Here is a 114922-nt window from a genome sequence, read left to right as displayed (position 1 = left end):
AGGTCAACTTATCCAGGTTCAATACAGGCTCATCGGACCGGGCGATCCAGTCCAACACGAAGTTACTGCCGATGAAGCCGGCACCGCCGGTAATGAGGATCATTGTTTCTGAACTTTCAGATAGGATTCGTAGGCCAAGGCAATACCCTCACGCAAAGACTTAACGCGAGGTTGCCAGCCAAGTTCTGTCATTCTGGAGACATCAAGCAGCTTGCGCGGCGTGCCGTCTGGCTTGCTCGGATCAAACACGATATGACCTTCCAAGCCGACGACTTCCATGACCGTATGAGCAAGGTCGCCGATGGTGACATCGGTACCGGTACCAATGTTGAAGAAGTCGCTGCCGATCTGCTGCTCCATGAGGAAAATACAGGCGTCGGCCATATCTTCCACATAGAGGAACTCGCGCATCGGGCTACCCGTACCCCATACCTGCAAGCTTGACTGCGGAGCATGTGCTGAAGACCGTACAATCTTCCCAGCAGCATCACGCCCGCACCCTATGTGCTGCAGGATCCCTTCCGGAATCGGCCCATACGTGCGCTCATCGCAGACAATGCCCTCGAGGTCGCCTGCCATGCCAAGCTTAGTCAGGTGCATTTTGCGAATCAACGCAGGCAGCACATGACTCTTGCTCAGGTCATAGTTGTCATTAGGCCCGTACAGATTGGTAGGCATGGCGCTGACATAGCGCGTGCCATACTGTCTGTTGTAGCTCTCGCACATCTTGATTCCAGCGATCTTGGCAATCGCATACGGTTCGTTGGTCTGCTCCAGGCTTCCCGTCAGCAGATAACTCTCCTTGATCGGCTGGGGGCAATCACGCGGGTAGATGCAACTCGAACCGAGAAAACACAGATCTGTGACCCCCGCCTGATACGCCCCATGAATCAGATTATTTTGAATAACCAGATTCTGGAAGATGAATTCTGCCCGATAGACATTGTTGGCATGGATTCCACCTACCTTGGCAGCCGCAATAAAGATGTAGTCAGGCTTGCAATCGGACAGGAAGGAAAAGACCGCGCGTTGATCCAGCAAATCCAGTTCGGAGCGGGAGCGTGTGATGATACGAGAATAGCCCTTGGCCTCCAGACCTCGGACGATAGCGGACCCCACCATACCGCGATGGCCGGCGACAAATATCTTGGCGTCTTTGCTGATACTCATTTTTCTCTTGATCTTTGCAGTACGCGACTCACTCGTGGTAGTCATATGCTTGGAAACCATGCGTCTTGACCAGAGAGTCGCGTTTTGCAGACTTCAGGTCTTCCCGCATCATCTCCGACACCAGCTCCTCGAAGCTCGTTGCCGGCACCCAGCCGAGCTGCTCACGCGCCTGAGTCGGATCGCCCAACAGGGTCTCGACTTCGGTCGGACGGAAATAACGAGGATCGACACGAACGACGATCTGCCCCGCCTTGAGCTCGCTTGCCTCTCCAGGGTTCACCACGATTGCCTGCTCATCGACCCCGGTACCGACCCACTCAAGGGTCACACCCAGCTCGCGCGCGGCAGCATTGACGAAGTCGCGTACGCTATGCTGAACGCCAGTGGCAATGACAAAATCTTTTGCCACTTCCTGTTGCAGCATCATCCACTGCATTTCAACGTAGTCGCGTGCATGGCCCCAGTCGCGCTTGGCATCCATATTGCCGAGGTAGAGGCAGTCTTGCAGGCCGAGGAAGATGCGTGCCAGGGCGCGTGTGATCTTGCGCGTTACGAAAGTTTCACCTCGCACCGGCGATTCATGATTGAAAAGAATGCCATTGCAAGCATAAATGCCATATGCCTCACGGTAATTGACCGTAATCCAATAGGCATACATCTTGGCAACTGCATAAGGACTACGCGGATAAAAAGGCGTCGTTTCCTTCTGGGGAATTTCCTGCACCAGACCATAAAGCTCAGAGGTGCTAGCCTGATAGAAACGGGTCTTCTTTTCCAGGCCCAGGATACGGATGGCCTCCAGCAGTCGCAGCGTGCCGATACCATCCGCGTTAGCCGTATATTCCGGCTCCTCGAAGCTGACCGCCACATGCGACTGGGCTGCCAGATTATAGATTTCGTCGGGCTGGACTTTCTTGACGATACGGATAAGACTCGTAGAATCAGTCAAGTCGCCATAATGCAAAACGAAGTTGCGATTATCCACATGCGGATCCTGATACAAGTGATCAATCCGGTCCGTATTAAATAACGAGCTCCGGCGCTTGATGCCATGGACCTCGTATCCCTTTTTGAGCAGAAACTCGGCAAGATAAGCGCCATCCTGGCCAGTAACACCCGTTATTAACGCAACTTTTTTTGTCATTTAATCAACTCTATCGTTACTATTGGTTCATCAGTATGGAATGAGCACGTCGCAATCGTTTGCGAACATCACGCGCTAGGCGCAACCGCGCTCTGTCAGAGCGCCGAGGCTAAGACCAATGAGCTACGCCACTCTCTGCGAAGCACGGCTTTTTGTGGGTATCCGCCGGGTATTCAAGCCCAGCAGACCCTATTCTATTTAATAAGCTCGCAAATCCGAATTCGTCTTGCGCAAATCGCGACAAAGAAATACTTCAAGTTTTGCAAATAAAGTTCAACATTCTACTAGGTTGTAGAATCTCGGCCTACGGAATTGTAGTGAAACAACAGCGACATTTCGAGGAAAAATGCAGTATCAATCAGATAAATAGGAACGAAAATTATTTACATTATCGGCGATCTTCAAGGCTGCGCAGAGCGACTAAAAGAACTCCTGCAAGTGTTAGACGGGAACGGCAGTAAAAATATCATTTTTTGCGGCGACCTCATCAACCGCGGCCCCCAATCCCTACAAACCCTGCGCACCGTCATGCAAATGGGAGAGCAGGCCCAGGCCGTGCTGGGCAACCACGACCTGCACCTGCTGGCAGTAGCCTGCGGCATCCGCCCAGCCCACCGGGACGATACGCTCGACGATATCCTCAACGCCCCCGACCGCGAAGAACTGATCCACTGGCTGCGTCACCGCCCCCTGGCCATCCATGAACAGGGCCACCTGATCGTCCATGCCGGGGTACTGCCGCAATGGGATTTGCATCAGGCGCTGGCGCTGGCCGCAGAAGTGGAGGCCATGCTGCAAAGCGAGCAATGGGTCGATTTTTTGCGTCACATGTACGGCAACCAGCCTGCGCGCTGGAGCGACGACCTGAGCGGCTACGAGCGCCTGCGCTGCATCATTAATGCCTTTACCCGCCTGCGCTTCTGCCAGGCCGATGGGACGATGGATTTTGCAGTCAAGGAAGGAGCGGCCGCCGCGCCGGAAGGATTGCTGCCCTGGTTCGAGGTACCGGGCCGCCGTACTGCAGAGGTGACCGTGGTGTTCGGCCACTGGTCCACGCTGGGCCTGGTCATGCGCCCCAACCTGATCGCCCTCGATACCGGGTGCGTCTGGGGCGGCAAGCTCAGCGCGGTGCGACTTGAGGATCGGGCGCTGTTCCAGGTGCAGTGTCCGCAGGCGCGCCAGCCGGGCTGAGCGACTCCAGCGAATACCCTAATCCACCCGCAATGACTTCACGCGCCGTGCGTGCCAGGTCGCGGCGATGCGCGCCTTCAGTGCTGATGAGAGGCAATTGCTTCAGCTCAGCCGTCATGCCGCGCGCCTTGAGGATGGTGATGATGCTTTCGGCAATGGACATATCACCAATGAAATCGGCCGCGCCATGCAGCTTGCCTTCGCCATCCAGATAACGCAGCGCATATGGCTGTACCGGTGCGTGGGCGTCGATGGCGGCTTCGAACAGATTGGCGTGGAAGGGCAAGAGCGTACCCTGCGCTGCCGTGGTGCCCTCAGGGAAGAAGGCCACGTGCTCATCCTTCTCGATGCTTTCCACCAGTCCCTTGAAGATGCGTCGCACATCGCTGGCCTTGCCGCGCGAGATGAAGATGGTGCCGGTCTTGGCGCACAACCAGCCGATCAGCGGCCAGCTGCGGATCTCGGACTTGGCCACGAAGCGGCAGGGCTGCAGCGAATTGAATACGAAAATATCCAGCCAGCTCACGTGGTTCGATACCAGCAACGAACGCTGCAGCGGCAGCGGGCTGTCGATCTTTACCTGGATGCCACAGATGCGCAAGAGCTTGCGCGACCAGCGCCGGATGTGCGCTTCCCGGCCCTTCTCCGAAGTGAACGGGAACAGAAAGGCACACACCGCCATGCCTTTAAACAAGTGCGCGACCAGGCGCAGCAAACGAAAAACGAACATGGCTCGGTCAGTCGTAGCCGGTCAAGATTGACTTGACCAGCAATCAAAGAATAGTTTGCGCAAGGACCATCATCGGTCAAGCGAAAATCAACGCTCGAACGCAATGTGCCCGGAGACGATGGTGGCCTTGACCACCCCCGGCAACTCGTAGCCCAGGAAGGGCGTGTGCTTGCCCTGGCTGGCCAGCGCGGCGCCCTGCACCTTCCACAATGCATTGGGATCGAACAGGCACAGATCGGCGGCACTGCCCACGGCAAGGTTGCCCGCCTTCAGGCCGGCCACCTTGGCGGCGCGATGGGTCACCTTGGAAATCGCCTTGGACAGCACTTCCTTGCCCTGACCTTCGGTTTCCAGCGCCCACTTCAGCGACAGCGACAGCAGCAGTTCCAGGCCGGTAGCACCCGGCGAGGCTTCGCCGAAGGGCAGCAGCTTTTCATCGTCATCGACCGGGGTATGGTCCGAGCAGACGGCGTCGATGGTGCCATCCAGCAAGGCGGTGCGGATCGCTTCGCGATCGCGCTGCGAACGCAGCGGCGGCGTCATGCGCGCGTTGGAGTCGAAGAAGCCGATATCCAGATCGCACAGGTGGATGTGGTGGACACCCACGTCGCAGGTCACCGGCAGGCCTTCGCTCTTGGCCTGACGCACCAGTTCCAGGCCGGCAGCTGAGGACATGCGGCACAGGTGGACCCGGGCGCCGGTAGCGCGCATCAGTTCGAACAAGGTGTAGAGCGCAATGGTCTCCGACATCACCGGCACCCCCGACAAACCCAGGCGCGAGGCGGCCGGGCCGCTATGGGCGATGCCCGAGCGGCCCAGGTGTGGGTCTTGCGGGCGCAGCCAGACGGTGTAGTTGAAGGTCTTGGCGTATTGCAGCGCGGAGAGCAGCACGGTGGTATCGGTGATCGGCTCTTCGGCCTGCGAGAAGCCGATGCAGCCGGCCTCGGTCAGCTCGGCCATTTCGGTCAGTGCTTTACCTTTCAAGCCAGCGGTCAATGCGCCCAGCGGATAGACGTGGGCCTGGTTGAGCGAACGGGCGCGGTGCTTGAGCATTTCCACCAGGCCCGGTTCGTCCAGCACCGGATCGGTATCGGGCGGGCAGACCAGGCTGGTCACGCCGCCCTGGATGGCGGCCTGCATTTCGGACTCCAGCGTGGCCTTGTATTCGTAGCCGGGCTCGCGCAGGCGGGCCGACAGGTCCACCAGACCGGGAGCCACGATCAGGCCGGTGGCGTCGATGGTCTTGTTGGCCACGAAGTCGGCCGGGGCCTGGCCAACGCCGACGATCTTGCCGGCGGCCACATACACATCCTGCTGGGCGTCGATGCCGTTGGCCGGGTCGATCAGGCGGCCGTTCTTGATATGCAGTTTCATCAGTTCTTGTCTTCTTAACGGATCGTTCAAAACGTCGCGGTGACGGTCGTCGTCACCCGGATTCAATTGCCAGCCACGATGCTCATGACCGCCATGCGCACCGCAATGCCGAAGGTCACCTGCGGCAGGATCACGGCCTGTGCGCCATCGGCCACGGCGGAATCGATTTCCACGCCGCGGTTCATCGGGCCGGGGTGCATGACGATGGCGTCCGGTTTGGCCAGCGCCAGGCGTTCCGGGGTCAGGCCGTAGCTCTTGAAGAACTCCTGTGCCGACGGCAGCAAGGCACCGCTCATGCGCTCGTTCTGCAGGCGCAGCATGATGATGACGTCCACATCCTTCAAGCCCTCTTCCATGTTGTGGAAGACGCGCACGCCCATCTGCTCCAGGCCGCTGGGCAGCAAGGTACGCGGACCGATGGCGCGCACTTCCGGCACGCCCAGGGTGGTCAGCGCGTGAATGTCCGAGCGCGCCACGCGGCTGTGCAGGATGTCGCCGACGATGGCCACACGCAGGTTGGTGAAGTCTTTCTTGTAGTGACGGATGGTGTACATGTCCAGCAGACCCTGGGTCGGGTGCGCGTGGCGGCCGTCACCGGCGTTGACCACGTGGACGTGCGACTGCTTCGTATCGATCAGGTGCTTGGCGATCAGGAAGGGCGCGCCCGATTGCGCATGGCGCACCACGAACATGTCGGCGTGCATGGCCGCCAGGTTGTCGATGGTGTCCAGCAGCGACTCGCCCTTGCTGGTGCTGGAAGCCTGGATGTTGAGGTTGATCACGTCCGCCGAGAGGCGCTTGGAGGCGATCTCGAAGGTGGTGCGGGTGCGCGTGGAGTTCTCGAAGAACAGGTTGAAGACGCTCTTGCCGCGCATCAGCGGCACCTTCTTGACTTCGCGGTCGCCGATGCTGACGAAGGACGAGGCGGTATCGAGGATGTGCGTCAGGATAGCGCGCGGCAGACCCTCGATGGTCAGCAGGTGTTGCAGTTCGCCGTTTTTGTTGAGTTGGGGATTAAGCATGGACCACCGTAAGGGAGAAGCGGCCGTCGTCGGCGCGTTGCAGTTGCAGGTTTTCTTGTTTGCTGAGTTCGACCGAGGCCGCCACGAAATCGGCGGCGATGGGCAGCTCGCGGCCACCGCGGTCCACCAGCGCCGCCAGCAGCACGCGCGCCGGACGGCCATAGTCGAACAGTTCGTTGATGGCGGCCCGCGTGGTGCGGCCGGTGTAGAGCACGTCGTCGACCAGCACGATGGTTGCGCCCTCGACATCGAAGGGAACCTGGCTGGGCTTCACGTCGGCGCGCAAGCCCTTCTCGGAAAAGTCGTCGCGGTAGAAGGACACATCGACAAAGCCCAGGCGTTCGGCCAGGCCCAGTTCTGCGGCCAGGCGCTCGGCCAGCCAGGCGCCGCCCGAGTGGATGCCCACCAGCGCAACCTCGGTTGCGCCCTGCAGGCCGGCTTTGATCTGCTGCACCAGGGTCTGGTACAGCGCTTCTGCATCAAGCTGGGAAGGTGTTGTGCTCATGAATGTGCGTCGTCAAAGTATTGCTGCAAAATGATGGCGGCCGCCTGGTCGTCGATCTGTTCGCCGCGCTGGTGCTGGATGACCGCCGAACTGTAGCGTTCATCCACCAGCGTGACCTCGAGCCCGTAGCGGCCGTGCAACTGGTTGGCAAAGCGGCGGCAGCGCACGCTCATCTCGTGCTCGGCACCGTCCGGATGCAGGGGCAGGCCGACCACGCAGCGCGCCGGTTGCCACTCCGCGATCAGGCGCGCAATGGCTGCGAACTTGCCGTCATTGGTCGCTTCGCTGATTACCGCCAGCGGCTGCGCCTGCTTCAGGCCCGTATTGCCCACGGCCACGCCGATGCGCTTCAAGCCGAAGTCGAAGGCCAGGATGGTATCCAAACGTCCCCGCTCCCTCAGGCCCGGCCGGCGTCGCCGGACAGCATCACCGGATCGATGCCCAACAGGGCCAGCGCCGCCGTGAAGCGTTGCTCCACCGGCAACTCAAAAATGATGGCCGGGTCAGCCTTGACGGTCAGCCAGCCATTGCGGCCGATCTCGCCTTCGAGCTGGCCCGGGCTCCAGCCCGAGCAACCCAGGGTGACCAGCACGCGCTCGGGGCCATCACCGTGGGCCACCGCTTCAAGCACGTCCTTGGACGTGGTCAGCGCGACCTCATCGGTGACCTGCAGGGTCGAGGAATACTTTTCCGAGGTCGAATGCAGCACGAAGCCGCGCTCCACCTGCACCGGGCCGCCGAACATGACCGGGCGGCGATACAGCTCGGGCATGGCATCGGGGGTGTCGGGCCGGATCTCCAGCTTGAGGTTGATGCGGTCGAACAGCACATCCATGGTCATGTCGGTGGGCTTGTTGATGACCACGCCCAGCGCGCCGTTGTGGTTGTGCTCGCAGAGATAGACCACGGTGCCGCCGAAGATCGGATCCAGCATGGACGGCATGGCGATCAGGAAATGATTGGTCAGGTCCAGTTCCAGCGGGGGACGGACCTCGTCAGCGGCATCGTCGCCCTCGGCCTGGCCGCCGGCATCGGAGCCGGCAGCGTGGCGGGAAGGGGCGTCGGAATGGAATGGGTCGAAAGCGCCAAAGGAATCCACGGATTCGTCGAAATCCTCGGCTGAGAAACTGAAGGGAGAATTGCGTCTCTTGATCATCCCGGCATTTTAGCAGTTTTGGCCGGGATCCCATGTGGCTCGTGGGGCAGCGCGCGCAAAGCCGGCCGCATGCAGCCGGCTTTGCTGGCCTCAATTGCCTTCGAGCATCTTTTTGATAGCCCGCCTCGCCTGCGCGCCGAGTTCGGCCAGATCCACGCCGGGGATGGCGTCATCGCGAACCACGGCGCGGCCACCGACCCACATTGCCCTCAGGAAAGGCCGGCCACCCGAGGCCACGGGGCCGATGGCCGGATCATGCAAGCCGAAGTAGCGCGGATCATCCAGCCGGTACAAGGCGATGTCAGCTTGCTGACCCACCTGCAGGCCCTGCAGTCCGTCCAGGCCAAGCACCCGGGCGCCACCGGTCGTACCCCAGCGCACCACATCCTCCACCGTCGCTTCATCGGCACCGCCTTCGAAGGCCCCGCCCCGGAACGTCGGAGTCGCCTCCTGGCCGCGCCGGGCGCGCTGCATCAGCCAGGCGGCGTGCGTTTCCGAGATCATGTCGGCCGCCTCGTTGGAGGCCGCACCATCCACGCCAATGGACACCGGCACGCCCGCTGCCTCCAGCGCCCGGATCGGGGCGATGCCGCTGCCCAGGCGACCGTTGCTTTGCGGGCAATGGGCGATGCCCGTTCCGGTACTTCCCAGCAAGGCAATTTCTTCGGCATCGAGCTTCACCAGATGCGCAAACCACACGTCCGGCCCCAGCCAGCCGATGCGCTCGCAGAATTCCACCGGGCGGCAGCCATGCATGGCGTGTGCGCTGTCCTGGTAGCCGACCGTCTCCGAGAGATGGCTGTGCAGCCGCAACCCCAACTCCCGTGCGGCATCGGCGATGGTGCGCATTTCCTCCGGGGCCGCCGAATACAGCGGCGTGGTCGGTGCCATCACCACGCGCCGCATCGAAGCGGGCGCGGGATCATGGAAGCGCTTGGCCAGGCGCTGCATGTCGGTCAGGAAAGCATCGAGCGTCTCCGGCCGCAGCGCACTGGGCAACTCCGCCTCCAGCTGCCGCGTGCGGGTGGCGGTGCCCCGGCACAGGACGAAACGCAGGCCCAGCTTTTCCGCTTCCTCGAACAGGATCTCCGAGGTATCGAACGGCATGCCGGGGTAATACAGGTAGTTGTGATCGGCAATCGTGCCGCAGCCCGAGCGCATCAGTTCGACCATGCCGATGCGCGCTGCCAGGCGGAACAGCTCGGCATCGAATTTGGCGCGATAGCGATAAGGCGTGGCCGCCAGCCAGGGCGTGAGCGTGGCATTGATGCCCAGCGGATCCCCCTTCAGCAGCGACTGGAACAGGTGATGATGGGTATTGACCCAGGCCGGATAGGCCACGCAATCGCCGGCATCGATCACGTTCTCACCAGGCAGAGCATCGAGCTTTCCGATGGCGGCAATCACCCCATCGGACACGCGGATGTCGGGACCGGCGTGGCGCGCGGCCTCGCCGGGCAGGCCGGTCAGGATGGCCTGCAGGTTGCGGATCAAGAAAGTGTTCATGACAGGTCGGCTCCTTGGACAGTCGTCATCATGCCATCTCGCTCTCATGCCAGCCGGCCAGCATGGCGCGCGACAGCGCACTCATCAGCCAGAACAGCAGGATGCCGGTCAGCGTGATGAGCAGCAGGGCCGCAAACAGACGCGGAATATTGAGCTGGAAACCCGCCTGCAGGATCTGGTAGGCCAGTCCCGATCCGGTGCCACCGGTGCCCGCCACGAATTCAGCAACGACGGCCCCGATCAGCGCCAGCCCGCTTGAAATACGCAGGCCGCCAAAGAAATACGGCAAGGCACTGGGAATGCGCAGGCGGCGCAAGGTCTGCCAGCGCGTGGCCTTGTTGAGCCGGAACAGGTTGAGCAAGCCCGGATTGACGCTGCGCAGTCCCAGCGTGGTGTTGGAGATGATGGGGAACAGCGCCATGATGGTGGCGCATACCGTCAGCGCGGCCGTGGTGTCCTTGACCCAGATGATGATGAGCGGGGCGATGGCGACGATGGGCGTGACCTGCAGGATGATCGCGTAAGGGAAGAGACTGACCTCGATGAAGCGGCTCTGCACGAACACGAAAGCGATGGACACCCCCAGGATCACCGCCAGCACAAAGGCCAGGAAGGTGATCTTCAGCGTGACCAGCAGCGACTCCATCAGCATGCCCCAATCGGCCACCAGGGTCTTGGCAATCAGCGCGGGCGTGGGCACCAGGTAAGGCGGCACCTCCAGCAGCGTGCAGACGATCTGCCACATCAGCAGCAAGGCGACGCCAATGGACAGGGGCGCCACCACGCGCCAGAATCCGGGACGATTGACCAGCGGATCAGTGTTGGGCTTCATGGCCGTCTCCTTGCTGGTTGGCCAGCGTGAGGTAATCGGAAAGCGTCTTGCAGTACTGCATGAAGGGCGCCGAAATACGGAAAGCTTCATCACGCGGACCGTCCACCTCGATGGCCACATCCGCAATCACCCGCCCGGGGCGGGCTGCCATCACGATCACGCGCGAGGACAGGAACACCGCTTCATAGATGCTGTGGGTGACGAAGACCACAGTCAGGTCCTGCTTGCTCCAGATGTCGCGCAGGTCGGCATCAAGCTTGTTGCGGGTGAATTCGTCAAGAGCCCCGAAGGGTTCATCCATGAGCAACAGGTTGGGCGAGGTCGCCAGCGCACGGGCAATGGAGGCTCGCATCTGCATGCCGCCCGAGAGTTCGCGCGGCAGCACCTTGTGGAATTTTTCCAGGCCCACCAGTTTCAAGGCCTCGGCCACCCGCGCATCGGCCTGCGCGCGAGGTACGTGGCGCAGCTCCAGCGGCAGCCTGGCGTTCTGTTCCACCGTGGCCCACGGCATCAGGGTGGCCTCCTGGAACACCATGGCCAGCGTGCGTTCGGGCGTACCGACCGTGGCCAGGTTGCCGCCCCACCAGCGGATGTGGCCGTGGGACGGTTCTTCCAGCCCGGCGAACATCTTCAGCAAGGTGCTCTTGCCGCAGCCCGAGGGCCCCAGCAGCGAGACGAACTCGCCGCGCCCGATATCGAGCCTGACCTCATCGAGCGCGCGCGTGCCGTTGCGATAGGTCTTCTCCACCCGCTGTGCCGACAGCACCGGCGGCATATCAGCCACGGCGGCCCCAGCGGCCGCCCTCTCCTGCTCCCATGCCGCGGCCTGCGACATGGCGAATTCATCTCTGTCCATGGGATCTCCTGGCGGGTTCATACAGCGGGGTGGATGCGGAACACTTCGGATTCGCCGTGCTCTTCCAGCAATTGCAGCAGCATGCGGCGCATGATGAGGCCGGGCCGGTCCGAGGCCATGTGGAATTCCTGGCGCCGGCGCACGTCGATGCAGGCGTCAGGATCGGTGGCTTCGAGGATCTCGCGGTCTTCCACCAGGATGGGAGCATCCCAGGCAATCAGCTCGGCTTCGGAACACTGCTCCTCGGTATCGTTGCGATAGAGCCATTGCGACAGCATGATGGCGCCATCATCGATGGGCGTGGCGCAGTTGTAGATGATGTGATGGCGGCCGCTCTCCGGATAGGTGCAGCCAAAGCGGCGCACGAAGGGCAGGTACCAGCGGTTGAACATGTGGCGCACCGTGGTGTCGGCGGTGCTGCCGGTCACGCGATGGCTGGCGGGGACGTTCTTGATGGGCACGCGGGTTTCGGCTTCGAAGCCGTAGTCGGTTTCCTCGATCTCGTATTTCTCCGGCTTGGGCTGGTCATACAGGCCGAAGGTGGCGCGATGTACGTAGCTGAAGTGGGAGTTGTCGAAGGAGTTTTCCATCATGCGCAGGGCACTGGTCTCCCAGCGCTCGTAGAACTGGAAAATGCGCCGATAGCCGGGCGCACCATCCTCGGGAAACTCAGGGATATCGCGCAGCGGCTCTTCCAGCGCCACCCACACATATCCGTAGCGCTCCTTGCAGAAATACGACTTCACGCAGGCACCGGACGGCACGCTGCCATCCACGCTCTGCGGCACGCGCACGCAGGCACCCTCGCCGTTGAAGGTCCAGCCGTGATAGCCGCAGACGATGTTGCCGTTCTCCACGAAGCCCTTGGACAACCTGGCCGTTCGATGGCAGCAGCGATCCTGCAGGGCGGCGGGCGAGCCATCCTCCTTGAGCCACACCACCAGCTTCTCTCCCAACAGCGTGAAGGGCTGCGGACCGTCCTTCAATTGCGTGACGGGCATGAGCGCGTACCAGAACTTGCGCAAGACTTTTTGTTGAGTTACCAGCATGAGGCTGCTCCTTCTGCTTGGACTGCGAACGCCGTGGTTCGCAGTGGTCCGGCCGGCGTGCCAACACGGTCGCCTTCGCCGAAATACATTGGCTTCGAGGTGTCATGCGGCAGCTCAAGCCGCCGCCACCGCCCCGAAGGTCTGCTTCACTTTCATTTCCAGGTAGTCACCGATGGTGCAGGGTGCGTAGCGCGCCGGGCGTTCATCGCTGCAGCAACTGGGCAGGCAGGCCACCACGGCCGCCTGGTCGCCATCCTGGAAGAACGGCAGGGAATAGCGCGGTGCACTGCCCGCATTGAGCACGCGATGTGCATTGCTGTGATACAGGTCATTGCTCCAGCGCTGCAGCAGGTCGCCGATGTTGACCACGAAACTGTCCGCGATGGGCGGCGCGCTCACCCATTGGCCATCGGCATTGCAGATTTCCAGTCCGCCGATGTCGTCCTGCGCGAGGATGGTGACCAGTCCCCAATCGGTATGGGCCCCGGCACCGATCTGGTTGTGCCGGGCACCGTCAGGCTGCGGCGGGTAGTGCAGCATGCGCTGGGTGGCAATGGGTGCCTGCAGCACCGGCTCGAAGAAATCCTCGGGCATCTCCAGCGACAGTGCGATCACCCCCAGCAGGCGATGCGACAGGGCGCGCACGGCGTCGTAATACAGCCGTGAGTGCTCTTCGAAACCCGGCAGGTCCTGCGGCCACAGGTTGTGGCCATAGCGCAGCAGGCCGCGCTGCACATAAGGATGATCGGGCGCGATGTCAAAGCCGAACTGGAAGCCTTCCTTCAGGTCAGCGGGCGATCCTTCATCGAGGGCCTGCGCACCCATGCGCTCGTATCCGTAGCCGGACGGGGAATGCCGCATGTCGATGGCCGATTTGCTGGCCTGGGGCAAGGCAAAGAAACGCCGCGCCAAGTCGAATTGCTGCTCGACCAACGAGGGCGCGACACCGTGATTGACGAGGTAGAAGAAACCCACGTCGCGCGAGATCTTGTGGATCTCCCAGGCCAGCGCCTCGCGGCGGGCCAGTTCGGGCGAGAACGCATCGGCGAAATCGATCACCGGAATACGACGCGCGGTCATGGGTACTGTGTAGGGAATCATGGCGTCCTCACGCGAAGGGGATCGCTGCTGCGGACAGCACAAGGCAGCAGCGACCGGCGGGTCACAACATCAGGGCATGACCTTCATGTCCTTGACGAACTGGGTGGTGTAAGCCTTGTGATAATCGGTGCCGGCCTTGAGCAGGCCAGTGGCGACCATGACGTCATAGGTTTGTTTCCAGCGCTCGTCGGTCATCACGCCGATGCCCAGCTTGGCCGCATCACCACCAGTGACGACCTTGAGTTCCTTGAGCTTGCCCAGGGCATAGGCCAGTTGCTCATCCCCCATGTTCTTGTTGTCGGCCTTGATGAGGGCATTGGCCGGTGCCGGATCTTCCAGGTAGCTCTTCCAGCCTTCGGCGGTGGCCTTGACGAAGCGCTGCACCAGGTCAGGCTTGGTGGCGACCGTCTTCTGGAGCGTAACGATGGTGGTGCCATAGGGCGGATAGCCATCGCTGGCGAAGAGGAAGAACTTGCTCTTCACGCCGGCTTTGTCGGCCTGGAACAGTTCGGACGAGGGATAGGCCTGCTGCGCGATATTGGGATCGGCGAAGAAGGGCTGCAGGTTGAAGGTGTAGGCCTTGGACTGCGCATCGGTGTAGCCGTACTTGGACTTGAGCCACGGCCACCAGCTCGACTGGCCCGAGCCCGCGACCAGGATGGTCTTGCTCTTCAAGCCGCCCAGGCTGCTGACATCGTCATGCGTCATCATGCCCTGCAGGTCGGACTGGAAAGAGGTACCGACGGTCACCAGCGGCAACCCCTGCTCGATGCCCTTCATCACCGTGAAGTCATAGCCCATGCTGAAGTCAGCCTGCCCCGCCACCAGGATCTGCATGTTGTTGACCTGCGGGCCACCCATCTTGATGGTCACGTCCATCCCATATTTTTTATAGATACCCTTGGCCACCGCCTGGTAGAAGCCGCCGTGCTCGGCCTGCGCATACCAGTTCGACAGCAGCGTGACCTTGTCCTCGGCGTGCGCCAGACCCGTCACCGACAGGGCAGCCGCGCCCAGCCACAGCGCGGCCAGGTGCCGCAGGAATGTCCGCTTTTGCATCGATTGCTTCTTCATAGCCTTCCTCTACAGGTGGGTTGAACTTGCTTTGCGCACTAACCAATTACAGATCCAGAACCAATCGCGTGCCGGCACAGCGCGATACGCAAGGCAGGATGCGGCGGCCACTCGCGCGTTCGGCGTCAGAGAGCACGCTGTCGCGATGCAGGGGCTGGCCGTCCAGTACGGTGCTCTCGCAACTGCCGCAGAAACCTTCGCCGCAGGAGGTACCAATGACCACGCCCAGTTGCGCGGCGGCAGCGACGATGCTCTGGCCGGGCTGCACCTCGCAGCGCAAGCCGGAACGCTGCAGGACCAGTTCGAATACGCGTTCTTCGGCATGAGCCTGCGCAGCAGATTGCGGCTCGGCATTCGCCATCACAGGCGCAGCGAACCATTCGAAATGAATGTCCGATTCATGCCAGCCTGCCAGTTGCGCATGCCGGCGCGCGGCCTCGATGAAAGGTGCAGGACCGCACACATAAAGCGGCGACGAAGACGGCACGGCTGCGAGCGCCGCTGCGATGGCACGCTCGGTCTCACTACCGTCCAGCCCCAGGTGCAGCGACATGCCTTGCGAACAGGCGGCCAGTTCATGGAAAAATGCAGCGTGTGCCAGGCTGCGCGCGAAGTAATGCAGGCGATGACGCCTGCGCTGCGCGGCCATCTCGGCGGCCATCGCATGCAGCGGCGTGACGCCGATGCCAGCGGCCAACAGCAGCGGCGCGCGCGGGTCGGCGATGAGGGGAAAGGCATTGACGGGAGGCGATGCGCTGATCGAATCGCCCTGCTGCACCTGTTCATGCAGGAAGGCGGAACCACCGCGCGAATCGCTCTCGCGCTTGACGGCAATCACATAGAAGTCGCGCTGTTGCGGCGTATTGCAGAGGGAATAGGCACGCACCAGACCGTCTTGCAAATGCAGGCGCAGGTGCGCGCCCGGCGTCCAGGGCGGCAACGCGGCATCCTCCTGCGCGACCAGTTCAAAGAGACGAATCCCTTCGGCCGCGTGGCGCACCGCCCTCACCCGCAAACGCAGTGTGGTAGCGGCATTGCCGTTGAAGCGATCGGTGACGGCGTTCATCGCCCACCTCGGATGGCATTGCCGGAAAGGGAATCGATCAAGGGGAGTGTTGCGAAAAACGGCAACACAGAATGAGAGGGCGCTCGGGCAATGTGCATGGTCTCGTGTCCTGTCAAAAGAGAGGGGCCATCGGAAGGCTCCGATGGCGTCACGAGCAATGCCCCGCGAGAAGGTAAGTGTCTTGGTTACCGACTGCTAGCCGCTTCTACTCAATCGCTTCTTTAGCAAACGGCGTGCCAAGGCCGGAAGCGCCGTAAACCCATGTGTTCTTTCCGAGATTCAATGAAAAAGGGACGGAGAATTCCGTCCCTCAGGTTGATGACGAACCCCGTGTTTTCGAACACGGGGTTTTGTTTTTCAGGCGCAGGTAATTTGCAGATGGTCGATGGCGCAGAAGCCAAGCAAGGCGCGCATTTTTCGCTGTAGCCACTTTTGTACGCTGGCAGAGGCGCTCAAACCGTGTAAAAGCGCGCGCAAGCGCGCCACCAACAGGGCAATCTTCTTCATGTTCTGGGCCGCCGCCGCCAACAAGCACTGCTCGGCGACCTTGCGCAATCCCCGCATACGGGCATAACGATGTCCGTGCAATTGCTTGGCGTCGGCGAAGCTGCGTTCTACCGTTTCCTTGCGTCGGGCATAGATGCGCTTGCCCCATTCGGTACGACGCCGATCATCCACCTTCTCCTTGGAACGCTCCCACACATGGCGCGTCACCACCTTGACCGCATTGGCGCTATTGGTGCATTGCTCGCGTACCTTGCAGCCTCGGCATTGCTCAGGGTTGGATTTGTATTCCCGATACCCGAGTCGATTGGTCGTGCTGTAGCGCAAGGGTTGACCCTGCGGGCAGATGTATTCGTCACGGTAGGCATCGTACTCATACGCCCGTTTAAAGAATGTCCCCGGCTTGTGGTTGGGTGTGCGGTAGCCCATCACGCCGCTGATCTCGCGATTCTCCAGTCCCTGGCAGACGGCCGGTGTGAAGTAGCCCGCATCCAGGCCAACGGCCTGTACATCAAATCCGAACGTCTGGCGCTGACGATCCAGGCGTGCCAGATAAGGCTGACTGTCATGGACTGAGGCGGGCGTGACATGGGTATCGGTAATGATGGAATGCTTGGCATCGACGGTGCGGTGATCCAGGTAGAAGAAGCCCTTGGGCTTGTCGTCGCGCACCATGTAGCCGCTCTCGGGATCGGTGCGACTGACCTTGATCTCTTTGGTGGGCGGCTCATCATCGTCGTCACGCTTGAGCGGTTTCTTGCCATGCTCGGCACGGTCGATATCCACAGCGGCATCCAGTTCGGCCAGATAGGCCGAGGGGGTCTGGGTAACTTGAACGTAGTCGAACTTGTTCTTGTTGGCGTTGGCCTTGAGGTGGGTGCTGTCGCTGTAGAGCACACGGCCATCGACCATGCCGCGTCCAATGGCCTGGCGCACGATCTCGTCGAAGATCTCTTGATAGACGGTGGTATCAATGAAGCGGCGGCGCCGGTTCTGGGAGAAGGTGGATGAGTCCGGTACCTTGTCGGTCAGACGGAATCCGGCAAACCAGCGATAGGCCACATTGACCTGGACCTCGCGGATGAGCTGGCGCTCGCTGCGGATACCGAAGAGGTAACCGATGAACAAGAGCTTGAAGAGTACCACCGGGTCCAGTGCCGGGCGGCCATTGTCGGCGCAATACAGATGCGCCACCTTCTCTCGGATGAACTCGAAATCCACCGCCGCGTCGATCTTGCGCAGCAGGTGGTCCTTGGGCACGAGCATCTCGATGGTCACCATCTCTAACTCGTGCTGGGCGGCTGTCGGTTTTTTGAGCATGACCGATTAAACAACAAAGCCTTGGCTTTCGCCAAGGCTTTGTCATCAATCTGAAAGGGACGGAGAATTCCGTCCCTTTGCCTGCGCGCTGCACATCTTGGTGCGCCCTGCCTTGATCTGTATCAGAAGCGCACCAACAAGAAGCTCGCCGATTTATTGCATCAGCATCAGGCCACGCCATGCTGCTTGAAGAAGGCCACGACCTTGCTCCATGCATCCTTGGCGTCCGCCTCCACATAGCTGGGACGGTAGTCGGCGTTGAAGGCGTGACCCGAATTGGCGTACACGTGGAATTCGGATTTGTTGCCCGCCTTCTGCAGGGCTTCCTTCATCTGCTCCACGGTGGAAACCGGGATGCCCTGGTCCTTGCCGCCGTAGAGGCCGATGACCGGCGTCTTCAGTGTCGGCGCGATATCGATGGGCTGTTGCGGGAACAGCGCGGTCTTGTCGCCCACCAGGCGGCCATACCAGGCGGCTCCGGCCTTGACCTGCGGGTTGTGGGCGCTGTAGAGCCACACGATGCGGCCACCCCAGCAGAAACCATTGATACCCAGGCGCTTGATGTCGCCGCCGTTCTCGCCGGCCCATTTTACGTAGGCATCGATGTCGCCCATGACCTGCGCATCGGGCACCTTGGAAATGATTTCCTTCTGCAGCTCGGCAATGGAGGTGTAGGCCATGGGATTGCCCTGGCGCACGAAGAAGTCCGGCGCGATGGCCAGGTAGCCGAGCTTGGCAAAGCGGCGCGCGATATCGGCGATGTGCTCATGCACGCCGAAGATCTCGGAGACCACGATGATGACCGGCAGGCCGGTCTTGCCCTCGGGCTGGGCGCGATAGGCCGGCACGCGCTGGCCGTTGACCTCGATGGATACCTCGCCTGCGGTCAGGCCCTGGGTATCGGTCTTGATCATGGTCTGCGCGCACACCGGCAGCACGGCGGCGGCAAAGCCGGTACCCAGGGCGGTCTTGAGGAAGGTGCGGCGATCAGCGTTGCCGGACAGGTTGCTCTGGCCCAGCAGGCTGTTGAAATCATTGCGAAGGTCGTTCATCGGGTTCTCCATCTTGGTGGCACTTGGCCTCGTTGTGGTGGAAGTGATGGTGATGCGGGGGAGCGCCAACATGAAAAAGCGGTCCTTGCAGACCGCTTTCATGGCACCGGACAAGCTGGCATTTTTCGCACTCCGGCTTCATCCCCTGCCGGAGTCTAACCACAATCGGCAGAACGTGTTGAGCGCGGCTTGACCAGGTTTTGACCCTGCTTCATCCCTGCACCGCCAGTGCCGCATTGGCGCCCGGCAGCTCCGGCGCACCGGGCGTGACGTCGACGACGCGCTCAGCCGAAGCCGGTTGTGCATAAGATGCAGAAGTGGACGAAGTCACGCGCGCCTGTGCCGCATCGATGCGGAACACGCTCACCAGTTGCTGCAATCCGGCCGCCTGCTCCTGCAGCTGGCGGGCCGCGGCCGCTGCCTGTTCGACCAGGGCGGCGTTCTGCTGGGTCATGTCGTCGATCTGGATGATGGCCTCGTTGACCTGTTCGATGCCGCTGCTCTGCTCGCGGTTGGCGTGGGTGATCTCGGTCATCACGTCGGTGACGCGGCGGATGCTGGTGACGATCTCGGTCATGGTGCTGCCGGCTTGCTCGACCAGCTTGCTGCCGTTTTCGACCTTGCCTACCGAGTCGCCGATGAGCACCTTGATTTCCTTGGCGGCCGAGGCCGAGCGCTGCGCCAGCGAACGCACTTCGGACGCCACCACCGCAAAGCCGCGTCCCTGCTCGCCGGCACGCGCCGCTTCCACCGCCGCATTGAGCGCGAGGATATTGGTCTGGAAGGCGATGCCATCGATCACGCTGACGATATCGGCCACCTTCTGCGAGGAGGCATTGATGGACTCCATGGTCGCCACCACCTGCGAGACGATGCTGCCGCCCTGCACCGCCACGTCCGACGCCGCCAGCGCCAGGTCGTTGGCCTGGTGGGCGTTTTCGGCATTCTGCTTGACGGTGGAATTCAATTGCTCCATCGAGGAGGCGGTTTCTTCCAGCGCGCCGGCCTGCTGCTCGGTGCGGGCCGACAGATCGAGGTTACCGCGCGCGATTTCGCTGGAGGCGGTAGTGATGGTGTCCGAACCACGCCGCACTTCAGAGACGATGGCGGCCAGCTTGTCGCGCATGACGCGCATGGCGGCCATCAGGCTATCGTTGTCGCCGGCCCGGGTATCGATCACCACGGCCAGGTCGCCCTCGGCAATCTGGCCGGCGATCTGCACCGCGTAATCGGGTTCGCCACCCAACTTGCGCAAGATCTGGCGCGTAATCAGAATCGCCGCCAGGACCGCCGTAACCACCCCGATGGCGCTGATGAGCAGCATCAGCAGGCGCGCCCGGCCATAGGCGGCGGCGCTGCTTTCGGCGGCTTCCAGGTTGAGCTTGTCTTCCAGCGCGGCCAGGGCTTTCAACTCCACCTGCCAGGCCTTCTGCACCGGCAGGTATTGCTCCTTCAGGAATTGCGCCAGTTCATAGGCCTCGCGACGCTTGCCGAATTCCACCGCTTCGCTGATGAGCTTTTCCGCCGTGGCGGCCCGGTCCTGGATCTTGGGCAAGGCCGCCTTTTCTTCTTCACTGGTGTCAGCCGACTCACTGAAGAGCTGCTGCAGCTTTTGCGCCGACATCCGGTATTTGAGGGTCTGGGCTTCGATGTATTGCGCCTCGATATCGACGTCTTCGGGCGCGGCCGGCAGCATCAGGTTACGCAGCGAGATGGAGCGCTCGCCGACCGTCTCCAGCATGTCCTTGACCAGGGCGCTCTCGGGATTCTTGACCTCGACCACGTGCTTGAAGCGCCCCTGTACCTGGTGCATGTTGAAGATACCGAAGCCGGTCACCAGCACCAGCAGCAAGACCACCCACGCAAACCCGAGCCCCAGGCGGGTGCCCACTTTCATTGCTGACTTCATCGCGTCTCCTCCCAAGTAGTCATCGGAGGCGGGGGCAAGCAGGGACATGAGCGGCGCCACGGCGCACATCGGTGTGCCATGACATAGTGCGGATAATGCGTGTCCCCTACGGCTTGCCCCGGCCTCGGTTACCCGAACCAGGTCTTGTCCCTGTTGTGGCGTCATCCCGTCTTGGTCTGTCTGCGGTTGCGACGCCGGTATGCTTTTTATCGTTCTGTAAGTACGTTGTAGCTTGCATTATTGTTCAGCTCCCTGCAAGGAGCACGGCGCAATGCCGCGTCCCATGGCAGGGTGGTGAAGATTAATGCGCTTGGTCCCAATTCTTACCGATTCCGACCTCGGCAAGCAAGGGAACTTTCAGTTCCGCAACATTTTTCATCAATTCAGGCAGCTTTTCACGCACCAGGTCCAGCTCCTGTTGTGGAACTTCCAACACCAGTTCATCGTGCACCTGCATGATCATGCGCGTCTGCAGACCGGCCTGTTCCAGCCAGCCCTGCACGGCGATCATGGCCAGCTTGATCAGATCGGCGGCGGTGCCCTGCATCGGTGCATTGATCGCGGCCCGTTCGGCGCCCTGGCGACGTGGGCCATTGGGTGAATTGATCTCGGGCAGCCACAGGCGACGGCCGAACACGGTTTCCACGTAGCCGCGCGCCTTGGCCTGCATCCGGGTTTCATCCATGTAGCGCTTCACGCCCGAGAAGCGCATGAAGTACTTGTCGATATACATCTGCGCGGCCGCGCGTTCGATGCCCAGGTTGCCGGCCAGGCCAAAGGCGCTCATGCCATAGATCAGGCCGAAGTTGATGACCTTGGCATAGCGACGCTGCTCGGACTCGACCTGCTCGGGCGCGATGCCGAAGATCTCGGCAGCGGTGGCCTTGTGGATGTCTTCGTTGTTGGCGAAGGCCTTCAACATGTTTTCGTCTTCCGAGATGTGCGCCATGATGCGCAATTCGATCTGCGAATAGTCGGCCGAGACGATCACGCTGCCTTCGGGTGCGACGAAGGCTTCGCGGATGCGACGACCCTCGGCGGTGCGAATGGGGATGTTCTGCAGGTTGGGATCATTGGAAGCCAGCCGGCCGGTGACCGCCACCGCCTGTGCATAGTTGGTATGCACGCGGCCGGTGGCCGGGTTGATCATCTTGGGCAGCTTGTCGGTATAGGTGGACTTGAGCTTGGACAGGCCGCGATAGTCCAGCAGCACCTTGGGCAGCGGGTAATCCTCGGCCAGTTTCTGCAGCACTTCTTCATCGGTAGACGGCGCGCCCGAGGCGGTCTTCTTGACCACCGGCAGCTCCAGTTTGCCAAACAATATCTCACCCAACTGCTTGGGCGAATTCAGGTTGAAGGGCTGGCCGGCCAGGTCATAGGCTTGCTGTTCGATCTCCAGCATTCGTTTGCCCAGGTCGTGCGATTGCTGGCCCAGGCGTTCACTGTCGATGAGCACGCCGTTGCGCTCGATCTTTTGCAGCACCACCGAGGTCGGCACTTCGATCTTCTCGTAGATGAAGCGCAGCTTGTCGTCATGCTCGATCTGCGGCCACATGGCGTGGTGCAGGGCCAGCGTGACTTCCGCATCTTCAGCGGCGTATTCGGTGGCGCGCTCGATGGGCACTTCATTGAAACCGATCTGGGAGGCGCCCTTGCCGCAGACTTCGGCATAGGTGATGGTCTTGCGCTCCAGATGGCGCGCGGCCAGGCTGTCCATGTCATGCGGACGGTGCGATTCAAACACGTAGGATTCCAGCAGCGTATCGTGCTTCACCCCGGCCAGCCGCACGCCATAGTTGGCGAAGATGTGGCTGTCGTATTTCAGGTGCTGGCCGAGCTTGGGCTTGCTGGCGTCTTCCAGCCAGGGCTTGAGCTTGTCCAGCACGTGCGCGCGCGACAATTGCGCCGGTGCGTCCTGGTAGTTGTGCGCCACCGGGATATAGGCCGCACGGCCCGGTTCGCAGCATAGCGAGATACCGACCAGCTCGGCCTGCATCGCTTCCAGCGAGGTGGTCTCGGTATCGACCGCGGTGAGTTCAGCAGCGTTGATGGCAGCAATCCACTGGTCCAGTTGCGCATCGGTGAGCACGGTCTCGTACTCGACCTTGGGCGCGGCGGCAAAGAGGCCGCCTTGGGCCGGGGTTTCCAGCGCGGCGGCGGCCGCTGCGCCCACCATGGGAGCCTTGGCGCCTGCGGCGGCGTCTGCGCCTTCGCTCAACTCACGCAGCCAGGTGCGGAAGTTGTAGCGGGTGAAGAGTTCCTTGAGCACTTCCTTATCCTGCGGCTGCATGGTCAGCGATTCGAGGATGGACTTCATGTGCTCAGACAGATCGCAATCGGTCTTGACCGTCACCAGCACGCGGCCTTGCGGCAACCAGTCCAGCGCACGGCGCAAGTTCTCGCCGACCACGCCAGTGATCTTGTCGGCATTGGCCATGACGCCATCGAGCGAGCCATAGGCGGTGAGCCACTTCACGGCGGTCTTGGGGCCGCACTTTTCCACGCCGGGCACGTTGTCCACGGTGTCGCCGATCAAACTCAGGTAATCAACGATGCGCTCGGGCGGCACGCCGAATTTTGCGGTCACGCCGGCAATGTCGAGAACTTCATTGCTCATGGTGTTGACCAAGGTAACGTGTTCGTTGACCAGTTGCGCCATGTCCTTGTCGCCGGTAGAGACGATGGTGTCCAGGCCCGCGCTGGTGGCTTGTACCGAGAGCGTACCGATGACGTCATCGGCTTCGATGCCCTCGACCATCAGGATCGGCCAGCCCAGCGCGCGCACGGCGGCATGGATGGGCTCGATCTGCAATGCCAGGTCTTCCGGCATGGATTTGCGGGTGGCCTTGTAGTCGGGATAGAGATCATCACGAAAAGTCTTGCCCTTGGCATCGAACACACAGGCCACGTAACTTGCGGGATAATCGTTGCGCAGTCGGCGCAGCATATTGATGATGCCGTACAACGCACCGGTGGGCGCGCCTTCCGCGTTACGCATATCGGGCAGTGCATGGAAGGCCCGATAGAGGTAACTGGAACCATCAACTAACAACAAGGTTTTTTGCATATGGAACAGAGAGGAAAAAATGTCCCGCGTCTGCGGGAGGTGGGGGACATCGAACGCGCGACGGCCAAGAAGGCGCGCGAGTCGTGGCATGTACTCACGATTATGGCAGAATTCATCGAATCGACCGAACGTCTCTCTGAGCTGCGTCCTGCCGTTTCCATCTTCGGTTCTGCCCGGATCAAGCCCGACACCCCCCATTATCAACTGTGCGTGGAGATCGCCCGCCTGATCTCCGACGCTGGCTACGCCGTCATCTCCGGTGGCGGCCCTGGCATCATGGAAGCGGCCAACAAGGGCGCCTACGAAGGCGCATCCCCTTCGGTGGGCCTGAACATCGAACTGCCGCACGAACAGCATGGCAATGCCTGGCAGGACATCTCGCTGTCGTTCCGTCATTTCTTCGCGCGCAAGGTGGCGTTCGTGAAATACGCGGATGCCTACGTGGTGCTGCCGGGCGGCTTCGGCACGCTCGATGAGCTGACCGAAGCGCTGACCCTCATGCAGACGGGCAAGTCGCGCATGATGCCGGTGATCCTGGTGGGCAGCCAGTTCTGGGCCGGCCTGGTGGACTGGATCAAGACCCGCCTGGTGGACGACGGCATGATCTCGCCCAAGGACGTGAACCTGCTGCAGGTGATCGATGAACCTGCGGAAGTGCTGGCGGCGATCCAGAAATTCCACGCCGAGAAGGCCAAGCCGGCAGATACCCAGCAGGAGGCGGAACGGCAAAGCGGGATGTATCTGTAAGCTGCTGCGCTTGGGCAGGACGCTGGCGAGGGCGGGACGTGAAAGCGTTCCGCCCTTGTTGTTTTGGATGCCCTATCTGCAAAAACTGTGATGACTACCCGCAAAAGCTCAACGGCGACCTCAACCAATTCAAGAACCAGCGCTATCGAATCGAGATTTGCGGCGCAGGTCCGAATGATTGAGGCAATCATGACCCGATCAGGCTGCGAGTCTTCGACACCGATGGCATCAGCCATTCGATCTCAGTAGCGAAGGCCCTATCAAGACCTTACATATGCCACCAAGCTTGCTTGATTGGCTGAGGGCTAGAATCCCGCTACTGGATTGACTGACTTAAAGTGCCTTCCCCAACTGCCAGCGGTAAGTGTAAAAAAGTTCACTTCCCTCACCAACGTACGATTTGAAATAAGCGCGCACAACTTCATCATGCGATGCAATTACATGAAGCATTCATCGCATCCCTTGCGTCGCCATGCCAGTCTCCCGCGCCTATTTCACGCAACTCCTTCTGGGTACGCTCTACGCCGTGCTGTTCCTGAGCCTGGTTCCGCTGGTGCTGGCAGCAGCCATGCTGGTGCTGTCGTACGCTTGGCTTTCTGAATGGAGCATGGCGCATTGGAAAGCGGCGCTGCACGAGCATCGCGCAGCCATCTACTGGGTCACGGCGGCCATCATGGGGGGCGCGTTGGGGCTGTTCTATCACGCCCTCGACCGCATCATCGCCTTGGCCAAGCCGTCCTGGCAGGCGGCCTATCAGACCATGACCGTGCTCTATATGCTGCTGATGAGCTATGGCCTGGCCATCCTGCTGGTGTCGGCCTTGACGCCGAGCTACCACCAGTGCGACATGTACACCCGCCAGCTCAATGGAGGCGAGCGCCAATACCGCGGTCAACAGTTCCACATCGAACTGTGCGGCGCCGGCAGCGATGCCAGCCGCCACGAGCAGATCCGCCTGCGCATCTACGATGAACACGGCCGCTGGCGCGCCGTGCGCTACTTCACCATCCGCTGGGCCAGCGATTTCCCGCTGATGCTGGAGTACTCGGCCGACCACTTCAGCTATTTCGACGCCGGCGAGCAGGATGATTTTGCCAGAGTGATGCCCATGCCTCCGCCGCTGGGCGACTGGCTTATCACCCACATCCCCTTGCTGCGCTAGGACCAGTCGGACAATGGATACGGAAGTGAATACGCAGACAATGTTGTCACAATCGCCATTCCCATGAAGAAACGCAGGGGGCAGATGTCGATGGTTTGCTACAATGAAGAAAACGACACTATCCTCATTCCTGCATAACATCATGAAACCATCCAACGTCTGGTTCCAACAGTCCCTCGCAGCGGCGCTGCTGTGTGTCTCGGCCGGTCTGGCCGCTCCGCTGGCCGTGGCCCAACCCGCCCCGCCCGGGCTGGCTGCCCAGCCTGCCCCGCCGCCGCCGGAACTGGAAAAGCTGGAAGAAGGCGAACCGCCGGCCGTGACCATCCGCAAGCCTGGCGAAGACGGTCGTAACCAGGGCAACAGCATCAAGGAACGCCGCGACCACGGCCAGACCAAGGAAATCGAAGTCAAGTCCGGCCCCAGCACCTACTACATCCGCCCCAACCCGCAACTGGGTGGTTCCACCCCGGGCGACGCCCAAAGCCCGCCACCGAGCTCGGCGCAGTGGAAGGTCGGTGAATTCGACTGGGGCGTGAAAAAGCCGCAGGAAGGTGATACCGATAACACTCCCAAGAAGTAAATTTCTGTCATCGCCCGGCGCGGCCGGTCCAGGAACAGGCAGGGTGGCCGCGTGCCCCCGGCCTGGCGCTGCGGTCGAAGCGACCCGTAGCGCGCATCAGCAAGCTTCACCTTTTCATTTTCGTCATGGCAGTCTTTACACCGGTCAGTCTGGAACAACTCTCGGACTGGATTGAACAATTCCCGCTCGGCCGCGCCACCTCGATCAAGGGCATCTCCTCGGGCATCGAAAACAGCAACTTCTTCATCGATACCGAACGCGGTGAATACGTGCTGACCCTGTTCGAAAAGCTTCATATCGAACAATTGCCGTTCTACCTGGAACTGATGCGCCACCTGGCGCAGCGCGGCATCCCGGTGCCCGAACCGGTAGCCAATGACAAAGGCGCCATCGTCAATCTCTTGAACGACAAGCCGGCGGCCATCGTCAGCAAGCTGGAAGGCCAGTCCCAGCTCGATCCGCAACCGGTGCACTGCGCCGCGCTGGGCGACATGCTGGCGCGGATGCACCTGGCCGGCAAGGATTTCAAGATCCTGCAACCCAACCTGCGCGGCCTGGCCTGGTGGCTGGAAACCACGCCGGCCGTGCTGCCCTTCCTGCCGCCGGAACTGGGCCGCTTGCTGGCCGACGAAGTGCAATATCAGAAGGACTTCGCGGCCACCAGCGACTACCGCGCCCTGCCGCGCGGCCCGGTGCACGCCGACCTGTTCCGCAACAATGCGATGTTCGTGGGCGAGCAGCTCTCGGGGATCTTCGATTTCTATTTCGCCGGCGTCGATACCTGGCTCTTCGACCTGGCCGTGACCGTCAACGACTGGTGCGTGGAACTGGACACTGGCGTACTCGACACCAGCCGCAGCCAGGCCATGCTGGAAGCCTACCGCGCCGTGCGACCGTTCTCGGACGCCGAACGCGTGGCCTGGCAGCCCATGCTGCGCGCCGCCGCATTGCGCTTCTGGCTCTCGCGCCTGTACGACTTCTATCTGCCGCGTGAGGCCGAAATGCTCACACCGCACGATCCCACGCATTTTGAACGCATCCTGCGCCTGCGCATCAACCAAGCGCCGCCGGCACTGTAACCACTGGAGCTATGGAAAAGATCCCCGCACTTACCGGCTGGTCCTGGGTCAAGCAAGGCTTCACGCTGTTTCGCAAGCAGCCGGCCGAAATCTCGACGCTGTTCCTGGCCTACATGTTCCTGATGCTGATCCTGGGCATCATCCCGGTACTCGGCCAGATGCTGCCACTGATTCTGATTCCGCTGTTTTCGATGTCGTTCATGCAAGCCTGCGCGCAGATCGAAAAGGGCGAACGGGTCTACCCCAACCTGCTGCTGATCGCCTTCCGCAGCCCGGCCCGCAACACCTTGTTGAAGCTGGGCCTGCTGTACCTGCTGGCGGCCACGCTGGTGGTGGCGGCCTCGGCACTGGCCGATGGCGGCACCTTCTGGAAGGCCATGATGGGCGGCGGCCTATCGACCCAGGAACTGGAAAGCGCTGCCGGCAGTATGCGCATCGCCATGCTGGTGGCCGCAGCGCTCTACGTCCCCGCAGCGATGGCCTTCTGGTATGCGGCGCCGCTGATCATGTGGCAGCAGATGTCGCTGGGTAAGGCGCTGTTCTACAGCTTCTTCACCGTGCGCCGCGCCGGTGGCGCCTTCCTGGTCTATGGCCTGGCCTGGATCGTGATTGCCATCGTGGTGCCCACCGTGATCAGCATGGTCATCACGCTGGCCACTGGCAGTTTCACGGCAGTGTTCTTGATCCTGTTGCCCATATCGATAATGTTGACGGTGGTTATGTACTGTTCGTTCTATCCGACTTACACTACCATCTTCGGAAAGCCCCGCAGAGGGCCCGACAGCCCGCCACTCGGAGACAATCCAAGGTCTGACGCCTGATATCGTTCAGGCAAGACCTGCGCCAGGCTGTCGCTGCCTGGCGCGCACGGCTTGAACAGTTCGAACCGAGAAGACGAACGCTGCGCACCGCAACGCCCGCCCCCCTGCCGGACTTTCCAGGACAACCAGGCTATTTTCACGGGGGTACAAAGATATGCGCATGAACATGCCGGTCACGGGCCAGGAGCGCTTGCTCATCGATGGCAAGGCCATCGTTTCCAAGACCGATCTCAAGGGCAATATCACCTACGTCAATCCCTACTTCATCGAGATCAGTGGTTTCGAAGAAGAGGAATTGCTGGGCGCGCCGCAAAACCTGATCCGCCATCCCGACATGCCGGCCGAGGCCTTCGGCGACATGTGGGCCACCATCAAGGCGGGCCTGCCCTGGACCGGGCTGGTCAAGAACCGCAGCAAGAACGGCGACCACTACTGGGTGCGCGCCAACGTCACGCCGATCCGCGAAAGCGGCCAGGTGGTCGGCTACATGTCGGTGCGTACCAAGCCCGAGCGCGCGGCGGTGGAGGCGGCCGAAAAACTCTACGCCAGCATCCGCCGCGGTCAGGCCAAGGGCATCGCCCTGCATCGCGGCGAAGTGGTGCGTACCGGCGTGGCCGGCTGGCTGGGCAAGCTGTCGCGGATGCAGTTGAATACCCGGCTCAATCTGTCCATGGGCGTGATGCTGGCCATCCAGATCGCGGTGGTCGTGGCCGGCATGGTCACGCTGCACCAATGGTGGATCAGTGCGTTGGCGGCGGTATCGGCGCTCATTTCCATCGTCCAGTGGATCGCCCTGCGCGCTGCGCTCATCAAGCCCCTGCACCAGGCGCTGGACATCACGCACGCCATCACCGGCGGCGATCTGTCGGTACGCATCGAGAGCGGCCGCCATGATGAACTGGGACGCCTGCTGGCCTCGCTGCGGCAGATGAACGTGAACCTGACCGCCATCATCGGCGACGTGCGCTCCAACGTCGAAACCATCACCCTGGCCACGCGCGAGATCGCCAGCGGCAACCTGGACCTGTCGCGCCGCACCGAAGCGCAGGCCGCCAATCTGGAAGAGACCGCGTCGAGTATGCACCAGCTCGCCTCCACCGTGCGCCAGAACGCCGATCACGCGGTGCAGGCCAATGACCTCGCCGGCACCGCCTCCTCCATCGCCATGCGTGGCGGTGACGCCGTGGCCAGCACCGGCACCACGATGAACGAGATCAGCCAATCGTCCAACAAGATCGTGGACATCATCAGCCTGATCGACAGCATCGCCTTCCAGACCAACATCCTGGCATTGAACGCCGCCGTGGAAGCGGCGCGTGCGGGTGAACAAGGCCGCGGCTTTGCGGTGGTGGCCTCGGAAGTGCGTTCGCTGGCCCAGCGCTCGGCGGCAGCGGCCAAGGAGATCAAACTGCTGATCGATGATTCGGTAGCCAAGGTCGAAGTCGGCAACCGTCAGGTCGAGCAAGCCACCCGCACCATGCGCGACATCGTCGAATCGGTACAGCGCGTCTCGGGCATCATGGGCGAGATCAAGGAAGCCACCCAGCAGCAAAGCGCCGGCATCAACCAGGTCCATGAAGCCATCACCCAGATGGATGCCAGCACCCAGCAGAATGCCTCGCTGGTAGAAGAGGCCGCAGGCGCGGCGGGCAGCCTGCAGGAACAGACGGTGCGCTTGCTGCAGGCGATTTCGGTGTTCAAGTTCAACCGCAGGTAAGCGCGCCCGGCTGAACTTCAAGCTTCAGCTTTCCTCGCCATGCAAGGGAGCGAAAGGCGCATAGATGTCGCGATAGCGCTGCAAGCGCACCTGCAGGGCCGCATGGCGCGTCGGGTCCGGCTGGTACTGCGCCTGCCGGGCCGGCTTGCGACATACCTGCGCCTCATCGCCCCCAGCGGCCAGCCAGGCCAGACGCGCCGCGCCGAGTGCGCCGCCAGCTTCGCTGCCCACGTGGGTCACAATGCGCACGGCCAGCGCATCGGCCAGCAACTGTGCCCAATAAGCGCTGCGCGCACCACCCCCTACGAGCGACAATTCGGCCACATCGGTGCCGGCTGCGCGCAAGGCGTCCAGGCCATCGACCATGCCGAAGGCCACGCCTTCGAGCACCGCATAACCGAGCGCGGCACGCTGGTGTTCCGGGGTCAGGCCATGGAACACGCCGGTGGCATAAGGATCATTGTGCGGCGTGCGCTCGCCGGACAGGTAAGGCAGGAACAGCGGTGCATTGCTGCGCGCTTCGTGGTCGAGCTCGGCGATCTCGGCCAGCAGGCTCTTTTCATCCACCGAACACAGGCGACAGAACCAGCGCAGGCAACTGGCCGCCGACAGCATCACGCTCATCTGGTGCCAACGCTGCGGCAAGGTGTGACAGAACGCGTGGATCGCACGCCCAGGATTGGGACGGAAGCGGTCATTGACCACGAACAGCACGCCCGACGTGCCCAAAGACAGAAAGCCATCGCCCGGATTGACCGCCCCGATGCCGACCGCGCTGGCCGCACCGTCGCCCGCACCACCGGCCACGATCACGTTCTCCCCCAGCCCCCAGGCCCGGGCCACGTCCGGCAACAGGGTACCCGACACCGCACTGCCATCGACCAGCGCCGGCATCTGCTCGCGCCGCATCCCTGAAGCCGCCAGCAATTCATCGGACCAGTTGCGCCCTTCCACATCCAGCCACAAGGTACCGGCGGCATCGGACGGATCGGAGACCTTGCGGCCGGTCATCTTCAGGCGCAACCAATCCTTGGGCAGCAACACGGTCGCGATGCGGGCAAACAGCTGCGGCTCATGGCGCGCCACCCACAGCAGCTTGGGCGCAGTGAAGCCCGGCATGGCCAGGTTGCCGGCGATGCCATGCAGGCGCGGGGCGCGTCGGTCCAGTTCGGCGCATTCGGGGGCGCTGCGCGAATCGCTCCAGAGAATGGCCGGGCGCAGGACTTCATCGTCTTCATCCAGCAGCACCGCCCCATGCATCTGGCCCGACAGGCCGATGGCGCGGATGCCGGCGAAGCGCTCGCGGCCGAGCTGGGTGCGCAGCTTGTCCACGGTATCGCAGGTGGCCTGCCACCAGTCGGCCGGGGCCTGCTCGGACCAGCGCGGATGGGCGCGCGTGACGTTGAGCGTGCTGCCGGCCAGTGCCAGCAAGTCGCCCTGGTCGTCGATGACCACCGCCTTGACCTCCGACGTACCCAGGTCTATCCCAAGATACATGGTGCTCCTCGTTGTTCGTTATTCGTTATGGAACGGCAATTCTATGCTGCCTCGCGCATCCCCGACAGGCTTAATGCAGCCTCGCCAGCCACTGCTGCACACGCCCGTAGGCTGTCCGCACCAGCGCCACCAACCGGGCGTCGCCGGCCAGCTCGCCCCACAGCACGGCATCCTCACAGAAGGCCTGCACCACATCGCTGGAAGCCAACATGCGACGCGCCGCGGCGGGATCGAAGATGCCATCCTGGTATGCATAGGGAAGCTGCCCCGCATTCCAGCGTTCGAGGAACACCAGGAACAAGGCCGGCAGCAGCGCCGTGGCCTGGGGATCGCGCCCCGCTGCCAGGCTCTCTTGCAAGGTCGGGCGGATGAAGCCGGGGATCTTGGAATAGCCATCGGCGGCCACGCGCTGGTTGGTATCCTGAATGGCCGGATTGGAGAAGCGCGCCAGCGTGGTGTCGCGATAGGCCACCAGATCGATGGGGCTGGGCGTAAGGCAAGGGATCACATCCTGTGTCACATAGTCATATGCCATCTGGTGGATGTCATCGCGCAGTGTGCCTTCGTGGATGTAGTGCAGACCGGCCAGCGTCCCGGCCCAGGCGATGCAGCTATGGCTGGCGTTGAGGATGCGGATCTTGGCTTCTTCATAGGGCAGCACCGACCGCACCATTTCCACACCGGCCTGTTCCAGGCGCGGACGACCAGCCTTGAAGTCGTCTTCGATCACCCATTGGATGAACGACTCGCCCATCAGGGCGCAGGGATCGTCGATACCTGTCTTTTCCTTCACACGGGCTGCAACCGCCGATGTAGGGCGGGGGGTGATGCGGTCGACCATGGCATTGGGGCTGCTGGTGTTGGCCTGCATCCAGCTCACCAGTTCCGTCTGGCCACGCAACGTCAGGAACTGGCGCAAGCCATCACGGAAGCGCTCGCCATTGTGGCGCAGGTTGTCGCAGTTCAACAGCGTCAGGGCCGCTTGCGGATGAGCCTGGCTGCGCGCCTGCAGGATCGCGGCGATGGCGCCATAGATGGTGCGCGGCGCGCCGCTGCCATCGAGGGCACAGCGCAAGTCATCGGCCAGGTCGGGGTTGCTGGTATCGAGCTGATAGTGGTGATTGAGGTAGTAGCCGCCTTCGGTCACGGTGAAGGAGATGATGCGGGTGCGTTCTTCGGCACCGGCCGCAATCAGTTGCGTGAGCTGCGCATCCCACGGCAGGATGCGGCCGATGGACGCGATGCGCTGGTAGCTGCGCTCGCCCTGGGGCGTGACGGTTTCCAGCGTGTACTGGCCTTGCTGGCGCGCCAGGGCTTCCAGCAGCGGGCTCATGTCGGCGCGGATATTGGCCAGCGCCAGTTGCCAGCGGCGATCGGCGCCGCTCTCGCGCAGCGCGTTCAGGTAGACCGCCTGGTGGGCGCGATGGAAGGAACCGGCGCCGATGTGCAGCCAGGTCAGGCTGTCGGCGGCGTCCTGGTCGTGAGAGGTGGCGATGCTGGTCATGCCTGGTCCTTGTCGATGAAGTGATGAGGTCAAGTGATTCAATGGGCGCGCAATGCAGCCACGCTCGATGCCAGGCGCGGCAAGGCCTGGCCATCGGCGCCGAACAGATGGCAACGCGCCGGGTCGGCGGCCAGCGGCAAGACGCTGCCGTGCGGCGGATCGAGGCTGTCGGGCACGCGCAGGATCAGCGCGTCTTCGCTACCTTCATAAGCCGCATACAGGTAGGAAAAATCACCCAGCAATTCCAGCGCCGTGCAACGTGCCTGCAATGCGGCCTGCCCCTGGGCGATGTTGAGATGCTCGGGACGCACTCCCAGCGTGACCTTCTGGCCAACCTGCAGCGCACCGCCATCGACCGCAGCCCATTGCAAACCGCCACCGGGCAATTGCACCTGCACGCCATTGGCCTGTATTGCTGCCACCGCGCCATCGATGAAGTTCATCTTGGGCGAACCAATGAACCCGGCCACGAAACGATTGGCCGGATGGTGATAGAGCTGCTGGGGCGAACCCACCTGTTCGATGCGCCCCTCGGAAAGCACCACGATCTTGTCGGCCAGGGTCATGGCTTCGATCTGATCGTGGGTAACGTAGATCATGGTGGTCTTGAGATCGTCATGCAGCTTGGCGAATTCGAGGCGCATCTTCACCCGCAGCGCCGCATCCAGGTTCGACAGCGGTTCGTCGAACAGGAACACGCTGGGCTGGCGCGTGATGGCACGACCGATCGCCACACGTTGGCGCTGACCACCGGAGAGTGCACGCGGCTTGCGGTCCAACAGGTGATCGATGTGCAGGATCTTGGCCGCGTGCTGGACGGCGGCATCGATCTCGGCCTTGGACTTGCCGGCGATCTTCAAACCGAAAGCCATGTTGTCGTACAGGCTCATGTGCGGATACAACGCATAGGATTGGAACACCATGGCCACGCCGCGCTTGGAAGCCGGCACGTCGTTCATGCGGCGCGCACCGATGTCGAGGTCGCCATCGCTGATCTCCTCCAGGCCCGCGATCATGCGCAGCAAGGTCGATTTGCCGCAGCCCGAGGGGCCGACGAAGACGACGAATTCGCCATCCTCGATGTCCAGATTGATGTCGCGCATGACTTCGTTGTCGTCATAACGCTTGGCCAGGTTCCTGATGCTCACGGCTGCCATGTGTGTCTCCTAGATTCTGTTGGTTCTCTTGGGGGGTTGCGCCGGCGTCTTGCTCAACGCAGCCAGATCAGTTCGCAAACCAGTTGCGGAAATTGCTTCATCTCTTCGAATACCTGATGCGCACCCGCCTCCCTCAACTTGCCCGCCATCGCCTTGCGGTCGTGCGCCACGCCGGTAAAGCCCAGCACGTACATCCCCGCGGCCACCGCTGCGCGCACGCCGGTGACGCTGTCATCGACCGCTACGCAACGCGCCGGATCGACGCCAAAGCCGGCAGCAGCGGCCAGATACACATCCGGCGCCGGCTTGGGATGGGCCACGTCATGGCCGCTATAGATGCGCCCGGCAAATTGCGCATACAAGCCACAACGTCGCAGCCCGGCCTCGATGCGCGGCGCATCGCTATTGCTGGCCACCGCGCGCGGCAGGCGGATTTCCTGCAAGGCCTCGACGATGCCCGGCACCGGCTGCGCCTGTTCACCGCAGGCCAGTGCCACCGTCTGGTGGATGCGTTCGACCTGGGCGGCATCCAGACCCAGTTCGAATTCCAGATCCACTTCGCCCAGCAGGAGGTCGGTGTACATGCCCAGCCGATTGGCAATGGCCGCGTGCAGAGCGGCGCTGCGCTGCGCTTGCGGCGGGCCATCGTCGCTGCTGCAAGCCGGCAGCAACGCCAGCAGTTCACGATGCAGCACGGCCAGGGCAATGCTCTCGCTATCGAGCAGGACGCCGTCGCAATCGCAGATCAGATGAGTAATCGTCTGGCGTGCCGTCATCACTTGACCGCTCCAAACGTCAGGCCGCGCACCAGTTGCTTCTGCGCCAGCCAACCCAGCGCCATGATGGGCGCAATGGCCAACAGCGAAGCCGCCGACAGCTTGGCCCAGAACAAGCCTTCGGGGTTGGAATAAGAAGCGATGAATACCGTCAGCGGCGCCGCATTGACGCTGGTCAGGTTCAGGCTCCAGAAGGCTTCGTTCCAGGACAGGATGATCAGCAGCAAGGCGGTGGAGGCCAGGCCCGGCATGGCCGTGGGCAGCAACAGGTAAATCATTTCCTGCCAGGCATTGGCGCCATCGATGCGCGCCGCTTCCAGGATTTCCTTGGGCACGTCATTGAAGTAGGTGAAGGTCATCCATACCGCAATGGGCAGGTTGATGAGCGTATAGATGATGGTCAGGCCCGTGACGGTGTCGAGCATTCCGGTGTTCTTGGCCAATAGGTAGATCGGGATCAGCACCCCCACGGCCGGCATCATCTTGGTCGAGAGCATCCACAGCAACAGCTTCTGCGTGCGGCCGGTGGGGAAGAAGGCCATCGAATACGCGGCTGGCACGGCCAGCAGTAGCGACAGCAGGGTCGAGCCGAGCGAGACGATCAGCGAGTTCTGCACATAGGCCAGGTAATTGCTGCGACTGAAGACTTCGCGGAAGGTCTCCAGCGTGGGCAGGAACACCAGCGAAGGCGTATAGGCCTGGGCCTCGGTCTTGAAGGCCGTCACCGCCACCCAGAAGATGGGGAAGAACAGCACGATGGCGCAGGCCCAGCCCAGCAGCGCCACCCACAGGGGGCTTTTCTTTGGGTCGCTCATTTTTCGTTGACTCCCTTGAGGTTCCTGGCCAACATGCGCACCAGGAAGAACGAGACGATATTGGCCAGCACCACCGCAAAGATGCCACCGGCCGAGGCGATACCGATGTCGAACTGCTGCAGACCGATGGAATAGACCAGGAACGTCAGGTTGGTGGTGGCCGTACCGGGGCCGCCCGCGGTGGTGGTGAAGATTTCTGCAAAGATCGAGAGCAGAAAGATAGTCTCGATCATGATCACCACCGTGATGGCGCGCTTCAAGTGCGGCAGCACGATGTAGAAGAAGATGCGCACCGGCCCGGCGCCATCCAGTTGCGCCGCTTCCTTCTGGTCATGGTCCAGCGACTGCAAGGCCGTCAGCAGGATCAGGAAGGCGAACGGAATCCACTGCCAGGCCACGATGATGATGACCGAGAGCATCGGATACTCGGCCAGCCAGTCGATCGGTTCCAGCCCCAGATGGCGCATCACGTAGGCCAGGATGCCGTAGACCGGATGCATGATCATGTTCTTCCAGATCAGCGCCGCCACGGTGGGCATGACGAAGAAAGGACCGATCACCAGCAGACGCGCAATACCACGCCCGCGGAAAGGCTGGTCGAACAGCACCGCCAGCAGGGTGCCACCGATGACGCTGATGGCCAGCACCGAGCCGATCAGCAAGGCGGTGTTGCCGATGGAAGGCCAGAAGGCGGGATCCTGCAACAGGAAACGATAGTTTTCCAGACCGACGAAACCGGTCTGGTCGGGCGCCATCAGGTTGTAGCGATTGACCGAAAAATAGATCGTCATCACCAACGGCACGATCATCCAGGCCAGCAGCAGCAACACTGACGGTGCCTGCATCAGGCGGATGGGATTGAAGCGTTCCTTGCGCGGTGGACTGCGCAGCGAGCGCGCAGCTAACTGGGATGGACTCGGCATCTTGGTACTCTTGGGCGGCGCGCCGGGAGGCGGCGACACCTGGGTGGAGTGGATCGTGGACATGACGGCCTCGGCGTATCGATCCGACCGCCGCCCCATCAGTGATCAGGCAGCGGCAGCCGGGAGGCGATGTGGGCAAGGCTGACCCTGCCCGTCATCGCCATGGCAGGAGCAAGGACTTACTTGAGGTAGCGACCCTGGCGCATCATGCGCACCGCCTGGGCCTGGGCAGCATCCAGAGCCGCATCGGCACTGGTCTTGCCCGCCAGCGCACCAGCAATGGCCTGGCCGGTGACCGTGCCTATCGACTGGAACTCGGGGATGGTGGCGAACTGCACGCCGGTATAGGGCACCGGCTTCAAGGTCGGCTTGTTGGCGTCGGCAGTCTGGATTGCGTCGAGCACGAAGTCCGAGAAGGGCGAGACCTTCTTGTACTCGGCCGAGGCATAGGTGGAATTGCGCGTACCCGGCGGCACCAGCGCCCAACCGGCATCCTTGGCAACCAGGTTGATGTAATCCTTGGAGGTGGCCCAGGCCGCGAACTTCTTGGCGGCATCCTGCGACTTGGATGACTTGGGCACCGCCAGCGACCAGATCCACAACCAATGCGAACCCTTGTCGGTCACCTGCATCGGTGCCGGCGCGAAGGCGGTCTTGTCGGCCACCTTGGAATCCTTGCCGTGATAGAGCATCCCGGCCGCCACGGTGGCATCGACCCACATGCCGCACTTGCCGCTGGAGAACAGCACCAGGTTTTCATTGAAGCCATTGGAGCTGGCGCCCGGCGGACCATACTTGCGCATCAGATCGACATAGAAGCCGACCGCCTTCTTCCACTCCGGCGAGGACAGTTGCGGCTGCCACTGTTCATCGAACCAGCGGCCCCCCCAGGCATTGGCCATGGTGGTGAGAATGGCCATGTTCTCGCCCCAGCCGGCACGCCCACGCAGGCAGATGCCATAGACCCCCTTGGCCGGATCATGCAGTTGCGCAGCCAGCTTGGCGATGTCGTCCCAGGTCGGACGCTGCGGCATGGTCAGCTTCTTTTGCTCGAACAAGTCCTTGCGGTAGTAGGTCATCGAACTCTCGGCATAGAACGGCAGCGCATAGAGCTTGCCATCCACCGACAGCCCCTCGCGCACCGGCTTGATCAGATCGGCTTCATCGTAATCCGCCGGCAAGCCGGTCATCGGCGCCAGCCAGCCCTTCTTGGCCCAGATCGGCGCTTCATACGCACCGATGGTCATCAGGTCGAACTGGCCACTGTTGGTGGCGATATCGGTGGTCAAGCGCTGGCGCAGCACGCTCTCCTCCATGGTCACCCAGCGCAGCTTGATGTCGGGATTGGCCTTCTCGAACGCCGGTGCCAGCTTCTGCAGTTCGATCATGTCGGGGTTGTTGATGGAAGCGATGTTCAGCGTCACCGGCTCGGCGTGCGCCAGGCCCGCAGCGAACAGGGTCGAGATGGCCGCAGCGGCCAGGGTAAAGCGAACGCAGGTAAAGCCGGACGCACGGGGGCGCGCGAGTTTGGACATGCTGGTCTCCGAATGTTATGTGCCCTCCTGCACATTCTTCCTGGGTGGCCACGGCAGCGGAGGCCGGTGCAACACATGCAGGGGAAGGCGGTTGTCTTGAACGACGTTTGAGCAAATATTATTTTTATGGGCAAATATTCATCGATTCTCGAATTTGTGTCAAGCATTTGCTTTTTGATTGAGCAATTGCCCATATTTGACAATAATGAACAGCCCAACTCGCCGTAAAATGGCAGCCCATCGGGGAATTCACCGCAATCAACGTCAGAGAAACAGCACCCGCCCACACCGAGACATACAGGCGCGCGGGCCGCTGGCGAGGAGAACATGTCTAGCAGCGCATCCAAACTGGATCTGGCGGCCCGCGCCGCGTGGATGTACTACGTGGCCGGCAACACCCAGAACGAAATCGCCGAACGGCTCGGCATCTCGCGCCAGATGGCGCAGCGCATGGTGGCCTATGCGGCCGACGCCAATCTGGTGAAGGTGCAGATCACCCATCCGGTCTCGTCCTGCCTGGAACTGGCGCAAGGCCTGCAGCAGCGCTATGGCCTGCAAGTCTGCCGCGTGGTACCCGGCGCCGGTGGCGCCGCCAACCCCAATGAATCCCAGGAAGTGCAGCAGATGCTGGCCGTGGCCGGGGCCGAACTGATGGAGCAATACCTGAGCTCGCACGCGCCGCTGGTGGTCAACGTCGGTTCCGGCCGCACCTTGAAGGCCGCCATCGAACGCCTGTCCGAACTGGATCGCCCGCAGCACCAGATCGTCTCCATGATCGGCGCCTTCGCCTCCGATGGCTCGGCCAACCGCTATGACGTCGCCCTGCAGGCCGCCGAGAAACTGGGTGCGCGCTTCTACCTGCTGCCCGCCCCACGCGTGGCCGAGAGCGCAAGCGACCGCCAGCAATGGTGCAACCACCGCGCCTACAAGATCGTCACCGGCCTGGCCGCACGCGCCGATGTCACCTTCCTGGGCATCGGCACCATCGCCCTGCAGGGCGCCATGCACGAGGATGGCTTCATCGACGACGATGAAGTCGCCGACCTGCAGCGCCAGGGCGCAGTGGGCGAGATGATCTGCCACGCCTTCGACATCGACGGCGCCATGCTGCCCTCCTCGCTCGCCGCACGCGTGACCACGCCGCCGCTGGCACAGGATCCGCAACGCCCGGTGATCGCCTTCTGCGGCGGCAGCAAGAAAGCTGACGCCGTGCGCGCCGCCCTGCGCGGTGGCTGGCTCACCGGGCTGGTCACCGACGAAGCCTGCGCCCGGCACGCCTTGCAGGATTGAATACCGGTTGATACCTGATTTGACTATGTGAATACGCGATTCCACGCCCGACAACGCCAACACCTACGGAGACCAGCATGACCCAGAGCGCCGCATTCGTCGTCTTCGGCGAAGCCCTGACCGATTTCATCCGCCAGCCAGACGGCCAATGGCGCGCCATTCCCGGCGGCGCCTGCTGGAACGTGGCGCGTGCCGCTGCGCGCCTGGGCGTGCCCACCGGTTATGCCGGCAGCGTCAGCACCGATGTCTTCGGCGCCGAACTGTACGCCCTCACGCAAGCGGCCGGGCTGGATATGCGCTTCACCCAGCAATACGCCAAGGCACCGTTACTGGCCATGGTGACCTCGACCACCCCGCCCGATTACTTCTTCATCGGCGACGACAGCGCCGACCTGCATTTCGACGTGCAGCGACTCCCGTCCGGCTGGCTTGATGAAGCACAGGTCCTGCATTTCGGCTGCATCAGCCTGACCCGCGAACCGCTGGCTTCGCGGCTCTTGCAGATCGCCCAGGAAGCTGCCCTGCGCAACAAGAAGATCGCCTTCGACCCCAACTGGCGCAAGCTCATGGATAGCCCCGCCTACGGCATCCTGCTGCGTCGCTTGCTGTCGATTTCGCACTATGTGAAGGTTTCTGACGAAGACCTGGAACGCCTCTTCCCCGGCGACAGCCATGCCCTGGGCACCTTGCAGGCGCTGGCTCCGCAAGCCGAGATCCTCTACACCCTGGGCGCCCAGGGAATGCAGTGGATCAAAGGTGAACATATCATCCAACAACCCGCCTACCGGGTCGAGGTGATCGACACGGTCGGATGCGGCGACGCCTCCATGGGCGGCTGGATCGCCAGCCAGCTACGCCAGCCACAGGCCCCGGCACAGGTACACCTGCAATGCGCAGCCGCTGGCGCCGCCATTGCGGCCTCCAAGGCTGGCGCCTATGCCGCCACCTGGGACGAAGTGCAACAGATGATTGCGCGCGCTTGAACCCCGCGCGTCCGCCCATGAAAAAACCTCCGCAAGCCCTCAGCATCAGCGACCTCGATCAGGAAGCCACCCTCTCCCATGCACAGAAACGATTCAATGACCTGATCAAGCAGATCGGCAAGCGACGCGCAGGCCTGCTCGAATGGGAGAGCGCCATGGCGGACTTCCAGAAAAAGTATGTCGATCAATTCCTGCCGCTGGATCAGGAACTGCAACAACTGCATCGCAAGCTGGTACAGCGCCTGCATGAAGCCTGGTCTGAAAAGGGATTGACCAAGGGCGAACGCGCCATGCTTTCCGAGATCATTGCCGACATGGCGCACATGCTGCTGGGCAAAGCCGACGACCCTGAACTGAAGCTCATCTACAACCAGCATAGCGCCTCTGACTATGATCTTGAGGCCAGGTCGGAACTGGACGAAGTCAAGCAGGTGATCGAAGAGATGCTCGACATCGATCTGGGCGACGACCTTGGCGAAGGCTCTCCAGAAGAGATCATGCAAAGAATGGAAGCCATACTCGAACAGAAAGAGCGCGAGCAGATGGCTGCCGAGCAAGCGCGCGAAGAACGTCGCGCCAGCCGCAAGAAATCGCCACGCCAACGCGCGGCCGAAGTCAAGCAGGAAACCGAGCGCAAAGAATTGAGCCAATCCATCCGCGAGGTCTACCGCAAACTGGCCAGCGCCCTGCACCCTGACCGCGAACCCGACGCCAGCGAGCGCCAGCGCAAGACCCTGCTGATGCAACAGGTCAACCAGGCCTATGAAAAGAACGACTTGCTGAAGCTACTGGAGTTGCAGCTTGAACTGGAGCACATCGACCAGCACGCCATCAACGGCATCAGCACCGAGCGTCTGAAGCATTACAACCAGATTCTGAAGGAACAACTGGGCGAACTGGATCAGGAAGTGTTCCATGTGGAGCAGCAGTTCAAGCAGACCTATGGACTGCCGCCTTCTGCGCGTGTTTCAGCCAAGACTATCGTGCGCAACCTGAACAAGGACATGAGCCTGATGCGCGACGACGGCAAGGAGCTTAGGTCGGCCTTGGCGTCGTTCGCGGATGTGCAGGAGATCAAGGTTTGGTTGAGGCTGGGGAGACGGAGGGGATTTTGAGGTGACTACTATGGGGGTCTGTATCGGATGCGCAGTAAATTAAGGAACAGAGACGCCGCTGGCCTTGAGGTTGTCGCGACCGGCCACGGTAATGAGCGGACCGTTACTCTCGGACACCTAAATTAGTTAAGAGCTCTAGCCAATTGCCCCGAAACTAATGAGCTGAATCCTAAACCTAATTAGATCTTAAATTACGCAACGACTGAACAATATTGCCGTTGCAAACAATCGGTTTGCCCTGATCTCGTTGAAATTGAGCTGAAAGCGTTTCGTTAGTCATATTATTTAAAATTTAGCTGCGCAGGGCCGGCATTGATGCGGTAGAGCGCATTGTTGGGCAGCATCTGGTCAAAGTTGTCGATGCCAATGCCTATGGCCCAGCCGTTTCAAGCAGCAGCACTCTTGGAAGGAGGGATGCCCTGCAATAATTATTCAACTCATCTTTGAACGCTTCCATGGCAATTCAAAACTCTCCCTCCATGCATGCCATCCGACAGCGAGGTCGCTTAATTCTGCAATGCTGGAATCGATATCCAGAATATTCTTTAAGCTGACTAGGACTGCGTCATCCTCTCAAACAGTGGGTTCATTAGTATGAAATTGCCAGCATCCATCATCTAAATCGTGAGTGACATAAGCAATCCAACTTTCTCTGGCAACAATTTTTCTGTTTACAATTACTGCTGTTTTTGGCTGATCTTGAAACGGCCATTTAACTAGATCTTTCGATTTCATTTATTTGATTTCTCTCTATTTTGTTGCCGCGAAAGCACTTGCGCATTGTGAACCGCCCCGACTTTCGCGGAGGCTATTTGGTTTAAGTTATGCCGACACTGCAGTATTGCTGGCGAACCGGCTGTAGTAGTTTGCCTCAGCTTCTGCCGGAGGGATATAGCCGATGGATTCCAGCAGTCGATGATGGTTGAACCAAGCCACCCATTCGAGCGTGGCCAGTTCGACGGATTCCCTGGTTTTCCAAGGGGCACGGCGATGAATTAATTCAGCTTTGTACAGGCCATTGATGGTTTCGGCCAAGGCGTTATCGTAACTGTCGCCACGGCTTCCGACCGATGGCGCAATGCCCGCCTCGGCCAGGCGTTCACTGTAGCGAATCCCGACGTATTGCGATCCCCTGTCGGAATGATGGATCAAGCCGCCGTTGCCTTCGGGCTGGCGAGCATAGAGCGCCTGCTCCAGCGCATCTAGCACGAAGTCCGTCGTCATACTGTTGCTGACACGCCAGCCAACGATGCGACGGGCAAACACGTCGATGACGAAGGCCACATACAGCCAGCCTTGCCAGGTCGATACGTAGGTAAAGTCGGACACCCAAAGCTGGTTGGGACGATCAGCCTTGAACTGACGATTGACCCGGTCCAACGGGCAGGCTGCCTTGGGATCAGAACGCGTGGTGCGAAGTTGCTTACCACGCCGGGCTCCCTGAAGCCCTTGCTTTCGCATCAACCGCTCTACCGTACAACGTGCGATAGATACGCCCTCGCGATTCAGCTGTCGCCACACCTTGTCAGCACCGTACACACGCATGTTGGCGTGCCACACCCGGCTGATTTCAACTCGCAGTACCGCATCACGCTTGCTACGAGCACAGCACAATTGAGGATTGCGCTGCCTCGCTGCATAACGCCGATATGCTGACGGGGCAACCTGCAATACCTTGCAGATCGGCTCGACCCCGTGGATATCCCGATAGCGATCGATATAGGTATTTACGACTTCAGTTTGCGGTCGAGCTCCGCCTGCGCGAAAAAAGCGCTCGCGGTCTTGAGAATCTCGTTAGCACGGCGCAATTCCTTGACCTCGCGCTCCAGTGCCTTGATACGCTCACGCTCGGCCGTGCTGACGCCATCCCGCTCGCCGCTATCGACCTCGGCGCGTTTGACCCAGTCCAGCAGCGTCTGAGGCGTACAGCCGATCATCGGCGCAATCGATTGGACCGCAGACCACGTGGAGGAATGCTCATCCCGCTGCTCACGCACCAAGCGCACCGCACGCTCTCGTACCTCAGGGGAAAACTTGCTTGATTTCTTGTTCATGGCTCTATTCTCTCAAGAGTTAGAGCCTCCTCAAAATCCGGGGCGGTTCAGCCCTGAAATACCGCTCGCCTCGCGAGTTCAGACGGGCTGCAGCATCACTAACTTAACGATGTCTGAGTGTCCTGAATTGCGGGGGCAACTACAGACACCACGCGCTCTCACCGGCCAGCGCGCCGCCGATGACAGCCGTAAACAAATGGCGCCCTCAACCTTCGCTCAGGAAGTCATATCCTTTTTCATAGGTGTCGAGCGGAGTTATAGGAAGCCATTCAGGTGGTACCAAGTCAGAATTGACGCTAACTTCGTAGCCATGCAACCAGGCGATTTTTGCGTAAATGACAGCGGGAGTAAAAATTAGATCTTCAGTAAATCCGCTCTCATCGATAGCACGCCCCTTGACCACCTTAGGGGAGAGAATAGCTTGGAGCGCCTCCTCCATTCCTCTTTTATCGCCTGTTGATAGCGCTAGATAAAAGTGATGGTCAATCAGATATTTCTTCTCTGTAGTCGTCGGCGGATTATTAAGAATCTTCTCTGAGCGCTCCCTTAGTCGCCGCCAATCTCCCCGTACAGCTAAAACTCCCTGATAAGCCCAAAAGTCATGGGTTTTATGATTTTCTATTCTTTTTTGATCGTAACCGTCGTCATAGTATGCGAACCACTGGATTAATGATCGGTTGTTAGATACCAGAGGTTTTAATAGCTGGAGAAAATTAGCACCTGGACTGGTCTGATCTACTTCCATCAAATACCAATGCCGGTCAAGGCTTGCCGCCACGTAGCAGTATTGTTTTAACTTGGCTAAATTTCTCTCATCAAACCAGGACAGCATCGCTTGAGCGAGCGCATGGCTCGACAGTCTCATTGTGCAAGCCAGCGGGTCGCCTGCCCTGTTCTGAACATTAGAAACCAAGCGTTCAATATTAAATCCTCCATCAAGGTGATCCTTGATATGTGCCAACCTTTTTTCTTTGGTTAAATCCGTGTTTCTCATCTAACTCTCACCATCATCAATTGCCCTGTAGTTTTATCTAGACCTATGACACCCTTGACTAAGGAACCTTCCGTCATTGCATCCTTTACCGCCTGATACGCTGGACTAGATTTATCGATTCGGTTTAGAACATTTTCAACCCACCTTGTAGTTAATTGAATCGCATCGCCAGCTCCTTTGGAAAGCGAAAGAGAACCATCAGTCATTTGCTTTGAGTCAAGTATATAAATCGTCTTGCCGTCCGCGCTCTGGAAAACATGATCCAAGCCATTATTACTACCATACTTTCCGCCTTCCAAGGATTTTAACCCCTGGTTAGATGCGACTTTCTCAACTAGAGCTTCTGTCAATTTTCCATCCTTATCGCCATTTTGCAGGATAGTTTGCGCAATGGTTCGCTCGGAACTGTCTAGGCCGATGATTGCATATCCATTCTCGTTAATAGCTGACTTCGATATATAACCTCCCGGCGTAGGTTTAATAGGATTTAGCTCCACTAAAGCTGATATACCTGAGTTCCCTATCGCATTAATCGTTGGAGTCTGCGTAGACGGGAGCGTCCAAGTTGGCAAGCCAGTTGCTACAGGTTTACCATTAGCATCAACCAGCGTGACCTTCTGATATTCGTCAACCGATCTTCCATAATTGACCGGAGTTCCTCCTGGCTCAATCTTCGAGCCTTTGGTAGCAATATCCGCGATGGAATCAAAACTAGCTTGTAGTCCTCGTAGAATCTTACCAATCAGCGCTCCCAATACTTGATCTTGCCCAGCCAAAACAAGGCCTAACGAAGTAGTCTCAGCGGCTTTATCATGGAATGAATCACCTCTTGGAATTGCTCCTATCGTTGCAGTATTCAAATCACTCGGAATAGGACTATTCGCATACGTGAAATTACTTCCAGGCACGGTCGAAACAACATTTCCGTTAGACGTAGCATCACGAACTTGCGCCACACATGCATCAGGTGTTTTTCCAGAACATGCTTGTGCTAGCGCGGCATCTCTAGAATGAGAGAGCTGAATAAGTGCATCACGCCGCACACACGCATCACGATCTCCGCTCGCACATGCCGCCACCGCAGCATCATACTGCTGACGTTCAGAAAGGGTAGCTAGATTGGGAGGTATATGGCTAAGCCAATTATTTAATACTTCGTTGTACGCAGCAGCACTTCCCGCACTTCCCCCTACAGCAGCACCCGCAAGGGTGCTGGCGAAACCAACCAGCGCCTTAGTCAACCCGCCATCAAGCCCTTCCTGCGTTAACGCAGCGGTGATCACAGGAGCAGTTAATGTTCCAGCCGCAGCTCCTGCAGCACCAGCGCCACCTCCCGTCAGCCCTCCAACGAGGGTATGGGCTAGAATCCGCATGGTACCGTCTGCCCCCCAATTTTGTTCGAGCGTGTTCGCCTGATCGTTAAGTTCCTTGGCCTGTTGTGGATCACTCGTATCCGCAGCCTGCTTGCGTAGCTCGGTCGCCTTCTTCTGCTGTTCCTCCGCGTAGTTACCAATCAGCGTGGAAGCCTGCTGCCCAAACGCCTGAGTAATCTTCGCCTGCGCCTCAACATCCTCACGCAGTTGATTGCCGTCCCAGTTCTTCGACAAACTATTGCTGCTGTCCTTACCCGTGCGTACCGATGCATCCAGCGACGCCACAGCCTGATCCGAACTTTGTCCCGTCCTGGCCTGCTGCGCCTGCGCATCCGTAATGGTCACTGCCGCACCCGACACACCACTTCGCGTCACGCTGGTCTCGCTACCAGAGGCGTTTCCGATGCCAATGCCTCCGCCTGGCTTGCCACCTGACGTACCCGCACTGGCACTTTGACTCTCTGCCGAGTACTGGCTCCGATTCTGAATATCACTGCTGGTAAGTGTTCCCGTGGTCAGGCTATTTCTGCCCTGCTCCACCGCCTGATCCGTGCTGGCAATCTGCGCGCCCTTCAGATCCGTATTGCCCTTCACGTTGATCTGGAACCCACCATTGCCCGCCATGATCCCGGCTTGCTGCCCCACGCTCGCATAGTCCGCATCGACACGGCTGCGGCTGGCGCTGATGCTGGCGCTCGATCCATACCCTATCGTCGCACTGCCACCAATGCTCTGGTCACGGCTCTTGAAGGTACTGGTGTCCTGCACGCTGGCAATGTTCAGATCACGCCCAACGTTGGCCTGCACCTGTTCCCCCGACACAGTGGCGCCAATCAGATTCGTATCACGGCCCGAATCGATCTTGATCTGACCACCGGATCGAACCTGCGTCATCACATTGGACACATCCTTGCCATCACTCTTGCCTCGGCTACCCGCTGCATTGGCTGTGATGCCGAGTTTGCTCTGTGAACCGATCTGCGCCGTGATGCCCACACCCCATGACGACGATGAGCGCGTGCTGTGTTGTTCATCACTGTTCTGCGCCGCGATGAGGTTGATGTCGTTGTCCGCCTTCAGGGCCAGGTTGCCCTTGGCGTTGATGTCACTGCCGGCAATGGTGATGTTGCTGTTGGCGCCATCACCGGTTGCACGGATGCTCATGTTGCCGCCAGAGGCCACCGTGGAGCCGCGTTGTGTCACCGTGTTCTGTTCGCTGCGGCTGCCGTTCTGGCTGCTGCCTATCGTGGCGCTGATGCCGATGTTGCTGCCACCTTCGGCCGAGCCGGCCTTTTGCATCTCTCCGGCGGCGCTGTAAAGTGACATCCCGGCGGTGGCTGCCGCCAGGGCTTTCACACGACCATTCTTGGTCTTGCCCGACGATTCGACCATCTGGTCCACTGTTTGCATCGCCGAGATCACCGGGCTGGTGACAGCCACTGTCAGGCCACTTTGCTTGTACTTGTCTTCAGTCTCCGTGCGGCTCGCCTGCTCTGCGGCACGAATCTCCACCGACTTGGCCGCAATATCGATATCCCCCTTGGGCGCCATCACATCGCTACCCACCTGCGTATAACGATTGCCCGCCACGATGCTGACATTGCCATCGGTACTACCAATGGTGGAAGCCGACGCCGTCTGTCCCTGACTCTTCCCGTCATGACTCTGCTCACGCGTGCCTATGGTCACGCCGAAGCCGGCGCCCATCACTCCGCTGGTGGTCTCCTTGCGGAAATTGTTTTTAGTGCTGCTATCCACGGCAGCCACAATATTGACATCGTTACCCGCAGCCATGCCCACGCCTTGCGTCGCAACGACATTGCTGCCAGTAACGTTGATGTCCTTACCCGCACGCACCACTACCGTATTGCCAGACAGGGTCGTGCCTTGATTGATGCGCTCGCTGCTGCTGTCATCAGTGGTCACCGTCCGCGAAGACAGCACCCCACCCGCATCGGTCTTCTTGTGCTGATCACGCGCACTGGCCGTGCTGACATCGGTGCCGATGTTGATGTTGTTGGCTGCCGTGGCCGCCAACGAGCCTTCGGCGTTGACGTAGGCTGCCTGGGCGTTGATGTCGCGACCTGCGGTCACGCTGATGTCCTTGCCCTGCACCGTGCTGCCGATGGCGTTGTCGCGGTTGACTTCGGCGCGGTTGTCGTTGTCCCAGGCGAGTTTTTCTTGGCTGGTTTCGTGGACGGTGGAGATGTTCACATCGCGCTGGGCGACCAGCGTGATGTTGTCTGCTGAGGCGCCGCTGGCCTTGAGGTTGATGTCACGACCGGCCACGGCAGTGAGCGAACCATTGGCCTCGGAGACTGACATCGAGGCATTCTGGTTGATGTTGGTGCCGCTGGTGACAGCGTTGGCCGTTGCTACCGTGGTGGAAGCGCTGTTGATGTCGCGGCCTGCTGAGGCCACCAGGCTGTTGCGCGCATCGATGGTGCCGCCGATGTTGTTGATGTCCTGTGCTGCCGCCACCTGCACATCCGCGCCAGAGATACGCCCGCCCAGGTTCTGGAGATTGGCGCCGGCCAGCGACACCCCCTTGCGCGCAGCAATGGTGCCGCCGCTGTTGACGATATCCTGCGCCGCCTGGAAGGCTACATCATTGCCCGCAATCAGCGTGCCCTGTCCGGTCACCTCGACGTTGGAGGCGTGTACATACACCTGCGGCACCAGCACTTCCTGCGTGCTGCCATCGGGCAGCGTCACCGTCTGCTTGACCAGCCAGACGATGTCGGTCTTCAGTGCCGCCACCTGCGCATCGGTGAGGGCGACTCCCACCGTGTAGCGCTGGGCTTGCGCCACTTGCAGGCCGGCGTTCATGAGCGCCTGGTATTGCGCTTCGTTGCTGCTGTAGCCGGCCAGATAGCGCTGGCCGGTGATCTGCTGGATCTGGCGTTGCACCAGCTGCTGTTCATAGAAACCATCGCCCAGTTGCCGCACGCCGGACTGTAGGCCCAACTGGTTCAACATGAAGTCCGACGACAACCAGTTGCGCGTGCCCACGAATTGCGGATCGGTCTGGACCAGGTAGCGCTGCGCAGGGCCGGCATTGATGCGGTAGAGCGCATTGTTGGGCAGCGTCAGATCAAGACTGGCGATGCGGATGCTGGCCGCGCCTGCGCTGGCGCCCGCCGCCCCCGAGACCGACGCTGGCACCGCCCGCACCGAGTTGGCGCGGTTGGGGCCGGCGCCGCTGGTGGGGCTGACGTCGAGCTGGAAGTTGGTGACGATGTCCTGTGACTGGTAAGGCACACCATCATAACGACGGTCGTCGGCACTGAAGCTGTGGCTCTTGATGTAGGTGTACACGGCCGAGCCGGTCGAGACCACGCGCTGCATTCCCAGCGGGCCGGTGTTGTTGATGGCGGTGCCGTTGACGCTGTCACCGGCCAGCGTGCCGCCGGCGATGACCTGGCTGGCGTAGTTGTTGAGCGCACCAACGGCCAGGTTCATGTTGCCGCCGGAGGTGATCATGCCGGGGTCGCTCTTGGTGACCACCGTGCGGGTGATCTGTTCGGTGCCGTCGTAGATGGTCCATTCGCGGTAGGAGCGGCTGTTGACGTTGTTGTTGAAGGCGGCGATCTTGTCGTTGAGCACTAGCAGCGCAGCGATGTACGCGTCGTACTTGGGCTTCCAGACATCATTGGCCGCTTTCCATGCAGCATAGACCTCGGGATCAACCGGCACCGGATAGCACGAGTCATAACACATCTCGCCGGGGCGCGGCTCCGCCCCGGGGCCTGGGCCTGGATCCTGCGGCGGCGTCACCCCCATGACTGCCCAGATACGGTCAGTGGCCGTGTAATTGATGACCGGTGGAATGTAGACCGCATCGGCATCTCCCATCGCCCCCTGGCTGTAGGGAGGAACATAGGCAATGGCCACCGCATTATCGCCACGGGCACCGCGCGAATAGTCAAACGGAGGTCCATAACGCTCGGCCGGGTAGGCGGCCGAAGGCAGCAGCAAGCGATAGTTGTCCTCATCGCCCATGGCCCGCCAGTTGGCGGCATTGAGGATTTCTCCTGAACCCCGGTTGTAGAGCCAGGCCGAGTTGGAATCCAGCAATTGTGATGAGCCATTGAGCCGGAAGTTGATGATGCGCTTGCCCGGCCCCGTCTGATCCGTGGTCTCCAGATGCGCGTTGTTATTGTTGATGCTCCCGGCTGCAATACTCAGGTTGCCATCGGCATTGATGGTGGCGCTGCTGTTGTTGACTTCCCGCGCCGAGCCCACGGCCTTCTTGTTGGCATCCAGCGCGCCGCCGATGACCATGTCGCCCACCGAGTAGATCAAGCCATGTTCGCTGTTGTTGATGACGCCGGCGCCAATATCAAGTCGGTTGCGCGCGGCGATCACCGGGGCGCTGGTGACGCCGTCGACGGTTTCCGCCTGGTTGTTCAACACGTCCGCGCCAATGGCGATGTTGTCGCCATAGATGCGGCCCGTGCCTAGGTTGTTGACGGTGCTGCTTTCGATGATGGTGTTCACGCCATCGATCAGGCCCCGGTTGATGAAGGTGTGTACATCGGTGGCCTTGAGCCTCAGGGTATTGCCCACCAGCGCGCCGCTGGCCTGGTTGTCGATGGTGGCGGCCGTCAGCGTCAAGGTGCCGCCGGCGCCGACCGAGCCGGCATTGGTGAAGGTGCCGGCGGTACGCAAATCGAGCTCGGCTGTGGCTCCGATCTGCCCGGTATGAAGGATTGAGGCGACCAGGTCCATGCGCAGGTCTTTCTGGCTCAATACCCGACCACTGCCTGTGAAGGAATATGCCAGCAAGGTGGTCTGCCGTCCGGCGATGATGGTGCCGTTGCTGTTGTCGATGGCCAGCGTGCGCGTGCTCGGGTTGGCGTCGGTCAACACGGCGCTGTTGGTGGCGGAGATCAGGCCGCTGCCATTGTCGATGCGGCCGCTGGCAGTCAGCGTGATGGCGTCGCCGCGCACGGCGCCCTGGCGGTTGCTGATGTCGGTGGCGGCCACGTTGATGGTGGCGCCTTCCATGCCCTGGTCCTGGCCTTGGGTGTTGTCGTTGCGCACGCTGCCGGCTTGCACGTTGACCGTGCCATCCGAGCGCAGCAGGCCGCCGCTGTTGTCGACAAGGCCGCTGCCGGCCTGGATGTCCACGCCCTGCTTGGCCTGCAATTGACCACCGCTGTTGGTGACGCTATTGCCTTGTACGGTCAGCTTGCCGGTGGCGCCGATGGAGCCAGCGCGGTTGTCCAGGGTGGCGGTGTTGAGGTTGATGTCGCTGTTTGAGGAGACCAGGCCGGCATTGACCAGCGTGGCGGCGGCGATGTCCACCGTGCCCTGGGCCTGGATGCCGCGTGTGCTGCCGGAGTGGCTGTTGCGCACGGTCTTGCCGCTGGCGTCGATTTTTAAGGTGGTGCCGGCTTGCAGCAGGCCGCCATCGTTGTTCAGGTCGCCGCTGCCCACCGTGAGTTGGCCTTGGGCGGCCAGCGTGCCGTTGCTGTTGTCCAGACTGCCGCTGGCGATCTGCAGGTCGCGCTGGGCGCTGACCTGGCCGCCGCGGTTGCTGAAGGTTTGCGATTGGCTGTCGAGGTGGATGTCGGTGGCGTTGAGCGTGCCGGCGCTGTTGTCGATGCCCGCGCCGGTGAGGGTGAGCGACTGCGCCGCGCTGACCTGGCCCTGGTTGGTGAATTGGCCGCTGGTGTTGATGGTCAGTGCATCTTGGCTGGAAGCCAGCGTGCCGCGGTTGTCCAGGGTGGAGGACTTCAGTTCGACGCCGCCATTGGCGCCCAGCGTGCCGCTGTTGCTGATGGCTTGCGCAGCCTGCACGCGCAGGGCATCCACCGCGTTGATGTTGCCGCTGTTGGTGAGGCCATCGGCCTGCACGGCAACCGACTGCGCCGCTTCGATGCGGCCACTGTTGGTAGTGCTGCCGCTGCTGTTGACGCGCACGCTGCCCTGGCGGGCGCTCAGGGTGCCGCTGTTGTCCAGCGTGCCGGCATTGAGCGTGGCGTCGGTGGTCGCTTGCAGCGTGCCGCTGTTGCGGATGCCGGCGGAGGCCTGCATCGTCAGGGACGCGCTGCTGCCGAGGCTGTTGCGGTTGTCGATGCTCGTGGCGCTCACCTGCACCGGACCTTCGCCGCCGATGCTGCCGGTGTTGAGCACGCTGTCGCTGGCCTGCACCGTCAGCGCTCCACTGCTGGCCATGCTGCCGGCATTGTCCAGGGCGGTGGTGGTGATGCTGGCTGCGCTCTTGCTGCCCAGTTCTCCACTGTTGCGCACGCCACCGCTGGTCTGCACGGCCAGCAAACCGTTGGCGCTGAGGCTGCCGCTGTTTTCCAGGCGACCATCGGCGGTGACCACGGCCTGTCCGACCGCAGCGCCGATGGTGCCGGCGTTACGCACGCCCACGCCATGTTCGGTGGAAGTCAGGTAGATGTGGCCGGCATACATGCCGCCCAGTTGCGCCACGTCGATGGCCACCGCCGGGGCGGCGTCGCTGGGGGCCACGCCGGGCTGTACGCTGGCATGGTCGGCGCTGACCGTGTTCAAGCCGGCGCTGACCTTCAGTTCGGGCGCCCATACGCCGGCGTTGACCTGCACCGCGCGCGCGATGATCTCGGCGTAGTCGGTGCGGCTGGCATCCAGCCCATTGCCTTCGATGTTCACCGCGCCACTGGCCACGCGATAGCTGTCCAGGTTGCCGTTGTTGATCTGCGGCACACCCGTGGTGAGCGTGGCGCGGTTGGCGTTGAGGAAGCCGCAGCCGGCGCAGGTGATGCCGGCCGGGTTGGCCACCACCACCTGGGCCCGGTTGCCCGCCACTTCCAGGTAGCCGCGCAGGTAACTGGGGTTGGCCGAATTGACCTGATTCACGATCACCCGCGCCGCCCCCGTGGCCAGCCAGGGGTTGCCGGCCACGTAGCCGCCCAGTTGAGTGCTGGTCGTGGAACGGGCGTTGTTGAGGATGACGCCATTGGTGCCGACATCGAACTGGCGATAACGATTGAGCGACACCCCGGCTGTGCTGGGGGTCTGGATGTTGACCACCGGCACGCCGTTGGGCGTGACCAGCACGGTCGGTTGCTGGGTGCGCGGGGCCGTGCGGTCGCCCAGGATCTGGGCGTGGGCCACGGTATTCATTGCCAGCGCCAGGGCCACCGACAGCAGCGAAAAGCGCAAGGCCGACGGCAGCAGATCGGGCAAGGTTCCGCTCGGGCCGGCCGTTCGGCCCTGGTGCTGGATGCTGGAGGCAATTTCTGCGACGGCCATCAATTGGCCGCGATGCCGGTTGAAAACCAGCTTGTAACGCTGACGATTCATGAACACCCCTGTGGCGGTTTTAGTTATCACCGGTCGGCCAACGAACCCCGATTCGTTGTTTGCCGTTTCCAGTTGGCAAGAATTTGCTTGCCAGGGGCCAGATGTTAATTTAAGTTGTCAGCACGTTGACAGCTTCCCTCCTATTGAGAAGATTTCCTGTTGGCAAAACCCAACAATTGTTTTCATTTCATGCCATTTTGTTTTGATTCCCGGCCGCAAGTGGCTTGGGGTCGGCCCTTATCATGCTTTCTGCCTTTACTTTTTCTTCATCCCGCCTGGTCTTGATGCTGGGCTTGCCTCTGGTATGCGCTCTTGCCCAGGCGCAAACCGCAGTCAATCAGGAGCAATTGCAGCGTGAACGTGAACGCGCACTGCGCCAGCAGCAGGAGTCGCGACCCGATGTGAACCTGGGCACGCCCGCACCCAATGCCGTACAGCAAGCCTTTCCCGAGCATGAGCAACCGTGTCGGGTGATTTCTGCGATTACGCTGGAAGGCGATCAGGCCGAACGCTTCCGCTTTGCGCTCGATAGCGTCACCGGGCCGCAAGGGGCGGTGGGACGTTGCCTGGGGTCGCAAGGGGTGAACCTGGTGCTGGCCAAGGTGGAGAGCGCCATCGTCGAGCGTGGCTACACCACCACCCGCGTGCTGGCGCGCGCGCAGGATCTGTCGACCGGTCAGTTGCGCTTGACGGTGGTGCCGGGGCGGGTCCGCCATATCCGCTTTGCCGCCGATGCCGATGCGCGCGGCACGGCCTTCAATGCCCTGCCGATCAGCCCCGGCGATATCCTCAACCTGCGTGATGTCGAGCAAGGTCTGGAAAACTTCAAGCGCGTGCCGACCGCCCAGGCCGATATCAAGATCACGCCTTCCGAGGATGAGGGCGCCCAGCCCGGCGACAGCGACCTGGTGATCCAGTACCAGCAGGCGTTTCCATTCCGTCTGAGCGCAACCCTGGACGATGGCGGCGCCCGCAGCACCGGTAAGTACCAGGTCGGCCTGACATTGTCCTATGACAATTGGTGGACACTCAACGATCTGTTCTACGTGAGCGTGAGCCGCAGCCTGAATCACTATGGCGACCACGGCAGTCATGCCTATACGCTGCACTACTCGCTGCCCTGGGGCAACTGGATGGCCGGCGTCACGCTCTCGGGCAATCGCTACCACCAGACCGTATCCGGGGCGTTCGAGAACTTTGTCTATAGCGGCCGCTCGGAGACCACAGAATTCAAGCTCTCGCGTCTGCTGCATCGTGACGCGGCCGGCAAGACCACGGTGTTTGCCAAGGGCTTGGTGCGCACTGCCTACAATGCCATCGATGATCAGGAAGTCAGTGCCCAGCAACGTCGCACCACATCCTGGGAGGCCGGGGTGAACCAGCGCCAGTTCCTGGGCGAGGCCATCGCCGATGCCACGCTGGCATACCGCCGCTCACTCGATACGCAAGGCAGCGAGCCCAGCACGCCCTTCGATCTGCCGCAGATTGCCACGCATTACGGCTTGTGGCTGCTGGATGCCTCGCTCAATGCGCCCTTCCAGCTAGGCGGCGGCAAGCTGCGTTACAGCGGTACGTTGCGCGCGCAATGGAACCGCGGCAACCTGCCGCCGCAAGACCAGTTCTCCATCGGTGGGCGCTATACCGTGCGCGGCTTCGATGGCGAGCTGACCTTGCAGGCCGAACGTGGCTGGTTCCTGCGCAATGAACTGGCGCTGGCCCTGGGCGAAAGTGGACAGGAATTGTTTGCCGGAGTCGATACCGGTGCTGTGTCAGGGCCAACGGCGCAGTTCCTGACCGGACAACGCTTGAGCGGGGCCGCGCTGGGCTTGCGCGGCAGCCTCTTCAAGCTGTCCTACGAAATGTTCTTGGCCACGCCCTTGTCCAAGCCGCAGGGATTCAATACGGTGGCGCTGACCGGGGGCTTCAATTTGCAGTGGACATTCTGAAATATCGGGCGATGCCGCTGGCACCCACACATTAGAAATTCGCTACCGACAGTAGCAATGAGAAACGCCCCGCAGCCTTTCAGACAAGGCTTGCGGGGCGTTTTCATTTGTAATGCACTTTGTAAAAACTTAGATTTTCTCCAGCTTGGCCACCGACAGATCCAGCAACTTCATACCGAACTTGCCGAAGTTGATCTGCGCGCGTGCCGCACCGCCACCGCCTTCGATATTGACGATGACGCCCTCGCCGAACTTGGCGTGCGACACGTTCTGGCCGATGCGCCAGCCGGAATCGGTCTGGCGCGAGAAGCTCTGGGCAATCTTGTTGTTGCCCGCCTCCGGCACTTCATCCCAGGCCGACTTGGGATTGGCGAACCAGTGATGCTGGGCGATCTTGGGCGAGAGCCACTTGATGGATTGTTCGGGCAGCTCATCAAAGAAGCGTGAACGCATGTTGTAGCGGGTCTGGCCGTGCAACATGCGGGTCTGCGAGAAGGTCATGAACAGGCGCTTGCGGGCGCGCGTGATGGCCACGTACATCAGGCGCCGCTCTTCTTCCACGCCGCCCTCTTCCTTGGCGCTGTTCTCGTGCGGGAACAAGCCCTCTTCCATGCCAGTGATGAAGACCGCATCGAACTCCAGGCCCTTGGCCGAATGTACCGTCATCAACTGCAAGGCATCCTGGCCGGCTTGCGCCTGGTTGTCGCCGGCTTCCAGCGAAGCGTGCGAGAGGAAGGCCGACAGCGGCGACATGATGGTCACCAGCGGGGCGTCGGCATCCAGCACCTCCACGCCATCGGCGGTGGTGATGGCCGTGCCGGCCGCGGCCTGGGCCTGTGGGCCGAGGAAGGCCGGGGCATCCAGGCCATAGCCTTCTTCCGAGACGAACAGGGTGGCGGCACTGACCAATTGCTCCAGGTTCTCGATGCGGTCGGCGCCTTCCTTTTCGTTGCGGTAATGCGTGATCAGGCCAGACAGGTCCAGCACCACCTTGACCGTTTCCGGCAGGGGCAGGTGCTGGGTTTCGAAGCGCGCGCCTTCGATCAACTTGATGAAGGCGTTCAGCGAGGAACCGGCCTTGCCGGCCACGTAGGGCACGGCGGCATAGAGCGAGCAGCCGTACTGGCGCGCCGCGTCCTGCAATGACTCCATGGCCTTGGCGCCGATGCCGCGGGTGGGGAAGTTGACCACGCGCAGGAAGGCCGAATCATTGTGCAGGTTGTCCATCAACTGCAGATAGGCGATGGCGTGCTTGATTTCGGCTCGCTCGAAGAAGCGCTGGCCGCCATAGACGCGATAGGGAATGGCCGAGCTGAAGAGCGCATGTTCCAGCACCCGCGACTGTGCATTGGAGCGGTAGAGGATGGCGATCTCGCTGCGCGCCCAGCCTTCGGCGATCAAGTCCTTGACCTGTTCGATGATCCACTGCGCTTCCTGCAGGTCGCTGGTGGCTTCGTAGACGCGCACCTGTTCGCCGTGGCCGGCATCGGTGCGCAGGTTCTTGCCCAAACGCTTGCTGTTGTTGGCGATGAGCTCGTTGGCGGTGTCCAGGATGTGACCATGCGAGCGGTAGTTCTGCTCCAGCTTGATCAGGTTCTGCACATGGAATTCCTGCTCGAAGGCCTGCATGTTGCCCACGTTGGCGCCACGGAAGGCATAGATGCTCTGGTCATCGTCACCCACCGCGAAGACCGCGCCGTTCTGGCCGGCCATGAGCTTCAACCACTTGTATTGCAGGTCGTTGGTGTCCTGGAACTCATCGACCAGGATGTGGCGGAAGCGACCCTGGTAGTGCTCGCGCAGCGGCTGGTTGCGCGAGAGCAATTCATAGGTGCGCAACAGCAGCTCGGCGAAATCGACCACGCCTTCGCGCTGGCATTGCTGATCGTAGAGTTCGTAGAGTTCGACGAACTTGCGGTTGTAGTCGTCGTAGGCATCCACGTCCTTGGCGCGCAAGCCCTGGTCCTTGGCGCTGTTGATGAAGTACATCAGGTTGCGCGGCGGATATTTCTCATCGTCCACGTTCATCTGCTTCAACAGGCGCTTGATGGCCGAGAGCTGGTCTTGCGTATCCAGGATCTGGAAGGTCTGCGGCAGTCCGGCATCCTTGTGATGCGCGCGCAACAGGCGGTTGCACAGGCCGTGGAAGGTGCCGATCCACATGCCGCGGGTATTGATGGGCAGCATGGCCGACAGGCGCGCGGTCATTTCCTTGGCGGCCTTGTTGGTGAAGGTCACCGCCAGGATGCCCGAGGGCGAGACCTGCCCGGTCTGGATCAGCCAGGCGATGCGGGTGGTCAGCACGCGGGTCTTGCCGGAGCCGGCGCCGGCCAGGATCAGCGCCGATTGCGCCGGCAGTGTCACGGCGGCCAGTTGCTCTTCATTGAGGTTGTGGAGAAGATTTTGCATCCCGCGATTATAAAGGGCGCGCGCCCCCACCGGGCAGGCTCGCCCGGCGCTATACTGCCGCTCAGTCGATTTATTCCACTCCCATGAGCCTGCTCCCCATGCGTCGTCTCCCCTTCTTGCTTACCCGTACCGTTGCCCTGATCGCTGCCCTGTTGCTGGCAGCCTGCGCCACCACGCCGCCCCCGGCCTCGCGTGCCGATGTCGAACAATTGCTGATGCTGCAGAAGACACGCCTGGACGTGGCCGCACCCGTGGCACGCAGCAAGTGGAATTCGCACGCCCCCATCGATGATCCGGCACGCGAAGCGGTGATCCTGGACGATGTTGCCCTGCGCGCGCAGAAGCTGGGGCTGGATGCGGCCTGGACGCGGCGCTTCTTCCAGGACCAGTTCGAGGCCGGCAAGATCGTGCAGCGCGACCTGCACCGCCAATGGCGCCTGGAGCAACGGCCGCCCTTTGCCAATCCGCCCGACCTGGCCTTGCAGGTGCGCCCGATACTGGACCGCATGACGCCCGACCTGCTGGCGGTGCTGGTACGCCTGAACGGCCACTGGTGTGAACCCGGTGTGCAGCGCGACCTGGCTGAGCTGGAACCGGAAATCCTGGGTGCCGACTACGCACCTGAGGTGCGTGAACGGGCTACCGCAGCCTTGCGCTGCCCGCGCTGAATGCGTCTTTTCAGAAACATAACGTCGCACAAAAACGACTAAGTTGCTGAATTAACAGACAAAAAACATTTGCTGTCCTGCAGCATTTTTGTGGCGGGGGTAAAATTCGGATTGCTGTTCACGCGCACATCCGCGCACGCAGTCTCTTCATTCCGACTCCCCCGCCATGTCCGACGATTCCTGTAGTCCCCGTTCCGCTCCCACGCCGGCGCCAGCCCGCGCTTTGCCGCCGGCCAAGGTCACGCGCCAGATCATCGCTACGGCCTTCTTCACTTTCCTGGTGTACCTGGCCATCGGCATCCCGCTGGCAGTGCTGCCGGGTTACATCCATCTGGACCTGGGCTATAGCTCGGTGATGGCGGGCCTGGGCATCAGCGTGCAATATTTCGCCACCTTCGTCAGCCGTGCCAATGCCGGTCGCATGATCGACACCGTGGGCGCCAAGCAGACCGTCATGCGCGGCATGTTGCTGTGTGCGGCCAGCGGCGCCTTGCTGCTGTGCTCGGCACTGGCCCAGCCGCTGCCCTTCCTGTCACTGGTGCTGCTGCTGGTCAGCCGCGCCTTCCTGGGCCTGGGCGAGAGCCTGGTGGGCACGGGCGCCATCATGTGGGGCGTGGGCCGGGTGGGGTCGGAAAACACGGCCAAGATGATTTCCTGGAACGGCATTGCCACCTATTCGGCGCTGGCCATCGGCGCCCCGCTGGGTGTGGTGCTGGACCGCTCGCTAGGTTTTGGCATGATCGGCCTGGCCGGCATGTTGCTCACCGCCTTGGGCTATGTGCTGGCGCGTGGCGGCCCGGTCACGCCGGTGGTGCAGGGCGAGCAACTGTCCTTCAAGCTGGTGCTGCGCAAGGTATTCGCCTATGGCATGGGACTGGCCTTCGGCACCATCGGCTTTGGCTCCATTGCCACCTTCATTACCCTGTATTACGCCGACCTCCACTGGAGTGGCGCGGCCTTTGCGCTGACCGCCTTCTCCAGCGCCTTCGTCGGCGCGCGCCTGCTGTTTGCCAATGCCATCAACCGCTTCGGCGGTTATCGGGTGGCAGTGGTGAGCTTCATCACCGAAGCGATCGGCCTGCTCCTGCTGTGGAGCGCCACCACGCCGGAACTGGCACTGCTGGGTGCGGCCCTGGCCGGCTTCGGCTTTGCGCTGGTGTTCCCGTCGCTGGGAGTGGAAGCGGTCAATCTGGTCACGCCCGCCAATCGCGGTGCGGCGCTGGCGGCCTACTCGGTGTTCCTTGATCTGGCGCTGGGCGTCACCGGTCCGCTGGCCGGTGCCATTGCGGGTCAGTTGGGGTATGCGCAGGTGTTCCTGTTCGCGGCCATTGCGGCCATCGGTGGGGTGGCCTTGTCGCTGTCCTTGTACCGCAGCGCGCAGCAGCGCGACAAGTCTTGATGCGTTGATCTTGCTGATGATGGCTGGGGTCGATAGGTTTTTATCTATCGGCCCTATTGATTTATAGGCCTGCATTTATCTGGAAAATCGATTGAAATAGGGAACGTCAACCCCACTCTCTTATCAATACTTGCGTAGTCGCAGTTTGTCGTTTGGCGATTTGCAATAGAATCGCGGAGTTGTGTTGTATGACCCGCTTACGAAAAACCGAACAGCTAAGGAGCGAAAGATGGCAAAGAAAAACGTGGCAGCCCCCTCAATCAACATCGGCATCAACGACAAGGACCGCAAGAAGATTGCCGACGGCCTGTCCAAGCTGCTGGCCGATACCTATACCCTGTACCTGAAGACCCACAACTTCCACTGGAACGTGACCGGTCCCATGTTCAACACCCTGCACCTGATGTTCGAAGGTCAGTACAACGAACTGGCGCTGGCGGTGGACCTGATCGCCGAACGCATCCGCGCGCTGGGCTATCCGGCTCCGGGTTCGTACAAGGAATTCGCCAAGCTGTCCTCGATCCCGGAGGCCGATGGCGTGCCCAATGCCCAGGAAATGATCGCGCAACTGGTGGCCGGTCAGGAAGCCGTAACCCGCACCGCGCGTTCGATCTTCCCCACCGTGGACGCCGCTGCCGATGAACCGACTGCCGACCTGCTGACCCAGCGTATGCAACTGCATGAAAAGAATGCGTGGATGCTGCGCAGCTTGCTGGAAGGCTGATCTACCTGGCCAATGAAAAAATGCCGTTCACTCGAACGGCATTTTTTTTGGACGAAGCGTTCGGACTGCGTCCGGGCATCAGCCATCAACGATAGAGATCGGCCAGTTGCCGCGTCTTGCGCTCCTCCACCGGCACCAGATAGACACTGCTGATGACGGCCACCATGTCGGCCCCCTGCGCCACCAGCGGCGGTGCGTTCTCCAGCGTGATGCCGCCGATCACCACCACTGGCAAGGCAATCTCGCGCTTGGATTGCGCAATAATTTCCGGCGCGGTGCGGAAATCATATTTTTTAACGCGCGACGGATAGAAGCCGCCGAATGCGACATAACTGGCGCCATCGCGATACGCCGCATGGGCCAGTTCCAGTGTGCCGTAGCAGGAGGCGCCGACGATGCGCTCCGGCCCGACCGCCTCGCGTACTTGAGCGATGGACGCGTCGGTGCCACCGACATGGATGCCATCGGCACCGATCTCCAGGCACAGGTCCACGTGATCATTGATGATCAGCGGTACCTCGTACTGGCGGCACAGCGCCAGCAGCGCCGAGGCTTGCGCCAGCCGCTGCGGTGCGGCAGCGGTCTTGTGACGGTACTGCACCAGTGCAGCACCATTCTGCATGGCCAGCTCGGTGGCCGCCAGCAATTGGGCAGTGTCGTCCCAGTCGGGGGTGACGATGTAGAGGCCACGCAGATGGCTTGCATACTCGGGTTTCATGTCAGGTTCCTCACTACAGGTTCGAACGCGGGGACGCGATTGGGGATGCGCTGTCCAGGCGCGATGGCATAGGCGCTGGACAAAGCGTGCTGGGTGTAGCGCTGGGCTAGGTCCAGCGCTTGCTGCATCGGCAGGCCACGCGCCAGACACGCTGAGAGTGCCGCCGCCAATGTACAGCCGCTGCCGTGGAATTCATCGGGCAGACGGGTCCAGCGCCAGCTATGGCTTGCGCTGATCGGATGTGGCACAGCGGCAGCGGGAGCCGGTCCATACCAGCGATTGACCACATCCTCTTCCTGCGCGCCATGGCCGCCTTTGAGCAAGACATGGGCGCAGCCGCGCTGCATCAGTAGCGCCGCCTGGCGCGCCGCATCGACCTCGCCACACAGGCGCCGGGCCTCGTTCAGGTTGGGTGTGATCACCGTGGCCAACGCATAGAGTGGTTCGATGATGCGCGCAGCATCGTCACGCGAGAGCTGGTCACCTTTACCATTGGCCAGCACCGGGTCGAGCACCACCGGCAATTGCGCATTGCGCTGGCGCAATTGCCGGATCAGCGTGGCGATCATCTGCGCATTCTCAACACTGCCGGCGATGCCCAGCTTGACGGCGGCAATCTCGAAGCGGTCGATCAAGACCTGGGCTTGGTGGCGCACCAGTTCAGGATCGAGGGCATGAACGGCGAAGACGCTGACGTTGTCCTGCACCGTCAATGCCGTGGGCACCGACAGGGGATGGCATCCCAAGGCCGTAATGGCCGGGATGTCGGCCTGCATCCCGGCGCCGCCGCTGGGGTCGGAGCCGGAGAAGACCAATACGCAGGGTGGTGTGGCGCGATAGGCGGCGCTCATGATCAAGCCACGCGACCAGCCATCGGCGAGGACGGCGAGGCGGCGAACTTGCGCGCGATGCGACCCGCCAGGAAGGCTTCGCGGCCCGCTTCCACGGCCAGCTTCATGGCACGCGCCATGCGGATGGGATCGCGTGCACCGGCAATGGCGGTGTTCATCAGCACGCCGTCACAGCCCAGCTCCATGGCGATGGCCGCATCCGAGGCCGTGCCCACGCCAGCATCGACCAGCACCGGCACGCGCGCCTGGTCGATGATCAGCGAAAGATTCCAGGGATTCAAAATACCCATGCCCGAGCCGATCAGCGAGGCCAGCGGCATGACGGCGGCCACGCCCAGGTCTTCCAACATGCGCGCCTGGATCGGGTCGTCGCTGCAATAGACCATCACGTCGAAGCCATCCTTGACCAGGATGTCGGCGGCTTTCAGGGTTTCGGGCATGTTGGGGAACAGGGTCTTTTCATCGCCCAGCACTTCCAGTTTTACCAGCTTGTGGCCCCCCAGCAGTTCACGCGCCAGTTGCAGGGTGTAGACCGCATCGGCGGCGTTGTAGCAACCGGCGGTGTTGGGCAGGATGGTGAATTCGGAAGGTGGTACCGCATCCAGCAGGCTGGGCGCGTTGGGGTCCTGGCCGATGTTGACGCGGCGGATCGCCACCGTGATGATCTCGGCGCCGCTGGCGACAGTCGCCGCGCGGGTTTCGTCGAGATCCTTGTACTTGCCGCTACCGACCAGCAGGCGCGAGCGATAGGTCTTGCCGGCGATAGTCAAGCCCTGGTCCTCGCGGGTCAGATGAGCGTCGTTCATGTTCATGTTGATTCCTTGTCTGTGAGGGATGCGTGCCATGGGATGCGGCGCCTGGCTGCACCAGCGCGCCGCAGCGGAAGAAAACTTCATCCACCCCCGATGGCGCGCACCACGTCTACCTTGTCAGCCTCAGCCAGCGCGCGCAACGACCATTGCGCGCTGGGCACCACCTGGCGATTGACGGCCACCGCCACAGCCTTGCCGGCCAGTGACAGGCCGGCAATGAGCTGGTCCAGCGTGGCGCCATCAGGCAGCGGGTGTGGCTTGCCGTTCAGTTCGATCTGCATGGCTGGCCACGCTTACTGCTTGGCATAGATCTCGGCGCCCATCTTGACGAACTCCACCGACTTGACCTGCATCCCCTGCTTCAATGCATCGATCTCGGAGATGCCTTCCTTGGCGGCGTAGTCGCGCACTTCCTGGGTGATCTTCATGGAGCAGAAGTGCGGGCCGCACATGGAACAGAAGTGCGCCACCTTGGCCGAATCCTTGGGCAGGGTTTCGTCGTGGAATTCGCGCGCCTTGTCCGGGTCCAGGCCGATGTTGAACTGGTCTTCCCAGCGGAATTCGAAGCGCGCCTTGGACAAGGCGTTGTCGCGGATCTGCGCGCCCGGATGGCCCTTGGCCAGGTCGGCGGCGTGGGCGGCGATCTTGTAGGTGATGATGCCGTCCTTCACATCGGTCTTGTTGGGCAGGCCCAGGTGTTCCTTGGGGGTGACGTAGCACAGCATGGCCGTGCCATACCAGCCGATCTGGGCGGCACCGATGCCGGAGGTGATGTGATCGTAGCCGGGGGCGATGTCAGTGGTCAGAGGACCGAGGGTGTAGAACGGCGCTTCGTGGCACTGCTCCAGTTGCAGGTCCATGTTTTCCTTGATGAGATGCATGGGCACGTGGCCGGGGCCTTCGATCATCACTTGCACATCGTGCTTCCAGGCGATCTGGGTCAATTCGCCCAGGGTGCGCAGCTCGCCCAGCTGGGCTTCGTCGTTGGCGTCGTAGATGGAACCGGGACGCAGGCCATCGCCCAGGCTGAAGCTGACGTCATAGGCCTTCATGATCTCGCAGATCTCTTCGAAGTGTTCGTAGAGGAAGGATTCGCGGTGATGCGCCAGGCACCACTTGGCCATGATGGAGCCGCCGCGCGAGACGATGCCGGTCATGCGCTTGGCCGTCAGCGGGACGTATTGCAGACGCACGCCGGCGTGGATGGTGAAGTAGTCCACGCCCTGCTCGGCTTGCTCGATCAAGGTATCGCGGAAGATTTCCCAGGTCAGATCCTCTGCCTTGCCGTTGACCTTTTCCAGGGCCTGGTAGATCGGCACGGTGCCGATGGGCACCGGCGAATTGCGGATGATCCATTCACGGGTTTCGTGGATGTTCTTGCCGGTGGACAGATCCATGACGTTGTCGCCGCCCCAGCGGATGGCCCAGGTCATCTTTTCGACTTCTTCGCCAATGGAAGAGGTCACGGCCGAGTTGCCGATGTTGGCGTTGATCTTGACCAGGAAATTGCGGCCGATGATCATCGGTTCGACTTCCGGGTGGTTGATGTTGGCGGGGATGATGGCGCGGCCGCGTGCCACTTCGTCACGCACGAATTCCGGCGTGATCTCGGCGGGAATGGAGGCGCCGAAGGACTGGCCGGGATGCTGGCGGCCCATCAGGTCAGCCAGCTTGTTGCCCATGGGGCCGGAGGCCTTGAGTTGCTCCAGATACTCCTTGCGGCGCAGGTTTTCGCGGATGGCGATGAATTCCATCTCGGGGGTGATGATACCGCGGCGGGCATAGTGCATCTGGGTGACGTTGGCCCCAGCCTTGGCGCGGCGCGGCTTGCGGTGCAGGTTGAAGCGCAGCTCGGCCAGGGCCGGATCGTTCAAGCGCTGCTGGCCGTATTCGGAGGTGGGGCCGGCCAGTTCTTCCGTATCGTTGCGTTCCAGAATCCACGGCAGGCGCGGGGTAGCGAGACCGGCGCGGATGTCGATCTTCACGTCCGGGTCGGTGTAGGGGCCGGAGGTGTCGTAGACGGTGATGGGGGGGTTCTTTTCGGAACCGAACATGGCGGGCGTGTCAGCCTGGCTGATTTCGCGCATGGGTACGCGGATGTCCGGGCGCGAGCCGGTCACATAGATCTTGCGGGAATTCGGGAGAGGCTGGATGGCTGCCTCATCGACGGTGGCCGTCGCGGACAGGAATTTCGGGTTGGCATTCATTTCGGCTCCTTTGCTTGATGACTCATGGCTCGGAGCCAGCAAAGGAGGTTGCGGAAGAGGACGGACGGCGTGGAGGTGATACAGGGCCGTGGGTGCGTCAAACTGCCGGTTGCTTCCCTTCGCTGGCATTATCCAGATCAGGTTCAAGGGTATTTCTCACCCGACTACCCAAGCATGAGCTCAGGCGCCAGGACCCCTAGCGGTGCGACGCGGGCCACTTGCGCGGTCTTTGTCGTGGGCCGGATTCTACTCCAATTGGCGTGAGGAACAAGGCTTCATTTCGGATGGACTCGGTGTGCAGCGCAGCAACCGAACCGGGTAACATGCCTTGGAGCAATGTATTTGCGGGCTGCCCAAGACCGGCTTTGAGTGCGTCAATTTCGCGCCTGAGGCGAGATTTGCCTTGTCCGTCCCTTATAATGTTGGGTTTCGCAAAAACACACGTCAAATCATGGAATTAGCCAAGTCGTTCGAGCCCGCCGAGATTGAGAAATTCTGGCGCGAGGAGTGGGAAAAGCGCGGTTACTTCGCCGCCACCACCGACGCGGAGAAGCCCTCGTTTTCCATCCAGTTGCCGCCGCCCAATGTGACCGGCACGCTGCACATGGGGCACGCGTTCAACCAGACCATCATGGATGGCCTGACGCGCTACCACCGTATGCGGGGCTACAACACCGCGTGGATTCCCGGCACCGACCATGCCGGCATCGCCACCCAGATCGTGGTGGAACGCCAGTTGGATGCACAAAAGATCTCGCGCCACGACCTGGGCCGTGAAAAATTCGTCGAAAAGGTGTGGGAGTGGAAAGAGAAATCCGGCTCCACCATCACCGGCCAGATGCGCCGCATGGGCGCCTCCACCGACTGGGCCCGGGAATACTTCACGATGGACACTAAGATGTCCAAGGCCGTCACCGAAGTCTTCGTGCGCCTTTACGAGCAGGGCCTGATCTACCGTGGCAAGCGCCTGGTGAACTGGGACCCGGTGCTGGGCACCGCCGTCTCCGACCTGGAAGTGGTGTCGGAAGAAGAAGACGGCTCCATGTGGCACATCAAGTACCCGCTGGCCGACGGCAGCGGCCATATCGTGGTGGCCACCACCCGTCCAGAAACCATGCTGGGCGACGTCGCCGTGGCGGTGGACCCGACCGATGAGCGCTACGCCGCGCTGGTGGGCAAGATGATCAAGCTGCCGCTGGTGGGCCGCGAGATCCCCATCATCCAGGATGAATACGTCGACAAGGAATTCGGCACCGGTTGCGTGAAGATCACCCCGGCGCACGACTTCAACGACTATCAGGTCGGCGCACGCCACAACCTGGAAATGATCAGCGTCTTCACCTTGAAGGCCACCATCAACGAGAACGCGCCCGAGAAATACCAGGGCCTGGACCGCTTCGAGGCGCGCAAGCAGATCGTGGCCGATCTGGACGCGCTGGGCCTGTTGGAACAGGTCAAGCCGCACAAGCTGATGGTGCCGCGTGGCGACCGTACCGGCGTGGTGATCGAGCCGATGCTGACCGACCAATGGTTCGTGGCCATGAGCAAGCCGGCACCGGAAGGGACCTTCTTCCCCGGCAAGTCGATTGCCGAAACCGCGCTGGAAAAGGTGTCCTCGGGCGAGATCAAGTTCGTGCCCGAGAACTGGACCAACACCTACAACCAGTGGCTCAACAACATTCAGGACTGGTGTATCTCGCGCCAACTGTGGTGGGGCCATCAGATCCCGGCCTGGTACGACGAAGACGGCGGCATCTACGTCGCCCGCACCGAAGAAGAAGCGAAGAAGCAAGCCGGCGGCAAGGCCGTCAAGCGCGACGAAGACGTACTCGACACCTGGTTCTCCTCGGCACTGGTGCCTTTCTCCACCCTGGGCTGGCCGGAAGAAACGCCGGACTACAAGCTGTTCCTGCCCTCCTCGGTGCTGGTGACGGGCTTCGACATCATCTTCTTCTGGGTGGCGCGCATGGTCATGATGACCACGCACTTCACCGGCAAGGTGCCGTTTGACACCGTCTACGTCCACGGGCTGGTACGCGATGCCTCGGGCCAGAAGATGTCCAAGTCCAAAGGCAACACGCTGGATCCGATCGACCTGATCGATGGTATCGGCGTGGATGAACTGGTGGCCAAGCGTACCGTAGGCCTGATGAATCCCAAGCAAGCGGCCAGCATCGAGAAGGCCACCCGCAAGGAATTCGCCGATGGCATTCCGGCCTTCGGCACCGATGCGCTGCGCTTCACCTTCGCCTCGCTGGCGACCCTGGGCCGCAACATCAACTTCGACCTGAACCGCTGCGAAGGCTATCGCAACTTCTGCAATAAGCTGTGGAACGCCACCCGCTTCGTGCTGATGAATACCGAAGGCCAGGACTGCGGGTTCGATGGCCACGTCAAGGGTGTCTGCGACAAGGAGAAGCTGCAATTCTCCAAAGCCGACCGCTGGATCGTGTCGCTCTTGCAGCGAACCGAGGCCGAAGTGGAAAAGGGCTTTGCCGACTACCGCTTCGACAATATCGCTACCGCCATCTACAAGTTCGTCTGGGACGAGTACTGCGACTGGTATCTGGAAATGGCCAAGGCCCAGATCCAGAACGGCAACGAAGCGCAACAGCGCGCCACCCGCCGCACCCTCTTGCGCGTACTGGAAAGCGTGCTGCGCCTGGCCCATCCGGTGCTGCCCTTCATCACCGAACAACTGTGGCAGAGCGTGGCCCCGCTGACCGATCGCAAGCCCGATCCGGCAGGCGACTCCATCATGCGCCAGGCCTATCCGCGCCCGGACCTGGAAAAGGTCGATGCCGAAGCCGAAGCCTGGGTCGCCCAGTTCAAGGCCTACACCGACGCCTGCCGCAACCTGCGCGGCGAGATGCAACTGGCGCCGTCGCTGCGGGTGCCGCTGATCGTGGAAGCCACCAATGCGGCTGACGCAGCAGCGGTGGAATCCTTCCTGCCCTACCTGCAAGGTCTGGTGCGCCTGTCGGAAACCACGGTGGTGGCGCAACTGCCAGAGTCGCCGGCGCCGGTGGCCATCGTCGGCGAGGTCAAGCTGATGCTGAAGGTGGAAATCGACGTGGCTGCCGAGCGTGAACGCCTGGGCAAGGAAGTCACCCGTCTCACCGCCGAGATCGCCAAGGCCAATGGTAAGCTGTCCAACGAAAGCTTCGTGGCGCGCGCGCCCGAGGCGGTGGTGGCGCAGGAGAAGGAACGCGTCGCCAACTTCAGCGCTACGCTGGAAAAGGTAAAGGAACAATTGGCCAAGCTGAAGTAAGCCGGCCTGTTTCTTCATCAAGCCGTCGTCCCTCGCGGGGCGGCGGCTTTTGTTTTTTGTGCTTGCCTTGCACGGCGGGCTTGTCTAGACTGGATCGAATAAATTAGAACAATCGTGCTTTTTTATAGCATTCGACTTGATAACCAGGAGACAACCATGCCCCGTATTTCCTCCCCTTCCCGTCTGCTCACGCTGTCGCTGCTGGCGGCCAGCCTCATGACCAGCGCTGCTGCCTGGGCCGATGGCTCCCCGGTCGGCCTGTGGAAAAGCATTGACGACGCCACCGGCAAACCCAAGGCCCTGATCCGCATTACCGAAAACAATGGCGAACTGAGCGGCAAGATCGAAAAACTCTTCCGTGCGCCGGACGAAGACCAGAATCCGCTCTGCCAGAAATGCGAGGGCGAGTTGAAGGACCAGCCGGTGATCGGCATGACCATCCTGTCGGGTCTGAAGAAGGATGGAGACGAATACAACGGCGGGCAAATCATCGATCCGGCCAATGGCAAGGTCTACAAGAGCAAGCTTTCGGTCATCGACGATGGCCAGAAACTGAACGTGCGCGGCTACATCGGGATGCCCATGCTGGGCCGCACCCAGACCTGGCTGCGCGAACAGTAAGGCGCGTTCAGGGGGTGCGCGAGGCCTTCAGGACGTAGCGGTCCAGCTCGCGTGCGAAGGCGCGGCCATCGCTAGTGCTGAAGGCGGCCGGGCCGCCGGTCTCGACACCGCTGCTGCGCAACTCTTCCATGAAATTGCGGGTACTCAGGTGATGGCCGATGTTCTGGATCGTATAGAGTTCGCCGCGCGGATTGAGCGCTACCGCGCCCCTGGCCACCACGTCGGCGGCCAGCGGGATGTCGGCCGTGACGACCAGGTCGCCTGACGCGACCTGGCGCGCGATCTCACGATCAGCCACGTCGAAACCCGCCGGCACCACCATGGACTTGATGTAGCGTGAAGGCGGCGTGCGCAGTGGCCGGTTGGCCACCAGCGTGACCACGATGGCGGTGCGCTCGGCCACCCGAAAGAGCATGTCCTTGATGACGCCAGGACAGGCGTCGGCATCCACCCAGATGGCCACGGACTGGCTGCGCCCCAGGCTCAGACGAAGGACACCGTCAGGCCCGGCAAGGTCAGGCCGGAGAAGGCCGTGGTCCAGGTCTGGCCGGCTTCGATGGGACAGGCGTCGGTCCAGGTGCCGGTGGTGATGATCTCGCCCGCCTGCAATTGGCGGAAGCGGGATTGCTTTTGCAACAACTGGTGCAGGTGCCACAGCGCGTGCAGGGGGCTGTCCATTTCATCGTTGCAGAAGCCGGCAGCGCGCAGCACGCTGGAAGATTCGGTATTGCAGGACAGCGAGACGCTGGCGCTGGCCAGGATCTGCGGCAGGTGATGCCGGCTGGCCGAGGACAGTACGTGCGGCTCGCCCACGATCAGGGTGCCATGCAAACCGAAAGCGGCAATCGAGTCGGCTACCGTGAATTCCCACTTGGGGAAGGGGCAGACCACGATTTCAAAGCCGTGCGCCATCCACTCCAGGCAATCGGCCAGTTCATCCAGCGATGCGTCGGGCGCCGGGCTCTTGCCGAGTTTGAAGACGATTTCCGGTTCGATGCGCGGTTGCACGGCACCGGTCAGGGATTGCGCGCCGTGATTGTCTTCGGCAAAACGTACCGTGGTGTCGTACATCGGCGCCCAGGTCGGGATGCGGGGATCGTCGATGATGCCGTAACGCTTCCAGTTCTTGCGCACCACAAAGCCGATCTTGCGACCGATGGGCTGCTCGCCCTGGGCCACGCGGATATTGCGGATGTTGTGGGCGATTTCGTAGGCATCTTCCACCGACAGCGGCTCGGACTCGGAAATGCGCGGGATGATCTGGGACTGGGCGCGCGCATCCAGCAACTGATGCGCGTATCGAAGGGCCTGGCTCGACATTAGCATGGGGGGCTCACATCGAAAGATAGTGAATAGCTATCCATTGTCGATGACGATTAATTTTTGCACAAGCAAAAACTCGCTTTTATACGATATCTGACAAAAATTTCATCTGATTTTGCTGCTGCGCGTCATGGTGTTTTTCATTCACTGAAAATATTGCAAACATGAACAGAACAGCCGGGCTTGCCCGTGTAGATGGCCTCGTTCAGTTACCCCACAGCTCGCCATTGGGACCGGTGCGCGGTGCGGTCACGCCGAAGTGCTGGTAGGCCGCGCCAGTGGCGATACGCCCGCGCGGGGTGCGCTGCAGGTAGCCTTGCTGGATCAGGTAGGGCTCCAGCACGTCTTCGATGGTGTCGCGTTCTTCACCGATGGCCGCAGCCAGGTTGTCCAGCCCGACCGGGCCGCCGCCGAACTTGAAGAGCACCGCTTCGAGCAGCTTGCGGTCCATCAGATCGAAGCCAACCGGGTCCACATCCAACATCACCAGCGCGGCATCGGCCATCTCGCGGGTGATGCGGCCCTCGCCCTTGACCTCCGCATAGTCGCGCACGCGGCGCAACAGGCGGTTGGCAATACGCGGGGTGCCGCGGCTGCGACGGGCGATCTCCAGCGCGCCCTCCTCGACGATGGGGGCGTTCAAGAGACCGGCGCTACGGGTGACGATGCGCGCCAGCTCAGGCGGGGTGTAGAACTCCAGGCGGGCGACGATGCCGAAGCGGTCGCGCAGGGGATTGGTCAACATGCCGGCACGGGTGGTGGCGCCCACCAGCGTGAAGGGTTGCAGGTCCAGGCGCACCGAGCGGGCGGCCGGGCCTTCGCCGATCATGATGTCGATCTGATAATCTTCCAGCGCCGGGTAGAGGATTTCCTCCACCACCGGCGACATGCGGTGGATCTCGTCAATGAAGAGCACGTCATTGGCTTCGAGATTGGTGAGCAAGGCCGCCAGGTCGCCGGCGCGCTCCAGCACGGGGCCTGAGGTCTGGCGCAGGTTCACCCCCATTTCGCGGGCGATGATGTGGGCCATGGTGGTCTTGCCCAGGCCGGGCGGACCGAACAGCAGGGTGTGGTCGAGCGGTTCGCCGCGCTTGCGGGCGGCCGAGATGAAGATTTCCAGCTGCGCGCGCACCTTTTCCTGGCCGACATATTCATCGAGCTGCTTGGGCCGCAGGGCGCGCTCGATGGCTTCCTCGTTGGCCGAGGCCGGAGTGGCGGAGATGATGCGCTGTTCGGAGAAATCGTCGGTCTGGATGCTCATGCTGTGGTCCTTGTCTGCCCCGCCTTAGGCCTTGGAGAGCGCCTTGAGGGCCAGCTTGATGCCGTCCGAGACGCTGGCCTCCTTGGGTACCTGCTTCATGGCCAGACTCGCTTCCTTGTCCGAATAGCCCAGCGCCAGCAGGGCGTTGAGGATGTCGGCCGTGGCATCGCTGTGGACCACGCCGGGGGCCACGCCCAGATCCGCACCCAGCTTGCCCTTCAATTCCAGCAGCAGGCGTTCGGCGGTCTTCTTGCCGATGCCGGGCACGCGGGTCAGGCGACCGGCTTCCTGCAGGCTCACGGCCTGCGCCAGGTCCGACACCGACATGCCCGACAGGATGGACAGTGCGGTACGCGCACCGACCCCGGAAATCTTGATCAGCTCCTTGAACGTATTGCGTTCTTCAGCAGTCCCAAACCCGAACAGGATGTGCGCATCCTCGCGGATGGCCAGGTGTGTCAGCAACGTGACCTTCTCGCCCACGGCCGGCAGGTTGTAGTAGGTGCTCATGGGCACGGCCACTTCGTAGCCGACGCCCTGGCAATCCACCAGCAGATTGGGAGGGAGTTTTTCTAGAAGAATTCCGGAGAGGCGACCGATCATGGCGTCAAGGATGTGCCTGGAAGGCAGCTTCTGTGATAATCCCGCGATGATACAGCACTGTTCGGATAAACAGTATCGACCCTCACCTGCTCATCACACACTTATCACCCGCTTAGACCAAGACAAAGGAAAAACATGGCCGGCAGCGCCCTTTTCGCATTGATTGATGACATCGCCACCGTTCTGGACGACGTTTCCCTGATGACCAAGGTGGCCGCCAAGAAGACCGCTGGCGTATTGGGCGACGACCTGGCCCTGAACGCCCAGCAGGTCGCAGGCGTGCGCGCCGAGCGTGAATTGCCGGTGGTGTGGGCGGTAGCCAAGGGTTCACTGAAGAACAAGGCGATCCTGGTGCCGGCAGCGCTGGCCATCAGCGCCTTCATCCCCTGGGCGGTGACGCCGCTGTTGATGCTGGGTGGCGCCTTTCTCTGCTTTGAAGGCTTCGAGAAACTGGCCCACAAGTATCTTCCGCATGAAGAAGAACATCATGAAGTCGCCGCCACGGCGCCGGAAGACATCGACCCGGTGCACTACGAGCAGGACAAGATCAAGGATGCCGTGCGCACCGATTTCATCCTCTCGGCCGAGATCATCGCCATCACCCTGGGCACCGTGGCCGGGGCGCCCTTGCAGCAGCAGATCACGGTACTGGTGGGCATTGCGCTGATCATGACGGCGGGCGTCTATGGCCTGGTGGCGGGCATCGTCAAGCTCGATGATGGCGGCCTGTACCTGGTGCAGCACGCCGGCACCAGCCCCTGGGGGCGGGTCAAGGCCGGCATCGGGCGCGCCATCCTGGCCGCAGCGCCAGGGATGATGCGCAGTCTCTCGGTGATTGGCACCATCGCCATGTTCATGGTGGGCGGCGGCATCTTGACGCACGGCTTGCCGCTAGCGCATCACGCCATCGAACATGCCGCCGTGGTGGTGGGCGATCTGGCGGTGATCGGGCCGGTACTGGGCGCCATCACGCCGACCGTCTTGAATGCCATCTTTGGCGTGCTGGCCGGGGGCGTAGTACTGGCGGGGGTGACGCTGGTGCAGCGCGTGCTGGCCCGGTTCAAGAAAAACTAGCCGACCAGGCGCCCGCCGCGCATCCGTATACCCTTGCGCGCCAGCGCCGGGGCCAACGTGCCGAGGTCGGACAAGACCCCGCCGCCGTGCGCATGACAGATCGCCACACCCAGCGCATCGGCCGCGTCGGTGCCGGGCAGGCCCGGCAGCTTCAGCAGCCGAGCCACCATTTCCTGCACCTGGGCCTTCTGCGCCCGTCCATGGCCGGCCACGGCTTGCTTGACCTGCAAGGCGGTGTATTCGGCCACCGCCAGGTCAGCCGCCACCAGCGCGCAGATCGCCGCGCCGCGAGCCTGCCCCAGCAGCAGCGTCGATTGCGGGTTGACGTTGACGAACACCTTTTCGATGGCGGCGCAGTCAGGCGCATAGGTGCGCACCACTTCGCCAACACTGGAGAGGATCACCTTCAGACGTGAAGGCAGATCGCCATCCGGGCTCTTGATAGTGCCCGAGGCGATATAAGACAGCGTGTTGCCCTGCTTGTGGATGACCCCGAAACCGGTGGTACGCAAGCCAGGGTCGATACCGAGGATTTTCATGCCCGCCAGTCTAACCGATCAGGCGCACTACCAGGCGCTGCACGGTCGGGCGAATGCGCAGGAAGCCCCGGTAGCCACGCTCCATCAGCCACAACATGCCCGGCAGGCGCGCCAGCCGGGCCAGCCAGCGCCATCCCGGCAACGTCGCCCAAAGCTTCACAAAGGCTTCGGCTCCACTGAAGACAACGCCATCGTCGCGCCGCACATGAAAGCGCGCCAGCAGGTCTGCGCGATCCAGACCGTCCAGCAGTTCCGGCGGTGCGCCAGCGGCCTGGCTGATATCGCAGAAACGCAGCGGGGCATCTTCGGCGATGCGCTGGTAGAGACCGATTTCACGGCGACACAAGGGACAGCCGCCGTCATAGAGCACGGTCAGCTCGCCCTTGCAGGCGCTGTCAGGCTTATCCATCGCACCGCTCCCGCCCATTCTGACGCGCCAGCAATTGGGCTGCCGTCTGCAGACCCTGGGTGCTGCGCCGCCACCATTGGGTGAACAGGTCACAGGGCTTGTCCACCGGCGGGAACAATGCGGGTGGATTGACGCATTGCGCCCACAACGGCAACCACGGCGCAAGATGGGGATCGACCTGGCAGCGCACGCTGCGCGCGGCTTTCAAGGCGCGCCCGACGCTGGCGGCATCGCCATGCCAGCACAAGGCGGTCATTTCCTTCATACGGGCGCCGACGAAGGCCCAGCGCCGCGGCGCCCAGGGCCACAGCAGGTGGAAATCCGACAGATAGAGGCCCAGCACCAGGGTATCGGCCGGCAGATCAGCGGGCAACTCGCCCAGGCTCCAGGGATGGACCAGCCAGACATCGCGCCCGGCCACGGCTGGGGCCGCCGGTGCCACGCTGCACAAATGTTCAGGTGGTGCTGACAGCAGGGCTGGCTCCTGGCAGCGCTGGCGCGCCCGCTGGGCGGGTTCGGCGGCCACCGGGTCGGGATGGAGCGCTATTGCGCCTAAAGCTTCATAGGAGGTATCCACCACCGTGCCAGGGCTATGCCACTCGACCGGAGCGTATCTGGCCACGTTCTCGGCATTGAAGAGATAGGGCTTGTGGCTGCCGGTGCCGGCCACCCATTGCCAGCTCAGGTGGTTGCTGGCCAGGTCGCCGTCCAGCAGGTGACCGACCAGCCAGTCCGCGCCGGCACGCCAATGCACCTTGCGCAGGTGAACCACGTAGCTGGCCAGCCACATGCGGGCATGGTTGTGCAGCGTGCCGGTCTGATACAGGGTGCGCACGGCCTGGTCGATCACCGGCAGGCCGGTGGCCCCGGCGCGGATGTCGGCCGGCAGTTCTCGGGCATAGGCCGCGTCGGGCAAGGGGCCGCCATGCAGCGAGTCGAAGATGCGCGCCCCGCGACGCGCCCAGACGTAGCGGTAGAAGGCGCGCCAACCCAGTTCATAGACGAACTTGTGCTGCACCTCCAGCGCATGACGACTGCATACCCCGGCCAGCACCTCGCGCAGGCTGACCATGCCATGCGTGAGATAGGGCGACAGCCCGGTGACGGCGCCATCGAGGCTATTGCGGGTACGTGCATAGGCGCCTGGACGCACGGCGGCGATGCGCTCGCGGGCGGCAGCCAGGGTGGGCAGCAAGGACAGCACGGCCAGGGGCGCCGGTGTCACGGGAGAGGTGAGCGGCGCAGTCGCATCGTCCGGGTCAGGCGTATCCAGCAACAGGTCGAATTGGTGTTTGCGGTACATGGTGCGACTCCTCAAAGGCCAACCGAGGCGCGCTGGCGGCGACAGGCCTGGGAACAGTACTTGACCTGCTCCCAGTTCTTCGCCCAACAGCGTCGCCAGGTCATGGACAATCCGCACACGGCGCAGGGCTTGCTGGGCAAGTGCGCCTTGTTGCCGCGGTGTCCGGTGGCTTGGCTCCTGGGTTTCATGACATCGAATTGTAGCGAACAAATCTGCCATACTTGATTCATGACGCCGATTTATCACCTATACTCTGCGTCAAACCTGATTCAACGGAGCCTCCATGCGCCCATCCGAGCCCACGTCTTCCACCCCCTCCCCGCTGGACAAACCCGCCAGCCCAGCCTTGCGCCGCACGGGCGCGGTCGCACGCATGTTGCGAATGCCGGTCGCCACGCTGCGCGTGTGGGAGCGCCGCTATGCGCTCACCCAGGGCCAGCTCTCGCCCAGCGGCCAGCGCCTGTACTCGGAAGCCGACGTACGACGCCTGGCGCTGATCCGCCAGTTGACCGAACTGGGTCATGCCATCGGTAGCCTGGCCGGGCTGGACATGGAGCAGTTGCACCAGGTCGCGGCCACCCATGCCGAACTGCACGCGGCGCGCCCCGCCGCCCCGCAGGCGGCGCCAGGCCAGTGGCGGCTGGCCGTGATCGGCGCCAGCCTGGCGCAGCGCCTGGACAAGCCGGGGCTGGTGCAGCGCCTGGGGCGTCCCCTGCAATTGCTCGGCCCGTTCGACAGCATCGAGCAGGCCGCCATGGCCTTGAAACGAGAAGAAGTCGATGCGTTGCTGCTGCACGAACCGCAATTGCACGCCGGCTGGCTGGGCGCGCTGGAGAGTTCGGCACCGGCCTTGAGCGGCCTGCCGATGGCGGTGTTGTACGGATTTGCCAGCGAGGCCGTGTGCGAGACGCTGGCCGCGGTGGGCATCAGCCTGTTGCGCGCGCCGCAACCGGATGTGGTGATCCTGCAATGGCTGCGCGGACTGGCGGCCTTGTCCTCACCCGCACGCGAGCTCGACACCCTGCCGCCGAGTGCAGCGGCCAAGCGCCGCTGGAGCGACCACGAGCTCATCGCCTTCGCCAACCAGTCCACCACGGTGGCTTGCGAATGCCCGCGCCACGTGGCCGAGCTGCTGATGCAGTTGTCGCAGTTCGAACGCTACAGCGCCCAGTGCGCCAATCGCAATCTGGCCGATGCGCAATTGCATCAGTACCTGCGGCAAATGACCTCAGAATCACGCCAGCGTTTTGAAGCCGCCATGACGCGCATTGCGCTGCATGAAGGATTCATCACCGAGGACAACTGAAGCCGGCTTGACGTCCTAACGATTTCCTCCATGGCATCACCACAATACAGCACCAAAGTGTAGTTCTTCTTTCCGAACCTCGGCAATTCAGAGCTGTCTGAACGGCTTCTTACAGCCCCACTGTTTCTTGACTCATCCGAGATAGGAAAAATAATGACGAACAAGTATCGCTATGGAATTCATGAAAACCTCTCCCCAAATGAATTACTGTTCTACATTTTTGTCGACGAGACCTGCAAAGAACTTGGTGTAGACGATATTGGCGCGGCAGCTGCCATTCTCGCTGGTGAAAACATTATCCCCACACGCGCTAAGCCCAGGGGAGCGACGAAGGGTACGTCAGTTGCATCCATATTGTCTCGAAGATACCTGAACTACGATCTGAAGAAACGCATCTTGCCAACGGTGACACGAGAAAGTATCAAGCGCCTCCAAATCCTCATGACCAGAAACATCGGTGCTTTTGTGGGACGAGCTGTCCCGGTTGTTGGATGGGTCTTCATGGCTTACAACGTTGCATCGATCAGCGTTCGAGCTGTGGCGAACTACAACCGCCGCGTCAAACCTGACGATAGAGTTCTGTCATGAACAATCTGACATGGGACACCTTTGAAGCCTGGGTCCGACAGCGACATGGCACCAGCGACAAAATGCGCTTGGCGAGGACCACCACGCTGACCGGAGACATGCACCTCACCGGCGATGAAGCCGTTGACTTCATCGATCGCTACTTCGCGGCGTTTTCCATCGACCCTGGGGACTATCGTTTCGACCGATATTTCCTCGGCGAGGGATTCAACCTCATCGAGGTGATCCACATGGTTTTGTCCAAGAAGAAACGGGCCAAGTATGAGCGGACGCCGCTGACCTTGGGGATGCTCTACCAGGCGGCATTGGATGGGAAATGGAATTGTGCTCGGCTCGAAGCACTTGGAACAGATCCAGAGTAGGACACATCGCCGGATGGCGGCCAATCGGGATAAGGACCACCGGCAGGTCCATGCGCAGACTTGCTGCTGCAAGGGTGCCCACCACGAAAAACGCCCGACATGAAGCCCGGCGTTTTCGTTGCAGCAAACGCTGTCGATCAGTGACGGAAGTGACGGGTACCCGTCAGCAGCATGACGACATCGCGCTCATTGGCAGCATCGACGACTTCCTGGTCGCGCATCGAACCACCCGGATGGATGACGCAGGTCGCACCGGCATCGACCACCACATCCAGGCCATCACGGAACGGGAAGAAGGCGTCCGAGGCCACGGCCGAACCGGCCAGGGTCAGGCCGGCGTTCTGGGCCTTGATGGAAGCGATGCGGGCCGAATCGATACGGCTCATCTGGCCGGCGCCCACGCCCAGAGTCATGCCATTGCCGCAGAAGACGATGGCATTGGACTTGACGAACTTGGCCACACGCCAGGCGAACATCAGGTCCTGCAATTGCTGTTGAGTCGGCTGCTTCTTGCTGACCACCTTCACGTCGGCCAGCAGCACGTTCTTGGCATCCGGCGACTGCACCAGCAGGCCGCCACCGACGCGCTTGAAGTCATAGCCATTGAGGCCCTTGCCCAACGGGATTTCCAGCAGGCGCACATTCTGCTTGGCCGCAAAGATCTGCTTGGCTTCTGCACTGAAGGACGGGGCGATCAGCACTTCCAGGAATTGCTTGGCCACGGCTTCAGCAGCGGCTGCGTCCACTTCGCGGTTGAAGGCGATGATGCCGCCGAAGGCTGAGGTCGGGTCGGTCTGCAAGGCCTTGCTGTAGGCTTCCAGCGGGTTGGCGCCGATGGCCACGCCGCAGGGATTGGCGTGCTTGATGATGACGCAGGCGGCCTCAAGCGCGGGGTCGAAACTCTTGACGCACTCCCAGGCGGCATCGGCATCGGCGATGTTGTTGAAGGACAGTTCCTTGCCTTGCAGCTGGGTGTAGTTGGCCAGGGCGCCATCGACCTTCTTGATGTCGCGGTAGAAGGCGGCGCTCTGGTGCGGGTTTTCGCCGTAGCGCATGTCCTGGACCTTCTCGAAGTGAAGATTCAGGGTCTCAGGGTAGGCGCTGCGGGTGCTGTGTTGCTTGTCTTCACCCAGCGAGGTGAAGTAATTGGTGATGGCGCCATCGTACTGCGCGGTGTGGGCGAAGACCTTCTTGGCCAGCGCGAAACGCTTTTCATAAGGCAGGTCGCCGCCGGACTTCAGGTCGGCCAGCACGCCTTCGTAGTCGGTCGGATCGCAGATGACGATCACGTCCTTGTGGTTCTTAGCCGAGGAACGCAGCATGGCCGGGCCGCCGATGTCGATGTTCTCGATCGCGTCTTCCAGCGAGCATTCGTCCTTGGCCACGGTCTGCTGGAACGGGTAGAGGTTGACCACCACCATGTCGATGGTGGGGATGCCGTGCTGTTCCAGGGCGGCGACGTGCTCGGGGAAATCGCGACGCGCCAGGATGCCGCCATGCACCTTGGGATGCAGCGTCTTCACGCGGCCATCCAGCATTTCCGGGAAGCCGGTGTAGTCGGCCACTTCGGTGACCGGCACGCCGTTGTCGGCCAGCAGCTTGGCGGTGCCGCCAGTGGACAGGATGTTGACGCCCATGGCGGACAGCGCGCGCGCGAAGTCGAGCACGCCTGCCTTGTCGGATACGGAAATGAGTGCTTGTTTGATCATGGTAGGCAAGACTGGTAAGGAAAAGGAAATCTGGGAAACCGTGGAAGAAAGCTGCGACGCCACCACCGGAGTGGCCGTGGGCTACAGCAGGCCGTGCTGCTGCAGCTTCTTGCGCAGCGTGTTGCGATTGATGCCGAGGATTTCGGCGGCCTGGGACTGGTTGCCCTCGGCGCGCGCCATCACGGTCTCGAAGACCGGTTTTTCGACGGTGGACAAGACCATGTCATAGACATTGGTCGGAAGCTGCTCACCCAGATCCCGGAAATATTTTTCCAGGCTCTTCTTGACGACATCCTCAATACTTTCTTTGCTCATTGCTCTGCTGCTTCTGTTCTTGTCGGCTCGCCACACACGGCCCGATGCGCCATTTTCCCCTTGCGCGATGTTGCGTGGTGATGCCGTCTTGTTGATCAATTGCGCGCCAGCGCATCCGCTACCCTGTCCTGCCGTGCCGACGATGGGGCCGGTGCATGGCCCACTCACTACGCGGCCAGCGGGACCTCTTGCATCTCCTGGGCCAGTTCGTATTGCAGGCGTTCGCCATGGGCGGCCTGGTCGGCGAAGAATTGCCGCACTGCCTGCAACTGCTGGCCGCAGTCTTCGATGCGGTTCATGCTGCGACGGAACTGCTCGCCGCCCGGCAGGTCGCGCACATACCAACCGATATGCTTGCGCGCCGTGCGCACGCCCAGGTACTCGCCATAGAACGCGTAGTGGGCCTGCAGGTGCTCGGCCATCAGGTGCTCCACTTCGCTCACCAGCGGCGCCGGCAGAAAGTCGCCGGTGCGCAGGAAGTGATCGATCTCGCGAAAGATCCAGGGCCGCCCCTGGGCGGCACGGCCGACCATGACGGCATCGGCCCCGGTGATGCGCAAGACTTCACGCGCCTTCTCGGGGGTGGTGATGTCGCCGTTGGCCACCACCGGAATCTTCACTGCCGCCTTGACCGCGGCGATGGTCTCGTATTCCGCTTCACCGCTATAGCCGTCGGCGCGAGTGCGGCCATGCAGGGTCAGCATGGCGATGCCGGCGGCCTCGGCGCGGGCGGCGATCTTGAGAGCGTTTTTGTTGGCGCGGTTCCAGCCGGTACGGAATTTCAGCGTCACCGGCACGTCCACCGCCGACACCACCGCATCGAGGATGCGCGCCACCAGTTCCTCGTCCTGCAACAGGGCCGAACCGCACCAGCTATTGCAGACCTTCTTGACCGGGCAGCCCATGTTGATGTCGATGATCTGCGCGCCGCGCTCGACGTTGTACTTCGCGCAATCGGCCAGCATAGCCGGATCGGCACCGGCGATCTGCACCGCCTTGGGTTCCATCTCGCCATCATGGTTGATGCGGCGCGAAGTCTTCTCGCTGTGCCACAGCCGCGGATCGGAGGCCGCCATTTCGGACACGGCATACCCTGCCCCCAGTTGCTTGCACAACTGGCGGAACGGACGGTCGGTCACACCCGCCATGGGGGCGACGAACACGTTGTTGCGCAGGGAATAGGGCCCAATGTTCACGACGTGGATCAGGGGGAGGTTCGGGGAAGGGCGCTATTTTAGCGCGATTGACGGCCCCCGCCCAGCAAGAATGGGGCGCGGTTACATCTTTGGGGCTGATTATTTATTGGGCAGAATCAATTATTAATTAAATACCAAGACCCTATATCACCAGGCAGGAATTTCATGCGGTTTGAACGAATGACAGGAGGCTGCTTGCCGAACGACGCAGGCCATCCAGGATGGATGCTGCCAGCTCTGACGGGAAGCCTGGGGGCAGATCGGCTTGCACCTTGGCAATGACCTGGTCCGTCTGCTCGGCCAGTTCTTGCAGGATGGCACGGGGGCCGTCGCCATTCTCGGCGACGATACCGAAATGAATACCCAACGCCATCCAGTGCCGGGGCAGTATTTCCTTCATCTTGCGATGGGCATTCTTGCCACGTACTGCCATGGCCATGGCGGCGCGATGGGAGGAGAGCTTGCCCGGCCCTTCGCCAATGAGCGGAAACACCGACAGCACGTCATACAGGGGCGTGGGTTCGTAGCGCCCCCCCGCCTTGAGGAACAGCGAGAAATTCTTGGCATGACCATCAGTAGCCCACAGCATCCAGAACAGCAGTTGCGCCTTGAAGAAGTGCCGACGCGCGGCCACCGGATCGATGGCGCCGCCCAGCAAGGCCATGATCTCCTTCATGCCGGGGCCGCCATCGGCCTCATATTTCAACCAGGGAGAGATGCCGGTCGCCTGGCACATGTCTTCTTGCGGCAGGCGCAGCAGCATGGCCTGGCCGCTCGCGGGGTCGCGGCTCCAGCGGCGGTCGAAGCGCTCCACCGCCAACACCTTCTGGTCTTCGAAACAGAGGATGTCGCAGGCGGCGACCGGCATCCCATACGCGGCGAGGATGCGTGAGCACAGCCACTCATTCTCGACCGAATGGCGCAAATCGAGCTGGAGCCCGCCCACCAGGCCCATGGGCAGTTTCAGGATATGGGTGGTAGGCGTGGCGCCATGCGGCCAACACCATTGGTCAAGGTGACGCAGCAAGGCGGTTTTTTCCTGGGCGCCGGCAATGGAGAGCCGCAACTCCTCGCCCTCAATCAGGGCCAGGGGCGTCGGTTCCAGGGTCTGGTGCAGCAGTTCGGCCACTTCCCGCTCACTCAAGGGGCGGGCATCAATGCTCCAAGACAGCTCAGGTGTGGTGCCAAGAGGCAATATCTGCAAGGCCCCCACGCAATCGCGACCGGCTTCGGCCAGCAGGGCGAAGGCATCGGTATCGGCGGCCTGGTAACGGCGTGCCAGCCGCTCGCGAATGGCTTTGCTGTCAGGCAGCAGGTTTTCGAAATAATGCCGTACCAGGTCGCCGCGATGGGGGGGATTGCCCGGTCGGAAAGGCAGGGAAAGCGACAATGGCCGGCCGCTGGCGGAGGCGACCCAGCGAGCGTCATATTGCAGGCTGTCGCCTTGTGCCGTCAGCGCCCAGGTCCCCACGAAACTGCCATTCATCCACAGGCCGAGCTCCTTGGGCTTGCGGCGGCGTGCCGTTACCATTGGGGTGTATCCAAGGGGGAAGCAAGAGAGTCGGAGGGGACCGCTTCGATCTTGCGCAACACCAGCTCGACGCCCAGGATATTGAGCAGCTCGATGAGGCGCTCGGCGCTCACCTTGTCGGCATTGCGTTCCAGCGAGGACAGGTTCTGCTGGGTCACGCCCAGGCGGCGCGCGACCTCGCTTTGGGTCATGCCGGACTGCTTGCGATAGGCCTGCAACAGCTCAGGTAGCTGGTGGCCGGTGCGGACTGGAAATTCACTCATACAACCCCGCTGCGGAAAGACGTTAAACAAATCATACTTTGTTTATGCATCTTACGCATTTTATTTTGTATTTTTAATTTACAACTTAAGATTTGTATTTATATTATCCAAATCCTGAATTGTATATGCGGGACTTATGTCAGCGATCCACCTCATCCAGCGCCTCCCGCTGGAGATGCCCGATCTCGCCCCACGAGCAGATATGGGCGCGCTGGCCATCCCAGTGCAGGCGGTTGACGCTGGCGTTGAAGATGTCGAAGCTGCGCGGCTGGGCGAAGGAAGTCTGGCTGGCCCAGTGATGCACGCATTCCAGCACGCCGCCATGAGTGACGATGACAACCTTGCGATAGCGGCCCGAGGCGAGCACGCGCTGCACGGCCTGCACCGAACGTTCGTAGAACTCCCGCATGGTCTCGGCAATACGCTCGCCGGCCGGATAACGGTAGTCCGGGTCGCGCGCCTTCCATTGGCGATAGGCGTCGGGATAACGTGCTTCGATCTCGATGTGGCGCAGGCCTTCGAATGCGCCATAGCAGCGCTCGCGCAAGCCCGCATCGATCAAGACCTCCAGTCCTGCTGCATCGGCCACGGCCTGGGCCGTGTCGCGGGCGCGTTGCAGGTCGCTGGCGAAGATGGCATCGATGCCCTCCCCCGCCAGTGCCTCACCCAGCGCCAGCACCTGTCGCTGGCCGGCCTGGTTCAAGCCGATGTCGATATGCCCTTGCAGGCGCTTGTCCACGTTCCAGTCGGTTTCGCCGTGGCGGATCAGCAGGATGTCGGTCATGCGGGGAGTTCAGCTACGCGGTACGGCGTTGGGGTTGAGGGTGTACAGGCCGGTGATCGAAGCTTGCTCCAGCACATGGTCGCGCAGCGCGGTCAGTACCACCGAGCCTTCCAGGTTGCCGGCCACCGGCAACTGTTCCACGTCCAGTGCATAGAGGGTGAAGATGTAGCGATGCACCAGCGCATCGTTCCACGGCGGGCAGGGGCCGTCATAGCCGAAGTAGTCGCCGCGCATATCGCCGTCGCCGGCAAACCAGCCGGTGTAGTCGTTGATGCCCTGGCGCGCGCCCGGCATGACATCGCCCAGCACCGCCGGACCCGGCTTGCCGCGTGCGCTCACGCCATTGCTGAACTGGCCGGCCTTGATCTGGCTGACACTGGCAGGAATATCGACCAGGGTCCAGTGATAGAAATCGACGCGCGGCAATTCCAGCGGCACGGTCTTGCCTTCCTGGTTGACGTCGTCGCCACGCGAGGGAACGTCGGGGTCGTGCACCACCAGCGCCAGCGACTTGGTGCCTGCCGGCAGCTCGCTCCAGGCGAAATGGGGATTGCGATTGGCCGAGAGTGCGACGTGGGTCTTGGGGTCCATCACCGCGAAGGCGAATTCACCGGGGATGTTGCCGCCGTCCTTGAAAGAATCGCTCCAGAATTTCATATCACCTCCTAAAGTAAGGCCAGATTCAGAACACGTTGCAAATTCATGTGGGGACGCGCGGACGGGCTTCAATCCCGGCTTACGTTTTATTGCATATCCTTCATATCGGCTGAGGGCAGCTTCGGGTTGACCGGGCCAACCTGCAGCCAGAACGTCACTGGACCATCATTGGTCAGAGAAACCTTCATATCGGCCCCGAAGCGGCCCGTGCCGACCCTATCCTGCCCATGCTGCGCCCGGGCACGCTCGACGAAGTGGTCGAACAATTGCCGTCCCAGTTCCGGCGCGGCCGCCGGGGTAAAGGAGGGGCGCGTCCCCGACTTGGTATCGGCCGCCAGCGTGAACTGCGGGATCAGCAACAAGCCGCCTTGCACATCGGTCACGCTGCGATTCATCTTGCCGGCCTCATCGCTGAAGACGCGATAGGCCAGCAGCTTCTTCAACAGGGCATCGGCTTGGGTCACGGTGTCGTGGCGCTCGGCGCAGACCAACACCATCAGGCCGCAGCCGATGGCACCCAGGGTCTGGCCCTCCACCACAACCGCAGCCTGGCTGACCCGCTGCAACAGGGCGATCATGCGCGCTCCAGCTTACGCCAGGGTGACGCGCGCGAACTTGCGCTTGCCCACCTGTACCACGCACTGGCCGGCTTCGACCTTCAAGCCCTTGTCGCTGATGACAGTGCCATCGATGCGCACACCGCCCTGCTCCACCATGCGCAGCGCTTCGGAAGTGGAGGCGCACAGGTTGGCTTGCTTCAACAACTGGCCGATGCCCAACGGGGCGCCGGACAACGAGACTTCCGGGATGTCGTCCGGGATGCCGCCCTTGGAGCGGTTCACGAAGTCGGCCAACGCATCTTCGGCGGCCTGCTGCGAATGGAAGCGCGCCACGATTTCCTGGGCCAGGGCCACCTTGATGTCGCGCGGGTTCCGGCCAGCCTCGACCTCAGCCTTGAAGCCGGCGATCTCGGCAATGGAGCGGAACGACAGCAGCTCGTAGTAGCGCCACATCATCACGTCGGAAATGCTCATCACCTTGGCGAACATGGTGTTGGCCGGCTCGGTGATGCCGATGTAGTTGCCCTTGGACTTGGACATCTTTTCCACGCCGTCCAGACCTTCCAGGAGCGGCATGGTCAGGATGCACTGCGGCTCCTGGCCGAAATCCTTCTGCAGTTCGCGACCCACCAGCAGGTTGAACTTCTGGTCGGTGCCGCCCAGTTCCAAATCGGACTTCAGGGCCACCGAGTCGTAACCCTGCATCAACGGGTAGAGGAATTCATGCACCGAGATCGGCGTGCCTTCCTTGAAGCGCTTGGTGAAATCATCGCGCTCCATCATGCGCGCCACGGTGTAACGCGAGGCCAGCTGAATCATGCCGCGGCTGCCCAGGGCGTCGCACCATTCGGAGTTGTAGCGGATCTCGGTCTTGGACGGATCCAGCACCAGGCTGGCCTGGGCGAAGTAGGTCTTGGCGTTGATCTCGATCTGTTCGCGCGACAGCGGCGGACGGGTGGCGTTGCGGCCGGACGGGTCGCCGATCATGGAGGTGAAGTCGCCGATCAGGAAGATCACCTGGTGGCCCAGGTTCTGCAACTGGCGCATCTTGTTCAACACCACCGTGTGACCCAGGTGCAGATCGGGCGCGGTCGGGTCCAGGCCCAGCTTGATGCGCAGCGGTTGGCCGCTTTGCTCGGCGCGCGCCAGCTTTTGCGCAAATTCGCTTTCGATGAGCAGTTCATCGATGCCGCGTTTGGTGATGGCCAGCGCCTCCTGGACCTTGTCGGTGAGGGGCAAACGGGAAGGAGCTGCAGAGGTCAAAGCAGCAGCGGCGGAGGTGGACTGGTCGGCGTTCATCGATATAACTAAAAAATAGGCTTTTGTAGGACAGGACCGCTAAATCGTGTTGCTATAATCCCGACTTTCGTTTTTTCTGCCCAGCGCCAGGACGCGGCCTCAGAAGCTCATCAGCAGAAAAAATTTCAACCCGTGCGGTAGCAGATTGTTACGCGGGCGCAATACGGCGAGGGGACAGGAACGCCGCATGTGCAGCCAATACCCGCCCTCCGCCACGGAAACATCAGATTTTAACGTATTCGGTTTGCATGTTCCCACAAGATAAGCTCAAGCACCTCACGTCCCGGTGCTGCTCCGCGTTGCAGTCCTGCCACCACAAAGTCGCCGCCTCCTCGCCCAAGACGCGCATCATCGGCGCCAGCGCCCTGTTCCTTGCGGCCTTCACCATCGGTGCCGCCGGCTTCGCGCCGGCCGAGCCGGACCTGCGCGATGCCCCGGTCAATCCGATTTCCAAGGAACTGGCCTTGCCCGACCTGCAACAGCAGATCAGCGCGCTGGAAGAACGCTCGCAGTATTACGTCAACGAAGAGCGGGTACGCAGCGGCGACACCCTGGCCAGCCTGCTCAACCGTCTGGGCGTGGATGACGATGAAGCCACCGCCTTCATCAAGTCCGATACCCTGGCGCGCTCGGTGATGCAGTTGCGCGCCGGCAAGCGGGTAGTGGCCCAGACCGATGACAATGGCGAACTGGTCAAGCTCTCGGCTACGCTGGACGATGGCAGCGACACCCCCAAGAACCTGGTCATTTCGCGCCAGGACGGCAAGCTCACCGCCCAAGCCCAGCCGGCCGTGCTGGAGCGGCGCGTGGAAATGCGCGCCGGCATCATCTACTCCTCGCTCTTTGCCGCCACCGATGCCGCGCAGATCCCCGATGCGGTGGCCATGCAACTGGTGGACATGTTCGCCACCAACATCAACTTCGCCTCCGACCTGCGCCGTGGCGACCGCTTCAACGTGGTCTACGAGACCTACTACCAGAACGGCGACCTGGTGCGCACCGGGCGCGTGCTGGCCGGTGAGTTCGACAATGCCGGCAACCGCTACCAGGCCGTGTGGTTCAGCGACCCGGCCAGCAAGACCGGCGGCGGCGGCTACTACGCCTTCGACGGCAAGTCGCTCAAGAAAGCCTTCCTGAAGTCGCCGCTGGCCTTCACCCGTATCTCTTCCGGTTTCTCGATGCGCCTGCATCCCATCCTGGGCAAGTGGAAGCAGCATACCGGGGTGGACTTCGCAGCCCCCACCGGTACGCCCATCCATGCAGCCGCTGATGGCGTGATCGATTTCGTGGGCCAGCAGAATGGTTACGGCAACATCGTCGTCATCAAGCACTGGAGCGGTTACTCCACCGCCTACGGCCACATGAGCCGCTTCGCGCCCAAGCTCAAGAAGGGCATGAAGGTCAGCCAGAATGACGTGATCGGTTTCGTCGGCATGACCGGCTGGGCCACCGGCCCGCACCTGCATTACGAGTTCCGCGTCAACAACCAGCCGCGCAATCCGCTGTCGGTGGAGGTGCCCAACAACCAGGCCCTGACCGGCCCGCAACTGCAGCGTTTCCGCGCGGTAGCCGCCGACATGCAGCATCGCATGGCCATGCTGCGCGTGCCGGGTGCGCCCGATGTGAAGCTGGCGGCAGCCAAGTAAGCGGCCACTGTCGCATATCGCCTGTGGGGGCGGCCGCTGTAGAATCAGCGGCCGCCCTTTTCTTTTTTGCCCTGTCTGCCATGAACGATTCTTCCGACGCTTCCCATCTGTATATCGGCCTGATGTCCGGCACCAGCCTCGACGGCGTCGATGGCGTGCTGGCCCGATTCCACGGCCAGACCCTCGCGGCCACGCTGGCGGCGGCCTACGTGCCCTTCCCCGAGCACCTGCGCGCCGACCTGATGGCCTTGCAGGCCGCCGGCCCCAACGAGATCGAACGCGAAGCGATGGCGGCCAATGCGCTGGCCGTGCATTACGCCGATTGCGTGGCGCAACTGCTACTACAGACGGGCAAGAGCGCTGGCGATATCCGCATGGTGGGCGTGCATGGGCAGACCATACGCCACCGTCCCGAGCTGGGCTTTACGCGCCAGACCAACAACCCGGCGCTGCTGGCCGAGCTGTGCGGTATCGACATCGTGGCCGACCTGCGCAGCCGTGATGTGGCCGCCGGCGGCCAGGGCGCGCCGCTGGTGCCGGCCTTCCATCGCGCCATCTTTGGCGATGCCACGCAGTCGCGGGTGGTGGTCAACATCGGTGGCATCGCCAATATCAGCATCCTGCCGGCCGGGGAAGATGGCGCCTCGGGTTTCGACACCGGCCCCGGCAATGCCTTGCTGGATGGCTGGATTCAGCTGCACCAGCAACGCAGCTATGACACCGATGGCGATTGGGGCGCCTCGGGCCAGGTCCATGCCGGGCTGCTGCGGCAACTGCGCGAAGAAGCCTTCTTCCACGCCGCCCCGCCCAAGAGTTCGGGCCGCGACCTGTTCCATCTGGACTGGTTGCAAGCGGCGCTGGCGCGCACCGGAGAGGCGATTGCCGCCAATGACGTGCAAGCCACGCTGGCCATGCTCACGGCCAGCACGATTGCCGACGCCATCAGCCTCCATGCCGCCGATGCGCGCCAAGTCTATGTCTGCGGCGGCGGCGTAGGCAATGCCTTGCTCATGCGCATGTTGCAGCAGCAACTGCCACCGCACACCAGCGTGCAATCCACGGCGGTATTGGGCGTGGCGCCCCAGCATGTCGAGGCGCTGGCCTTTGCCTGGCTGGCACGACGTTTCGATCTGCGCTTGCCGGGCAATCTGCCAGCCGTGACCGGGGCGCGTGGCTTGCGGGTGCTGGGGGCGCTGTATCCGGCTTGAGGGCAGTCCCGCAGCAACGATAAAGCCGTCCGGCGTCATGCAGGACGGCTTTTTGGCGCGCCGTATCACTCACGGGCCTGATCGCTATGAATGTGAGAAATGTTAGAGATCAGAGCTCAGATATCAATCGGATCAGTAACGACTGATACGACCGTTATCCAGCCGCACGCGGTCACCGACGCGGAAATCGGTATTATCTTCCTGCGCAAAAGTCTGCAAGGAACCATCGTTCATGCGCACGCGGATGTTATAGACCTGGTGGCCGGCCGAATTGTTGCGCTGGACCTGGTTGCCGGCATAGGCGCCACCTGCGGCCCCGGCCACGGTGGCCAAGGTACGCCCGGTGCCACCACCCACGGCATTGCCCAGCAGGCCACCGGCCACGCCACCCACGACTGCACCGGCCACGCCATTGCTCTCCTTGTGGGTCACTTCGATGGCCTCGACCACACCGGTACCGGAATAGGAGGCCACGCGTTCATAGTCCTGCGAGGACGGCGCGGCGCCATAGGGTTGCTGCGGGCTGGCGCAGCCGATCAGGATACCGGCAAAGCTGGCGCTGACGATGGCCAGCGAAATGTAGTGGTGACGGATGGACATGGGATTCTCCTCGACAAAAAATGCATCGATGCAATGTGCGATGGACACAGTGTGCCGCGCACAGCCAGCGTGCGGCATCGGAGAAGCCCGGCAATCCTTGTCGGAGAAATGAGGACGTCGCCCTCAGCAGACAGGCGTCAATTCAACCAGCCGCGGCGGCGGAAATACCAGAACGGTGCGATGGCCGAACCGACCATCATCAGGATGGCCAGCGGATAACCCACGGCCCAATCCAGTTCCGGCATGACCTTGAAGTTCATGCCATAGATACTGGCGATGAGGGTCGGCGGCAGGAAGGCCACCGAGGCCACCGAGAAGATCTTGATGATCTTGTTCTGGTTGATGTTGATGAAGCCCACCGTGGCGTCCATCAGGAAGTTGATCTTGTCGAACAGGAAGGCGGTGTGGCCGTCCAGCGATTCGATGTCGCGCAGGATCTGGCGCGCATCCTCGAACTGCTCTGAACTCAATAGCCGGCCGCGCATCAGGAAGCTCACTGCGCGCCGGGTATCCATCATGTTGCGGCGAATGCGTCCGTTCAAGTCTTCTTCGTGGGCGATGGTGTTGAGCACCTCGGCGGCGTCCTGGTCGGACAGGCTTTTCTTCAACACGCTGGTGCTGACCGCTTCCAGTTTCTGGTAGATGCCTTCGAGCGCGTCGGCCGAATATTCGGCGTCGGTCTCATAGAGATCGAGCAGCACGTCGCGGTAGTCGCCAATCGAGCCGGGCCGCGAACGCGCGCGCATCCGCACCAGGCGAAACACCGGCAGGTCTTCGGCATGGACCGAGAAGAGGATATTGCGGGCCAGGATGAAGGCCACCGTCATGGTCGAGGAGGTATCGTCGTCGCCTTCGAACAGGAAATCGGTGCGTAGGTGCAGGTCGCCGTTTTCGGCTTCGAAGTAGCGGGCCGAGGCTTCGATGTCGCTGAACTCATCTTCGTCCGGCAGGGTGACGCCATAGATGCTCTTGACCCAGGCCCGTTCCTCATCGTTCGGTTCGGTCAGGTCCACCCAGACCGGCGCGGCCTGTTCCAGGTCGGTGCGGCTGTCGATGTTGACCTGGCTCAGTCGTCCGTTTTGCAATACGAATACATTGATCATGGGTTCTCGCTGGGTGGAACGCGGATGGGGGACAAGCGGCCTGGCGCGACAGGCGCGAAACGTGCGCAAGTGTACGTTCAACCCCAACGCCAGGCAAGCACGAGCGGCGCCGCTGTGGTCAGCAGCGGGCCGCTGTCATACGGCGGTCATCTGGGCGCGGCAGCCCAGGTGGATTACTTGTGCACCGGCGGCAGCGTGGCCGCGTTCATGCGGCGCAGAATCAGGCTGGTACGCGCAGCCAGGTAGCCCGAGCCACGGTTGCGGTCGTAGTAGCGCGGACGCGGCAGCATCACCGCCAGCCGTGCGGCCTGCTCCGCACCCAGGCCGGCTGCGGTGGTGCGGTAGTAATGCTGGGCCGCGGCCTCGGCACCAAAGACGCCATTGCCCCACTCCACCACGTTGAGGTAGATCTCGAAGATGCGCTGCTTGTCCAGCAGGAATTCCAGCATGTAGGTGATGATGAATTCCTGGCCCTTGCGCAGGTAACTGCGTTCGCCCGAGAGGAACAGGTTCTTGGCCAGTTGCTGGGTGATGGTGGAACCACCGGCCACGACCTTGCCCTTCTTCTCGTTCTTTTCGTAGGCCTTTTGCAGAGCCTCCCAATCGATGCCGTCATGCTCGGTGAAATTGGCATCCTCGGAGGCGATGATGGCGCGCTTGAGATTGTTGGAGATGCGCGCATAGGGCACCCAGCGGAATTGCAGTTGGGCGTTGGGATCCTTCTCGCGCAACAGTTCCAACTGGTGACGCATGAAGCTGGTCGAATCCGGGTTGTGATCCTTCCACCACCAGATCTGGACGAAGAAATACAACTGCAATAGCAGCACCAGAGTGATGGGCAGGACGATGATCCAGAAGAGCAGCTTGCGTAGCGATTTCATGTGCCTGTTCTTGTTCTGTCGTTGCAGGGTGTTCTCATGGTGTGGTCATGCAGTGATCTAGAGGTCAGAGGTCAGAGGTCAGAGGTCAGAGGTCAGGGGTCAAAGCTCAGAGATCAGATCACTTATTGCGGCTCAATTACTGCGACAGTTGCTGGCGCAGGCTGGCGAACACCTCGGCAGTAGCCGGGCGCACCCCGCGCCACCACTGGAAGGCTTCAGCGGCCTGCTCCACCAACATGCCCAGGCCATCGCGCACGCTGGCGCCGTGCTGCTGGGCGCTGTGCATGAACACGGTAGGCTGGCGGCCATACATCATGTCGTAGGCCAGGGTTTCGCAGCCGTACACCGCCACCGGCAAGGGTGGCAGGTCGTCCGAGAGGCTGGCCGACGTGGCGTTGATGATGACATCGAACACCCCGTCCAGCTCGGCATAGGCCACGCTGCGCACCGGGCCGTATTCGACAAACAGCTTGGCCAGCTCGGCTGCCTTGGTGGCAGTACGGTTGACGATCACCAATTCGCGCGGCTTTTGCTGCAACAGCGGCAGCAAGGCCCCGCGTGCAGCGCCACCGGCGCCCAGCAACAGGATGCGACGCCCTGCCAGCGCCTGGCCGGCATTGCTCATGATGTCGGTGACCAGGCCGGCACCATCGGTGTTGTCCCCCAGGATGCGGCCCCCTTCGAACTTGAGGGTATTGACCGCGCCGGCCAGGCGCGCGCGCTCGGTCAACTGGTCGGCCAGGGCGTGGGCTTCCAGCTTGAAGGGAACAGTGACGTTGGCGCCGCATCCGCCGCGCCGTTGGAATACCTGCACGGCTGCCTTGAAACCGCGCAGCGGCACCAGCAGGCGATCGTAGTGCAGCTGCTGGCCGGTCTGGACAGCAAACCGCGCATGGATCTCGGGCGACTTGCTGTGGGCAATGGGATTACCGATGACGACGTATTCATCCATGGTGGTTTGCCTGTTCCCTTTTATTGTCTGTTGTCCTGTCCGATACTGTTCCGGCTTCGCCCTACCCCGCTCTGCTCAACCGGCCCCCAGTTGTGCCTGCACACCCTGCTCGCGCGTGAAGCGGAAGGTCACGATGACTTCCCACACGTCATCCTTGCCGCTGGTACGCATATTCTCGGGGAAGCGACCGAAGGGCGCCGAGCGCCGCACGATGGCCACCGCCGCCTGGTCCAGCGCGGCATTGCCGGAACTGGAACGCACCACTACGCCGCCATCGCGTTCGTAGAGGGTGCCATCTTGAAACACCGGGATGACCACCAGCAATTCACCATAGAGTTTCTTGCCGTCCCGAGTCGGGAAATTGAGAGTACCGACTTTTTCGATCCTGTCCTGCAGGGCCTTGAAGTACTGGGCATAGCCCACTTCACGCGTGCTGGGGGTGATCTGGGTCTTCTTCGGACGCTTGTTGTACTGCGCGATGTCCTTGGCCACCTCGGCTTCCATGCGCGCCATGGCGCGCGCCGTTTCGGTCAGGTCGCGCGCATCCGGTTGCGGCGCCTGGGTGGGCTGATGCTGGTCGGCGCTGGTCACATGCTGCTGCGAGGCCTGCAACTGCGCCAGCATCTTGCGCTGCTGCTGTTCCAGCTCGGCCACCTTGCGTTGCGCCGCCTTGACGCTGTCGCCGCTCTCGACATGCTGCATGTCCGGCAGCGGCGACTTGGCGCGGCCATCCTCGGCATTGCCGCCACCATCCAGGTTGGCCTGGGCCAGCGCCTGGGCCTGGACCGGCTTTTTGTCATGCTTGGCATTGACCAGGATGACTTCCAGATCAGGATCGGACGGCTTGAAGCGCAAGGCGTCGGGGGCGACGAAGTGCACGGCCAGCAACAGACCATGCACCAGCAGCGAAACGCCCAGCGCGATACTCAGCAGACGGTGTTGGGCAAACAGATTCACAGCAGGCAAGCAGCAACGAGCATATTGATCAAAGCGCCAATTCTACGCCAGCACTGTCTCATTGCGCCGCTTCGGCGCTACGGTTTTCGCCGTCTTGCACCGTGTCGGCGCCCTCTGGCTGGGCGTCTTGCGTGGCGCTGCCTTCTTCTGCGGCCTCGCTACCCTCCTGCTGCTCGGCGCCGAGCGCAGCCATGCCTTCCAGCAACTCCTCATCCTCTTCCCCCAGGTCGCTGGCCAGCGCCTGGGCGGCAGCGGTAGGCACTTCCAGCAGGCGCGCCTCCACGCTCAAGTCCACCTCATCCCAGCGCAGCAGGTCCAGCTTGACCTGCAGGCCACGCGCCAGTTGCGGCAGGCCCGGCATCCGCAATACCAAGGGGATGTCGACCAGGCGCAGGATTTCATCCTTCAATACCACCGCTTCCACGGTGCGGGCGTTTTCCTGGGCCAGCCAGCGCAGGCACCAGTAACGTTCCATGGTGGACTGGAAGTCGGCATAGCCGGAATAGGCGGCATCAAAGCCCGAGACGATGGCGAACAGGTCGGCATCGCGCGGCTTGAAGGGCGCCACCAACGGCGCCGTCACGCCATGCTCGACACAGGCCAGGATCTGCCATTGGTTGACCAGGTCGGTATAGCGGCGCAGCGGCGAGGTGCTCCAGGCATATTGATCCACACCCAGGCCCTGATGGGGCGCGGCGTGGGTCACCATGCGCACCTGCATCTTGGCGGCCCAGCCACCGGCGCCGCCACCCTGGGCGCGATAGATGCCGGGTACGCCATGATCGGCCATGAGCTTGCCCCAGGTGCTGTTGGCAAAGATCATCAGCTCGGCCACGATCTTGTCCAGCGGCGCGCCACGGCGGCGGCGCACGATGCTGACCACGTCGTTGTCGACATAGAAGTTGAAGTCGACGCGATTGTTCTGCTCCGGCCGCAGGCCGAAGCTCTCGCGCTTGGCCATGCGGCCCTGTTCCAGCAATTGCGCCCATTGCCACAGCAGGGAGATTTCTTCCTTGTGCGGATAGTCGCCGCGATTGTCGGCCAGCGCTTCTTCGGTGACCAGCTCATCAAGGTCGTTGTGGCGCAGGTTGGCGGCAATGGGCACGCGTTCGGCGCGGGTTTCGGTGGCCAGCACTTCCCAGGTGCCAGCGTCCAGCGTGGCATAGAGCGAGAGCGCCGGTCGTGCAGCACCGGCGTCCAGGGTATAGGTAGCCACCAGGTCGTCGGGCAGCATGGTGATCTTTTCACCGGGCATGTAGACGGTGGACATGCGGGCGCGGGCAATCGCATCGATGGCGTCGCCGCGCTTGATGGCCAGGGCCGGCGCGGCGATGTGGATACCCACGCGCAACTTGCCGTCGGGCAGGCGGGTCACCGACAGGGCATCGTCGATTTCGGTAGTGGTGACGTCATCGATGGAGAAGGCCTGCACATCGGCCAGCGGCAGGTCGCCGGGCGGGGTGGGGATATCGATGGCCGGAAAACCCGTGCCGCGCGGGAAGAATTCATACAGGAAGCGCGCATAGTGCAGATCCTTGGGCGAAGCCACGCCGCCGGCGGCCAGCATCAGGCGCTGCGGGGTGGTCTGCAGTTCCTTGGCGGCAGCGTCCAGTGCCTTGAACTCGATGCCGTTCTTGTCCGGCTTGAACAGCAATTGCAAAGCGATGGGGCGGAAGGCCTCAGGCAACTTGTGAGCCTTCAACTCCTCGACATATACCGCTTGCGCGGCCAGTTGCTGCTTCTTCTTTTCCAGCCCGGCCAGGGCCGCCTGCAGCGAGGCTTGCGGGGCAGCCTTGTAGCGGCCACGGCCCTTCTTGTAGAAATAGATCGGCGCATGATGCAGGCGCAGCAACAGGCCGGCCGCTTCAGGCGGCAGCGGGGCATGGCCGAAATACTCGGCGGCCAGGTCGGTGAAGCCGAACTCTTCTTCACCAGCCACTTCCCACAGGAAATCCAGGTCGATCTCCTCGGCGATGGCTTGCGCCTGTTGCAGCAATTCCTGCGGCGAGGGAGCAGCGAATTGCAGCAGCGCATCGCGCGACTTGACCTTGGCGCGCTTGCCGGAGGCCATCTCGACCTGGTAGGACTCGCCCTGCTGGGTCATGATGGAGCCGGCCTTGAAGTCGCCGGATTCTTCGAACAGTAAATTCATCTGCTTCTATCGCTTTTCAATCGGTACGTGAGCCGGCACCGGGCGCATGAGCGCCTCCAATGCCGGCAGGAAAACATCGGTGACCATCAGCACGCCGCCGCGCCGGGTAAACAGCGAGCGGCGCGCCAAGAGGCTAGTCGGTAATTCGCTGCCTGGCAGGGCTTGCGCGATGCGGCGCATCAGCGGGTGGCCGGCGCTCAGGCGAGCATACTGGATGGGGCGGCGCCCCACCAGCGGATCAAAGAACAAGTTGGCGCCCAGCGGGGTGGTGCCCAGCTTGCTGAAAAAAGGCCAGTCGGACTTCACCGAGGCGGTGGATAACACGGTATGGCCGAACACCACCGGCGTCCCATCGGCCAGCAGGATGACATCGCGCTCTACCACCCGGCTCCGGGCCGATATGCACAATGCTTCATGTTCATCGGCCAGAATGCGGCCGGGACGCTGGCGCAGCAGGCGCACGGTGAAGGTTTCGGTACGCGCCTTGAGCTTCAGGGTCATCGAACCCGGATCGGCCAGCCAGGCGCGGGTGCGGCGCATCAGGTCGCCATCGGCGACCCGCAGCGCGGCCAGCGCCTGCGGATGCGCCATCCAGCGCGCAGTGCGAACCCCTGGTGGCATCAAGGCACCGCCCGGCCAGCGATATCCACACCGCAAAAGGCCAGCACCGTATCGAGATGATCGGCGAACTCGGCCATGCCATGGTCGCTGCCCTGGATGACGGTCTGGCGCGCGCCCGGATAGTGGGCCACCATCTCGCGCCAGTCCAGCACTTCGTCGCCGGTGGCAGCCAGCAGGAAATAGCGCTCGGGCCGGGTGATGGCCGGCACCACCAGGGCCCGCAACTCGGCGATGTATTCGTGCTTGAATTCGAAGGGTTCGTCGGAATGGTACTGCGTGGTCACGCCGACATAGGACTCCAGATCGCGCGGAGGCTTCACCGCCGGATTGACCAGCACGGCGCGGCAGCCGATGTGCTCGGCCAGCCAGGTAGCATAGAAGCCACCCAAAGAAGAGCCGACCACGGTCAACTGCGCCGGGTCCACGCCGGCCACCAGCGATCCGGCCAGGGCGATGGCACCGGCCGGCGAAGCCGGCAGTTGCGGGCAGACATACTGGTTCTGCAAACCCAGTGCAGCCATGCGCTGTCCCATCACGCGCGCCTTGAAGGACTGCGGCGAGGAACGGAAACCGTGCAGATACAGGATCATGCCAGCGCGTCCAGCAGCTTCTGGTGCACGCCGCCGAAGCCGCCATTGCTCATCACCAGCACATGGTCGCCCGGCTGGGCCGCGGCCTTGACGGCTTGCACCAGGCGATCCAGATCATGGAAGGCGGCGGCCTTCTGACCCAGCGGAGCCAGCGCCTCGGCCAGGTCCCAGCCCAGCGCGTCGCGCCCGGACTGGGCACCGTAACCGAAGACCAGGTCGGCCTCTGCCAGGCTACCCGGCAGCGCCTCCTTCATGGTGCCCAGCTTCATGGTATTGGAACGCGGCTCCAGCACCGCGAGGATGCGAGCCGCCCCGACCTTCTTGCGCAGGCCGGCCACCGTGGTGGCAATCGCGGTCGGATGATGGGCGAAATCGTCATACACGGCCACGCCATTGGCGCTGCCGCGCAACTCCATGCGCCGCTTGACGCTCTGGAAGGCGCCCAGCGCCTCGATGGCCTGGGCGGTCGGGACACCGACATGGCGGGCAGCGGCGATGGCGGCTACGGCATTCATGCGATTGTGTTCACCTGTCAGTTCCCACTGGACCGTACCTTGCAATTGGCCGTCGAAGCAGACCTGGAAGCGCCCATCCTCCTGGGTCTGCAGCGACCAGCCCGGCTGGCCTGCGGCCACGCCGAAATCTTCACGTCCGCTCCAGCAGCCGCGTGCCAGCACGCGTTGCAGCGCCGCTTCGCGAGCATTGACGATGAGCTTGCCGATACCCGGCACGGTGCGCACCAGATGGTGGAATTGCGTTTCGATCGCTGCCAGATCGGGGAAGATGTCGGCGTGATCGTATTCCAGGTTGTTCAGGATGGCGGTGCGGGTGCGGTAGTGGACGAACTTGCTGCGCTTGTCGAAGAAGGCGGTGTCGTATTCATCGGCCTCGATGACGAAGAAGGGCGACGGCCCACCCTGGCCATCGCTGCCCAGGCGCGCCGAGATGCCGAAGTTCATCGGCACCCCGCCGATCAGGAAGCCCGGCTGGTAGCCCGCCTGTTCCAACACCCAGGCCAGCATGGCCGAGGTGGTGGTCTTGCCGTGGGTGCCGGCCACGGCCAGTACCCACTTGTCCTGCAGGATGTTCTCGCCCATCCATTGGGGACCGGAGACATAGGGCAGGCCGCGATTGAGGATTTCCTCCATCAGCGGGTTGCCGCGCGAGACCACGTTGCCGATGACGAACAGATCGGGCTTCAGGTCCACCTGGGACGGCTCGAAGCCCTGGATGAGCGTGATGCCCTGGGCTTCGAGCTGGGTGCTCATCGGCGGATAGACATTGGCGTCGCAGCCGGTCACGGTATGGCCAGCCTCTTTGGCCAGCACGGCCAGGCCGCCCATGAAGGTGCCGCAGATGCCGAGAATGTGTATATGCATAGCGAATCTTGGGGTGTAATCCCGAGATTTTACCTGAGCCCACGCATTCCCCCTATCAACGTCTGCCATCCCGGGCGTAGCGCCCAGACCGGATGCGCTGCCGTGGAGGACTTAGGGTTACCGGGGCCGTTCCAGGTATTTCACCACCTTCTCCGCATGGCGGGCGGCACTGTTGAGGCGGTTGATGACCAGGTTCAGACTTTCCCACTCCTCAGGTGCCAACGGCTGGTCCAGGCCATTGCGCACTGCGCTGGCCTGGATGATCAGGGATGCCACCTTCCAGGCCGCATCGTGATAGACCGACGCCAGTTCATGGCGAATCCGGTCAAGGTCGGCTTTGGTGATCTCGCCCATTGCGCCCTCCTCGTTATGTCAGAAGGTTTTCCATAGTTCATCCGAATTGGCGGGGCCGGCAATAGCGCCGGGCGCGGGGGGCGCTACCTCGGCGAGCGCTGCGCCAGTTGCTTGCACCGCCCGGCCCGGCAGGCGGAACACACCCACCAGCTCGGACAATTGCCTGGTCTGGTGCGACAGCGACTGCGATGCCGACGCCGCTTCTTCCACCAGCGCGGCGTTCTGCTGGGTCACTTCGTCCATCTGGGTGATGGCCAGGTTGACCTGCTCGATGCCCTGGGTCTGCTCGTTGCTGGCAGCCGAAATTTCGGTCATCACATCGGTGACGCGCTGCACGCTGGCGACCACGTCGGCCATCGTCGCCCCGGCTTGCTGCACCAGGGTGCTACCCACGCCGACCTGCTGCACCGAACTATCGATCAGGCTCTTGATTTCCTTGGCGGCCGTGGCCGAACGCTGCGCCAGTGAACGCACCTCGGTGGCCACCACCGCAAAGCCGCGGCCCTGCTCGCCGGCCCGGGCCGCTTCCACCGCTGCGTTCAAGGCCAGGATATTGGTCTGGAAGGCAATGCCGTCAATGACGCTGATGATGTCCACGATCTTCTTGGAAGAGGCATCAATGTTGCCCATGGTCTCGATGACCTGATGCACGACCTTGCCGCCTTCTTGGGCAATGGAGGAGGCGGTCAATGCCAGTTGGTTGGCCTGTCGCGCATTTTCGGCATTCTGCCGGACCGTGGAGGTCAGTTGTTCCATGGCCGAGGCGGTTTCTTCCAGCGAGCTGGCCTGCTCTTCGGTGCGCGAGGACAGGTCCAGGTTGCCCGTCGAGATCTGGTTGGAGGCCGTGGCAATGGTTTCGGTGCCGCTACGGACCTGGCTGACGATACGCCGCAGGCTCTCGTTCATCGCGGCCAGTGCCGTGCTCAGTTGCCCGGTCTCATCCCGGGAGCTGGCGCTGATCTCGGCCGTCAGGTCACCAGCGGCGACCTGGTTGGCAAAGGCACCCGCAGTACGCAGCGGCGCGGAAATGATGCGCGCGATGAACACCGCCAGCAGCGTGCCGACCAACAGGCTGCCCACCAGCAGGGCGATGATCCCAAAGCGGGATTGATCATATGTGGCTTCCGCTATATGAACGGATTGGACACTGCCATCCAGGTTGACCTGGGCCAGCTTGTCCAGCTCACCCAATAGCGCCAGGTAATTCTGGAAGGCGGGGCCCAACAGGAGCTGCTTGGCTTGGTCCGCCTGGCCCGCGCTCAGGAGCGCCAGGGTCTGGTCGTGCAAGGAGATGAATTTTTCGATGCGCTCCTTGACGCTCGGGTAGAGGGCTTTTTCTCCCGGCTCCGAGATCTGGCTCTCGTATTGCTTGCGGGCCGCCGTGAGGCTGTCGAGGTTCTTGTTCATGACGGTGGTGATGGTCGTCCGCTCCGTGGAGTCATTCTCATAGAGCGCCATCTGGGCCTCGTTGGCTCTCACCCGGGACAGCGCGACTTTCATGTCGTTGAGCGAACGAATGCTGGGCAGCCAATTGGTCGCCAGCTCACCGGCGGCATCGTTGACCTTGCCTAATTGCAAGATAGCAAAGCCCCCCAGAAAGGCTGTCAGGATCAGGATGCTGGCAAAGGCCAGCAGTAGTTTGGTTCCGATCTTGCGGTGATAAAACCAGTTCATGAGCTCCCCTTGCCGATGTTGTTGAGGCGGGCATGAAGAACCGGTTTCATGAAAAGGTCGCAGTTCATCACGCAGTCCTTTGGACGTTAACGTGATCGCCAAGGTAGTGCCAATTTATCAATAAATTCCTGCGCTTTTTTTGGGGCGGCTTCGCTTCCTTCCAATATTCACCAGAGGCATGGGGGAGAATCACACGGAAAACTTAAACTTTTATTAAACATTTCCTTCCCCATCGCGAGATTCTCTTGGCTGGAATGAATTCATATTGACGGACGATGCCACTGCTCGCTTTTCTCATCGACATTCACTTGAAGAGACAAGGCTCCGCCACAAGCGGGCAGGCAAGCACAGAAATCAAGCTGACCACACCCAACGCCTTCGATGAGTTCTTCCGCGAAACCGGCGTCCGGGTCGAAGCACCGACGACCGAGCAGGCCAGGCCCAGCTACGAGGGTGAGTATTTCCCGGTTCCCGTCGGTGCCGCCTACCGCTCGATCAGCAAGACAGGCTGGCAGGTCAGACATGCCCCCGAGGCCAGCGGCTACAGCCTGCATATCCAACGCAGTGGGGAAACGTCCTGGACCTCTACCAAGGAGGCCCTTCATTGCAGCAGCGGGAGCGCCATCATCCAGAATCTGGAACAGGTCAGGCAACTCGCTGGCTCCAGTGCCTCCTCGGACGAAGGGCTGTTCTTCCCTGTTCAATGCCTGACCCGCAAGCTGTCTCACCTGCTCGACGCCCCGGTACACAAGCCCATCCGCTTTCACTGCCCGCTGATCCATGATCCCCATGTACTGGCGCCGCTCAAATCGATCATCGATATCATTGCGCAAGGCCTTTCGGGCAAGGCCCCCTTGATCAAGGCCCCGCTGGCGCTGGTCAATCTGCAGCAGGCGGCGGCCTACATGGTCTTGCAGAACCTGCCGCACAATTACTCGCACGCCCTGGCAAGCCATCCACCTGCGCCCGCGCCGCGCCAGATCAAGCGGGCCGTCGAATTCATCCGGGCCAGCCTGGCGACCCCCATCAGCCTCAATGACATTGCCGAGCATTCCGCCATCAGCGTGCGCTCCCTGCAGTTGGGCTTCCGCAAATACAAGGGGATGACGCCCATGGAGTTCCTGCGCACGCAGCGCCTGGGACGGGTCAGGGAAGACCTGCTGGACCCATCGGTGCCGGCAGACGTCCAGCACATCGCCCTGAGCTGGGGATTTACCCACTTTTACTTGTTTGTGCGCTACTACAAGAAACTGTTCGGCGAGAGTCCGCAGACGACGCTAACGCGGCGCGAATAGTCACGCGCAGACAGGGGCCTGAGCCCGGCCAAACAGCCCTAGGCCGCAAGACGGTATGATGTCGCCCATGTCTGAATTCGAATTCACCTCCCCCACCGAACAATTGCGCGCCGAAATCGCCGCGGCCGCCGCACGCATGATCGCCGAAGATGGCGCCGACTATGGCAGCGCCAAGCGCAAGGCGGCCAAGCAGATCCTGGGCAACCAGAAGGTTCGTGGCGAGATCATGCCTGATAATGAGCAGATAGAAGACGAAGTGCGCATCTATAACGAACTCTTCTTCGCCGACACACAACCGGCCCGCCTGTTGCACCTGCGCCAAGTGGCGCTGCAACTGATGCAGGATCTGCAGCAATTCAATCCTTACATTACCGGGGCAGTGTGGAATGGCACGGCAGGTGAACATTCCGACATCCACTTGCAGCTCTTTTCCCCCAGCGCCAAGGACGTGGAGATTTTCCTGTTGAATAAGAATGTGAACTTTGAGGTCGGGGAAACCGCGCACTTCCGCACCGGCCACCCGGTCGAGACCCTCAGTTTCCTATTGCCGCAACGCGGTGCCGACCCGGAACTGGCGCACCTGACCCTGTATGAAGAAGACGATCTGCGCGGCAGCCTGCGGGCCGCCCCCGGCAAGCGAGCTGAACGCGGCGACGCGACGGCACTGGCCAGCCTGATCGACGCCTCCTCCGAGGAACAAGTCTGATGAAGAAGCTGAAAAATATTGTCCTGTTGGCCGTGGTTGCCGTGCTTTGCGTGGGCGTTGGCCTCTATGCCAGCCAACGCCTGCACCCCGCCGACTCACCGCAAACCCTGGCCCTGAACCAACTGCTCTCGCAATCCCTCCCTGATGTCAGCGGCCAGCCCCAGGCGCTGGCGCAGTACCGGGGCAAGCCGCTGATAGTCAACTTCTGGGCCACCTGGTGCGGGCCTTGCGTGGAGGAAATGCCGGAACTCACGGCCTTGCAGCAGGAAATCGCCCCGGTACAAATTCTGGGAATTGGCGTCGATAGTCAGGAAAATATCGCCAAGTTTGCGCAAAAGTACCAAATCCGCTATCCTCTCTTCGCTGCCGGAACCGGCGCCACCGATTTGCTGCGGCAATTCGGCAATCAGGCGGGCGGTCTTCCCTTCACCGCTCTGGTGGGCAAGGACGGCAAAGTCAAGAAGGTCTATCTGGGTCGCCTCAAGTTCGATGAACTGCGCGCCGACCTGTCCCGGCTCTGAAGGAGCCACTGTTAATCCGTGAAAAGAAAGTTTTTCTTGCCAAATAAAGGCATTTGACGGCAAAATGCGCGCATCGTCGTCAAACGGAGCTTAATCTCCATGGCAAAACAGCTTCTCCTGCTCAATGGCCCGAACTTGAATCTGCTCGGAACCCGGGAGCCGGAAGTCTACGGATCCACCACGCTGGCCGATATCGAACAGCGTGCGCAAGAACAGGCCCGCGCTGCCGGCGCCTCCCTGGTGGCCTTCCAGAGCAATCACGAAGGCGCGCTGATCGACCGCATCCACCAGGCCCGCCACGAGGGGGTGGATGGCATCATCATCAATCCGGGCGGACTGACCCATACCAGCGTGGCCCTGCGCGATGCGCTGGCCGGGGTGGCCATTCCCTTCGTGGAGGTGCATATCTCCAATATCCACCAGCGCGAGGAGTTCCGGCATTTTTCCTACCTGTCCGGCATTGCCCGGGCAGTCCTGTGCGGCTTCGGGGTCCATGGCTATACGCTGGCCCTCGATTACTGGCTGCGTCAATCCTGAGGGCGGGCTCACCGCTGCGCACGGATCGCTTCACGTACTGCAAGACCTGACTGACTCGCCGGCGGCCGCAGAGCGCCGGCGCTTCGTTTAACACTACTCATCTACATTCCGAGGGATTCAAATGGATTTACGAAAACTCAAGACGCTCATCGACCTGGTTGCTGAATCGGCCATCGAAGAACTGGAAGTCACCGAAGGCGAAAGCAAGGTCAGGATCGTCAAGTCGTCCCCGAACGCCCAAAACCAGGTGGTGATGGTGCCGCAACAGCAAGCCTACGCCCCGGCCGCCGCGCCCGTGGCCGCACCGGCGGCTGCCCCGGTCGCCGCCGCCCCGGCTGCTCCGGCCGTGCCGGAAGGTCATATCGTCAAGTCGCCCATGGTGGGCACCTTCTACCGTTCCTCGGCCCCGGGCGCACCGGCCTTCGTGGAAGTGGGCAAGGAAGTCAAGGAAGGCGATACCCTGTGCATCATCGAAGCCATGAAGCTGCTCAACGAAATCGACGCCGACAAGGGTGGCGTGGTCAAGCAGATCCTGGTGGAAAACGGTCAGGCAGTCGAGTTCGGCCAGCCGCTGTTCGTGCTGGGCTGACTGCACCTCTGACCATCAGCCGCAGTCCCCGGCCTGGCCGCAAGAGCAGAACGCAGATGACTGCGACACTCTTGCAGAACCTATAACGCTTGAACCTGGCGACGCCTCATTCCTGTTATGTTTGAAAAAATCCTCATCGCCAACCGTGGCGAAATTGCCCTGCGTATCCAGCGCGCCTGCCGCGAACTGGGTATCAAGACCGTGGTCGTGCACTCCGAAGCCGACCGCGAGGCCAAGTACGTGAAGCTGGCCGATGAGTCGGTCTGCATCGGCCCGGCCCCGTCCCCGCTGTCCTACCTGAACATGCCGGCCATCATCAGCGCCGCCGAAGTGACCGACGCCCAGGCGATCCACCCCGGCTACGGCTTCCTGTCGGAAAACGCCGATTTCGCCGAGCGCGTGGAACAGTCCGGCTTCGTCTTCATCGGCCCGCGTGCGGAAAACATCCGCATGATGGGCGACAAGGTCTCGGCCAAGCAGGCCATGATCCGTGCTGGCGTGCCCTGCGTGCCGGGTTCGGAAGGGGCGCTGCCGGACAATCCCAAGGAAATCGTCCAGATCGCCCGCAAGATCGGCTATCCGGTCATCATCAAGGCCGCTGGTGGCGGCGGTGGCCGCGGGATGCGCGTGGTGCATACCGAAGCCGCGCTGATCAATGCAGTGACCATGACCAAGACCGAAGCCGGTGCCGCCTTCGGCAATCCGGAAGTCTATATGGAGAAGTACCTGGAAAATCCGCGCCACGTGGAAATCCAGATCTTGGCCGACGAACACAAGCAAGCCATCTGGCTGGGCGAGCGCGACTGCTCCATGCAGCGTCGCCACCAGAAGGTGATCGAGGAAGCGCCAGCACCGGGCATCCCGCGCAAGATCATCGAGAAGATCGGCGAACGCTGCGCCGAAGCCTGCCGCAAGATGAACTATCGCGGCGCCGGTACCTTCGAGTTCCTGTATGAAAATGAAGAGTTCTACTTCATCGAGATGAACACCCGCGTGCAGGTGGAACACCCGGTGACCGAAATGATCACCGGTGTGGACATCGTGCAGGAACAGATCCGCATCGCTGCCGGCGAAAAGCTGCGCTATCGCCAGCGCGACATCGAACTGAAGGGTCACGCCATCGAGTGCCGCATCAACGCCGAGGATCCGTTCAAGTTCATCCCCTCGCCCGGTCGCATCACGGCCTGGCACGTACCGGGCGGTCCTGGCATCCGCGTCGATTCGCACGCCTATTCGGGTTATTTCGTACCACCCAACTATGATTCCATGGTGGGCAAGGTGATCGCCTATGGTTCCACTCGCGAACAAGCCATCCGCCGGATGCAGATCGCGCTGTCGGAAATGGTGGTGGAAGGCATTTCGACCAACATCCCGCTGCACCGCGAACTGATGGTCGATGCGCGTTTCTTCGAAGGCGGAACCAATATCCATTATCTGGAACATAAGTTGTCGGAACGTCCAGCTTCCTCGGAAGCCGACAAGCCGGTCAAGAAGTAAGCAATACCGCAGCACCTCATCAGCAAAAACAGCAACGTCAGCAAAGGCAGACCAGCATGGCTTGGGTAGAAATCGTCATCGAAGTGGCGCGGGAAGAGGCGGAGGCATTGTCCGACGCCCTGATGGACTCTGGCGCCCTGTCGGTGTCGGTGGAAGATGCGGACGAAGGCACCGAGGCCGAACGTCCGCTCTTTGGCGAGCCCGGCATGGAGCCGGAAGAAGCCGCCTGGGATCGCAGCCGCGTGGTGGCGCTGGCCGGCAAGGATGCCGACCACGCCGCCATCGTCATGGATGCCGCCAAGGCCATCGGCCTGGACTATGCCCTGCCCTTTGCCACCCGCAACGTGGAAGAGCAGGACTGGGTGCGCCTGACGCAATCCCAGTTCGAGCCCATCCACATCGGCCAGCGCATCTGGGTGGTGCCAAGCTGGCACGAGGCGCCCGCTGATCCTGATGCCTTGGTGCTGGAGCTGGACCCGGGCCTGGCCTTCGGTACCGGCAGCCATCCCACCACCCGGCTGTGCATGGAGTGGCTGGAAGCCAATGCCACCCAGGCCCAAACGCTGCTGGACTATGGTTGCGGCTCGGGCATCCTGGCGCTGGTGGCCGCCAAGATCGGGGTACCCCAGGTGATCGGGGTGGATATCGATCCGCAGGCACTGGAGTCGGCCCAGCACAATACCGAACGCAACCACTGCACGGCCACCTATTACCTGCCCGAAGCCTTCGCCCAGGCCCACCCGGAAGGCGAGCGCTTCGACGTGGTGGTGGCCAACATCCTGGCCGGTCCGCTGCAACTGATGGCCCCGATGCTGGCCGGCCGCGTGCGCGCCGGTGGCGCGCTGGTGCTCTCGGGCGTGCTGGATCGCCAGGCGCAGGAAGTCATCGCCACCTACGCGCCCTACATCGCCCTGACCGTGTGGGCCGAACATGAAGGCTGGGTGGCCCTGGCAGGCCACCTGCCGGAGTAATCCATGGCATTGGCGACCCAGTGCCCGCACTGCCTGACCATCTTCAGGGTCGCCAGCGACCAGCTCAAACTGCGCGGCGGCCTGGTCCGCTGCGGTAGTTGCCGCGAGGTCTTCAACGGCAACGAATTCCTGGTCGAGGCCAGCATCGCCGATGGCCATTACCAACCCGCTCCCGGTAGCAAGGCCCAAGCGGGCGTGGCCAGACCTGCGATGAGGGCAGCGGCAGCGGCGGCACCTGCGCCAGCCCCTGCCAGCGCTCCTGCTGCCTCCGTACCGCGAGCCGCCCCTGTCGCCTCCGCGCCGGTTCTCCCCGATGTCCGCTCGCAGGCAGCCGTGCCCGAGGTCAATGCACCAGCACCGGTAGCAGCCAAACCCGCGCCCGTGGCGCCTGCCATTCCCGTGATCGCCGAACCCAAGGTGTTTCGCTCACCGAGCAGCCCCGGCTACATCCCCGACCTGGGCGCATCGCTCAAGCCAGCCGAGCCTGTGGATAAAAACAAGTGGGACGACGACGATCCTGCTGCGCCCCCCACGCTGGCTACCTCGCCGGACGATGCCCCGGACAGCGGTGCGCTGCTACGCCGCTCCTCGGCCGAGCCCGAGGATGTGCTGGTGCCACCCGACGTGGCGGCGGTGTTTCGCATCGACGATGAACCGGTCCTGCATGAGCCGCCATTGCGCCGGCAAGAAGCGCCGGCTGAAGAAAGTGAAGAAAAATTCGAGGACAGCGACGAGGCCGAGGAGCCAGGCTTCGTCAGGCGCGCCCAGCGCAAGGCACGCATCAGCCATATGACGAAAATGGTCATGATGGTGCTGGCCGGCGCGATGGTGCCGGTGCTGCTGCTGCAATCGCTATACTACTGGCGCAACCCGCTGGCGGCCGCCGTGCCGCAACTGCGCCCCATGCTCAACGGCATGTGCGTGAGCCTGCATTGCACGGTCGGCTTGCCCACCGACATCGAGCGGCTTTCGCTGGAAGCCAACGAGCTGCAGGTCGTGCCGCCCAGCCAGAATGTGTATGCGCTCACGGTGGTGATGCGCAATCGCAGCAGCACCACCCAGGCCTGGCCGGATATCGAGCTCACGCTCAACAACGATGATGAGAAGGCGGTGGTACGCCGGGTGTTCCGCCCGCGTGACTACTTGGCCGATCCGACCCAGGCCGATAACGGCATCGGGCCCGAGAGCGAGCAGCAGATCAAGCTCAACTTCGAGCTCAAGGATGCGCTGGTGTCAGGCTATCGTGTCTACCTGTTCTATCCCTGATGGCCGGGCGCTGAAGGCAAGCACACTCACCCATTCCAGCCTGCCTGCCGCTTTTCTTCTACAATGCGGCATCCTTCACTCATTTCCAACGACCACGCCATGAGCTCCCTGATTTGCGGTTCCCTCGCCTACGACAACATCATGCAATACGAGGGCCGCTTCGCTGAAGCGCTGCTGGCCGACCAATTGCACAAGGTCAACGTCTCCTTCCTGGTGCCGACCATGCGCCGCGAGTTCGGCGGCTGTGCCGGCAACATCGCCTACAACCTCAAGCTGCTGGGTGGCCAACCGATCGTGATGGCCACCGTCGGCCTGGACAGTGCGCCCTACATGGAGCGCCTGGCCGCACTGGAGATTTCCACCCGCTGTGTGCGCCAGATCGAATCCTCATTCACCGCTCAATGCTTCATCACCACCGACGCCGACAGCAACCAGATCACGGCCTTCCACCCCGGCGCCATGACCTGGTCGCATGAGAACAAGGTGGCCGATGCCGGTACGGTCAAGTTCGCCATCGTCGCCCCGGATGGCCGCGACGGCATGTTGCAGCACGCCCAGCAGGCTGCCGAGCTGAACATCCCGCTGATCTTCGATCCGGGTCAGGGGATGCCCATGTTCGATGGCAAGGACCTCACCAACTTCATCGACCTGGCCACCTATGTGGCCGTCAACGACTACGAAGCCGAACTGCTGACGGCCCGCACCGGCCTCTCGCTGGCACAGATCGCCGAGCGCGTCACGGCGCTGGTGGTCACCCGTGGCGAGCTGGGCGCCGACATCTTCGTCGGCGGCAAGCATCACGCCATCCCCTGCGTGCCGGCTGCCAAGATCGCCGACCCCACCGGTTGCGGCGACGCCTTCCGCGCCGGGATGCTGCATGGTCTCACCGAAGGCTATGACTGGGAAACCACGGGCCGTCTGGCCAGCCTGATGGGCTCCATCAAGATTGCCTCGCAAGGACCGCAGAATCACGCACCGACCAAGGCGGAAATCGAAGAACGCTTCCATCAGGCCTTCGGCTATCGCTTCGGCTGATGGGCATGAGCGGGTGGCGCGACGCGACCTGCAAGACCTACCAAGGAGATTGGCCATGCCGAACAATGCATCTTCCTTCGCTTGGCGCCTGCGCCGGCTGTGCGCAGCATCGGCCCTGCTGGGCGCGGCGCTATGCTCGCAGGCCGCGCTGGCCGCCCTCAAACCCGGCGACAAGGCGCCTGACTTCTCTGCCCCCAGCTCACTGGGTGGGCAGGTCTCGACCTTCTCGCTATCGGACGCCTTGAAGAAAGGTCCGGTGGTGCTGTACTTCTATCCGGCTGCCTTCACCACCGGCTGCACCATCGAAGCGCATCTCTTCGCCGAGGCAGTGGATCGCTACCAGGCTCTGGGTGCGACCGTCATCGGGGTCTCGGGCGACAACATCGAGACGCTCAACAAGTTCTCGGTCAGCGAATGCCGCAGCAAGTTCGCGGTGGCCGCCGACGTCGACAAGAAGATCATGAAGGCTTACGACGCGCAGTTCCTGAAGGTCACCGGCTACGCCAGCCGCACCTCCTACGTCATCACGCCGGACCATGCCATCCTCTACGAATACACCGACATGAATCCAGAAAAGCATGTGGAGAATACCCTGCAGGCGCTGGAGCAATGGTCGGCCAAGCAGAAGCATTGAGCGTGCGCGGCCTCGTTGCCGAGGGAACAAAGCAAAAGAGCCGGACATTGTCCGGCTCTTTTTTCGTCTTGGCCAATTGCGGGGGGAAGGGAAGTCAGAATCCGGCGAACAGCAACCCGCTGACCACCCGCACGGCAATCTGCAACAGGATCAACAGCACCAGTGGCGACAGGTCAACACCACCCAGCGGCGGGATGATACGACGCAGCGGACGCAGCAGGGGATCGTTCAAGGCGCGCACGAAGGGGGCCAGCGGCGCATGGGGATTGACCCAGCTGAAGACGGCTTCGATGATCAGCGTAGCCATAAAACCATAGCAGATCCATTCGAAGAAGCGCTCCAGCGCGACGATGAAGATGAGCCTGAAATCGAATCCGCTCTGCCAGCCGAGGATGGCGATAATGGACAGCAAGACGATCAGGAATGCCGCCACCAGGCTGGCCCAGTCGTAGCTGCCGCCAGGCATCACCCGGCGCAGCGGACGCACCAGCCAGTCCGAGAGCTGGTAGACGAACTGCCCCACCGATTGCGGCGGACGCACGCGCACCACCTGCATCCAGAAACGCAGCAGCATGACGCCGGCCAGGATGCTGGCAACAGCGTTGACGATCATCGTGAAAATACTCAGCAGCACAGGGATCTCCATCAGTGAGAGGCAGGGCACATACTAGAGGGCAAGCGGCTTGGGCGCAATCTCCGCGACCGCCGCGACACAACCAGATCAAACCTAAGCGCCGCGTGCGAGGACGGCCAGGCATTCATATATTGTGCCATTGCACGGAATTGCCAGAGCAAACCCGCGAAACCTGCGGACATAAAAAAACCGCTGCATGGCGCAATGCCATACAGCGGCCTTCAGTCTGAGGGGATCAGACTAGACGCGCGCCCAGATTACGGACGACCAGCGCCGGTCGGGAACGGCCATGCAGCGGCCGGGTTCAGCACGGTCTTGGCGGCCGGTGCTGCTGCGGCGGCTGCCGGCTTGGCGGCGGCCTTCTTCGGAGCTGCTGCCTTCTTGACAGCGGGCTTCTTGGCGGCGGCCTTGGGAGCTGCGGCGGCCTTCGGAGCTGCTGCCTTGGGAGCGGCGACCTTCTTTGCTGCTGCCTTCGGTGCTGCAACCTTCTTCGCTGCTGCGGCCTTCGGAGCTGCTGCCTTCTTGGCGGCGGCCTTCGGTGCTGCAACCTTCTTCGCTGCTGCCTTCGGTGCTGCAACCTTCTTCGCTGCTGCGGCCTTCGGGGCTGCTGCCTTCTTGGCGGCGGCCTTCGGTGCTGCAACCTTCTTCGCTGCTGCCTTCGGTGCTGCAACCTTCTTCGCTGCTGCGGCCTTCGGAGCTGCTGCCTTCTTGGCGGCGGCCTTCGGAGCTGCAACCTTCTTCGCTGCTGCCTTCGGTGCTGCAACCTTCTTCGCTGCTGCGGCCTTCGGAGCTGCTGCCTTCTTGGCGGCGGCCTTCGGAGCTGCAACCTTCTTCGCTGCTGCCTTCGGTGCTGCAACCTTCTTCGCTGCTGCCTTCGGTGCTGCAACCTTCTTCGCTGCTGCCTTCGGAGCTGCAACCTTCTTCGCTGCTGCCTTCGGTGCTGCTGCCTTCTTGGCAGCTGCCGGCTTGGCGGCGGCCTTGGCCACGGTCTTCTTGGCGGCGGCGGCCTTGGGCGCTGCTACCTTCTTCGTGGTTTCCTTGGCGGCGACCGCCTTTTCCTTCTTTGCCGCCGGCTTCTTGGCCGCGGTCTTCTTTGCTGCTGTTGCCATTTTGTTTCTCCTTCTTCACGTGAATGGAAAAAATCAAGCTTGATATAAGCAACCCGCACGCGACATCGCGATGACGCGGGCGAGCTATTCATCGGCACAAGCCGCCTGTGGCTTGCGCTAATGAATTCGGCACCAGCTGAACTGCTGCATCCCCTCACCTATGCAGCGCTTCAGCTATCTTGGCGACGCCCCTCCGGTAGTGCCCGCGCAGTGGCGCAGGAAGATTCGACTACGGGAGCAGGCGCGACACCAAAAAAAACGCCAGCGTGTTCAAACGCTAGCGTCGGAATCGCGTTCCTGAAAAACTTCGGTGTTTTTCAAAGGAAAAGCCGCCTGACCCGACACGAGGGGGTTAAGCGGCGATAACAGAGAAGATGGATTCGGTCTCTGACTGTTCATTAATGTGGCGTAGGCCTTTTCCGTTTCAGCAGTCGGGCATCTTGCAAGCTACCCGACTCCTGTTGTGCATCACGTCTCGATGAAGAGAACTTCGAGACTGCACATCATTCCCAACTCAGTGCGCCCCCGGTTTGGTATTCGATGACGCGGGTCTCAAAGAAGTTGCGCTCCTTCTTCAAGTCGATCATCTCGCTCATCCACGGGAACGGATTTTCTTCTTGTGCGAACAGCGGGTCCAATCCAATTTGCTGCGCACGGCGGTTTGCGATGAATCGCAGGTAGCTCTTGAACATCGGTGCGTTCAACCCGAGCACGCCTCGCGGCATTGTATCCTCTGCGTAACGATATTCCAACTCCACCGCGCGTAAAAACAACGATTTGATCTCTTCGCGGAATTCAGGAGTCCACAGGTGCGGGTTCTCCATCTTCACGGTGTTGATCAGATCGATGCCGAAGTTGCAGTGCATGGATTCGTCGCGCAGGATGTATTGATACTGCTCGGCCGCACCCATCATCTTGTTCTGGCGACCCAGTGCCAGGATCTGCGTGAAGCCGACGTAGAAGAACAGACCTTCCATGATGCACGCGAAGACGATCAACGACTTCAACAGCTTCTGGTCATTCTCCATCGTGCCGGTCTTGAACTCGGGATCGGTCAGCGTATCGATGAAGGGGATCAGGAACTCGTCCTTGTCGCGGATCGATGCGACCTCGTGATAGGCGTTGAAGATCTCGGCCTCATCCAAGCCCAGCGATTCAACGATGTACTGGTAGGCATGGGTGTGGATGGCCTCTTCAAAAGCCTGGCGCAGCAGGTACTGGCGGCACTCGGGGGCGGTGATGTGGCGATAGGTGCCCAGCACGATGTTGTTGGCGGCCAGCGAGTCGGCGGTGACGAAGAAGCCCAGGTTGCGCTTGACCAGACGACGCTCGTCTTCGGTCAGGCCGTTCGGATTCTTCCACAGCTCGATGTCGCGCTGCATGTTGATCTCTTGCGGCATCCAGTGGTTGGCGCAGCCGGCCAGGTACTTGTCCCAGGCCCACTTGTACTTGAAGGGCACCAGTTGGTTGACGTCGGTGTGGCCGTTGATGATGCGCTTGTCAGCGGCATTGACGCGACGGGTGGTGTCGACCTGCTCGCTGTTACCAGCCATCAGCGCCGGGTTCAGTGCGGCGTTGGCATGACCAAAGGCCGGTTGCAGTTGCGGCTGCAGGTTCGGGGTGCGCGGCGCCTGGGCCGGCTGCTTGACTTCATCATCCCAAGAAAGCATCTGTGGTTCCTCTTTACTTGATCGGTAGCTGCCGGCAGGTCGGTGACCATGGCACGGCGGATATCTGGGGTCTATCAGGTGACAACGGCGCATCCGGTGAAGTTCACCGCGATGCGCCGGCTAGGGTGGGTGGGACTTGGACAGTGTAGCTGCCGTCATCTCGGATGACCTTGATCATCCTCATCAGCAGGCCGTCTGGCCCCACCCGGATTGCTTGCTTACTGGCAGGCCTCGCACTCTTCGAAGCCCGGATCGCCCGGACGCATGGTGCAGACCGGACCATCGGCTTCGATCGAAGCACCGGGGTTCGGCATCACGTAGGCAGCCGATGCAGCAGCAGCCGAAGCGATCGGTGCAGCCGGAACAGCCGTACCCGAGGCCGATGCCATCGCACCCGCACCGCCGTCAACGGCCACGGCGTTCAGTGCACCCGCACGGGAAGTGGACTTCTCAGTGTGGGTGGCGCCGATGGTGCGCAGGTAGTAGGTGGTCTTGAGGCCACGCAGCCATGCCAGCTTGTAGGTCTCGTCCAGGCGCTTGCCGGAAGCACCGGCCATGTAGATGTTCAAGGACTGGGCCTGGTCGATCCACTTCTGGCGACGCGAGGCGGCTTCCACCAGCCAGGACGGATCGACTTCGAAGGCGGTGGCGTAGATGTCGCGCAGGTCTTGCGGGATGCGGTCGATCTTGGCCAGGCTGCCGTCGAAATACTTGAGGTCGGCGACCATGACTTCGTCCCACAGGCCGCGAGCCTTCAGGTCACGCACCAGATACTCGTTGATTTCGGTGAATTCGCCCGACAGGTTCGACTTCACGTACAGGTTCTGGTAGGTCGGCTCGATGCAAGCGGACACGCCGATGATGTTGGAAATGGTCGCCGTCGGGGCGATGGCCACGCAGTTCGAGTTGCGCATGCCGTGTTCGGCGATGCGGGCACGCAGGGCGGCCCAGTCCAGGGTCTCGGTGGTATCGGTTTCCAGGTAGCCGCCGCGCTCTTGCGCCAGCAGCTTCAGGGAGTCCTGCGGCAGGATGCCGCGATCCCACAGCGAACCGCGGTAGGAAGCGTAACGGCCGCGCTCTTCAGCCAGTTCGGTCGAGGCCATGTAGGCGTAGTAGCAGACGGCTTCCATGGAGCGGTCGGCGAATTCGACGGCGTCCATCGAGGCGTACGGCACGCGCTTGATGTGCAGGCAGTCCTGGAAGCCCATGATGCCCATGCCCACCGGACGGTGGCGCAGGTTGGAATCACGTGCCTTCTTGACGGCGTAGTAGTTGATGTCGATGACATTGTCCAACATGCGCATGGCGGTGCGGATGGTCTTTTGCAGCTTGGCATGGTCCAGCTCGCCATTGACCAGGTGCGCCGGCAGGTTCACCGAACCCAGGTTGCAGACCGCGATTTCGCTCTCGTTGGTGTTCAAGGTGATCTCGGTGCACAGGTTGGAACTGTGCACCACGCCGACGTGCTGCTGCGGCGAACGGATGTTGCAGGGATCCTTGAAGGTGATCCACGGGTGGCCGGTTTCGAACAGCATCGACAGCATCTTGCGCCACAGGTCGTTGGCTTGCACCTTCTTGAAGAGCTTCAGCTCGCCACGGGCAGCCTTGGCTTCATAGGCGGTGTAGGCTTCTTCGAAGGCACGGCCGAACTTGTCGTGCAGGTCCGGGGTGTCGGAAGGGGAGAACAGGGTCCACTCGCCCTTTTCCATCACGCGCTTCATGAACAGGTCGGGAATCCAGTTCGCGGTGTTCATGTCGTGGGTGCGGCGGCGGTCGTCGCCGGTGTTCTTGCGCAGTTCGAGGAATTCCTCGATGTCCATGTGCCAGGTTTCCAGGTAGGCGCAGACCGCGCCCTTGCGCTTGCCGCCCTGGTTGACTGCCACGGCGGTATCGTTGACCACCTTCAGGAAGGGGACCACGCCTTGCGACTTGCCGTTGGTGCCCTTGATGTGGGCGCCCAGGGCGCGCACCGGGGTCCAGTCATTGCCCAGGCCGCCGGCGAACTTGGCCAGCAGGGCGTTTTCCTTGATGGCTTCATAGATGCCGTCGAGGTCGTCGGCCACCGTGGTCAGGTAGCAGGAGGACAGCTGCGAACGCTGGGTGCCCGAGTTGAACAGGGTCGGCGTCGAGCTCATGAAGTCGAAGGACGACAGCAGGTCGTAGAACTCGATGGCGCGCGCTTCGCGGTCGATTTCGTTCAGTGCCAGGCCCATCGCCACGCGCATGTAGAACGCTTGGGGCATCTCGATGCGGGTGCCGCCGATGTGCAGGAAATAACGGTCATATAGCGTCTGCAGGCCGATGTAGCCGAACTGCAGGTCGCGCTCGGGCTTGAGGGCAGCAGCCAGCTTGGCCAGGTCGAACTGGGCCAGCTTGGTATCGAGCAGCTCGGCTTCGATCCCCTTCTTTACATAGTGCGGGAAGTAATCCAGGTACTCGGCCGGGGCGTCAGCCTGGGCCACTTCCTTGCCGAACACTTCCTTGCGGATGGTGTGCATCAACAGACGCGAGGTCACCTGGCTGTAAGCAGGGTCCTTTTCCATCAGCGCGCGGGCAGCCAGGATGGCGGACTTGTACAGCTCTT

The 114922-nt window shown here is 61.9% G+C and carries 101 protein-coding genes, 1 pseudogene, 1 riboswitch and 1 other annotated feature (2 of these 104 only partly in view); of the genes and pseudogenes, 33 read left to right on the top strand and 69 right to left on the bottom strand.

The window, feature by feature from the left end; genetic code table 11:
* The 3 genes in view from rfbB to gmd are tightly spaced (at most 28 nt apart) and all read right to left on the bottom strand, a layout consistent with a single transcriptional unit that may run on beyond the window.
* A protein-coding gene (gene rfbB / locus RC54_RS02320; RefSeq protein ID WP_061790461.1) for a dTDP-glucose 4,6-dehydratase crosses the window boundary here: on the bottom strand, positions 1–103 show its 5' end (the start). The gene continues 959 nt to the left of window position 1, outside the view; the window shows 103 of its 1062 coding nt (coding positions 1–103); it begins with the start codon at positions 101–103; the stop codon falls past the left edge of the window.
* Positions 100–1170, bottom strand: coding sequence for a GDP-L-fucose synthase family protein (locus RC54_RS02315; protein ID WP_082803200.1), 1071 nt, complete (start codon positions 1168–1170; stop codon positions 100–102). The genes rfbB and RC54_RS02315 overlap by 4 nt, the downstream gene beginning before the upstream one ends.
* A 28-nt stretch (positions 1171–1198) precedes the next feature.
* A complete protein-coding gene (gene gmd, locus RC54_RS02310) occupies positions 1199–2314 on the bottom strand; it encodes a GDP-mannose 4,6-dehydratase (RefSeq protein ID WP_061790462.1) in 1116 nt (371 codons plus the stop codon).
* Between the two features lie 378 nt (positions 2315–2692).
* Here gmd and RC54_RS02305 point away from each other — a divergent pair, with 378 nt between their 5' ends.
* Positions 2693–3505 carry a symmetrical bis(5'-nucleosyl)-tetraphosphatase gene (locus RC54_RS02305; RefSeq protein WP_061790463.1) on the top strand — a complete coding sequence of 271 codons (813 nt, stop codon included), beginning with the start codon at positions 2693–2695 and terminating at the stop codon, positions 3503–3505.
* Here the strand turns inward: RC54_RS02305 and RC54_RS02300 are convergent.
* The 17 genes from RC54_RS02300 to polA all read right to left on the bottom strand — a co-directional run bounded on the left by RC54_RS02300 (position 3435) and on the right by polA (position 23628).
* The gene (locus RC54_RS02300; RefSeq protein ID WP_061790464.1) at positions 3435–4235 is read right to left on the bottom strand and encodes a lysophospholipid acyltransferase family protein; all 801 of its coding nucleotides are present in this window, start codon (positions 4233–4235) and stop codon (positions 3435–3437) included. The genes RC54_RS02305 and RC54_RS02300 overlap by 71 nt on opposite strands.
* Positions 4236–4322: 87 nt before the next feature.
* The gene (locus RC54_RS02295) at positions 4323–5609 is read right to left on the bottom strand and encodes a dihydroorotase (protein ID WP_017454303.1); all 1287 of its coding nucleotides are present in this window, start codon (positions 5607–5609) and stop codon (positions 4323–4325) included.
* Positions 5610–5671: 62 nt separating this feature from the next.
* Entirely contained in the window at positions 5672–6631 is a 960-nt protein-coding gene (locus RC54_RS02290; protein WP_017454302.1) for an aspartate carbamoyltransferase catalytic subunit, read from the bottom strand.
* Complete coding sequence (gene pyrR, locus RC54_RS02285; protein ID WP_061790465.1) at positions 6624–7136, bottom strand: bifunctional pyr operon transcriptional regulator/uracil phosphoribosyltransferase PyrR; 513 nt, start codon at positions 7134–7136, stop codon at positions 6624–6626. Before pyrR ends, RC54_RS02290 begins: the two co-directional genes overlap by 8 nt.
* Complete coding sequence (ruvX, locus tag RC54_RS02280; RefSeq protein ID WP_008334858.1) at positions 7133–7519, bottom strand: Holliday junction resolvase RuvX; 387 nt, start codon at positions 7517–7519, stop codon at positions 7133–7135. Before ruvX ends, pyrR begins: the two co-directional genes overlap by 4 nt.
* 14 nt (positions 7520–7533) lie before the next feature.
* The gene (locus tag RC54_RS02275) at positions 7534–8292 is read right to left on the bottom strand and encodes a YqgE/AlgH family protein (RefSeq protein WP_174526147.1); all 759 of its coding nucleotides are present in this window, start codon (positions 8290–8292) and stop codon (positions 7534–7536) included.
* Positions 8293–8382: 90 nt separating this feature from the next.
* Positions 8383–9798 (bottom strand): amidohydrolase family protein, encoded by a 1416-nt coding sequence (locus tag RC54_RS02270; RefSeq protein WP_061790466.1) that lies wholly within the window; start codon positions 9796–9798, stop codon positions 8383–8385.
* Positions 9799–9826: 28 nt separating this feature from the next.
* Positions 9827–10630 carry an ABC transporter permease gene (locus RC54_RS02265; RefSeq protein ID WP_061790467.1) on the bottom strand — a complete coding sequence of 268 codons (804 nt, stop codon included), beginning with the start codon at positions 10628–10630 and terminating at the stop codon, positions 9827–9829.
* The gene (locus tag RC54_RS02260; protein WP_061790468.1) at positions 10614–11486 is read right to left on the bottom strand and encodes an ABC transporter ATP-binding protein; all 873 of its coding nucleotides are present in this window, start codon (positions 11484–11486) and stop codon (positions 10614–10616) included. The genes RC54_RS02265 and RC54_RS02260 overlap by 17 nt, the downstream gene beginning before the upstream one ends.
* 17 nt (positions 11487–11503) lie before the next feature.
* Entirely contained in the window at positions 11504–12535 is a 1032-nt protein-coding gene (locus RC54_RS02255) for an aromatic ring-hydroxylating dioxygenase subunit alpha (protein ID WP_061790469.1), read from the bottom strand.
* A 114-nt stretch (positions 12536–12649) separates the two neighbouring features.
* Positions 12650–13636, bottom strand: coding sequence for an isopenicillin N synthase family dioxygenase (locus tag RC54_RS02250; RefSeq protein ID WP_061790470.1), 987 nt, complete (start codon positions 13634–13636; stop codon positions 12650–12652).
* Between the two features lie 69 nt (positions 13637–13705).
* Positions 13706–14695 carry an ABC transporter substrate-binding protein gene (locus tag RC54_RS02245; RefSeq protein ID WP_231738911.1) on the bottom strand — a complete coding sequence of 330 codons (990 nt, stop codon included), beginning with the start codon at positions 14693–14695 and terminating at the stop codon, positions 13706–13708.
* 61 nt (positions 14696–14756) lie between these two features.
* Complete coding sequence (locus RC54_RS02240; protein WP_061790471.1) at positions 14757–15776, bottom strand: PDR/VanB family oxidoreductase; 1020 nt, start codon at positions 15774–15776, stop codon at positions 14757–14759.
* A gap of 357 nt (positions 15777–16133) precedes the next feature.
* Positions 16134–17600: an IS1182 family transposase gene (locus RC54_RS02235; protein WP_244216356.1), complete on the bottom strand. Its 1467-nt coding sequence runs from the start codon at positions 17598–17600 to the stop codon at positions 16134–16136.
* Positions 17601–17767: 167 nt separating this feature from the next.
* Positions 17768–18652, bottom strand: a complete 885-nt coding sequence (locus tag RC54_RS02230) for a dienelactone hydrolase family protein (protein ID WP_058894097.1) — start codon at positions 18650–18652, stop codon at positions 17768–17770.
* A gap of 211 nt (positions 18653–18863) precedes the next feature.
* Positions 18864–20561: a methyl-accepting chemotaxis protein gene (locus RC54_RS02220; RefSeq protein ID WP_061790614.1), complete on the bottom strand. Its 1698-nt coding sequence runs from the start codon at positions 20559–20561 to the stop codon at positions 18864–18866.
* Positions 20562–20862: 301 nt separating this feature from the next.
* Positions 20863–23628: a DNA polymerase I gene (polA, locus tag RC54_RS02215; protein ID WP_061790613.1), complete on the bottom strand. Its 2766-nt coding sequence runs from the start codon at positions 23626–23628 to the stop codon at positions 20863–20865.
* On the opposite strand from polA, the gene RC54_RS02210 reads away from it, so the two are divergent.
* The 6 genes from RC54_RS02210 (at position 23629) to RC54_RS02185 (ending at position 29734) form a co-directional block, all read left to right on the top strand.
* Entirely contained in the window at positions 23629–24375 is a 747-nt protein-coding gene (locus tag RC54_RS02210) for an LOG family protein (protein WP_061790612.1), read from the top strand.
* 472 nt (positions 24376–24847) lie between these two features.
* The gene (locus RC54_RS02205) at positions 24848–25537 is read left to right on the top strand and encodes a hypothetical protein (RefSeq protein WP_058894093.1); all 690 of its coding nucleotides are present in this window, start codon (positions 24848–24850) and stop codon (positions 25535–25537) included.
* Positions 25538–25679: 142 nt separating this feature from the next.
* Positions 25680–26117 carry a hypothetical protein gene (locus RC54_RS02200; protein ID WP_058894092.1) on the top strand — a complete coding sequence of 146 codons (438 nt, stop codon included), beginning with the start codon at positions 25680–25682 and terminating at the stop codon, positions 26115–26117.
* Positions 26118–26242: 125 nt separating this feature from the next.
* Positions 26243–27196 carry a homoserine kinase gene (locus RC54_RS02195; RefSeq protein WP_058897460.1) on the top strand — a complete coding sequence of 318 codons (954 nt, stop codon included), beginning with the start codon at positions 26243–26245 and terminating at the stop codon, positions 27194–27196.
* Between the two features lie 11 nt (positions 27197–27207).
* Entirely contained in the window at positions 27208–28017 is an 810-nt protein-coding gene (locus tag RC54_RS02190; protein ID WP_061790611.1) for a BPSS1780 family membrane protein, read from the top strand.
* A 154-nt stretch (positions 28018–28171) separates the two neighbouring features.
* A complete protein-coding gene (locus tag RC54_RS02185; RefSeq protein WP_017454285.1) occupies positions 28172–29734 on the top strand; it encodes a methyl-accepting chemotaxis protein in 1563 nt (520 codons plus the stop codon).
* 24 nt (positions 29735–29758) lie between these two features.
* On the opposite strand, the gene xylB is transcribed toward RC54_RS02185, so the two are convergent.
* From xylB to RC54_RS02150, 7 genes and pseudogenes are all read right to left on the bottom strand, one after another.
* The gene (xylB, locus tag RC54_RS02180) at positions 29759–31231 is read right to left on the bottom strand and encodes a xylulokinase (RefSeq protein WP_058894090.1); all 1473 of its coding nucleotides are present in this window, start codon (positions 31229–31231) and stop codon (positions 29759–29761) included.
* 70 nt (positions 31232–31301) lie between these two features.
* On the bottom strand, positions 31302–32735 hold the full coding sequence (gene dalD, locus RC54_RS02175; protein WP_061790610.1) for a D-arabinitol 4-dehydrogenase: 1434 nt from the start codon (positions 32733–32735) through the stop codon (positions 31302–31304).
* A gap of 38 nt (positions 32736–32773) precedes the next feature.
* A complete protein-coding gene (locus RC54_RS02170; RefSeq protein ID WP_061790609.1) occupies positions 32774–33892 on the bottom strand; it encodes an ABC transporter ATP-binding protein in 1119 nt (372 codons plus the stop codon).
* Between the two features lie 53 nt (positions 33893–33945).
* A complete protein-coding gene (locus RC54_RS02165; protein WP_058894087.1) occupies positions 33946–34668 on the bottom strand; it encodes an HAD family hydrolase in 723 nt (240 codons plus the stop codon).
* Positions 34668–35447 (bottom strand): annotated as a pseudogene (locus RC54_RS02160) (carbohydrate ABC transporter permease); the annotation flags it as partial. The pseudogene RC54_RS02160 and the gene RC54_RS02165, both read right to left, overlap by 1 nt.
* A gap of 32 nt (positions 35448–35479) precedes the next feature.
* Positions 35480–36469, bottom strand: a complete 990-nt coding sequence (locus RC54_RS02155; RefSeq protein ID WP_058894085.1) for a carbohydrate ABC transporter permease — start codon at positions 36467–36469, stop codon at positions 35480–35482.
* A gap of 116 nt (positions 36470–36585) precedes the next feature.
* Positions 36586–37941 (bottom strand): ABC transporter substrate-binding protein, encoded by a 1356-nt coding sequence (locus RC54_RS02150; RefSeq protein ID WP_061790608.1) that lies wholly within the window; start codon positions 37939–37941, stop codon positions 36586–36588.
* A gap of 327 nt (positions 37942–38268) precedes the next feature.
* Here RC54_RS02150 and RC54_RS02145 point away from each other — a divergent pair, with 327 nt between their 5' ends.
* The 3 genes from RC54_RS02145 to RC54_RS02135 all read left to right on the top strand — a co-directional run bounded on the left by RC54_RS02145 (position 38269) and on the right by RC54_RS02135 (position 41329).
* Positions 38269–39231, top strand: a complete 963-nt coding sequence (locus RC54_RS02145) for a sugar-binding transcriptional regulator (protein ID WP_017454277.1) — start codon at positions 38269–38271, stop codon at positions 39229–39231.
* 77 nt (positions 39232–39308) lie between these two features.
* A complete protein-coding gene (locus tag RC54_RS02140; RefSeq protein ID WP_061790607.1) occupies positions 39309–40214 on the top strand; it encodes a carbohydrate kinase family protein in 906 nt (301 codons plus the stop codon).
* Positions 40215–40231: 17 nt separating this feature from the next.
* The gene (locus RC54_RS02135) at positions 40232–41329 is read left to right on the top strand and encodes a J domain-containing protein (RefSeq protein WP_061790606.1); all 1098 of its coding nucleotides are present in this window, start codon (positions 40232–40234) and stop codon (positions 41327–41329) included.
* A 573-nt stretch (positions 41330–41902) separates the two neighbouring features.
* Here RC54_RS02135 and RC54_RS25660 read toward each other — a convergent pair.
* The 4 genes from RC54_RS25660 to RC54_RS02115 form a co-directional block, all read right to left on the bottom strand.
* Entirely contained in the window at positions 41903–42064 is a 162-nt protein-coding gene (locus tag RC54_RS25660; RefSeq protein ID WP_244216432.1) for a hypothetical protein, read from the bottom strand.
* An 87-nt stretch (positions 42065–42151) separates the two neighbouring features.
* Positions 42152–43383 (bottom strand): IS3 family transposase gene (locus tag RC54_RS02125; RefSeq protein WP_373281464.1). Its coding sequence is split into 2 segments (ribosomal slippage): positions 42152–43101 and positions 43101–43383, totalling 1233 coding nucleotides; the frame shifts between segments, so codons are not numbered across the junction.
* Positions 42986–43102, bottom strand: a sequence feature (AL1L pseudoknot). It overlaps the preceding gene by 117 nt.
* A gap of 205 nt (positions 43384–43588) precedes the next feature.
* A complete protein-coding gene (locus RC54_RS02120; RefSeq protein WP_061790733.1) occupies positions 43589–44377 on the bottom strand; it encodes an Imm49 family immunity protein in 789 nt (262 codons plus the stop codon).
* Positions 44374–53049, bottom strand: a complete 8676-nt coding sequence (locus RC54_RS02115; RefSeq protein WP_123020401.1) for a two-partner secretion domain-containing protein — start codon at positions 53047–53049, stop codon at positions 44374–44376. Before RC54_RS02115 ends, RC54_RS02120 begins: the two co-directional genes overlap by 4 nt.
* Between RC54_RS02115 and RC54_RS24975 the strand changes: the two genes are divergently transcribed.
* Both RC54_RS24975 and RC54_RS02105 read left to right on the top strand, forming a co-directional pair.
* A complete protein-coding gene (locus RC54_RS24975) occupies positions 53048–53407 on the top strand; it encodes a hypothetical protein (protein WP_164471172.1) in 360 nt (119 codons plus the stop codon). The two genes, RC54_RS02115 and RC54_RS24975, sit on opposite strands and share 2 nt — an antisense overlap.
* Positions 53334–54995: a ShlB/FhaC/HecB family hemolysin secretion/activation protein gene (locus RC54_RS02105; protein ID WP_156425900.1), complete on the top strand. Its 1662-nt coding sequence runs from the start codon at positions 53334–53336 to the stop codon at positions 54993–54995. The genes RC54_RS24975 and RC54_RS02105 overlap by 74 nt, the downstream gene beginning before the upstream one ends.
* Before the next feature lie 129 nt (positions 54996–55124).
* Here RC54_RS02105 and RC54_RS02100 read toward each other — a convergent pair whose 3' ends face one another.
* Positions 55125–57404, bottom strand: a complete 2280-nt coding sequence (locus tag RC54_RS02100; RefSeq protein WP_061790285.1) for a UvrD-helicase domain-containing protein — start codon at positions 57402–57404, stop codon at positions 55125–55127.
* Positions 57405–57487: 83 nt separating this feature from the next.
* On the opposite strand from RC54_RS02100, the gene aroQ (RC54_RS02095) reads away from it, so the two are divergent.
* The 3 genes from aroQ (RC54_RS02095) (at position 57488) to RC54_RS02085 (ending at position 60195) form a co-directional block, all read left to right on the top strand.
* Positions 57488–58072: a gamma subclass chorismate mutase AroQ gene (gene aroQ, locus RC54_RS02095; RefSeq protein ID WP_061790284.1), complete on the top strand. Its 585-nt coding sequence runs from the start codon at positions 57488–57490 to the stop codon at positions 58070–58072.
* A 166-nt stretch (positions 58073–58238) separates the two neighbouring features.
* A complete protein-coding gene (locus RC54_RS02090) occupies positions 58239–59471 on the top strand; it encodes an MFS transporter (protein ID WP_058894075.1) in 1233 nt (410 codons plus the stop codon).
* A 229-nt stretch (positions 59472–59700) separates the two neighbouring features.
* Positions 59701–60195, top strand: a complete 495-nt coding sequence (locus tag RC54_RS02085) for a Dps family protein (RefSeq protein ID WP_013232475.1) — start codon at positions 59701–59703, stop codon at positions 60193–60195.
* 85 nt (positions 60196–60280) lie between these two features.
* Here the strand turns inward: RC54_RS02085 and thiE are convergent, their stop codons facing one another.
* From thiE to thiC, 5 genes are all read right to left on the bottom strand, one after another.
* On the bottom strand, positions 60281–60913 hold the full coding sequence (gene thiE / locus RC54_RS02080; RefSeq protein WP_061790283.1) for a thiamine phosphate synthase: 633 nt from the start codon (positions 60911–60913) through the stop codon (positions 60281–60283).
* A complete protein-coding gene (thiD, locus tag RC54_RS02075) occupies positions 60910–61764 on the bottom strand; it encodes a bifunctional hydroxymethylpyrimidine kinase/phosphomethylpyrimidine kinase (protein WP_058894073.1) in 855 nt (284 codons plus the stop codon). Before thiD ends, thiE begins: the two co-directional genes overlap by 4 nt.
* 2 nt (positions 61765–61766) lie before the next feature.
* A complete protein-coding gene (locus RC54_RS02070) occupies positions 61767–62576 on the bottom strand; it encodes a thiazole synthase (RefSeq protein WP_061790282.1) in 810 nt (269 codons plus the stop codon).
* Positions 62577–62656: 80 nt separating this feature from the next.
* Positions 62657–62857, bottom strand: a complete 201-nt coding sequence (gene thiS / locus RC54_RS02065) for a sulfur carrier protein ThiS (protein WP_044531158.1) — start codon at positions 62855–62857, stop codon at positions 62657–62659.
* Positions 62858–62869: 12 nt separating this feature from the next.
* Positions 62870–64783, bottom strand: a complete 1914-nt coding sequence (thiC, locus tag RC54_RS02060) for a phosphomethylpyrimidine synthase ThiC (RefSeq protein ID WP_061790281.1) — start codon at positions 64781–64783, stop codon at positions 62870–62872.
* Positions 64784–64880: 97 nt separating this feature from the next.
* A riboswitch (TPP riboswitch) is annotated at positions 64881–64991 on the bottom strand.
* A 243-nt stretch (positions 64992–65234) separates the two neighbouring features.
* Here thiC and RC54_RS02055 point away from each other — a divergent pair.
* Positions 65235–68054: a valine--tRNA ligase gene (locus RC54_RS02055; RefSeq protein ID WP_061790280.1), complete on the top strand. Its 2820-nt coding sequence runs from the start codon at positions 65235–65237 to the stop codon at positions 68052–68054.
* Positions 68055–68210: 156 nt separating this feature from the next.
* Positions 68211–68675 (top strand): DUF2147 domain-containing protein, encoded by a 465-nt coding sequence (locus RC54_RS02050; RefSeq protein WP_058894069.1) that lies wholly within the window; start codon positions 68211–68213, stop codon positions 68673–68675.
* A gap of 7 nt (positions 68676–68682) precedes the next feature.
* Here the strand turns inward: RC54_RS02050 and RC54_RS02045 are convergent, their stop codons facing one another.
* The 4 genes from RC54_RS02045 to ruvA form a co-directional block, all read right to left on the bottom strand.
* Positions 68683–69138: a YaiI/YqxD family protein gene (locus RC54_RS02045; RefSeq protein WP_061790279.1), complete on the bottom strand. Its 456-nt coding sequence runs from the start codon at positions 69136–69138 to the stop codon at positions 68683–68685.
* A gap of 20 nt (positions 69139–69158) precedes the next feature.
* Positions 69159–70001, bottom strand: a complete 843-nt coding sequence (locus tag RC54_RS02040) for a 2-keto-4-pentenoate hydratase (RefSeq protein WP_058894067.1) — start codon at positions 69999–70001, stop codon at positions 69159–69161.
* Positions 70002–70203: 202 nt separating this feature from the next.
* Entirely contained in the window at positions 70204–71259 is a 1056-nt protein-coding gene (ruvB, locus tag RC54_RS02035; RefSeq protein ID WP_058894066.1) for a Holliday junction branch migration DNA helicase RuvB, read from the bottom strand.
* A gap of 24 nt (positions 71260–71283) precedes the next feature.
* The gene (ruvA, locus tag RC54_RS02030) at positions 71284–71862 is read right to left on the bottom strand and encodes a Holliday junction branch migration protein RuvA (RefSeq protein WP_061790278.1); all 579 of its coding nucleotides are present in this window, start codon (positions 71860–71862) and stop codon (positions 71284–71286) included.
* Positions 71863–71997: 135 nt separating this feature from the next.
* Here ruvA and RC54_RS02025 point away from each other — a divergent pair, with 135 nt between their 5' ends.
* Entirely contained in the window at positions 71998–72936 is a 939-nt protein-coding gene (locus RC54_RS02025) for a DUF808 domain-containing protein (protein ID WP_058894064.1), read from the top strand.
* Here the strand turns inward: RC54_RS02025 and ruvC are convergent.
* The 4 genes from ruvC to RC54_RS25950 are packed head-to-tail and all read right to left on the bottom strand — an operon-like array spanning position 72933 to position 75291.
* Positions 72933–73475: a crossover junction endodeoxyribonuclease RuvC gene (ruvC, locus tag RC54_RS02020; RefSeq protein WP_058894063.1), complete on the bottom strand. Its 543-nt coding sequence runs from the start codon at positions 73473–73475 to the stop codon at positions 72933–72935. The genes RC54_RS02025 and ruvC overlap by 4 nt on opposite strands.
* Before the next feature lie 10 nt (positions 73476–73485).
* Positions 73486–73884 (bottom strand): thiol-disulfide oxidoreductase DCC family protein, encoded by a 399-nt coding sequence (locus RC54_RS02015; protein WP_373281456.1) that lies wholly within the window; start codon positions 73882–73884, stop codon positions 73486–73488.
* Positions 73877–75187 (bottom strand): FAD-binding domain-containing protein, encoded by a 1311-nt coding sequence (locus RC54_RS02010; protein WP_061790276.1) that lies wholly within the window; start codon positions 75185–75187, stop codon positions 73877–73879. The genes RC54_RS02015 and RC54_RS02010 overlap by 8 nt, the downstream gene beginning before the upstream one ends.
* Before the next feature lie 11 nt (positions 75188–75198).
* Complete coding sequence (locus tag RC54_RS25950; RefSeq protein WP_373281457.1) at positions 75199–75291, bottom strand: DUF2256 domain-containing protein; 93 nt, start codon at positions 75289–75291, stop codon at positions 75199–75201.
* Between the two features lie 179 nt (positions 75292–75470).
* Here RC54_RS25950 and RC54_RS02000 point away from each other — a divergent pair, with 179 nt between their 5' ends.
* From RC54_RS02000 to RC54_RS01990, 3 genes are all read left to right on the top strand, one after another.
* Positions 75471–76493: a MerR family transcriptional regulator gene (locus RC54_RS02000; RefSeq protein ID WP_082803177.1), complete on the top strand. Its 1023-nt coding sequence runs from the start codon at positions 75471–75473 to the stop codon at positions 76491–76493.
* A 153-nt stretch (positions 76494–76646) separates the two neighbouring features.
* The gene (locus RC54_RS01995; RefSeq protein WP_017452016.1) at positions 76647–77081 is read left to right on the top strand and encodes an STM2901 family protein; all 435 of its coding nucleotides are present in this window, start codon (positions 76647–76649) and stop codon (positions 77079–77081) included.
* Positions 77078–77443 (top strand): DUF1493 family protein, encoded by a 366-nt coding sequence (locus RC54_RS01990; RefSeq protein WP_017452015.1) that lies wholly within the window; start codon positions 77078–77080, stop codon positions 77441–77443. The genes RC54_RS01995 and RC54_RS01990 overlap by 4 nt, the downstream gene beginning before the upstream one ends.
* A gap of 137 nt (positions 77444–77580) precedes the next feature.
* Here the strand turns inward: RC54_RS01990 and purH are convergent, their stop codons facing one another.
* From purH to tyrS, 9 genes are all read right to left on the bottom strand, one after another.
* Positions 77581–79152, bottom strand: a complete 1572-nt coding sequence (purH, locus tag RC54_RS01985; RefSeq protein WP_061790274.1) for a bifunctional phosphoribosylaminoimidazolecarboxamide formyltransferase/IMP cyclohydrolase — start codon at positions 79150–79152, stop codon at positions 77581–77583.
* Between the two features lie 81 nt (positions 79153–79233).
* Positions 79234–79467, bottom strand: coding sequence for a Fis family transcriptional regulator (locus RC54_RS01980; protein ID WP_008117471.1), 234 nt, complete (start codon positions 79465–79467; stop codon positions 79234–79236).
* Positions 79468–79634: 167 nt separating this feature from the next.
* Positions 79635–80663, bottom strand: a complete 1029-nt coding sequence (gene dusB, locus RC54_RS01975; protein ID WP_061790273.1) for a tRNA dihydrouridine synthase DusB — start codon at positions 80661–80663, stop codon at positions 79635–79637.
* Positions 80664–80826: 163 nt separating this feature from the next.
* Positions 80827–82194: a type II toxin-antitoxin system HipA family toxin gene (locus RC54_RS01970; protein WP_082803176.1), complete on the bottom strand. Its 1368-nt coding sequence runs from the start codon at positions 82192–82194 to the stop codon at positions 80827–80829.
* Complete coding sequence (locus RC54_RS01965; protein ID WP_061790272.1) at positions 82188–82457, bottom strand: helix-turn-helix domain-containing protein; 270 nt, start codon at positions 82455–82457, stop codon at positions 82188–82190. Before RC54_RS01965 ends, RC54_RS01970 begins: the two co-directional genes overlap by 7 nt.
* A gap of 139 nt (positions 82458–82596) precedes the next feature.
* The gene (locus RC54_RS01960; protein WP_061790271.1) at positions 82597–83241 is read right to left on the bottom strand and encodes a histidine phosphatase family protein; all 645 of its coding nucleotides are present in this window, start codon (positions 83239–83241) and stop codon (positions 82597–82599) included.
* 9 nt (positions 83242–83250) lie between these two features.
* Positions 83251–83898: a YbhB/YbcL family Raf kinase inhibitor-like protein gene (locus RC54_RS01955; protein WP_017452010.1), complete on the bottom strand. Its 648-nt coding sequence runs from the start codon at positions 83896–83898 to the stop codon at positions 83251–83253.
* Between the two features lie 86 nt (positions 83899–83984).
* On the bottom strand, positions 83985–84476 hold the full coding sequence (dtd, locus tag RC54_RS01950) for a D-aminoacyl-tRNA deacylase (RefSeq protein ID WP_061790270.1): 492 nt from the start codon (positions 84474–84476) through the stop codon (positions 83985–83987).
* A 12-nt stretch (positions 84477–84488) separates the two neighbouring features.
* Entirely contained in the window at positions 84489–85757 is a 1269-nt protein-coding gene (gene tyrS, locus RC54_RS01945; RefSeq protein ID WP_061790269.1) for a tyrosine--tRNA ligase, read from the bottom strand.
* Between the two features lie 248 nt (positions 85758–86005).
* Here tyrS and RC54_RS01940 point away from each other — a divergent pair, with 248 nt between their 5' ends.
* Together RC54_RS01940 and RC54_RS01935 are read left to right on the top strand one after the other, a co-directional pair.
* Positions 86006–87403, top strand: a complete 1398-nt coding sequence (locus tag RC54_RS01940; protein ID WP_061790268.1) for a M23 family metallopeptidase — start codon at positions 86006–86008, stop codon at positions 87401–87403.
* Positions 87404–87483: 80 nt separating this feature from the next.
* Positions 87484–88611: an anhydro-N-acetylmuramic acid kinase gene (locus tag RC54_RS01935; protein ID WP_061790267.1), complete on the top strand. Its 1128-nt coding sequence runs from the start codon at positions 87484–87486 to the stop codon at positions 88609–88611.
* 132 nt (positions 88612–88743) lie between these two features.
* On the opposite strand, the gene RC54_RS01930 is transcribed toward RC54_RS01935, so the two are convergent.
* The 11 genes from RC54_RS01930 to RC54_RS01880 all read right to left on the bottom strand — a co-directional run bounded on the left by RC54_RS01930 (position 88744) and on the right by RC54_RS01880 (position 99874).
* The gene (locus RC54_RS01930) at positions 88744–89211 is read right to left on the bottom strand and encodes a glycine zipper 2TM domain-containing protein (protein ID WP_058894049.1); all 468 of its coding nucleotides are present in this window, start codon (positions 89209–89211) and stop codon (positions 88744–88746) included.
* A gap of 137 nt (positions 89212–89348) precedes the next feature.
* Positions 89349–90314, bottom strand: a complete 966-nt coding sequence (gene corA / locus RC54_RS01925) for a magnesium/cobalt transporter CorA (protein WP_017452005.1) — start codon at positions 90312–90314, stop codon at positions 89349–89351.
* A 173-nt stretch (positions 90315–90487) separates the two neighbouring features.
* On the bottom strand, positions 90488–91195 hold the full coding sequence (gene mtgA, locus RC54_RS01920; protein WP_058894048.1) for a monofunctional biosynthetic peptidoglycan transglycosylase: 708 nt from the start codon (positions 91193–91195) through the stop codon (positions 90488–90490).
* A 136-nt stretch (positions 91196–91331) separates the two neighbouring features.
* Positions 91332–92147, bottom strand: coding sequence for a shikimate dehydrogenase (gene aroE / locus RC54_RS01915; protein WP_061790266.1), 816 nt, complete (start codon positions 92145–92147; stop codon positions 91332–91334).
* 75 nt (positions 92148–92222) lie between these two features.
* Positions 92223–93104: a TonB C-terminal domain-containing protein gene (locus tag RC54_RS01910; RefSeq protein WP_174526139.1), complete on the bottom strand. Its 882-nt coding sequence runs from the start codon at positions 93102–93104 to the stop codon at positions 92223–92225.
* Positions 93105–93162: 58 nt separating this feature from the next.
* The gene (locus tag RC54_RS01905) at positions 93163–95256 is read right to left on the bottom strand and encodes an RNB domain-containing ribonuclease (protein WP_061790265.1); all 2094 of its coding nucleotides are present in this window, start codon (positions 95254–95256) and stop codon (positions 93163–93165) included.
* A gap of 6 nt (positions 95257–95262) precedes the next feature.
* Positions 95263–95877 (bottom strand): chorismate--pyruvate lyase family protein, encoded by a 615-nt coding sequence (locus tag RC54_RS01900; RefSeq protein ID WP_058894044.1) that lies wholly within the window; start codon positions 95875–95877, stop codon positions 95263–95265.
* Positions 95877–96467, bottom strand: a complete 591-nt coding sequence (locus RC54_RS01895) for a YqiA/YcfP family alpha/beta fold hydrolase (RefSeq protein ID WP_058894043.1) — start codon at positions 96465–96467, stop codon at positions 95877–95879. The genes RC54_RS01900 and RC54_RS01895 overlap by 1 nt, the downstream gene beginning before the upstream one ends.
* Positions 96464–97846, bottom strand: coding sequence for a UDP-N-acetylmuramate:L-alanyl-gamma-D-glutamyl-meso-diaminopimelate ligase (mpl, locus tag RC54_RS01890; RefSeq protein ID WP_061790264.1), 1383 nt, complete (start codon positions 97844–97846; stop codon positions 96464–96466). Before mpl ends, RC54_RS01895 begins: the two co-directional genes overlap by 4 nt.
* Positions 97847–97963: 117 nt before the next feature.
* Entirely contained in the window at positions 97964–98200 is a 237-nt protein-coding gene (locus RC54_RS01885) for a hypothetical protein (protein ID WP_058894041.1), read from the bottom strand.
* 18 nt (positions 98201–98218) lie between these two features.
* Positions 98219–99874, bottom strand: coding sequence for a methyl-accepting chemotaxis protein (locus tag RC54_RS01880; protein WP_061790263.1), 1656 nt, complete (start codon positions 99872–99874; stop codon positions 98219–98221).
* Positions 99875–100182: 308 nt separating this feature from the next.
* Here RC54_RS01880 and RC54_RS01875 point away from each other — a divergent pair, with 308 nt between their 5' ends.
* The 10 genes from RC54_RS01875 (at position 100183) to RC54_RS01830 (ending at position 108925) form a co-directional block, all read left to right on the top strand.
* The gene (locus RC54_RS01875; protein WP_244216430.1) at positions 100183–101169 is read left to right on the top strand and encodes a helix-turn-helix transcriptional regulator; all 987 of its coding nucleotides are present in this window, start codon (positions 100183–100185) and stop codon (positions 101167–101169) included.
* Positions 101170–101227: 58 nt separating this feature from the next.
* Positions 101228–101875: a hypothetical protein gene (locus RC54_RS01870; RefSeq protein WP_058894038.1), complete on the top strand. Its 648-nt coding sequence runs from the start codon at positions 101228–101230 to the stop codon at positions 101873–101875.
* Complete coding sequence (locus tag RC54_RS01865) at positions 101875–102396, top strand: TlpA family protein disulfide reductase (RefSeq protein ID WP_058894037.1); 522 nt, start codon at positions 101875–101877, stop codon at positions 102394–102396. Before RC54_RS01870 ends, RC54_RS01865 begins: the two co-directional genes overlap by 1 nt.
* 99 nt (positions 102397–102495) lie before the next feature.
* A complete protein-coding gene (aroQ, locus tag RC54_RS01860; RefSeq protein WP_061790261.1) occupies positions 102496–102933 on the top strand; it encodes a type II 3-dehydroquinate dehydratase in 438 nt (145 codons plus the stop codon).
* Between the two features lie 121 nt (positions 102934–103054).
* Entirely contained in the window at positions 103055–103522 is a 468-nt protein-coding gene (gene accB / locus RC54_RS01855) for an acetyl-CoA carboxylase biotin carboxyl carrier protein (RefSeq protein ID WP_017451990.1), read from the top strand.
* Positions 103523–103639: 117 nt separating this feature from the next.
* Positions 103640–105019 (top strand): acetyl-CoA carboxylase biotin carboxylase subunit, encoded by a 1380-nt coding sequence (gene accC / locus RC54_RS01850; RefSeq protein WP_017451989.1) that lies wholly within the window; start codon positions 103640–103642, stop codon positions 105017–105019.
* A 56-nt stretch (positions 105020–105075) separates the two neighbouring features.
* Positions 105076–105990 carry a 50S ribosomal protein L11 methyltransferase gene (prmA, locus tag RC54_RS01845; protein ID WP_061790260.1) on the top strand — a complete coding sequence of 305 codons (915 nt, stop codon included), beginning with the start codon at positions 105076–105078 and terminating at the stop codon, positions 105988–105990.
* 3 nt (positions 105991–105993) lie between these two features.
* The gene (locus RC54_RS01840; RefSeq protein ID WP_061790259.1) at positions 105994–107256 is read left to right on the top strand and encodes a DUF3426 domain-containing protein; all 1263 of its coding nucleotides are present in this window, start codon (positions 105994–105996) and stop codon (positions 107254–107256) included.
* Positions 107257–107355: 99 nt separating this feature from the next.
* Complete coding sequence (locus RC54_RS01835) at positions 107356–108291, top strand: carbohydrate kinase family protein (RefSeq protein WP_061790258.1); 936 nt, start codon at positions 107356–107358, stop codon at positions 108289–108291.
* Between the two features lie 55 nt (positions 108292–108346).
* Positions 108347–108925 carry a peroxiredoxin gene (locus tag RC54_RS01830; protein WP_017451985.1) on the top strand — a complete coding sequence of 193 codons (579 nt, stop codon included), beginning with the start codon at positions 108347–108349 and terminating at the stop codon, positions 108923–108925.
* A gap of 94 nt (positions 108926–109019) precedes the next feature.
* On the opposite strand, the gene RC54_RS01825 is transcribed toward RC54_RS01830, so the two are convergent.
* The 4 genes from RC54_RS01825 to RC54_RS01810 all read right to left on the bottom strand — a co-directional run.
* On the bottom strand, positions 109020–109559 hold the full coding sequence (locus RC54_RS01825) for a YggT family protein (protein ID WP_044529679.1): 540 nt from the start codon (positions 109557–109559) through the stop codon (positions 109020–109022).
* Positions 109560–109816: 257 nt separating this feature from the next.
* Complete coding sequence (locus RC54_RS01820) at positions 109817–110668, bottom strand: histone H1-like DNA-binding protein (RefSeq protein WP_123020400.1); 852 nt, start codon at positions 110666–110668, stop codon at positions 109817–109819.
* Positions 110669–111171: 503 nt separating this feature from the next.
* Positions 111172–112338, bottom strand: coding sequence for a ribonucleotide-diphosphate reductase subunit beta (locus RC54_RS01815; RefSeq protein ID WP_061789499.1), 1167 nt, complete (start codon positions 112336–112338; stop codon positions 111172–111174).
* Positions 112339–112556: 218 nt separating this feature from the next.
* A protein-coding gene (locus RC54_RS01810) for a ribonucleoside-diphosphate reductase subunit alpha (RefSeq protein WP_061789498.1) crosses the window boundary here: on the bottom strand, positions 112557–114922 show its 3' portion. 619 nt of this gene lie beyond the right edge of the window; 2366 of the gene's 2985 nt are visible here — the last part of the coding sequence; its start codon lies beyond the right edge, outside the window — the gene reads right to left on this strand; it ends in the stop codon at positions 112557–112559.

The organism is Herbaspirillum rubrisubalbicans, assembly GCF_003719195.1.
GTDB classification, from domain to species: Bacteria; Pseudomonadota; Gammaproteobacteria; order Burkholderiales; family Burkholderiaceae_D; genus Herbaspirillum; species Herbaspirillum rubrisubalbicans.
This window is presented reverse-complemented; position numbering and strand designations above follow the sequence as displayed.

What these genes read in the sequence shown, in the direction of transcription:
- RC54_RS01815 (WP_061789499.1), bottom strand. Translation starts at nt 112,338, where the DNA reads ATGCTTTCTTGGGATGATGAAGTCAAGCAGCCGGCCCAGGCGCCGCGC.
- accC (WP_017451989.1), top strand. Translation starts at nt 103,640, where the DNA reads ATGTTTGAAAAAATCCTCATCGCCAACCGTGGCGAAATTGCCCTGCGT.
- RC54_RS02140 (WP_061790607.1), top strand. Translation starts at nt 39,309, where the DNA reads ATGACCCAGAGCGCCGCATTCGTCGTCTTCGGCGAAGCCCTGACCGAT.
- thiE (WP_061790283.1), bottom strand. Translation starts at nt 60,913, where the DNA reads ATGAAACCCGAGTATGCAAGCCATCTGCGTGGCCTCTACATCGTCACC.
- RC54_RS02270 (WP_061790466.1), bottom strand. Translation starts at nt 9,798, where the DNA reads ATGAACACTTTCTTGATCCGCAACCTGCAGGCCATCCTGACCGGCCTG.
- prmA (WP_061790260.1), top strand. Translation starts at nt 105,076, where the DNA reads ATGGCTTGGGTAGAAATCGTCATCGAAGTGGCGCGGGAAGAGGCGGAG.
- RC54_RS01955 (WP_017452010.1), bottom strand. Translation starts at nt 83,898, where the DNA reads ATGAAATTCTGGAGCGATTCTTTCAAGGACGGCGGCAACATCCCCGGT.
- RC54_RS02205 (WP_058894093.1), top strand. Translation starts at nt 24,848, where the DNA reads ATGCCAGTCTCCCGCGCCTATTTCACGCAACTCCTTCTGGGTACGCTC.
- RC54_RS02120 (WP_061790733.1), bottom strand. Translation starts at nt 44,377, where the DNA reads ATGAGAAACACGGATTTAACCAAAGAAAAAAGGTTGGCACATATCAAG.
- RC54_RS02145 (WP_017454277.1), top strand. Translation starts at nt 38,269, where the DNA reads ATGTCTAGCAGCGCATCCAAACTGGATCTGGCGGCCCGCGCCGCGTGG.
- aroE (WP_061790266.1), bottom strand. Translation starts at nt 92,147, where the DNA reads ATGGATGAATACGTCGTCATCGGTAATCCCATTGCCCACAGCAAGTCG.
- RC54_RS02240 (WP_061790471.1), bottom strand. Translation starts at nt 15,776, where the DNA reads ATGAACGCCGTCACCGATCGCTTCAACGGCAATGCCGCTACCACACTG.
- RC54_RS02165 (WP_058894087.1), bottom strand. Translation starts at nt 34,668, where the DNA reads ATGACGGCACGCCAGACGATTACTCATCTGATCTGCGATTGCGACGGC.
- RC54_RS02250 (WP_061790470.1), bottom strand. Translation starts at nt 13,636, where the DNA reads ATGATTCCCTACACAGTACCCATGACCGCGCGTCGTATTCCGGTGATC.
- RC54_RS02090 (WP_058894075.1), top strand. Translation starts at nt 58,239, where the DNA reads ATGTCCGACGATTCCTGTAGTCCCCGTTCCGCTCCCACGCCGGCGCCA.
- dtd (WP_061790270.1), bottom strand. Translation starts at nt 84,476, where the DNA reads ATGATCGCCCTGTTGCAGCGGGTCAGCCAGGCTGCGGTTGTGGTGGAG.
- mtgA (WP_058894048.1), bottom strand. Translation starts at nt 91,195, where the DNA reads ATGAAATCGCTACGCAAGCTGCTCTTCTGGATCATCGTCCTGCCCATC.
- RC54_RS02265 (WP_061790467.1), bottom strand. Translation starts at nt 10,630, where the DNA reads ATGAAGCCCAACACTGATCCGCTGGTCAATCGTCCCGGATTCTGGCGC.
- RC54_RS01830 (WP_017451985.1), top strand. Translation starts at nt 108,347, where the DNA reads ATGCCGAACAATGCATCTTCCTTCGCTTGGCGCCTGCGCCGGCTGTGC.
- RC54_RS01905 (WP_061790265.1), bottom strand. Translation starts at nt 95,256, where the DNA reads ATGAATTTACTGTTCGAAGAATCCGGCGACTTCAAGGCCGGCTCCATC.
- dalD (WP_061790610.1), bottom strand. Translation starts at nt 32,735, where the DNA reads ATGACCAGCATCGCCACCTCTCACGACCAGGACGCCGCCGACAGCCTG.
- RC54_RS25950 (WP_373281457.1), bottom strand. Translation starts at nt 75,291, where the DNA reads ATGACCTGGCGACGCTGTTGGGCGAAGAACTGGGAGCAGGTCAAGTAC.
- mpl (WP_061790264.1), bottom strand. Translation starts at nt 97,846, where the DNA reads ATGCATATACACATTCTCGGCATCTGCGGCACCTTCATGGGCGGCCTG.
- RC54_RS01820 (WP_123020400.1), bottom strand. Translation starts at nt 110,668, where the DNA reads ATGGCAACAGCAGCAAAGAAGACCGCGGCCAAGAAGCCGGCGGCAAAG.
- RC54_RS01990 (WP_017452015.1), top strand. Translation starts at nt 77,078, where the DNA reads ATGAACAATCTGACATGGGACACCTTTGAAGCCTGGGTCCGACAGCGA.
- RC54_RS02185 (WP_017454285.1), top strand. Translation starts at nt 28,172, where the DNA reads ATGCGCATGAACATGCCGGTCACGGGCCAGGAGCGCTTGCTCATCGAT.
- RC54_RS25660 (WP_244216432.1), bottom strand. Translation starts at nt 42,064, where the DNA reads ATGAAATCGAAAGATCTAGTTAAATGGCCGTTTCAAGATCAGCCAAAA.
- RC54_RS02010 (WP_061790276.1), bottom strand. Translation starts at nt 75,187, where the DNA reads ATGTACCGCAAACACCAATTCGACCTGTTGCTGGATACGCCTGACCCG.
- aroQ (WP_061790261.1), top strand. Translation starts at nt 102,496, where the DNA reads ATGGCAAAACAGCTTCTCCTGCTCAATGGCCCGAACTTGAATCTGCTC.
- ruvA (WP_061790278.1), bottom strand. Translation starts at nt 71,862, where the DNA reads ATGATCGGTCGCCTCTCCGGAATTCTTCTAGAAAAACTCCCTCCCAAT.
- RC54_RS02315 (WP_082803200.1), bottom strand. Translation starts at nt 1,170, where the DNA reads ATGAGTATCAGCAAAGACGCCAAGATATTTGTCGCCGGCCATCGCGGT.
- RC54_RS02085 (WP_013232475.1), top strand. Translation starts at nt 59,701, where the DNA reads ATGGCAAAGAAAAACGTGGCAGCCCCCTCAATCAACATCGGCATCAAC.
- RC54_RS02155 (WP_058894085.1), bottom strand. Translation starts at nt 36,469, where the DNA reads ATGTCCACGATCCACTCCACCCAGGTGTCGCCGCCTCCCGGCGCGCCG.
- RC54_RS02245 (WP_231738911.1), bottom strand. Translation starts at nt 14,695, where the DNA reads ATGCAAAAGCGGACATTCCTGCGGCACCTGGCCGCGCTGTGGCTGGGC.
- RC54_RS01995 (WP_017452016.1), top strand. Translation starts at nt 76,647, where the DNA reads ATGACGAACAAGTATCGCTATGGAATTCATGAAAACCTCTCCCCAAAT.
- pyrR (WP_061790465.1), bottom strand. Translation starts at nt 7,136, where the DNA reads ATGAGCACAACACCTTCCCAGCTTGATGCAGAAGCGCTGTACCAGACC.
- RC54_RS01870 (WP_058894038.1), top strand. Translation starts at nt 101,228, where the DNA reads ATGTCGCCCATGTCTGAATTCGAATTCACCTCCCCCACCGAACAATTG.
- RC54_RS01840 (WP_061790259.1), top strand. Translation starts at nt 105,994, where the DNA reads ATGGCATTGGCGACCCAGTGCCCGCACTGCCTGACCATCTTCAGGGTC.
- ruvB (WP_058894066.1), bottom strand. Translation starts at nt 71,259, where the DNA reads ATGAGCATCCAGACCGACGATTTCTCCGAACAGCGCATCATCTCCGCC.
- RC54_RS01885 (WP_058894041.1), bottom strand. Translation starts at nt 98,200, where the DNA reads ATGGGCGAGATCACCAAAGCCGACCTTGACCGGATTCGCCATGAACTG.
- RC54_RS02070 (WP_061790282.1), bottom strand. Translation starts at nt 62,576, where the DNA reads ATGAACATGAACGACGCTCATCTGACCCGCGAGGACCAGGGCTTGACT.
- RC54_RS02300 (WP_061790464.1), bottom strand. Translation starts at nt 4,235, where the DNA reads ATGTTCGTTTTTCGTTTGCTGCGCCTGGTCGCGCACTTGTTTAAAGGC.
- RC54_RS02210 (WP_061790612.1), top strand. Translation starts at nt 23,629, where the DNA reads ATGGAACAGAGAGGAAAAAATGTCCCGCGTCTGCGGGAGGTGGGGGAC.
- RC54_RS02255 (WP_061790469.1), bottom strand. Translation starts at nt 12,535, where the DNA reads ATGCTGGTAACTCAACAAAAAGTCTTGCGCAAGTTCTGGTACGCGCTC.
- RC54_RS02025 (WP_058894064.1), top strand. Translation starts at nt 71,998, where the DNA reads ATGGCCGGCAGCGCCCTTTTCGCATTGATTGATGACATCGCCACCGTT.
- RC54_RS01835 (WP_061790258.1), top strand. Translation starts at nt 107,356, where the DNA reads ATGAGCTCCCTGATTTGCGGTTCCCTCGCCTACGACAACATCATGCAA.
- RC54_RS02115 (WP_123020401.1), bottom strand. Translation starts at nt 53,049, where the DNA reads ATGAATCGTCAGCGTTACAAGCTGGTTTTCAACCGGCATCGCGGCCAA.
- RC54_RS02235 (WP_244216356.1), bottom strand. Translation starts at nt 17,600, where the DNA reads ATGCTCAAAAAACCGACAGCCGCCCAGCACGAGTTAGAGATGGTGACC.
- polA (WP_061790613.1), bottom strand. Translation starts at nt 23,628, where the DNA reads ATGCAAAAAACCTTGTTGTTAGTTGATGGTTCCAGTTACCTCTATCGG.
- RC54_RS02190 (WP_061790611.1), top strand. Translation starts at nt 27,208, where the DNA reads ATGGAAAAGATCCCCGCACTTACCGGCTGGTCCTGGGTCAAGCAAGGC.
- RC54_RS02260 (WP_061790468.1), bottom strand. Translation starts at nt 11,486, where the DNA reads ATGGACAGAGATGAATTCGCCATGTCGCAGGCCGCGGCATGGGAGCAG.
- RC54_RS01930 (WP_058894049.1), bottom strand. Translation starts at nt 89,211, where the DNA reads ATGTCCATCCGTCACCACTACATTTCGCTGGCCATCGTCAGCGCCAGC.
- RC54_RS01900 (WP_058894044.1), bottom strand. Translation starts at nt 95,877, where the DNA reads ATGCCACCAGGGGTTCGCACTGCGCGCTGGATGGCGCATCCGCAGGCG.
- RC54_RS02100 (WP_061790285.1), bottom strand. Translation starts at nt 57,404, where the DNA reads ATGCAAAATCTTCTCCACAACCTCAATGAAGAGCAACTGGCCGCCGTG.
- RC54_RS02000 (WP_082803177.1), top strand. Translation starts at nt 75,471, where the DNA reads ATGCGCCCATCCGAGCCCACGTCTTCCACCCCCTCCCCGCTGGACAAA.
- RC54_RS02170 (WP_061790609.1), bottom strand. Translation starts at nt 33,892, where the DNA reads ATGGCAGCCGTGAGCATCAGGAACCTGGCCAAGCGTTATGACGACAAC.
- corA (WP_017452005.1), bottom strand. Translation starts at nt 90,314, where the DNA reads ATGATCAATGTATTCGTATTGCAAAACGGACGACTGAGCCAGGTCAAC.
- RC54_RS02150 (WP_061790608.1), bottom strand. Translation starts at nt 37,941, where the DNA reads ATGTCCAAACTCGCGCGCCCCCGTGCGTCCGGCTTTACCTGCGTTCGC.
- RC54_RS01895 (WP_058894043.1), bottom strand. Translation starts at nt 96,467, where the DNA reads ATGATCCTGTATCTGCACGGTTTCCGTTCCTCGCCGCAGTCCTTCAAG.
- thiD (WP_058894073.1), bottom strand. Translation starts at nt 61,764, where the DNA reads ATGAGCGCCGCCTATCGCGCCACACCACCCTGCGTATTGGTCTTCTCC.
- RC54_RS24975 (WP_164471172.1), top strand. Translation starts at nt 53,048, where the DNA reads ATGAACACCCCTGTGGCGGTTTTAGTTATCACCGGTCGGCCAACGAAC.
- RC54_RS02135 (WP_061790606.1), top strand. Translation starts at nt 40,232, where the DNA reads ATGAAAAAACCTCCGCAAGCCCTCAGCATCAGCGACCTCGATCAGGAA.
- RC54_RS01965 (WP_061790272.1), bottom strand. Translation starts at nt 82,457, where the DNA reads ATGAGTGAATTTCCAGTCCGCACCGGCCACCAGCTACCTGAGCTGTTG.
- ruvC (WP_058894063.1), bottom strand. Translation starts at nt 73,475, where the DNA reads ATGAAAATCCTCGGTATCGACCCTGGCTTGCGTACCACCGGTTTCGGG.
- aroQ (WP_061790284.1), top strand. Translation starts at nt 57,488, where the DNA reads ATGAGCCTGCTCCCCATGCGTCGTCTCCCCTTCTTGCTTACCCGTACC.
- RC54_RS02015 (WP_373281456.1), bottom strand. Translation starts at nt 73,884, where the DNA reads ATGGATAAGCCTGACAGCGCCTGCAAGGGCGAGCTGACCGTGCTCTAT.
- RC54_RS01935 (WP_061790267.1), top strand. Translation starts at nt 87,484, where the DNA reads ATGAACGATTCTTCCGACGCTTCCCATCTGTATATCGGCCTGATGTCC.
- RC54_RS02290 (WP_017454302.1), bottom strand. Translation starts at nt 6,631, where the DNA reads ATGCTTAATCCCCAACTCAACAAAAACGGCGAACTGCAACACCTGCTG.
- RC54_RS02230 (WP_058894097.1), bottom strand. Translation starts at nt 18,652, where the DNA reads ATGAACGACCTTCGCAATGATTTCAACAGCCTGCTGGGCCAGAGCAAC.
- RC54_RS01960 (WP_061790271.1), bottom strand. Translation starts at nt 83,241, where the DNA reads ATGACCGACATCCTGCTGATCCGCCACGGCGAAACCGACTGGAACGTG.
- xylB (WP_058894090.1), bottom strand. Translation starts at nt 31,231, where the DNA reads ATGTATCTTGGGATAGACCTGGGTACGTCGGAGGTCAAGGCGGTGGTC.
- RC54_RS01880 (WP_061790263.1), bottom strand. Translation starts at nt 99,874, where the DNA reads ATGAACTGGTTTTATCACCGCAAGATCGGAACCAAACTACTGCTGGCC.
- RC54_RS02195 (WP_058897460.1), top strand. Translation starts at nt 26,243, where the DNA reads ATGGCAGTCTTTACACCGGTCAGTCTGGAACAACTCTCGGACTGGATT.
- purH (WP_061790274.1), bottom strand. Translation starts at nt 79,152, where the DNA reads ATGATCAAACAAGCACTCATTTCCGTATCCGACAAGGCAGGCGTGCTC.
- RC54_RS02105 (WP_156425900.1), top strand. Translation starts at nt 53,334, where the DNA reads ATGCTGGGCTTGCCTCTGGTATGCGCTCTTGCCCAGGCGCAAACCGCA.
- RC54_RS02295 (WP_017454303.1), bottom strand. Translation starts at nt 5,609, where the DNA reads ATGAAACTGCATATCAAGAACGGCCGCCTGATCGACCCGGCCAACGGC.
- RC54_RS01940 (WP_061790268.1), top strand. Translation starts at nt 86,006, where the DNA reads ATGTTCCCACAAGATAAGCTCAAGCACCTCACGTCCCGGTGCTGCTCC.
- tyrS (WP_061790269.1), bottom strand. Translation starts at nt 85,757, where the DNA reads ATGAACGCCGACCAGTCCACCTCCGCCGCTGCTGCTTTGACCTCTGCA.
- gmd (WP_061790462.1), bottom strand. Translation starts at nt 2,314, where the DNA reads ATGACAAAAAAAGTTGCGTTAATAACGGGTGTTACTGGCCAGGATGGC.
- RC54_RS01970 (WP_082803176.1), bottom strand. Translation starts at nt 82,194, where the DNA reads ATGGTAACGGCACGCCGCCGCAAGCCCAAGGAGCTCGGCCTGTGGATG.
- RC54_RS02040 (WP_058894067.1), bottom strand. Translation starts at nt 70,001, where the DNA reads ATGCTAATGTCGAGCCAGGCCCTTCGATACGCGCATCAGTTGCTGGAT.
- RC54_RS02275 (WP_174526147.1), bottom strand. Translation starts at nt 8,292, where the DNA reads ATGATCAAGAGACGCAATTCTCCCTTCAGTTTCTCAGCCGAGGATTTC.
- thiS (WP_044531158.1), bottom strand. Translation starts at nt 62,857, where the DNA reads ATGCAGATCGAACTGAACGGCAAGCCACACCCGCTGCCTGATGGCGCC.
- RC54_RS02050 (WP_058894069.1), top strand. Translation starts at nt 68,211, where the DNA reads ATGCCCCGTATTTCCTCCCCTTCCCGTCTGCTCACGCTGTCGCTGCTG.
- RC54_RS02055 (WP_061790280.1), top strand. Translation starts at nt 65,235, where the DNA reads ATGGAATTAGCCAAGTCGTTCGAGCCCGCCGAGATTGAGAAATTCTGG.
- RC54_RS02200 (WP_058894092.1), top strand. Translation starts at nt 25,680, where the DNA reads ATGAAACCATCCAACGTCTGGTTCCAACAGTCCCTCGCAGCGGCGCTG.
- RC54_RS01865 (WP_058894037.1), top strand. Translation starts at nt 101,875, where the DNA reads ATGAAGAAGCTGAAAAATATTGTCCTGTTGGCCGTGGTTGCCGTGCTT.
- thiC (WP_061790281.1), bottom strand. Translation starts at nt 64,783, where the DNA reads ATGAATGCCAACCCGAAATTCCTGTCCGCGACGGCCACCGTCGATGAG.
- RC54_RS01980 (WP_008117471.1), bottom strand. Translation starts at nt 79,467, where the DNA reads ATGAGCAAAGAAAGTATTGAGGATGTCGTCAAGAAGAGCCTGGAAAAA.
- accB (WP_017451990.1), top strand. Translation starts at nt 103,055, where the DNA reads ATGGATTTACGAAAACTCAAGACGCTCATCGACCTGGTTGCTGAATCG.
- RC54_RS02220 (WP_061790614.1), bottom strand. Translation starts at nt 20,561, where the DNA reads ATGAAGTCAGCAATGAAAGTGGGCACCCGCCTGGGGCTCGGGTTTGCG.